Source organism: Aliinostoc maniaoense (genome assembly GCF_058172895.1).
On record NZ_CP187952.1, the window covers coordinates 5,188,406 to 5,303,748 of the forward strand.

Annotated in this window: 112 protein-coding genes, 3 pseudogenes and 1 CRISPR repeat array (2 of these 116 running past the window's edge); of the genes and pseudogenes, 63 read left to right on the forward strand and 52 right to left on the reverse strand. The window is 41.3% G+C overall.

The genetic code is table 11. The features are described 5' to 3' along the window. Together ACPZ3T_RS22535 and apcB are read right to left on the reverse strand one after the other, a co-directional pair. Positions 1-355: the 5' portion of a class I SAM-dependent methyltransferase gene (locus ACPZ3T_RS22535; RefSeq protein WP_490271685.1), read on the reverse strand. The gene continues 407 nt to the left of window position 1, outside the view; 355 of the gene's 762 nt are visible here — the first part of the coding sequence; the start codon lies at positions 353-355; its stop codon lies off the left edge, out of view. Between the two features lie 383 nt (positions 356-738). Next, the gene (apcB, locus tag ACPZ3T_RS22540) at positions 739-1,248 is read right to left on the reverse strand and encodes an allophycocyanin subunit beta (RefSeq protein ID WP_490271686.1); all 510 of its coding nucleotides are present in this window, start codon (positions 1,246-1,248) and stop codon (positions 739-741) included. A gap of 360 nt (positions 1,249-1,608) precedes the next feature. Between apcB and glnA the strand changes: the two genes are divergently transcribed. Continuing rightward, the gene (gene glnA / locus ACPZ3T_RS22545) at positions 1,609-3,024 is read left to right on the forward strand and encodes a type I glutamate--ammonia ligase (RefSeq protein ID WP_490271687.1); all 1,416 of its coding nucleotides are present in this window, start codon (positions 1,609-1,611) and stop codon (positions 3,022-3,024) included. A 105-nt stretch (positions 3,025-3,129) separates the two neighbouring features. On the opposite strand, the gene gifA is transcribed toward glnA, so the two are convergent. Next, positions 3,130-3,333, reverse strand: coding sequence for a glutamine synthetase inactivation factor IF7A (gene gifA / locus ACPZ3T_RS22550; RefSeq protein WP_490271688.1), 204 nt, complete (start codon positions 3,331-3,333; stop codon positions 3,130-3,132). A 514-nt stretch (positions 3,334-3,847) separates the two neighbouring features. On the opposite strand from gifA, the gene ACPZ3T_RS22555 reads away from it, so the two are divergent. Then, positions 3,848-4,747 carry a ferritin-like domain-containing protein gene (locus ACPZ3T_RS22555; RefSeq protein ID WP_490271689.1) on the forward strand — a complete coding sequence of 300 codons (900 nt, stop codon included), beginning with the start codon at positions 3,848-3,850 and terminating at the stop codon, positions 4,745-4,747. A 338-nt stretch (positions 4,748-5,085) separates the two neighbouring features. Here ACPZ3T_RS22555 and patX read toward each other — a convergent pair whose 3' ends face one another. Together patX and ACPZ3T_RS22565 are read right to left on the reverse strand one after the other, a co-directional pair. Continuing rightward, the gene (patX, locus tag ACPZ3T_RS22560; RefSeq protein WP_490271690.1) at positions 5,086-5,316 is read right to left on the reverse strand and encodes a heterocyst-inhibiting protein PatX; all 231 of its coding nucleotides are present in this window, start codon (positions 5,314-5,316) and stop codon (positions 5,086-5,088) included. A gap of 88 nt (positions 5,317-5,404) precedes the next feature. Further along, the gene (locus ACPZ3T_RS22565) at positions 5,405-7,192 is read right to left on the reverse strand and encodes an FAD-dependent oxidoreductase (protein ID WP_490271691.1); all 1,788 of its coding nucleotides are present in this window, start codon (positions 7,190-7,192) and stop codon (positions 5,405-5,407) included. Positions 7,193-7,260: 68 nt separating this feature from the next. On the opposite strand from ACPZ3T_RS22565, the gene ACPZ3T_RS22570 reads away from it, so the two are divergent. Both ACPZ3T_RS22570 and ACPZ3T_RS22575 read left to right on the forward strand, forming a co-directional pair. Further along, positions 7,261-7,770 (forward strand): DUF4365 domain-containing protein, encoded by a 510-nt coding sequence (locus tag ACPZ3T_RS22570; protein ID WP_490271692.1) that lies wholly within the window; start codon positions 7,261-7,263, stop codon positions 7,768-7,770. Then, on the forward strand, positions 7,763-8,014 hold the full coding sequence (locus ACPZ3T_RS22575) for a type II toxin-antitoxin system HicA family toxin (RefSeq protein WP_490271693.1): 252 nt from the start codon (positions 7,763-7,765) through the stop codon (positions 8,012-8,014). The genes ACPZ3T_RS22570 and ACPZ3T_RS22575 overlap by 8 nt, the downstream gene beginning before the upstream one ends. Positions 8,015-8,024: 10 nt before the next feature. Here the strand turns inward: ACPZ3T_RS22575 and ACPZ3T_RS22580 are convergent, their stop codons facing one another. Beyond that, positions 8,025-9,506: a protein kinase domain-containing protein gene (locus tag ACPZ3T_RS22580; protein ID WP_490271694.1), complete on the reverse strand. Its 1,482-nt coding sequence runs from the start codon at positions 9,504-9,506 to the stop codon at positions 8,025-8,027. Positions 9,507-9,779: 273 nt separating this feature from the next. Here ACPZ3T_RS22580 and ACPZ3T_RS22585 point away from each other — a divergent pair, with 273 nt between their 5' ends. The 6 genes from ACPZ3T_RS22585 (at position 9,780) to hetR (ending at position 18,855) form a co-directional block, all read left to right on the forward strand. Continuing rightward, on the forward strand, positions 9,780-10,244 hold the full coding sequence (locus tag ACPZ3T_RS22585) for a helix-turn-helix domain-containing protein (protein WP_490271695.1): 465 nt from the start codon (positions 9,780-9,782) through the stop codon (positions 10,242-10,244). A 450-nt stretch (positions 10,245-10,694) separates the two neighbouring features. Then, positions 10,695-11,252, forward strand: coding sequence for a VapC50 family PIN domain-containing toxin (locus ACPZ3T_RS22590; RefSeq protein ID WP_490271696.1), 558 nt, complete (start codon positions 10,695-10,697; stop codon positions 11,250-11,252). 65 nt (positions 11,253-11,317) lie between these two features. Continuing rightward, the gene (locus ACPZ3T_RS22595) at positions 11,318-12,364 is read left to right on the forward strand and encodes a zinc-dependent dehydrogenase (protein WP_490271697.1); all 1,047 of its coding nucleotides are present in this window, start codon (positions 11,318-11,320) and stop codon (positions 12,362-12,364) included. A gap of 133 nt (positions 12,365-12,497) precedes the next feature. Continuing rightward, positions 12,498-13,907 (forward strand): inorganic phosphate transporter, encoded by a 1,410-nt coding sequence (locus ACPZ3T_RS22600; RefSeq protein WP_490271698.1) that lies wholly within the window; start codon positions 12,498-12,500, stop codon positions 13,905-13,907. Positions 13,908-14,531: 624 nt separating this feature from the next. Further along, positions 14,532-16,793, forward strand: a complete 2,262-nt coding sequence (locus tag ACPZ3T_RS22605) for an EamA family transporter (RefSeq protein WP_490271699.1) — start codon at positions 14,532-14,534, stop codon at positions 16,791-16,793. Positions 16,794-17,955: 1,162 nt separating this feature from the next. Continuing rightward, positions 17,956-18,855, forward strand: a complete 900-nt coding sequence (hetR, locus tag ACPZ3T_RS22610) for a heterocyst differentiation master regulator HetR (RefSeq protein ID WP_490271700.1) — start codon at positions 17,956-17,958, stop codon at positions 18,853-18,855. Between the two features lie 453 nt (positions 18,856-19,308). Here the strand turns inward: hetR and ACPZ3T_RS22615 are convergent, their stop codons facing one another. Continuing rightward, the gene (locus ACPZ3T_RS22615; protein ID WP_490271701.1) at positions 19,309-19,803 is read right to left on the reverse strand and encodes a hypothetical protein; all 495 of its coding nucleotides are present in this window, start codon (positions 19,801-19,803) and stop codon (positions 19,309-19,311) included. A gap of 311 nt (positions 19,804-20,114) precedes the next feature. Here ACPZ3T_RS22615 and rpsD point away from each other — a divergent pair, with 311 nt between their 5' ends. Next, positions 20,115-20,723 carry a 30S ribosomal protein S4 gene (rpsD, locus tag ACPZ3T_RS22620; protein ID WP_490271702.1) on the forward strand — a complete coding sequence of 203 codons (609 nt, stop codon included), beginning with the start codon at positions 20,115-20,117 and terminating at the stop codon, positions 20,721-20,723. Positions 20,724-20,809: 86 nt separating this feature from the next. Here the strand turns inward: rpsD and moaA are convergent, their stop codons facing one another. Further along, entirely contained in the window at positions 20,810-21,796 is a 987-nt protein-coding gene (gene moaA / locus ACPZ3T_RS22625) for a GTP 3',8-cyclase MoaA (protein WP_490271703.1), read from the reverse strand. 155 nt (positions 21,797-21,951) lie between these two features. After that, positions 21,952-22,998 (reverse strand): aromatic ring-hydroxylating dioxygenase subunit alpha, encoded by a 1,047-nt coding sequence (locus tag ACPZ3T_RS22630; protein WP_490271704.1) that lies wholly within the window; start codon positions 22,996-22,998, stop codon positions 21,952-21,954. Between the two features lie 199 nt (positions 22,999-23,197). Between ACPZ3T_RS22630 and ACPZ3T_RS22635 the strand changes: the two genes are divergently transcribed. Together ACPZ3T_RS22635 and ACPZ3T_RS22640 are read left to right on the forward strand one after the other, a co-directional pair. Then, the gene (locus tag ACPZ3T_RS22635; protein ID WP_490271705.1) at positions 23,198-23,674 is read left to right on the forward strand and encodes a YbjN domain-containing protein; all 477 of its coding nucleotides are present in this window, start codon (positions 23,198-23,200) and stop codon (positions 23,672-23,674) included. 17 nt (positions 23,675-23,691) lie between these two features. Continuing rightward, the gene (locus tag ACPZ3T_RS22640) at positions 23,692-24,411 is read left to right on the forward strand and encodes a lipoate--protein ligase family protein (protein WP_490271706.1); all 720 of its coding nucleotides are present in this window, start codon (positions 23,692-23,694) and stop codon (positions 24,409-24,411) included. On the opposite strand, the gene ACPZ3T_RS22645 is transcribed toward ACPZ3T_RS22640, so the two are convergent. Beyond that, entirely contained in the window at positions 24,338-24,556 is a 219-nt protein-coding gene (locus tag ACPZ3T_RS22645) for a hypothetical protein (protein ID WP_490271707.1), read from the reverse strand. The genes ACPZ3T_RS22640 and ACPZ3T_RS22645 overlap by 74 nt on opposite strands. After that, positions 24,543-25,241: a YdcF family protein gene (locus ACPZ3T_RS22650; protein WP_490271708.1), complete on the reverse strand. Its 699-nt coding sequence runs from the start codon at positions 25,239-25,241 to the stop codon at positions 24,543-24,545. The genes ACPZ3T_RS22645 and ACPZ3T_RS22650 overlap by 14 nt, the downstream gene beginning before the upstream one ends. Before the next feature lie 323 nt (positions 25,242-25,564). Here ACPZ3T_RS22650 and ctpB point away from each other — a divergent pair, with 323 nt between their 5' ends. The 3 genes from ctpB (at position 25,565) to ACPZ3T_RS22665 (ending at position 29,075) form a co-directional block, all read left to right on the forward strand. Further along, positions 25,565-26,902: a carboxyl-terminal processing protease CtpB gene (gene ctpB, locus ACPZ3T_RS22655; RefSeq protein ID WP_490271709.1), complete on the forward strand. Its 1,338-nt coding sequence runs from the start codon at positions 25,565-25,567 to the stop codon at positions 26,900-26,902. A gap of 443 nt (positions 26,903-27,345) precedes the next feature. Continuing rightward, positions 27,346-28,323, forward strand: coding sequence for a glycosyltransferase family 2 protein (locus ACPZ3T_RS22660; protein ID WP_490271710.1), 978 nt, complete (start codon positions 27,346-27,348; stop codon positions 28,321-28,323). A gap of 56 nt (positions 28,324-28,379) precedes the next feature. Further along, entirely contained in the window at positions 28,380-29,075 is a 696-nt protein-coding gene (locus ACPZ3T_RS22665; RefSeq protein ID WP_490271711.1) for a response regulator transcription factor, read from the forward strand. A 569-nt stretch (positions 29,076-29,644) separates the two neighbouring features. Here ACPZ3T_RS22665 and ACPZ3T_RS22670 read toward each other — a convergent pair. Then, positions 29,645-29,926 carry an Npun_R1517 family heterocyst differentiation transcriptional regulator gene (locus ACPZ3T_RS22670; protein WP_490271712.1) on the reverse strand — a complete coding sequence of 94 codons (282 nt, stop codon included), beginning with the start codon at positions 29,924-29,926 and terminating at the stop codon, positions 29,645-29,647. Between the two features lie 773 nt (positions 29,927-30,699). Here ACPZ3T_RS22670 and ACPZ3T_RS22675 point away from each other — a divergent pair. Beyond that, positions 30,700-31,050: an NAD(P)H-quinone oxidoreductase subunit M gene (locus tag ACPZ3T_RS22675; RefSeq protein WP_490271713.1), complete on the forward strand. Its 351-nt coding sequence runs from the start codon at positions 30,700-30,702 to the stop codon at positions 31,048-31,050. A 991-nt stretch (positions 31,051-32,041) separates the two neighbouring features. Beyond that, positions 32,042-34,255, forward strand: a complete 2,214-nt coding sequence (locus ACPZ3T_RS22680) for a protein phosphatase 2C domain-containing protein (protein ID WP_490271714.1) — start codon at positions 32,042-32,044, stop codon at positions 34,253-34,255. Positions 34,256-34,515: 260 nt separating this feature from the next. Here the strand turns inward: ACPZ3T_RS22680 and ACPZ3T_RS22685 are convergent, their stop codons facing one another. After that, entirely contained in the window at positions 34,516-35,625 is a 1,110-nt protein-coding gene (locus ACPZ3T_RS22685) for an S-(hydroxymethyl)glutathione dehydrogenase/class III alcohol dehydrogenase (RefSeq protein WP_490271715.1), read from the reverse strand. Positions 35,626-35,737: 112 nt separating this feature from the next. Between ACPZ3T_RS22685 and ACPZ3T_RS22690 the strand changes: the two genes are divergently transcribed. The 4 genes from ACPZ3T_RS22690 (at position 35,738) to ACPZ3T_RS22705 (ending at position 38,537) form a co-directional block, all read left to right on the forward strand. Then, positions 35,738-35,869: a hypothetical protein gene (locus tag ACPZ3T_RS22690; protein ID WP_490271716.1), complete on the forward strand. Its 132-nt coding sequence runs from the start codon at positions 35,738-35,740 to the stop codon at positions 35,867-35,869. 186 nt (positions 35,870-36,055) lie between these two features. Beyond that, positions 36,056-37,339: a valine--pyruvate transaminase gene (locus tag ACPZ3T_RS22695; protein ID WP_490271717.1), complete on the forward strand. Its 1,284-nt coding sequence runs from the start codon at positions 36,056-36,058 to the stop codon at positions 37,337-37,339. A gap of 272 nt (positions 37,340-37,611) precedes the next feature. Beyond that, positions 37,612-38,271, forward strand: coding sequence for a ribosome maturation factor RimM (rimM, locus tag ACPZ3T_RS22700; protein ID WP_490271718.1), 660 nt, complete (start codon positions 37,612-37,614; stop codon positions 38,269-38,271). A 98-nt stretch (positions 38,272-38,369) separates the two neighbouring features. After that, positions 38,370-38,537 (forward strand): hypothetical protein, encoded by a 168-nt coding sequence (locus ACPZ3T_RS22705; protein WP_490271719.1) that lies wholly within the window; start codon positions 38,370-38,372, stop codon positions 38,535-38,537. Here ACPZ3T_RS22705 and ACPZ3T_RS22710 read toward each other — a convergent pair. Then, positions 38,505-39,506, reverse strand: coding sequence for a serine/threonine protein kinase (locus ACPZ3T_RS22710; protein ID WP_490271720.1), 1,002 nt, complete (start codon positions 39,504-39,506; stop codon positions 38,505-38,507). The genes ACPZ3T_RS22705 and ACPZ3T_RS22710 overlap by 33 nt on opposite strands. 158 nt (positions 39,507-39,664) lie before the next feature. Next, positions 39,665-40,498: direct repeats of the CRISPR family, unit length 37 nt; unit sequence GTTTCCGTCCCCTTGCGGGGAAGAGGTGGTGTTTAAC. 8 nt (positions 40,499-40,506) lie between these two features. Here ACPZ3T_RS22710 and ACPZ3T_RS22715 point away from each other — a divergent pair. Then, complete coding sequence (locus ACPZ3T_RS22715) at positions 40,507-40,803, forward strand: hypothetical protein (protein ID WP_490271721.1); 297 nt, start codon at positions 40,507-40,509, stop codon at positions 40,801-40,803. A 63-nt stretch (positions 40,804-40,866) separates the two neighbouring features. Here the strand turns inward: ACPZ3T_RS22715 and ACPZ3T_RS22720 are convergent, their stop codons facing one another. The 3 genes from ACPZ3T_RS22720 to ACPZ3T_RS22730 all read right to left on the reverse strand — a co-directional run bounded on the left by ACPZ3T_RS22720 (position 40,867) and on the right by ACPZ3T_RS22730 (position 43,427). After that, on the reverse strand, positions 40,867-42,348 hold the full coding sequence (locus tag ACPZ3T_RS22720) for an SAM-dependent methyltransferase (RefSeq protein WP_490271722.1): 1,482 nt from the start codon (positions 42,346-42,348) through the stop codon (positions 40,867-40,869). Continuing rightward, complete coding sequence (locus tag ACPZ3T_RS22725; protein ID WP_490271723.1) at positions 42,345-43,007, reverse strand: type II restriction-modification system restriction endonuclease; 663 nt, start codon at positions 43,005-43,007, stop codon at positions 42,345-42,347. The genes ACPZ3T_RS22720 and ACPZ3T_RS22725 overlap by 4 nt, the downstream gene beginning before the upstream one ends. A gap of 96 nt (positions 43,008-43,103) precedes the next feature. Continuing rightward, positions 43,104-43,427: a helix-turn-helix domain-containing protein gene (locus ACPZ3T_RS22730; protein ID WP_490271724.1), complete on the reverse strand. Its 324-nt coding sequence runs from the start codon at positions 43,425-43,427 to the stop codon at positions 43,104-43,106. A gap of 180 nt (positions 43,428-43,607) precedes the next feature. Between ACPZ3T_RS22730 and ACPZ3T_RS22735 the strand changes: the two genes are divergently transcribed. The 4 genes from ACPZ3T_RS22735 to ACPZ3T_RS22750 all read left to right on the forward strand — a co-directional run bounded on the left by ACPZ3T_RS22735 (position 43,608) and on the right by ACPZ3T_RS22750 (position 49,425). Next, entirely contained in the window at positions 43,608-44,996 is a 1,389-nt protein-coding gene (locus ACPZ3T_RS22735) for a 3' terminal RNA ribose 2'-O-methyltransferase Hen1 (protein WP_490271725.1), read from the forward strand. A 77-nt stretch (positions 44,997-45,073) separates the two neighbouring features. Continuing rightward, a complete protein-coding gene (locus ACPZ3T_RS22740; RefSeq protein WP_490271726.1) occupies positions 45,074-47,773 on the forward strand; it encodes a polynucleotide kinase-phosphatase in 2,700 nt (899 codons plus the stop codon). Between the two features lie 373 nt (positions 47,774-48,146). Continuing rightward, the gene (locus tag ACPZ3T_RS22745; protein ID WP_490271727.1) at positions 48,147-48,827 is read left to right on the forward strand and encodes a DUF305 domain-containing protein; all 681 of its coding nucleotides are present in this window, start codon (positions 48,147-48,149) and stop codon (positions 48,825-48,827) included. A 106-nt stretch (positions 48,828-48,933) separates the two neighbouring features. Then, positions 48,934-49,425 (forward strand): DUF1499 domain-containing protein, encoded by a 492-nt coding sequence (locus ACPZ3T_RS22750; RefSeq protein ID WP_490271728.1) that lies wholly within the window; start codon positions 48,934-48,936, stop codon positions 49,423-49,425. 154 nt (positions 49,426-49,579) lie between these two features. On the opposite strand, the gene ACPZ3T_RS22755 is transcribed toward ACPZ3T_RS22750, so the two are convergent. Next, entirely contained in the window at positions 49,580-50,062 is a 483-nt protein-coding gene (locus tag ACPZ3T_RS22755) for a hypothetical protein (protein WP_490271729.1), read from the reverse strand. A gap of 514 nt (positions 50,063-50,576) precedes the next feature. Here ACPZ3T_RS22755 and bchB point away from each other — a divergent pair. Further along, on the forward strand, positions 50,577-52,103 hold the full coding sequence (gene bchB, locus ACPZ3T_RS22760; protein WP_490271730.1) for a ferredoxin:protochlorophyllide reductase (ATP-dependent) subunit B: 1,527 nt from the start codon (positions 50,577-50,579) through the stop codon (positions 52,101-52,103). A 265-nt stretch (positions 52,104-52,368) separates the two neighbouring features. Next, complete coding sequence (locus tag ACPZ3T_RS22765) at positions 52,369-52,758, forward strand: hypothetical protein (protein ID WP_490271731.1); 390 nt, start codon at positions 52,369-52,371, stop codon at positions 52,756-52,758. On the opposite strand, the gene ACPZ3T_RS22770 is transcribed toward ACPZ3T_RS22765, so the two are convergent. Beyond that, complete coding sequence (locus tag ACPZ3T_RS22770) at positions 52,718-53,620, reverse strand: LysR family transcriptional regulator (protein WP_490271732.1); 903 nt, start codon at positions 53,618-53,620, stop codon at positions 52,718-52,720. The genes ACPZ3T_RS22765 and ACPZ3T_RS22770 overlap by 41 nt on opposite strands. Positions 53,621-53,736: 116 nt before the next feature. Between ACPZ3T_RS22770 and ACPZ3T_RS22775 the strand changes: the two genes are divergently transcribed. Beyond that, the gene (locus ACPZ3T_RS22775; protein WP_490271733.1) at positions 53,737-54,540 is read left to right on the forward strand and encodes a class I SAM-dependent methyltransferase; all 804 of its coding nucleotides are present in this window, start codon (positions 53,737-53,739) and stop codon (positions 54,538-54,540) included. 23 nt (positions 54,541-54,563) lie between these two features. Continuing rightward, positions 54,564-55,073, forward strand: a complete 510-nt coding sequence (locus ACPZ3T_RS22780; RefSeq protein WP_490271734.1) for a hypothetical protein — start codon at positions 54,564-54,566, stop codon at positions 55,071-55,073. A 48-nt stretch (positions 55,074-55,121) separates the two neighbouring features. Here the strand turns inward: ACPZ3T_RS22780 and ACPZ3T_RS22785 are convergent, their stop codons facing one another. Continuing rightward, positions 55,122-56,273: an extracellular solute-binding protein gene (locus ACPZ3T_RS22785; protein WP_490277336.1), complete on the reverse strand. Its 1,152-nt coding sequence runs from the start codon at positions 56,271-56,273 to the stop codon at positions 55,122-55,124. Positions 56,274-56,406: 133 nt separating this feature from the next. Further along, entirely contained in the window at positions 56,407-57,036 is a 630-nt protein-coding gene (locus tag ACPZ3T_RS22790; RefSeq protein ID WP_490271735.1) for a Uma2 family endonuclease, read from the reverse strand. A gap of 391 nt (positions 57,037-57,427) precedes the next feature. Here ACPZ3T_RS22790 and blaOXA point away from each other — a divergent pair, with 391 nt between their 5' ends. Further along, positions 57,428-58,276 (forward strand): class D beta-lactamase, encoded by an 849-nt coding sequence (gene blaOXA, locus ACPZ3T_RS22795; RefSeq protein ID WP_490271736.1) that lies wholly within the window; start codon positions 57,428-57,430, stop codon positions 58,274-58,276. Between the two features lie 371 nt (positions 58,277-58,647). On the opposite strand, the gene ACPZ3T_RS22800 is transcribed toward blaOXA, so the two are convergent. From ACPZ3T_RS22800 to ACPZ3T_RS22810, 3 genes are all read right to left on the reverse strand, one after another. Next, positions 58,648-59,979 (reverse strand): sensor histidine kinase, encoded by a 1,332-nt coding sequence (locus ACPZ3T_RS22800; protein ID WP_490271737.1) that lies wholly within the window; start codon positions 59,977-59,979, stop codon positions 58,648-58,650. 130 nt (positions 59,980-60,109) lie between these two features. Next, complete coding sequence (locus tag ACPZ3T_RS22805) at positions 60,110-60,649, reverse strand: methanogen output domain 1-containing protein (protein WP_490271738.1); 540 nt, start codon at positions 60,647-60,649, stop codon at positions 60,110-60,112. A gap of 180 nt (positions 60,650-60,829) precedes the next feature. Beyond that, positions 60,830-61,915: an aromatic ring-hydroxylating dioxygenase subunit alpha gene (locus ACPZ3T_RS22810; RefSeq protein ID WP_490271739.1), complete on the reverse strand. Its 1,086-nt coding sequence runs from the start codon at positions 61,913-61,915 to the stop codon at positions 60,830-60,832. Positions 61,916-62,249: 334 nt separating this feature from the next. Here ACPZ3T_RS22810 and ACPZ3T_RS22815 point away from each other — a divergent pair, with 334 nt between their 5' ends. Beyond that, the gene (locus tag ACPZ3T_RS22815; protein WP_490271740.1) at positions 62,250-63,977 is read left to right on the forward strand and encodes an ABC transporter ATP-binding protein; all 1,728 of its coding nucleotides are present in this window, start codon (positions 62,250-62,252) and stop codon (positions 63,975-63,977) included. 290 nt (positions 63,978-64,267) lie between these two features. On the opposite strand, the gene ACPZ3T_RS22820 is transcribed toward ACPZ3T_RS22815, so the two are convergent. Next, positions 64,268-64,993 carry a peptidylprolyl isomerase gene (locus ACPZ3T_RS22820; protein WP_490271741.1) on the reverse strand — a complete coding sequence of 242 codons (726 nt, stop codon included), beginning with the start codon at positions 64,991-64,993 and terminating at the stop codon, positions 64,268-64,270. Between the two features lie 441 nt (positions 64,994-65,434). Here ACPZ3T_RS22820 and ACPZ3T_RS22825 point away from each other — a divergent pair, with 441 nt between their 5' ends. Continuing rightward, the gene (locus ACPZ3T_RS22825; RefSeq protein WP_490271742.1) at positions 65,435-66,775 is read left to right on the forward strand and encodes a PrsW family glutamic-type intramembrane protease; all 1,341 of its coding nucleotides are present in this window, start codon (positions 65,435-65,437) and stop codon (positions 66,773-66,775) included. A gap of 461 nt (positions 66,776-67,236) precedes the next feature. On the opposite strand, the gene ACPZ3T_RS22830 is transcribed toward ACPZ3T_RS22825, so the two are convergent. Together ACPZ3T_RS22830 and ACPZ3T_RS22835 are read right to left on the reverse strand one after the other, a co-directional pair. After that, positions 67,237-67,875, reverse strand: a complete 639-nt coding sequence (locus ACPZ3T_RS22830) for a hypothetical protein (protein WP_490271743.1) — start codon at positions 67,873-67,875, stop codon at positions 67,237-67,239. Between the two features lie 109 nt (positions 67,876-67,984). Then, positions 67,985-69,574 carry a CHAT domain-containing protein gene (locus tag ACPZ3T_RS22835; RefSeq protein ID WP_490271744.1) on the reverse strand — a complete coding sequence of 530 codons (1,590 nt, stop codon included), beginning with the start codon at positions 69,572-69,574 and terminating at the stop codon, positions 67,985-67,987. A gap of 575 nt (positions 69,575-70,149) precedes the next feature. Between ACPZ3T_RS22835 and ACPZ3T_RS22840 the strand changes: the two genes are divergently transcribed. From ACPZ3T_RS22840 to ACPZ3T_RS22850, 3 genes are all read left to right on the forward strand, one after another. Further along, positions 70,150-70,308, forward strand: a complete 159-nt coding sequence (locus ACPZ3T_RS22840) for a DUF8639 family protein (RefSeq protein ID WP_490277337.1) — start codon at positions 70,150-70,152, stop codon at positions 70,306-70,308. Between the two features lie 274 nt (positions 70,309-70,582). Continuing rightward, positions 70,583-71,542, forward strand: coding sequence for an orange carotenoid protein N-terminal domain-containing protein (locus ACPZ3T_RS22845; protein WP_490271745.1), 960 nt, complete (start codon positions 70,583-70,585; stop codon positions 71,540-71,542). Between the two features lie 229 nt (positions 71,543-71,771). Then, on the forward strand, positions 71,772-72,098 hold the full coding sequence (locus ACPZ3T_RS22850) for a hypothetical protein (RefSeq protein WP_490271746.1): 327 nt from the start codon (positions 71,772-71,774) through the stop codon (positions 72,096-72,098). Here ACPZ3T_RS22850 and ACPZ3T_RS22855 read toward each other — a convergent pair whose 3' ends face one another. From ACPZ3T_RS22855 to ACPZ3T_RS22900, 10 genes are all read right to left on the reverse strand, one after another. Next, a complete protein-coding gene (locus tag ACPZ3T_RS22855) occupies positions 72,099-73,007 on the reverse strand; it encodes a HEAT repeat domain-containing protein (RefSeq protein WP_490271747.1) in 909 nt (302 codons plus the stop codon). Positions 73,008-73,041: 34 nt separating this feature from the next. Then, on the reverse strand, positions 73,042-73,281 hold the full coding sequence (locus ACPZ3T_RS22860) for a DUF8630 family protein (protein ID WP_490271748.1): 240 nt from the start codon (positions 73,279-73,281) through the stop codon (positions 73,042-73,044). Between the two features lie 406 nt (positions 73,282-73,687). Further along, the gene (cpcF, locus tag ACPZ3T_RS22865; protein WP_490271749.1) at positions 73,688-74,509 is read right to left on the reverse strand and encodes a C-phycocyanin alpha-cysteine-84 phycocyanobilin lyase subunit CpcF; all 822 of its coding nucleotides are present in this window, start codon (positions 74,507-74,509) and stop codon (positions 73,688-73,690) included. An 80-nt stretch (positions 74,510-74,589) separates the two neighbouring features. Beyond that, positions 74,590-75,420, reverse strand: a complete 831-nt coding sequence (gene cpcE / locus ACPZ3T_RS22870; RefSeq protein WP_490271750.1) for a C-phycocyanin alpha-cysteine-84 phycocyanobilin lyase subunit CpcE — start codon at positions 75,418-75,420, stop codon at positions 74,590-74,592. Positions 75,421-75,640: 220 nt separating this feature from the next. Continuing rightward, positions 75,641-76,129, reverse strand: coding sequence for a C-phycocyanin subunit alpha (gene cpcA, locus ACPZ3T_RS22875; protein WP_490271751.1), 489 nt, complete (start codon positions 76,127-76,129; stop codon positions 75,641-75,643). A 98-nt stretch (positions 76,130-76,227) separates the two neighbouring features. Next, positions 76,228-76,746: a C-phycocyanin subunit beta gene (gene cpcB / locus ACPZ3T_RS22880; RefSeq protein ID WP_490271752.1), complete on the reverse strand. Its 519-nt coding sequence runs from the start codon at positions 76,744-76,746 to the stop codon at positions 76,228-76,230. A gap of 591 nt (positions 76,747-77,337) precedes the next feature. Beyond that, positions 77,338-78,084, reverse strand: coding sequence for a phycoerythrobilin:ferredoxin oxidoreductase (locus ACPZ3T_RS22885; RefSeq protein ID WP_490277338.1), 747 nt, complete (start codon positions 78,082-78,084; stop codon positions 77,338-77,340). Between the two features lie 296 nt (positions 78,085-78,380). Further along, positions 78,381-79,115, reverse strand: a complete 735-nt coding sequence (locus ACPZ3T_RS22890) for a 15,16-dihydrobiliverdin:ferredoxin oxidoreductase (RefSeq protein WP_490271753.1) — start codon at positions 79,113-79,115, stop codon at positions 78,381-78,383. A gap of 499 nt (positions 79,116-79,614) precedes the next feature. Next, positions 79,615-80,184 carry a Uma2 family endonuclease gene (locus ACPZ3T_RS22895; protein ID WP_490271754.1) on the reverse strand — a complete coding sequence of 190 codons (570 nt, stop codon included), beginning with the start codon at positions 80,182-80,184 and terminating at the stop codon, positions 79,615-79,617. Positions 80,185-80,444: 260 nt separating this feature from the next. Further along, complete coding sequence (locus tag ACPZ3T_RS22900) at positions 80,445-81,032, reverse strand: phycobiliprotein lyase (protein ID WP_490271755.1); 588 nt, start codon at positions 81,030-81,032, stop codon at positions 80,445-80,447. A gap of 84 nt (positions 81,033-81,116) precedes the next feature. On the opposite strand from ACPZ3T_RS22900, the gene ACPZ3T_RS22905 reads away from it, so the two are divergent. After that, the gene (locus ACPZ3T_RS22905; protein WP_490271756.1) at positions 81,117-81,923 is read left to right on the forward strand and encodes a pentapeptide repeat-containing protein; all 807 of its coding nucleotides are present in this window, start codon (positions 81,117-81,119) and stop codon (positions 81,921-81,923) included. Positions 81,924-81,936: 13 nt separating this feature from the next. Here the strand turns inward: ACPZ3T_RS22905 and ACPZ3T_RS22910 are convergent, their stop codons facing one another. The 3 genes from ACPZ3T_RS22910 to ACPZ3T_RS22920 all read right to left on the reverse strand — a co-directional run bounded on the left by ACPZ3T_RS22910 (position 81,937) and on the right by ACPZ3T_RS22920 (position 83,342). Continuing rightward, positions 81,937-82,146, reverse strand: a complete 210-nt coding sequence (locus tag ACPZ3T_RS22910) for a hypothetical protein (protein ID WP_490271757.1) — start codon at positions 82,144-82,146, stop codon at positions 81,937-81,939. 219 nt (positions 82,147-82,365) lie between these two features. Beyond that, positions 82,366-83,025 (reverse strand): HEAT repeat domain-containing protein, encoded by a 660-nt coding sequence (locus ACPZ3T_RS22915; RefSeq protein WP_490271758.1) that lies wholly within the window; start codon positions 83,023-83,025, stop codon positions 82,366-82,368. Positions 83,026-83,108: 83 nt separating this feature from the next. Next, positions 83,109-83,342, reverse strand: coding sequence for a hypothetical protein (locus ACPZ3T_RS22920; protein WP_490271759.1), 234 nt, complete (start codon positions 83,340-83,342; stop codon positions 83,109-83,111). Positions 83,343-83,348: 6 nt separating this feature from the next. Here ACPZ3T_RS22920 and ACPZ3T_RS22925 point away from each other — a divergent pair, with 6 nt between their 5' ends. Further along, on the forward strand, positions 83,349-83,930 hold the full coding sequence (locus tag ACPZ3T_RS22925) for a phycobilisome protein (RefSeq protein ID WP_490271760.1): 582 nt from the start codon (positions 83,349-83,351) through the stop codon (positions 83,928-83,930). Between the two features lie 21 nt (positions 83,931-83,951). On the opposite strand, the gene ACPZ3T_RS22930 is transcribed toward ACPZ3T_RS22925, so the two are convergent. Beyond that, positions 83,952-84,449 carry a YcxB family protein gene (locus ACPZ3T_RS22930; RefSeq protein WP_490271761.1) on the reverse strand — a complete coding sequence of 166 codons (498 nt, stop codon included), beginning with the start codon at positions 84,447-84,449 and terminating at the stop codon, positions 83,952-83,954. Between the two features lie 350 nt (positions 84,450-84,799). Between ACPZ3T_RS22930 and ACPZ3T_RS22935 the strand changes: the two are divergent. Next, positions 84,800-85,348 (forward strand): annotated as a pseudogene (locus tag ACPZ3T_RS22935) (CHAT domain-containing protein); the annotation flags it as partial. A 63-nt stretch (positions 85,349-85,411) separates the two neighbouring features. Here ACPZ3T_RS22935 and ACPZ3T_RS22940 read toward each other — a convergent pair. Then, a pseudogene (locus ACPZ3T_RS22940) lies at positions 85,412-85,789 on the reverse strand (DUF2243 domain-containing protein); the annotation flags it as partial. Between the two features lie 137 nt (positions 85,790-85,926). Between ACPZ3T_RS22940 and ACPZ3T_RS22945 the strand changes: the two are divergent. Beyond that, positions 85,927-86,223, forward strand: a complete 297-nt coding sequence (locus tag ACPZ3T_RS22945) for a hypothetical protein (protein WP_490271762.1) — start codon at positions 85,927-85,929, stop codon at positions 86,221-86,223. 316 nt (positions 86,224-86,539) lie between these two features. Here ACPZ3T_RS22945 and ACPZ3T_RS22950 read toward each other — a convergent pair whose 3' ends face one another. Then, a complete protein-coding gene (locus ACPZ3T_RS22950) occupies positions 86,540-87,334 on the reverse strand; it encodes an IS5 family transposase (RefSeq protein ID WP_490271763.1) in 795 nt (264 codons plus the stop codon). A gap of 966 nt (positions 87,335-88,300) precedes the next feature. On the opposite strand from ACPZ3T_RS22950, the gene ACPZ3T_RS22955 reads away from it, so the two are divergent. The 12 genes and pseudogenes from ACPZ3T_RS22955 to ACPZ3T_RS23010 all read left to right on the forward strand — a co-directional run bounded on the left by ACPZ3T_RS22955 (position 88,301) and on the right by ACPZ3T_RS23010 (position 99,501). Further along, entirely contained in the window at positions 88,301-90,772 is a 2,472-nt protein-coding gene (locus tag ACPZ3T_RS22955) for an ATP-dependent Clp protease ATP-binding subunit (RefSeq protein ID WP_041555480.1), read from the forward strand. Between the two features lie 121 nt (positions 90,773-90,893). Further along, the gene (locus ACPZ3T_RS22960) at positions 90,894-91,298 is read left to right on the forward strand and encodes a DUF1308 domain-containing protein (protein WP_490271764.1); all 405 of its coding nucleotides are present in this window, start codon (positions 90,894-90,896) and stop codon (positions 91,296-91,298) included. Positions 91,299-91,300: 2 nt separating this feature from the next. Beyond that, positions 91,301-91,600: a DUF3349 domain-containing protein gene (locus tag ACPZ3T_RS22965; RefSeq protein WP_490271765.1), complete on the forward strand. Its 300-nt coding sequence runs from the start codon at positions 91,301-91,303 to the stop codon at positions 91,598-91,600. Positions 91,601-91,863: 263 nt separating this feature from the next. Next, entirely contained in the window at positions 91,864-94,812 is a 2,949-nt protein-coding gene (locus tag ACPZ3T_RS22970) for a UvrD-helicase domain-containing protein (protein WP_490271766.1), read from the forward strand. A 131-nt stretch (positions 94,813-94,943) separates the two neighbouring features. Beyond that, on the forward strand, positions 94,944-95,162 hold the full coding sequence (locus tag ACPZ3T_RS22975; RefSeq protein WP_490271767.1) for a hypothetical protein: 219 nt from the start codon (positions 94,944-94,946) through the stop codon (positions 95,160-95,162). A 102-nt stretch (positions 95,163-95,264) separates the two neighbouring features. Continuing rightward, positions 95,265-95,459 carry a DUF6888 family protein gene (locus ACPZ3T_RS22980; protein ID WP_015136493.1) on the forward strand — a complete coding sequence of 65 codons (195 nt, stop codon included), beginning with the start codon at positions 95,265-95,267 and terminating at the stop codon, positions 95,457-95,459. Then, on the forward strand, positions 95,456-96,010 hold the full coding sequence (locus ACPZ3T_RS22985; protein ID WP_490271768.1) for a DUF6887 family protein: 555 nt from the start codon (positions 95,456-95,458) through the stop codon (positions 96,008-96,010). The genes ACPZ3T_RS22980 and ACPZ3T_RS22985 overlap by 4 nt, the downstream gene beginning before the upstream one ends. A 348-nt stretch (positions 96,011-96,358) precedes the next feature. Further along, on the forward strand, positions 96,359-96,595 hold the full coding sequence (locus ACPZ3T_RS22990) for a hypothetical protein (RefSeq protein WP_490271769.1): 237 nt from the start codon (positions 96,359-96,361) through the stop codon (positions 96,593-96,595). Beyond that, the gene (locus tag ACPZ3T_RS22995) at positions 96,585-97,010 is read left to right on the forward strand and encodes a type II toxin-antitoxin system VapC family toxin (protein ID WP_490271770.1); all 426 of its coding nucleotides are present in this window, start codon (positions 96,585-96,587) and stop codon (positions 97,008-97,010) included. Before ACPZ3T_RS22990 ends, ACPZ3T_RS22995 begins: the two co-directional genes overlap by 11 nt. Before the next feature lie 53 nt (positions 97,011-97,063). Then, positions 97,064-97,159, forward strand: a pseudogene (locus ACPZ3T_RS23000) (IS982 family transposase); the annotation flags it as partial. Between the two features lie 311 nt (positions 97,160-97,470). Then, entirely contained in the window at positions 97,471-98,346 is an 876-nt protein-coding gene (locus ACPZ3T_RS23005; protein WP_490271771.1) for an RICIN domain-containing protein, read from the forward strand. Positions 98,347-98,541: 195 nt separating this feature from the next. Then, complete coding sequence (locus ACPZ3T_RS23010) at positions 98,542-99,501, forward strand: RICIN domain-containing protein (protein ID WP_490271772.1); 960 nt, start codon at positions 98,542-98,544, stop codon at positions 99,499-99,501. Between the two features lie 133 nt (positions 99,502-99,634). Here the strand turns inward: ACPZ3T_RS23010 and ACPZ3T_RS23015 are convergent, their stop codons facing one another. Further along, positions 99,635-99,922: a zinc ribbon domain-containing protein gene (locus tag ACPZ3T_RS23015; RefSeq protein ID WP_490277339.1), complete on the reverse strand. Its 288-nt coding sequence runs from the start codon at positions 99,920-99,922 to the stop codon at positions 99,635-99,637. 343 nt (positions 99,923-100,265) lie between these two features. On the opposite strand from ACPZ3T_RS23015, the gene ACPZ3T_RS23020 reads away from it, so the two are divergent. Next, positions 100,266-100,421, forward strand: coding sequence for a hypothetical protein (locus ACPZ3T_RS23020; protein ID WP_490271773.1), 156 nt, complete (start codon positions 100,266-100,268; stop codon positions 100,419-100,421). 67 nt (positions 100,422-100,488) lie between these two features. On the opposite strand, the gene ACPZ3T_RS23025 is transcribed toward ACPZ3T_RS23020, so the two are convergent. Next, on the reverse strand, positions 100,489-100,749 hold the full coding sequence (locus ACPZ3T_RS23025; RefSeq protein ID WP_490271774.1) for a DUF7219 family protein: 261 nt from the start codon (positions 100,747-100,749) through the stop codon (positions 100,489-100,491). 226 nt (positions 100,750-100,975) lie between these two features. Between ACPZ3T_RS23025 and ACPZ3T_RS23030 the strand changes: the two genes are divergently transcribed. From ACPZ3T_RS23030 to ACPZ3T_RS23055, 6 genes are all read left to right on the forward strand, one after another. Next, a complete protein-coding gene (locus ACPZ3T_RS23030; protein WP_490271775.1) occupies positions 100,976-101,956 on the forward strand; it encodes an aldo/keto reductase in 981 nt (326 codons plus the stop codon). Positions 101,957-102,052: 96 nt separating this feature from the next. Next, complete coding sequence (ilvA, locus tag ACPZ3T_RS23035) at positions 102,053-103,564, forward strand: threonine ammonia-lyase, biosynthetic (protein ID WP_490271776.1); 1,512 nt, start codon at positions 102,053-102,055, stop codon at positions 103,562-103,564. A gap of 324 nt (positions 103,565-103,888) precedes the next feature. Continuing rightward, positions 103,889-104,119, forward strand: coding sequence for an addiction module protein (locus ACPZ3T_RS23040; protein ID WP_490271777.1), 231 nt, complete (start codon positions 103,889-103,891; stop codon positions 104,117-104,119). Beyond that, positions 104,116-104,421, forward strand: coding sequence for a type II toxin-antitoxin system RelE/ParE family toxin (locus ACPZ3T_RS23045; protein WP_490271778.1), 306 nt, complete (start codon positions 104,116-104,118; stop codon positions 104,419-104,421). Before ACPZ3T_RS23040 ends, ACPZ3T_RS23045 begins: the two co-directional genes overlap by 4 nt. Positions 104,422-104,505: 84 nt before the next feature. Then, positions 104,506-104,724 (forward strand): hypothetical protein, encoded by a 219-nt coding sequence (locus tag ACPZ3T_RS23050; protein ID WP_490271779.1) that lies wholly within the window; start codon positions 104,506-104,508, stop codon positions 104,722-104,724. After that, positions 104,721-105,005 (forward strand): type II toxin-antitoxin system RelE/ParE family toxin, encoded by a 285-nt coding sequence (locus ACPZ3T_RS23055; protein WP_490271780.1) that lies wholly within the window; start codon positions 104,721-104,723, stop codon positions 105,003-105,005. Before ACPZ3T_RS23050 ends, ACPZ3T_RS23055 begins: the two co-directional genes overlap by 4 nt. Before the next feature lie 136 nt (positions 105,006-105,141). Here ACPZ3T_RS23055 and ACPZ3T_RS23060 read toward each other — a convergent pair whose 3' ends face one another. Both ACPZ3T_RS23060 and ACPZ3T_RS23065 read right to left on the reverse strand, forming a co-directional pair. Continuing rightward, entirely contained in the window at positions 105,142-105,780 is a 639-nt protein-coding gene (locus ACPZ3T_RS23060) for a histidine phosphatase family protein (RefSeq protein ID WP_490271781.1), read from the reverse strand. A gap of 351 nt (positions 105,781-106,131) precedes the next feature. Then, positions 106,132-107,574: an FAD-dependent oxidoreductase gene (locus tag ACPZ3T_RS23065; protein WP_490271782.1), complete on the reverse strand. Its 1,443-nt coding sequence runs from the start codon at positions 107,572-107,574 to the stop codon at positions 106,132-106,134. Between the two features lie 526 nt (positions 107,575-108,100). On the opposite strand from ACPZ3T_RS23065, the gene recJ reads away from it, so the two are divergent. Continuing rightward, entirely contained in the window at positions 108,101-110,413 is a 2,313-nt protein-coding gene (gene recJ / locus ACPZ3T_RS23070; RefSeq protein ID WP_490271783.1) for a single-stranded-DNA-specific exonuclease RecJ, read from the forward strand. 146 nt (positions 110,414-110,559) lie between these two features. Here recJ and ACPZ3T_RS23075 read toward each other — a convergent pair whose 3' ends face one another. Further along, the gene (locus tag ACPZ3T_RS23075; RefSeq protein ID WP_490271784.1) at positions 110,560-111,753 is read right to left on the reverse strand and encodes a site-2 protease family protein; all 1,194 of its coding nucleotides are present in this window, start codon (positions 111,751-111,753) and stop codon (positions 110,560-110,562) included. A gap of 70 nt (positions 111,754-111,823) precedes the next feature. Here ACPZ3T_RS23075 and ACPZ3T_RS23080 point away from each other — a divergent pair, with 70 nt between their 5' ends. Continuing rightward, a complete protein-coding gene (locus ACPZ3T_RS23080) occupies positions 111,824-111,997 on the forward strand; it encodes a hypothetical protein (RefSeq protein WP_490271785.1) in 174 nt (57 codons plus the stop codon). A gap of 10 nt (positions 111,998-112,007) precedes the next feature. On the opposite strand, the gene psaK (ACPZ3T_RS23085) is transcribed toward ACPZ3T_RS23080, so the two are convergent. Both psaK (ACPZ3T_RS23085) and psaK (ACPZ3T_RS23090) read right to left on the reverse strand, forming a co-directional pair. Beyond that, a complete protein-coding gene (gene psaK, locus ACPZ3T_RS23085) occupies positions 112,008-112,286 on the reverse strand; it encodes a photosystem I reaction center subunit PsaK (RefSeq protein ID WP_490271786.1) in 279 nt (92 codons plus the stop codon). A gap of 201 nt (positions 112,287-112,487) precedes the next feature. After that, positions 112,488-112,739: a photosystem I reaction center subunit PsaK gene (psaK, locus tag ACPZ3T_RS23090; protein ID WP_490271787.1), complete on the reverse strand. Its 252-nt coding sequence runs from the start codon at positions 112,737-112,739 to the stop codon at positions 112,488-112,490. Positions 112,740-112,904: 165 nt separating this feature from the next. Here psaK (ACPZ3T_RS23090) and ACPZ3T_RS23095 point away from each other — a divergent pair, with 165 nt between their 5' ends. Beyond that, positions 112,905-113,573: a phosphoribosylanthranilate isomerase gene (locus ACPZ3T_RS23095; RefSeq protein ID WP_490271788.1), complete on the forward strand. Its 669-nt coding sequence runs from the start codon at positions 112,905-112,907 to the stop codon at positions 113,571-113,573. 127 nt (positions 113,574-113,700) lie between these two features. Here the strand turns inward: ACPZ3T_RS23095 and folE are convergent, their stop codons facing one another. Together folE and ACPZ3T_RS23105 are read right to left on the reverse strand one after the other, a co-directional pair. Further along, positions 113,701-114,408, reverse strand: a complete 708-nt coding sequence (gene folE / locus ACPZ3T_RS23100) for a GTP cyclohydrolase I FolE (RefSeq protein ID WP_490277340.1) — start codon at positions 114,406-114,408, stop codon at positions 113,701-113,703. 248 nt (positions 114,409-114,656) lie between these two features. Continuing rightward, on the reverse strand, positions 114,657-115,343 hold the 3' portion of the coding sequence (locus ACPZ3T_RS23105) for an SDR family oxidoreductase (RefSeq protein WP_490277341.1). 39 nt of this gene lie beyond the right edge of the window; the window shows 687 of its 726 coding nt (coding positions 40-726); the start codon falls outside the window, past its right edge — the gene reads right to left on this strand; the stop codon is at positions 114,657-114,659.

The following is a 115,343-nucleotide window of genomic DNA, read 5'->3' on the forward strand; positions in this document are numbered from 1 at the left end:
GATTTATCCAGAATATTTCTTTTGTGTGTTCTAAAATTTGGTTAGCTATAATCAAGTCAATAGATTCATTTTCAAAAGGTAGATACTGATTTTCAATGTTAAGTGAAATAGGTTCTATACCTCTTTGTATTAATGTTTGTATATTCCAATTGCCATAATCAATACCAATACATTGAGCTTCTGGGTTATCCTGTTTGATGATTAGTAAATCTTCACCAGTCCCACATCCTAAATCTACACATTTTTTAATATTTAATCCTTGAATATTTTTTTGTAAAATGTGCCTTCCATAAGTTTCATTATGGTCAACAATTGTGAGTCTGCTTGTAGTACCAGGTGTCACTTTCTTAAACATTTAATTTTCCTTTTGATTTAGTTGAACAATAATGCTCACCAAGGTATCTGCTGTTTTTGTTACAAGATAATTGTTCAGTGTAGTAGTTATTGCTAGTAAATCATCATATTACGTGACTTGACCTACAGCATCTAAGCACAGCGATCGCACCATAGCCATCATTGTAAATTTATGTAAAAAAAGCGATCGCCTCTGAACATCTTTTGTCAGGCGATCGCTTCACAAAAATTTAGATGACAGACTCAGCAAGTGCTGAATCTAGAGCAGGTAGTAGTAAAGTCAAGGAAAAAATTATTTGTTATCTCCCCCCTGCCTCCTGCCCCTCCGCAATTGCTCCACTTGGGCAAAGCCCAAGACCGCATTGCTCTCTGCCCCCTGCCTTCTTACACATCCTGCTCGCTTAACTCACGAGTAATGTGGTCAAATGGCTCATCAACGAAAGCAGTGTCAGTTATACCCGCACCAGCTACTTGTTCTTTCACCAAATCCTTGAGAATTTGCACACCGCGAACTGTGGGAGCAATAGGCACACTCAAAGAATTGTAGGTTTCTCTAAGACCTTGCAGAACACGCTCATCTAAAACGTTGGTATTACCAGCAACCAGCGCATAAGTAGCGTAGCGCAGGTAGTAGTCCATATCTCGCAAACAAGCTGCGTAACGACGAGTTGTATAAGCGTTACCACCAGGACGAATCAATTCTGGCAGTTCGTCAAACAACTTCACACCAGCTTGCTTCACCAGGGCAGCCGCATTCGAGTTAATTGCAGCCGCAGCTTGCACGCGAGCTGTGCCACTCTCAAAATAGGATTTCAAGCTATCAATCGCATTCCGGTCAAAATAACGACCAGTTACGTCATAATTCTTAATTAAGGTTGTTACCGCGTCACGCATTCCTTCTTCTCCCAATCGTTGCTATCGTGGTTTGATATTTATTTGGTTGCACTTACGCACCAGTAAATTTTTGTGCTATTTAAATATAGATTTGGCACAAAAACCATTTATCCATTATTTAAGGATTCTATGTCAAAGTTGACCCCTCTGAGATTAACTTTCCCTCTTTTGTGCAGATGTCGAAAGAAAGGTTAATATTACCTGTAATCCAGATGATCTGTAACAACCACTACAAAACTCTCTAATGTTGAGAATCTACGATATTTCAGGTGTGTCACAACTTTGTTCCGCTCAGTAGGGTTAGGATGCTTTGGCAAGATTCTGGTTTGACGTTAAGAAATTGGCAGAGAAGGAGTAAAAATGACAACCCCACAAGAAGTCTTGAAAATGATTCAAGACCAAAACATCCAGATGATTGACCTAAAATTCGTCGATACCCTCGGCACTTGGCAGCACCTCACCGTGTTCCAAGACCAGATTGACGAAAGTTCATTCTCTGATGGTGTACCCTTCGACGGTTCCAGCATCCGGGGTTGGAAAGGCATCGAAGAATCAGACATGACAATGGTGCTAGATCCTAACACCGCTTGGATCGACCCATTCATGGAAGAGCCAACATTAAGTATTATTTGTAGCATCAAAGAACCCCGTACTGGCGAATGGTACAACCGTTGCCCACGGGTTATCGCCCAAAAAGCCATAGACTACTTAGTGTCTAGCGGTCTGGGTGACACTGCTTTCTTTGGCCCTGAAGCTGAATTCTTCATCTTTGATGATGTCCGCTATGACCAAACTGCCAACGAGGGATACTACCACGTAGATTCAATAGAAGGCCGTTGGAATTTCGGTAGAAAAGAAAGCCCCAACCTTGGTTACAAAACTCGCTTCAAAGAAGGTTACTTCCCCGTTTCGCCAACAGACACCTTCCAAGATATGCGGACAGAAATGCTGTTGACGATGGCAAAACTAGGTGTGCCTATTGAAAAGCATCACCACGAAGTAGCCACTGGCGGTCAGTGCGAATTGGGCTTCCGCTTTGGTAAGTTAATCCAAGCTGCTGACTGGTTGATGACCTATAAATACGTCATCAAAAACGTAGCTAAGAAATACGGCAGAACCGTTACCTTCATGCCCAAACCTGTGTTTGGTGATAACGGTTCTGGGATGCACACCCACCAGTCTATTTGGAAAGATGGTAAACCTCTGTTTGCCGGTGACAAATATGCTGGTTTAAGTGACATGGCACTGTACTACATTGGTGGTATCCTCAAACACGCACCAGCATTGTTGGCTATCACCAACCCCTCCACCAACTCCTACAAGCGTCTAGTACCTGGGTATGAAGCACCTGTAAACTTGGCTTACTCCCAAGGTAATCGTTCCGCTTCTGTCCGTATTCCTCTCTCTGGCACTAACCCCAAAGCCAAGCGTTTAGAGTTCCGTTGTCCAGACGCTACCTCTAACCCCTACTTGGCATTTGCAGCTATGCTGTGTGCCGGTATTGATGGCATCAAGAACAAAATCCATCCCGGTGAACCTTTAGATAAAAATATCTATGAACTCTCTCCAGAGGAACTGGCGAAAGTTCCTTCCACCCCCGGTTCTTTAGAATTGGCGTTGGAAGCACTGGAGAATGACCACGCTTTCTTGACAGAATCAGGCGTATTCACTGAAGATTTTATCCAAAACTGGATTGATTACAAGCTAGCTAACGAAGTTAAGCAGTTACAATTACGTCCTCATCCCTATGAGTTCTATCTCTATTACGACGTTTAATTAACATCTGTTGGCAATCTATAATTCCAGAGATAAAATTGGCCACCCTTGGGGGTGGCTTTTTTTTGGAGTGGTCACGATATCTGAGAACTTCGTTATTTTTTCCTAGCTCATGGCCGCATTGCTGCGACCGTAAATCATTCTTGTTGTAGGATCAATCTTCCCTTGAATGGGATTCCAATAGTGGGATACTTCTTCCGCAGGAAGACCCATCTCTTGTGCTGCACGCATCAGCATCGATTGTTGACGATTTTTGATTTGCTGATACTGGCGGATCATAATCGCACGAGATTTTTCTTGAATAGACATAACACTGCCTCCCTATGGATTTACAAATATTAGATTCATCTGTAGTTCTGTGTTAATCAATTTAGCAAAAATTCTGTAACATAAACTACTAAATTTGGTTTTTGTTATAAAACTTAATATTACTGTAATTTTAGTTACTCTATTTTTATGAATGGTTTGCGGACAAAATTCCTATTCTCTCTAGACTGTAAGAAATACTGATCTCCAGCCTGATGATCTAATCTTTACCGTTGTTTACATTTGTTGAGGCAAAAATATCAAGATTTCATCATTAAATTAAGATTTACTACCAATTTCAACAACGAGAACCGGAAAATGGCTGTTGCTACTGGTTAACGTGTGTAAATTTTGATGCTTTTTATCTCTGCCGCAAGGTACTTTCCAGATTTAATTGATTTAGAATCACTATTGTAAAGAAATGTTATGTTCTTGTGCCTAGTTTCTCACCAACACAGGTGAAGAAACCCCAGGCCAGGATCAAATCCGCCATAGTTAATAAATTTCCACTAAAACCATGACAGTTATTTATCCACGAAAATTCCAAAATAGTTTGAGTGCGCGAGATGTACTCAAACAGGTAGTGAGCGATCGCGAAATTCACTTGATCACTCTCAACCGCTATCGTTATAGTGAGCAGCGTAGCTGTAAAGATTTAACTGATTTAATAGAACGACTCAACGGTAAACCACCAGAACTGATTAGAGATTTATCACACCACATCGCTGATGAAGCGCGTCATGCTATGTGGTTAACTGATTTATTAGTGGAATTGGGGGCAAATGTTGGTACACCCCCAGGTTCGTCTTATATAGATGAATTTGAAAGATTGCTAGACAAAGACGCATACAATTCTCCAGAGCAATTAGAATCAGGCTTAATTGCTGGTTTAGCTGCCATCAACGTCACCGAAAAACGAGGTTGTGAGTATTTTTCTGCTCACATTTACGCCCTCAAACAAGCACCCCAAACCGCAGAAAATATTAAAATCCGCCAAACGATTGAAAAGATTCTCCCAGAAGAAGCCGGACACGTCCGTTGGGGTAATCGTTGGTTAGCACAGATAGCAGATAAAAGTCCTGAACATCGCCAAAAAGTTGAGCAAGCCAAGCGCAAATATGCGGCTATTGAACAAGCTGCTTTTGAGTCAGGAATGGATATTACCCTTGGTGCAGAATTGCGACGGGTAGCTAACCTTGTGGAAGTAGCAAATACAATGCCAGTCTGGGAACGTCCTCAATATCTAATGGAACGCTTACCCCAAACTTTGTTAGCACCAAATTTACAATTTACTAGACTTCAGGCCGCACAAAAAGCTTGGCAACGTGACCCAGAGGCATTTTTTGATAAATTTGTGCCAATGTTTTTAAATGGCCTGCAAAAACAAAAAAATCAGCCCAAGACAAGCAAGCCATAAGGGACTCGAATTAACAATTTTCAGGATTCAAACTCAATACATCATTTAGGGGTGTAAAAGTGTACACCCCTACTCAAGTCTGCAAAAGATTAGCTCAAAACCTGGTGAATACAAAATTTTTTGACCCTGTTGTCTGATTGTAAATTAACCTAACTGACCCCTGCTAATGAAATCATTATATTTGGTCTGAAGAGTGGTGATGCTGTCAATTAGGTAGTTAATTACTAGGTAGTTGTAATCCAAGATTTTAAAAACTTGTGTTCTTCCTAAAAAAGCTAGTTAAAAGAGTGGAATATTGTTGGATTTTATCGTCACAAAACAAATAAAATCTGTGATGACTAAACAGTAGGATAGGTAATTCTTTGTGATTCTATTAAACTCCTGCGTCCACTACCCCGAACTGGTTTAGCACCTTCTGGTTCATTACGTTGATTTTGAGGTTTTAATGACAGTAAATCTTGTGCAGTAGTTGAGGAAATGACCAAATTTTGATTGATCATTTTGGGGAAATTAACTGTTAGGGAAGCAAATACCAGACTGGAAATTAATAACGGAACAGTAGCACGCATTTTAGGAATCTCTTTGTGAACTTTCTTATTTACTGCTACTGGGATTTTTGATCTAAGTCCGGAAAAATCTAAAAAAAAGTAGTGCTTTTTACTGAAATTTTTTTTGCATAGGATATAATTCATGGCTCTCAACTAAGAGCCAGTTACCAGAATCATTTAGACGACCCCAAACAGTTAGGTGTTGTTGATGACTTAAGTTTTGCAGCTGCGCGTCTATGTGCGATCGCCAGGTCACAAGCTGCCAAGTTTGCCCTAGATTAGCAGCTGGAGCAGTGACAGTGAAACTGTAATCCTGCTGATTTAAAATCTCAAGAATGCCTGTAAAGCAGTTAGTTCCCCGTGTAAATACTTGATTGATATCTGAGTGGTAATACTGATCTACGGTAGGGGGACAATTACCACTAGTGGGATAGGCTTGAGGCTCATTGACATAATACGTTTGCCATTGCAGCCATTCTGGATGATCGGGTACAAGATTAAATAAAGGTATGATAGCGGCTGGGGCTTGCTGGTCTTGCAATAAAGCCTCCTGCAAAGCCTTGACAGGTAAATCTCGCGGTTGACAATTTAACTCTACACACATAGCAGCAGCCATTCCCGCCGCTTGACCGATACCCAAGACTACAGGCTGTAATCTCGTTGCACCATTGGCAATATGAGAAACAGAAATATTTTTTTCACAGACTAATAAACCGTCTGTAGTAGCTGGAACTAAACAACGGTAGGGAATAGTAAAAGGTGTTCCCGTCCAGCGTCCTCCCCAACGGATGGATTTTGGTTGTAGTGGCAAGTCAAAACCGGGATAATGATGATCATTAGCGTAATTACCAATTGCGATCGCGTCCTCAAATAAAGCAGCTACCCTACCCCCTGGCACTGGTAAAATATCTTGTTCCTTCACCGTCCTCAGTCCTACCAAGCGGCGACTTTCTCTGTAATAGGGATGCAGAGCAAACCCTGCATCAGTATGAGGAAAAACTTGCTCTGCTAAACCATAACGCCTACCTAGCTGATTTTGAATAAAATGGACAAAATTTTGACTATGCCAGCGAGATTCTTGTAAAAAATCACTCTTATTTGTGGCTGACTCTATCAGTCGTCCTACTCCTTCACCATAGTCATTACCACAGATAGGCCAGTTAATCATAAATAGATTACCTGGCAAGCGACCATAGTTCAAGAATTTCTCTGCACCGTAGTTTTCCCAAGCACCGATAAACAACGAAGCATCATAATTTGGTGCTGGGGGAATTTCTGGGGCGACATCTGCGCCAAAATCTTGCATTAAGACTACCCAAGTCGGTGACTGTACAGGATATTTAGCAGTAATGGCGTTAAATTCAATAGGTGCGCTGGGTTCTTGCCATTCTGACTGGAGTTCCCAACCCCAACGGTAAGGTATTTCTCCTAAAGCTAATAAATCTCCTAACTCTGTCCCATCGAGAATCACTTTGGCTTGCACAGTAAAATCTGCAAACCGGACACCAGTAATACAGTTATCTTGCTTGAATACTTCTAGGGGGACTTGTCCAGAAATCCAATGCAGATTTGCTAAATCTTTCACCCAATCAGCAAAAATTTCTGCTCCTACACGGGGATCATAACTAAAAAAGCTCACCCAACTGTTATTTAATCCCCCTGGTTGTCGTTGCTCTAATTCTCCCAAAAACGCGCCCCATATCCCTGTTTGAAATGCCATTAATTCATTCCCATCAGGTGCGGATACTCCAGCAGCAGTTAACATTCCCCCCAACCAAGGAAATTCACTCACCAGGATAGTGTTAGCACCCAGCCGCGCCGCTTGAATAGCCGCAGCCGTCCCGCCAGTACCACCACCGACAACTAAGACATCAGTTATATAAGTTTGATCAGTCATGCGTTAATCTCACTAGATTTTTGACAATTTTGATATGATTCAGAAATGTCAAATTTACAACTTCTGAAATGGTTAAAAAAAAGCGACCACGAGAGCATATTATTGCTGATTTAAGTATTAATTATGTTGAAAGATATATTTTTTTATGTGGTTACTCGGTAGAACGTATACAGCATGATTACGGCTACGATCTAGTGATGTTTACCTATGATATCAATGGTGAAATTGAAAATGGTCAAGTTTATATACAGCTAAAAGCTACTGATTACTTAAAGACACTCACAGATGAAAAAACCATTGCTTTTAAGCTAGCAAGAGCAGATTTAGAGTTGTGGTTATTCGAGCCGATGCCTTGTATTTTAGTAATATATGATTCCCAATCAAGTCAAGCTTATTGGTTGTATCTGCAAGCATATTTTGAAAATATAAAGCGATTTAATATAGCACAGCTTGGCGAAAGTGTAACTGTTTATTTGCCGAAGACTAATATAATAGATGTAGAAGCTATAAAACAATTTAAACAATATCGGGATGATGTTCTAAGCCAGTTAAAAGGAGTGATTCGCCATTATGACTAGGGAGATTAAGTTTACTGAGCTTGAACAGTTACTTTTAGATATAGGTTTTGTGAATATACCAACTACTGGCTACCACAAACTGTTTGAGTATCCCCAATTAAATGCTATGGTTGTTTTACCGAATTATGAAAAACAACAGTGTGTAAATCCCATACATTTACTTACTGTACGGCGAATCCTCTCAGAAAACGGTTTAATGGATGCCAGCGTATTTGACAATCTATTAGAAAAAGTAGCAAGTTAGTCATAATTTATTACAAGTTTTTGGGATTTTTTAACAACAATACTAAGACTGCGCCTGAAAGAATACCACCTATCCACCCAAATAAAGTATTAACTAAAATCCACCAGCCGGCTTGCTCAACAAATTGCCGCAGCAGCCACCATTGGATAATGCCGACGATGAAACCTACTAAAGCTACGGATACTCCCATTAAATCATTCAAATCCTCAGATATGGTATGGGCTAGGATGAGAGAAATACAAGCCCCTAAAGTAGTTCCTAATAGCCACCATTTTTGAGATATGGGAATGTGTTGTCGTAGCAGTAGTAATTGCATGAAGCTAATGGTTAAGGCCATGGTTGCAGCTACAGCTTGATAACTCAAGATTGTACCGAAGATAGGCTCTACTATGACAGAGGCGATCGCAGCAAAAATAAATCCGCCAATCAAACCCACAACATTAACTAATACCCATTGGAAATAAAAACCTAACCCTACCTTGGGGCGTTCCGCAGATACAGCAGGTGCAGCCGACTGAGACGGTTGTGGTATCTCTTGACGATACTGGGGTGGAACTGGAGGCGGAGGGGAATATAAAGGAGGCTGAGAATTAATTGGTGGCTGTGGTGCTGAATTAAAAGGTTGTGTTGGTGTATACCCTGGATTAGTCGGTGTTTGTGTCGGTGCGTAAGGATTCCCCAACTGCTGCAAGGCGGCTAAAGCTTCTACCGCCGATGGGTAGCGTTGCCGAAAATCGTAACGTACCATTGTGTCTATAACATCCGCCAAAGCTGGGCTGACTTGTACCAAGTGTCGCCACCGGATTTCTGCCGTTTGGATATCTTCTTCTAATTGATGGGGCAATAATCCCGTTAAAGCTTGAATACCAATCATTCCCACCGCATATACATCACTGCTTAACCTTGGGCTACCGCGACTCTGTTCACTGGGCATATAACCAGCCGTCCCAATACCCACAGTCATTTTAGTCACACCTTCGCCAGTCACGACCTGCGTACTAATTTGTTTCACCGCCCCAAAATCAATTAGCACAACTTTACCGTCACTCTTGCGGCGAATCAGGTTTGGTGGCTTGATATCCCGGTGAATGACTTGATTTTGATGGACAAAAGCTAATGGTTGCAGAATATTTTGTAACAGCGAAATGGTGTAAGCTTCACTCAACTTTTTGCCGGGTGTCAGTTCATCACTGATAGGATGACCATCAATAAATTGTTGTACAAGGAAAAATTCTTCGTTTTCTTCAAAGTGCGCCAATAGTTGGGGAATTTGGTCATGAGTCCCTAACTTGTGCAGTAATTGTGCTTCTGATTGAAATAATCGCCTAGCAACTTGTAATGTCATGGGATCAGTTGCCATTGGTTTGAGTAGCTTGACGACACAAAGACTGTCGTACAGTTTCGTGTCCTGAGAGATAAAAGTTTGACCAAAACCACCAGCACCCAAGACTTTGGTGATTTTATAGCGTCCATCTAGTAACTGACCCAACATATTAGGCGATTCGCACAGCAGAATGTTTGTATTTTAACCCTACTCTTGCATATGCCAATAGGGTGTAGGGGGAGTGAGAGAAAAAAGGTGTGGGGAGTGTGGGGAGTGTGGAGGGTAATTTTTTGGATACTTAGCTAGAAATCCCACACAAAATTTCGTGTACCCGTGTAGGGGAAGCACAACTAAATATCAACAATTAAAAAATGTCCTACGTTGTGGATATTGTGTTTATGTAGTATTAAAATTTAGGGACAGCATTAATAATAACTAAATATGACTGCCATTATTCCTGGAAAAACCTTATCTGTAGAGCCATTGATAGAAAAAGAATCAGAAGCCCCATCTATCAAAGAAATTGCTCGTATACTACAAAATGACGGTTCTCATCTCAAGTTAGTTAGTGCGAACGGGGAAGACATGATGATTCCCGATGCGGTTGCTCAGGTTTTGCATCAAGTTATTCAGGCGATCGCATCAGATGAAGCTATATCTATAGTTCCACAAAAGAAAGAACTCACAACCCAACAAGCTGCTGATTTACTCAATGTTTCCCGCCCTTATTTAATTAAATTATTAGAACAAGGTGATATTCCTTACATTAAGGTGGGAACACATAGGCGTGTGCGGTTTGATGATTTAATGAAGTACAAACAGGAGCGAGATACTAAGCGCAGACAACTATTACAAGAACTAATTGAAATGACAGAAGCAGCTGGTTTGTATGAGGATGATGATTAATTATTTGACACTCCCCCGACCGCTTAAACTTCGCTACGCTCGTTTAAGCAAAAAGTCGGGGGATTCTCCAAGAAGCACTTAGAAGGGACAGTCAAAAGTCCCACTACCTGCTCGACATCACTGAACATACGACACCCATGAGTCTTGCAGCTACGTTATTCAATTAATTAAATGCTTTCCGGGGTTCTCCACTAAGCCAATGTTGCGGTACACTCAGCTACTTGCCATTACTTACATTCTTGGGATATCGACTCAATGCGATTCCGAAGATGCCGGGAGTTCGCCGTACTAAGAAGCTTCAACGTGCAGGAGTATTACCTTACTCACTCTGTTATTTTACCATTTTTTTTGACTGCAACTAAAGTTGCACAAGTCACTTTTCCACCTCGATCTAAAGATGCGAGGCTACCAAGTTTCCCGCTAAAGTCGGGTGTATCTACTAAAATACGTATGTCCAGAGTTATCTTAGATGCCTGTGTTTTATTTCCCATGTATTTGCGAGATACATTATTATCTACTGCTGAAGCTGGATTGTATAACCCTTATTGGACACAAAAAATCTTAGATGAAGCAATGGGCAACCTAGTGAAAAGGGGAAAAATTTCTGCTGAAGGTGCTAAGAATTTAGAGCAGGTAATTAAAGTAGCTTTTCCTGAAGCCATGCTCCCTGAAGTAACTTGCGAAATAGAACAAGTTTTGACGAATAACCTCAAAGACCGTCATGTGCTGGCAGCAGCAATTATAGCTAAAGCTGATATTATTGTTACTAATAACCTCAAAGATTTTCAGCCTGAAGCTTTGATTCCCTTTAATATCGAAGCACAATCACCAGATGATTTTCTTTGTGATCTATTCGATAAATCCCCACCAGCAATGGCTCAGGTAGTGTGGGAACAATGCCAAAACTATAAAAGAAATCCTCAGACAGTCGTTCAACTACTCGAACGCTTAAAAAAACAGATACCTAACTTTTCTAGCAAAGTTTTATCTTTTGAATCAAAAATCTGAAACCTTGTAGCAGAACGTAGACAACTAATGTTAAATCTAGTAACGTTGAGCGGTGAAAAATCAACGTGAAAGCACAGGTATTTAGAGGTGTAAATCAACTCTCCTACGAAGAAATCCCCGTACCCAGTCTCAAACCGGATGAAGTTTTGGTACAGGTGCAAGTAGTTGGGTTATGTCAATCAGATATTAAAAAAATTCGTTATCCTCTCTATGAACCACCGCGCATCTTTGGCCATGAAACCGCCGGAACGATCGCGGCAGTAGGTTCAGAAGTGGTAGGCTGGCAGGTAGGACAACGGGTAGCAGTCATGCACCACATCCCCTGTATGCGTTGTGCCTACTGCATGAATGATAATTTCTCCATGTGCGATGTCTATAAAAACATCTCCACCACCGCAGGTTTTAACCCTAGTGGCGGCGGCTTTGCGGAGTATGTGAAAGTCCCTGGGCATATTGTGCAGAATGGTGGATTAATACCCATCCCCGAAAATATTAGTTTTGAAGAAGCCAGTTTTGTTGAACCTACCAACTGTTGTTTAAAAGCCGTCAAAAAAGCCCAAATTGCCCCAGGACAGACAGTTTTGGTAACTGGTGCAGGGCCAATTGGCTTAATGTTTATCATGTTGGTGAAATATTTCGGGGCAAAAGCGATCGCCACCGATTTATTACCCTCTAGAATCGAAAAAGCTCTAAAAGTCGGTGCAGAAGCCGCCTTTGATGCCCGTGATCCCGATTTAGCAGCGAAAATTCATGCCCTTACAGGCGGACTAGGTGTTGATGTCACATTACTAGCTGTCCCCAGTGACAAAGCCTTCTTTCAAGCCCTAGATTGCACAAGAAAAGGCGGTAAAATTCTATTTTTCGCCGAATTTCCCGATGAAGTAGAGATTCCCATTAATCCCAACATTCTCTACCGTCGAGAAATCGACTTAATGGGGAGTTATAGCTCATCCTATCGCCTACAAAATCTCTCGGCCGACATTGTATTTAATCGTCGCATCGATGTGCAAGCCTTAATCAGCGATCGCTACCCCCTAAAAGATTTATCAGCAGCCGTAGATCAAGCGATCGCACCTACACCAGACACTTATAAAATCCTCATTTATCCCTAAATTGGGCATAGGGAATGGGGCATAGGGCATCGGGCATAGGGCATCGGGCATCGTAAATTATCTTCCCTAATCTCCCTTGTCTCCCTTGTCTTCCCCTGCTCCCTGCCCCCTGCCCCCTACCTCCCTGCCCCCTATGGAAATACCGATTACATTACTTATAGTCATCATCATAGCCTTCTACGTAGCGTGGAATCTCGGAGCTAATGACGTTGCCAATGCAATGGGAACTTCTGTTGGTTCTAAAGCTATTACTCTGAAGCAGGCACTAATTATTGCTGGGATATTAGAGTTTACTGGTGCGGTTTTATTCGGTCATCAAGTGACAGCCACCCTAGCAACAAAAGTAGCTAACCCCAACTTATTTGCCGCTACACCCCAAGTTTTAGCGACTGGGATGATTACAGTGTTAATTTCTTCTGGTGTATGGTTGCAAATTGCTACAGCCAGGGGTTTACCTGTATCCTCATCTCATGCAGTAGTTGGTGCGATCGCAGGTTTTAGTTGGGTAGCTTTAGGCGTAGGGGCAATTGATTGGTCAACCATTGGTTCAATCACTATCGGTTGGATTTTAACACCAGTGATCAGTGGCGCGATCGCCGCTTTATTCTATAGTCAAATCAAACGTTGGATTTTGGATCAACCTGATCAAATCAAACAACTACAAGAGTGGATTCCTTGGTTGAGTGCAATTCTCATTGGGGCATTCGGCGTAATTGTCCTACCTTCTTTTACTCAACCCATCAACAATTTTTTAATTGCCCAATTCGATATTCACTTTCCCCCCCATGACATCCCCCTAGTCATAGGTGCAGTAGCCGCCGTTACACTGAGTTTTGTAAATTGGCGACAGTTACAGGAGGCAAGGGGGCAGGGGGCAGGGGAGCAGGGGGCAGGGGAGACAAGGGAGACAAGGGAGACAAGGGAGACAGGGGGGCAGGGGGCAGGGGAGCAGGGGGAAAAATCCCATGCCCAATGCCCAATGACGGCAGTTGCTACAACGGAGGAAACCTCCGCAACGCACTGCCTCCCCAATGCCCTAGAAAAATTATTTGCCCGTTTTCAAGTCTTAAGTGCCTGCTTTGTTGCCTTTGCTCATGGTTCTAATGATGTGGGAAATGCGATCGCACCTGTAGCGGCGATTATTTATATTCATCGTACCGGGCAAGTCCCAACAGACGGTATGAATATTCCTCTGTGGGTTTTAATCCTTGGTGGTTGTGGGATTGTGGCTGGACTAGCTGTTTGGGGTAAAAAAGTAATTGCCACTATTGGCGAAAATATTATTGCCTTACAACCAAGTAGCGGATTCTGTGCTGAACTCGCCACAGCCACCACTATTTTAATCGCCTCTCGCCTGGGCTTACCCGTCTCCACCTCTCACGCCCTTGTGGGTGGTGTAGTTGGTATTGGTTTAGTGCAAGATCCCAATTCAGTGAAATTTCACACCCTCAAGGATATAGCTACAGCTTGGCTAGTCACTGTTCCTATTAGTGCAGTTCTCAGTGCGGTGATCTTTAGTGTTGCTCGAATTGCTTTTTTTTAATGTCAATTTTTATCCAAAAACTACAATTGATTTTGGCAAAATGGCATTTAATTCATTAAAATACCTGTTAAGGGGTGATCCCAATTTGGGATTTTAGATTTTGTATTGCAAGCCGAGATTCATAGGTGATTACACAAGCTCACAACAACTCTACCTATGTCAATTTAGTGTGATTTCAATTTCTTTCTCAGTTACAGCTACAAATTGTTATCAAAGTTACATTCGGTCAAAATTACAAGTAAGTTTAAAAACCCTAGCAGGTGTTGAAAAATCAGCTACATACTTGTAAGGCACTATTAATTGCTATTGCTACAAAAATAACCAGTATTTATCTTAAGTCAGATAATCTTGCCTAAAAAAATCTTACTCAGGCAGAAAAAACTGAAAATCAAACGGATAGAGTCCCGATAGCTCTGTGATATGAAAACAAACACAGTATAGTCAACTGTGAGTCAAATAGTATGCTTTGCCAATACTGGGGTAAGCATGACACAATGGCGTTGATATCCATAAATCCTGTAAAGATTTCTTATTTTATTTGAGAAAATACCAGAAACTAATTATGAGTGCCACAAATTCTACAGGAAGTAGCTTTATCGTCAAGGTGTATAGAGGTTAGAAATAATGGGGCGATTTGAGAAGCGACCAGACAACCCACGAGTCCGAGGCGATATATCTAGAGCCGCAGAATCAGCTCTATGGGCTGTTGTTGAGGATTTAGAAAATCTCCAACAAAATCTACTTAAATCTTTACAAGAAGATGTTAAACGCCTACAAGGCGATAAAGAACGTTTAGCTGATGAAATTCAGCAATTAGTTGAAGAAAAAGAACATTTACAAGAAGTGAGGCGGATTACTGAACAACAAGTATTAATCCGTCAGTTATCAGAAGCTTTAGCCAAGCATATCTGTTCACAACTACAATCATCCTTGGCGAAAATAGCTAGCCAAACAGAAAATCAAATTGCTGCTCTCAAATCAGCCCAAACTAGCAATATGATTAGTGGCAATCCAGAGGCAGCCGAAAAAATGCTTGGTAATCTGGATGACAACCTCACCATCGCCTTTAATTCGCTACAACAAGAACTCAAGAACTATCAAAATAATCTCTCCCAACAGCTGTCTCGGATGTACACTCAACAGCAGCAAGGAGAAACAATTTTAGAGGATTTCATCAATCAACTACGCGGGGATCTCACCAAAACTATTCAAGAAACCTCACAACTAGTTGCTAAATCGTCTCTACCCACAGTATTACAGCCGAAGGAAACTCAACCTCCCTCTCCTGCCAAAGTGGTAAATTTATCACCACCGACAGTATTACAACCGCCAGAGGTAGAAACATCTCCATTCCCAGAGAATACTACTGCCAGTCAACCTCAATCATTTGCTACCAGTGCAGAAAAACCGCCTGTATCTCCATCCTCAACCCCAGTTATCGTGCCGCCAGCCACACCCAAAACGGCTGAATCAAACCCTTCACTAATTAGCGAAATCACCTCACCATCAGAACCAATTTCTGTTTTACAGCCAGAAATCCCTGAGACAAAAATCACCTCACCATCAGAACCAATTTCTGTTTTACAGCCAGAAATCCCTGAGACAAAAATCACCTCACCACCATCAGAACCAATTTCTGTTTTACAGCCGGAGATTCCTGAGACTAAAATCACCTCACCACCACCAGAAAAACTCACTGAGCCAATTTCTAGGGAAACACCATCTTCCTCAACCACAGGAAAAGTTAAAGAGCCAATCTCCGTACTCCAAAATGACAATCCTCAACCACCAGTCACCCCACTATCAAAACGGGGATCACCTTCTCCTACCAATAGATCCCGTACTTCCTCTAACTTATCACCAGTACAGATTGGTTTCTTGTTGATAGTTGCGTCTGCTGTCATGTCATCCCTCTACAATGTAGCCATCAAGGGGATGTTTTATAAAACTTCTCAAACCTCTGCTGTGTTAGAAATAGCAGGTTTAATTGCCCCGACTGTGGGCAACATTATGTTAATTCTCACATTGCGGTTAATGGTGGTAGTACCGCTCATGATGCTTTTAGCTCCCATGATGCACCCCGAAGTATGGCAAGACTTGCAAAGTCTCAAGGAGTCCCTAGGGAAAAAATCTGGTGCGGCTCGTGGTAAACGACAAACGGGTGTACAGTTAATTATTGCTAGCGGTTGCTTTTTGTTTTTATCGCAAGTTTTGATTTATTTTGCTATCGGCCAAGTTGCCACCGGCACAGCGATCGCTCTATTCTTTATCTACCCCGTTGTTGTCAGTATTTTATCTTGGTTTTTGTTGCGCGATCGCCCTAGTGGATTTCGTGCCACTGCCCTCGCTGCAATTTTCTGCGGCGAATTGCTAGTTTTTGGTGGTAATGCCATTACTAATGGTGTGTCGGGAAATAATTCCCTTGGCGGAATCACAGCTATTCTCGCCGGAGTCGCTTTTGCTTGTTACTTACTGTTAACGCGAGCCTCTGCCACTAAAATCCATCCAGTATCTTTGACCTTTGTTAACTTTGCCACTATGTTGGCTTTAAGTTTCATCTTTTTGATGTTACCTTTACCCAACTGGAATTTGACTGTTGACCCGTCTAAACTACTAGAAATTGTTTTAAGTGCCGCAATTTTAGGTGTCTTGACTCTTGTAGGGTATGTCTGTAATCATCTGGGCATTAATAAATTAGGTGCGCCTCGCTCCGCCATTATTGGCGCAGGTGTACCTATTTTAACGGTTATTTTTGCTGGCTTAGTTCTCCAAGAAACTTTGAACATTGTCCAGGTTTTTGGAGTGTTATTTGTTACCTTTGGAACAGCCGCTTTTAGTTTGGGGAAAATTAGAAATCCCCATCCATCATCCAGTAGTGAAAACTGACACTCTAGTATTTATTTGTCCCCAAAAATTAGCAAAAAATATCAACATAGCAAAAATCAGCTAATTTTATATTCCTCGTGTCTGAGATTAAACATTTTTGATGTATAACTTTAACCAAAGAATCTATACCAATTGGTGAAAAGCTTAAACAGCATAAACCAGGAGACACAAACCCTTGCTCCAGTGAATTGTGCAAATCTCAAATCACTGGAGCATCTGCAAAGTAACAAAAGCTTTTGACGTAATTTATTTTTCTTTACATAGTTTTTTTTTGCCATTTGTCTTACTTATTACGACTTGTAGCTTTTTGATTATCCATGTCTTTTTCTCGTAAATGTCATTAAAGTTTGACAATTTAGGCAAAAGAATTATCGGCTGTTGCTCAAATGTTTTAAAAATTAAAAACGAAAATATTAAAAATAAATTAATTCATCCAAATTTAATGTAACGGCTGCTAAATATATAATATTATGTTGTGAGTAAATAAAACTTATGGCAGAATTTTAACGATCTACCGGATCAACATCTGTGATTTTTCCTCCCACCAATTAGCTCTCTTGCAATAAACACAGAGCCAAATTGCCAGCAGTGTGGCACTTAAACCTGCGGTTTTTCGGGTGTTAAGCGAGTTGCAAAGTCACATTGGTAGAGAAAATTTACTGCGTTCTCTAAGAATATGCCTATGTGCAAATTTTCCTAGAGTACACAATTCGCAGATTCTACGGAAGTTCTGAATCAAAAACTCCAGTAACTATATAAAAGTGATGCTATCTCCCAAATTTGGTAGGTAGCCAAAATTCGTTGGGATTAGCATTACTAAGTGTTACTAGATAAAGGGTAGAGAAAATCCGGATACTGAAGAAAGTCTCTGTAGGTTACTTATTAGAGCCGTATATTTATAGTTCTTGAGTGGCTTACAAAGGTATCATGGGTAAAATCAGGCAGTTAATTGATGATTTTTCGGTAAGATACAGGAATAACTCAAGTAGCAATACTATTGCGACTTGTATCAAAGCTACAGTATGGAGGAATGGCTAATTTGAATACAAAATATTACTTACGAAACTCATAATATACATTCTGGCGTGGTGAGCAAACCTGCCCTGAGATGTATTTCAACTACTTTTTTAAACTAATACGTGCTATTCAACCTATTCGTAATATGAGTAACGACATCGATCTGATTAAACGTCTTGGCCCCAGTGCAATGGATCAGATCATGCTATATCTGGCATTCAGTGCCATGAGGACAAGTGGGCATAGACATGGAGCATTCTTAGATGCAGCAGCCACCGCCGCTAAGTGTGCGATTTATATGACTTATCTAGAGCAAGGTCAAAATCTGCGGATGACTGGCCATTTGCACCATCTAGAGCCAAAACGAGTCAAAATCATCGTTGAGGAAGTCAGACAAGCCTTAATGGAAGGCAAACTGTTAAAGATGTTAGGTTCTCAAGAACCTCGTTATCTGATTCAGTTTCCCTATGTGTGGATGGAAAAATTTCCTTGGCAACCTGGTAGATCCCGGATTCCTGGGACAAGTTTAACAAGCGAAGAAAAGAAACAAATTGAGCAGAAATTACCCAGCAACCTCCCTGATGCTCAGTTAGTGACATCATTTGAATTTGTCGAATTAATTGAATTTCTCCATAAGCGATCGCAAGAAGACTTACCACCAGAACATCAAATGCCCTTAAGTGAGGCCTTAGGAGAGCATATCAAGCGTCGTCTGCTCTACTCAGGCACGGTGACACGAATTGATTCACCTTGGGGAATGCCTTTTTACGCCTTGACTCGTCCCTTTTATGCTCCGGCAGATGACCAAGAGCGTACCTACATCATGGTAGAAGATACAGCTCGGTATTTCCGCATGATGAAAGATTGGGCTGAAAGAAGACCAAATGCCATGCGTGCTTTAGAAGAGCTAGACGTACCCCCAGAAAAATGGGATCAGGCAATGGAGGAATTAGACGAAATCATCAGAGCTTGGGCAGACAAATATCATCAAGCTGGTGGCATCCCGATGATTTTACAGATGGTATTTGGTAGAAAAGAAGACTAAATACAAATCCTAGCCCGTGATTTTTTCACCTCACCGAACAATCAGCAACTCAACAAACAACAGTCGCAAACATCACAAACGAGCATCTGCATAGCAGCTATAAGCAGATTGTGCTATGTAATACTCAAAAAGCAGCATCTGAATTAGATATATTTGCTGAACTAGCAGATGGCTATCGTCTGTGTTGCTGTTCGTTTGTCACTATGATTTGATTAAGCAAATCTATTTTTTACAGGCGCAACAAGAAGAGTTAGACAAAACATAAGCCCAACTCTACTATATCCTTTTTGAAGGAAGGGCTGCGATTCATCGCCTTTTTGAGACGAACACTTTGATAATTTCAATAAATAATCAATACGAGCTATTAGCGTAGCCAGAGCCTATTACGAATTACGTAAAGCCTGCGCCATAGTTACCTTAGAGCATAACAGGGCGCAGTCCATTACGAATTACTCAAGGCGATACGGGTGCATAAATACTAATGCGATCGCTACCATCAATACAAGTATTTAATGCTTGATTAGGCTGAATCTGAGTTTCACGACGTAAACCGATCACACACTCAGCAAAGCGTACTGGTAACAAACTACGCCCACAGTAATTTAACACGTCTGGATTAATTGATTCCTGAGTATTCTTACTAACTGAAACTACACAGGTGGCTAAATCTCTGGGTCGTCTGGCTTTGGTACAGACATTTAAGGCATCACTAGGACTAATTTCTGTGCGTTTGTCAATAAACACGACACACGCCGATAAGTCTCTTGGCCGCAAAGCCTGAGCGCAAGCTTGTGATACTGCTTGTTCAGTCAATCCCAACCTTAAAAGCCTACCTGCACAAGCCTGATAATCATTATTCGTAGCCAGACTAGGGACACTCATCCCCACACCGCTACTTACAGCCAAAACTGGTGCTATCAGCCGAATTAGACGATTTTTAAAGGTCATTTTTGATTTTCTCCCCACTAACCTTTGTGATGCAAATTACGGTGCTTCAAACGCCCAAAGTTATGCTACCTCAAATGTGCAACAAATCTTTGGCAAATCAGGCAAAACTAAACTACAGGAAGAAAAATATTTAATTTTAGGGGTTTAGGGGTGTAAGGGTTTAGGGGTGTAAGGGTGTAGGGAAGAACAACTATTAACTGATTATTGACTTTTTTGCTGAGTTGAGGAAATTATTTTTGCAATTCTCAATGGCAGTTACTTATAATAGTATGTCTGGGTAAAATTTAAACAGGATTAGATTAAGGAAACTCATGTCCCGATACAGAGGGCCACGGCTTAGAATTGTACGTCGCTTAGGCGAATTGCCAGGATTAACTCGTAAGAGCGCAAGACGCGCTTATCCACCAGGTCAGCATGGCCAGAACCGCAAAAAACGTTCTGAATATGCTGTCCGGTTAGAAGAAAAACAAAAGCTGCGTTGTAACTACGGTTTGACCGAAAAGCAGCTATTACGTTATGTGCGTAAAGCTAGACGGGTAACTGGTTCTACTGGACAAGTGCTATTGCAACTGCTAGAAATGCGCTTGGATAATACAGTTTTCCGCTTGGGTATGGCCCCTACCATCCCAGCCGCTCGTCAGTTAGTAAATCATGGTCACGTCACAGTTAATGGTCGTGTAGTGAATATCGCTAGCTACCAAACTCGTCCGGGAGAGGTGATTGCTGTCAGAGACAGAGCGCAATCCCGCAAATTGGTGGAAACAAACTTACAATATCCCGGTCTAGCAAACCTGCCTAACCACTTAGAGTTTGATAAAAACAAATTGGAAGGTAAGGTCAATAGTGTGATTGAACGGGAATGGGTGGCACTCCAAGTTAACGAACTGTTAGTTGTGGAATACTACTCACGTCAAGCGTAGTTGTTGGTCAATAGTCCACAGTCAATAGTCCGCAGTCAATAAGTTAATTGATTGTTGACCAATGACTATTGACTAATGACTAATGACTAACCACCAATTTGGGACATGGTGCGGCTGTAAGTACCTGTAGTCCCAGATTCACGCTCTTTAAAGTTAATTTCTGGCTTAATTGCCAATAAATTTCTTACCTGCTCCTGTAACTGGTAGATGCTCACACCAGAACGCAGAGCAGTTTTTAAGTCGATTTGACCGCTTTCATTTAATAAACATGGTCTGAGCCAACCATCGGCACTCAGACGCATCCGGTTACAACGATCGCAAAAACATTCTGACATTTGACTAATAAATCCTAGTGTCCCCTTCGCACCAGGAATTTGAAATACATCGGCTGGGCCTGCACCACAAACTTGAGATTCTGTCAAGCCCCAGCAATCGCGGATTTGTTGGCGTAACTCAGCCGAGGAAATCCAACCGCGATCGCTAAATAAATCACCGTTGCCAATGGGCATAAACTCAATAAATCGGACGTGCCACTGTTTATGAATGGTTAAAGCGGCTAAATCTAAAATTTCATGGTCATTAACCCCAGGAATCACCACTACATTTAACTTCAAAGGGTCAAAACCTACACGATAAGCGGCTTGAATCCCCTCCCAAACCTCTTGCCACCGAGAACGGCCGCGATTGCCAATAATTTGGTCAAAGATATCGGGATCAAGGGAATCTAAACTAATATTGATGCGTCGCAAACCAGCATCATAGAGATTTTGAGCTAGGGGAGCAAGTAAAAAGCCGTTGGTTGTGATCGCCAAGTCTTGAGTTTCAGGGAAAGAGGCGATCGCTCTCACCAAATCTACCACACGGGGACGCAGTAAAGGCTCACCCCCAGTCAACCGAAAACGAGTAAAACCAACGGGAATAAAAACTTCTGCAATTAAAGTCAGCAATTCCTGATCAGTAAGTAGCTGTTGCTGAAGGATATAGTCGAGTTCTGACCCCTCTGGCATACAGTACTGACAACGAAAATTGCAGCGATCTATTAAACTAATGCGGAGGTAGTCTACCTGGTTCATGTTGGGCTTTTATTTCTATTGTGCGCGATCGTTATAGTGATTTCGAGTTAAGTGAGGTACGGGTAATATTTTGAAACGCAGAGGGGCGCGGAGTAAAACGCAAAGGTACGCAGAGATTTGTACCTCAGCAGTCTAGAAAACGCTATAATTAGGAATTACGAATTAATTTGATTTTTCATCAACCTCTGCACACTCACTAACGCCCGATTCAACTCATAATTTCGTCTTTGGGGATTGTGTAAATATGCTTGTTGTTCTTCCTCAATCATTTGGACATCTTGCACAACCAAGCCATCGAGCAACTTTTGGGCTGCACCAAACAAGCTATCTTTGATAAATCGCCGAAACCATATTGGTAATTTGTGTAATCGCCAAAAAGCGTTTAATGAGGTGAAATGAATTAAATATGCTTTGGTTTGAGTTGCACTCACTGGACACAACAAACAATAAATTTTAAAATCCTTTCCTAGTGTAGACACCCAATGAGGATAAATGTAACTGACATCGAGGGGTTCAGGATGTAAACGTCGTAGTGCGGGAAAGAATAACTGGGAAATAGACCAAATTTTATCTATTTTGTAATAACTTTGGGCTTGATAATGAGCGTCTACACGGTGGTCATCTTCATCAATATCTTGGAGTGTAGCTTCTGCCCAAGCTTGTAAATCTTGATGCAAGTGTCCATGATACATATCCATCAGGTTTTCAATCAGATAAGAATAATGAGCCTGGCAATTAATCACTGAAACTGTAGCGATATAGTTTAAATGATCCCATTCTGGTAAACCTAGCGGCTCTACCTGTGGTGGTTGATCTCCGGGAAATAACCAAATAAAACCATCTTGTTCTTTGACTGGGTAACGCCGAATTTGGCAATTTGGCAGTTTTTGATTTGTAGCTAGATAAGGAACTGCGACACATTCACCTTGATCATTAAAACGCCAACCATGATAGGCGCATTCTAATTCATCATTGATTACCTCTCCGTGAGAGAGTTTAACTTGTCGATGGGGACAACGGTCTTCCAGTGCGTGAATTTGTCCTTGGCTGTCTCGATAAAGTGCGATCGCTTGATGCCAAATCATGATTCCCAATGCCTTATTTGTAACTTCATCACTACGTGCAACCACATACCAATGGTTAGGGTTAATTCCCAACTGACGGACATCAAAACTTTGCACAATTTCAGACAGAGAGGACATAGGTTTATACATCCTTTGTGGGGTTGATATAAAATTGCTACACCTTTTACTGATTTCAGGTCTAGTAAAAGACATATTACAAGTAATTTTTCCCAAGTAAACTTCCCCGCCCTAATCTTTGATTTATCAACCTAATTTGGCTCACAGGCTATAAAGTATGTGTAGATCAAACAATGAGTATATCGAGAGAAAAATCTGTATGACAGGCTACCAAGAAACCTTAACTAGTAAAGATGCTCTAGAGGAACTAGTGGAAACAACCAGCATTAACCATGTAGAAATCATTGAAAACGTCATTGACTCCTTAGACCAAGATGATAGCGCGATGGTGAGCCATTCACCAGAAGGAGGTTATTTGTGGAAGTTTAAATATGGTAGCGTGGAAGTCTTTGTGCAACTGACAGGCACAACGGATGAAGACACAATTACAGTTTGGTCGGCAGTACTCCAGTTACCTGCTAAAGACGAACCGAAATTGATGCGTCACCTATTAGAAATGAATTGCTCCAGTACCTTGGAGTCTCGCTTTGGGATTATTGACAACCGAGTTGTCGTCATCTCTACCCGCACCTTAGCAGAATTGTCCCCTGGGGAAGTTTCCCGACTGATTACTATTGTGGCAACGATCGCAGATGACAATGATGAAGTCTTACAATCTGAATTTGGTGCAGCTTAAGTAGTTAAAAATTGTTCATGGGTAAAAAGCAGGTTTGGCGACTGATTCCTTTTTTAGCAGCCTCTGGTAGTGTGCAGATGGCCATTGATAGATGGTTATTACAGCAACACCTATCAGGAAACTATCCTGCAACTCTGCGCTTTTATACATGGTCGCCACCCGCTATTTCCCTTGGGTATCATCAACGACAATATCCTGAACATTGGCAAAATCTGACTTGGAAGGGGCAGAAATTAGATTTAGTCCGCCGTCCTACCGGTGGCAGGGCAGTGTTACACCAAGGCGATTTAACTTATACTGTCATCACCTCTGGATTAGTGGGCAATCGTCTAGAGAACTATCAGCAGATTTGCAAATTTTTAATTCAAGGATGGAGCGCGATCGGCATACCACTACATTATGGTACAGCCGGACGCGGGTACATTCATAACCCTAACTGTTTTGGCACTGCCACAGGTGCAGATTTAGTCTTACCAGATGGCACAAAATTCATCGGCAGCGCGCAATTAAGACAAGGCGGAGCAATTTTGCAACATGGTTCTATGCGTTTACAACCAGATGCAGAATTATTTGCTCAAGTATTTGGCCAAGAATCTTTTGAGCCTGTGGAATTACCCCCAGGCTTGAGTATAGATACAATTACCACAGCTTTAACGAATGCGGCTAGGGATTGTTTTGATATAGACATACAAGTACAGTCCCTTTGTCTATCAGAGTGGGATGAGATTTTAAGTTAATTGGGGAATGGGGCATGGGGAATGGGGAATGGGGCATTGGGGTAAATATTTCTCCCTTGTCTCCCTTGTCTCCCCCTGCTCCCTGCTCCCTGCTCCCTGCTCCCTGCTCCCTGCTCCCTGCTCCCCTGCCCCTACACCCCCACACCCCCCTGCCGTTCACACTTAAAACCTTGACTTTCCCAAGCTTGCATATTTACATCACTGAGTTTAATTATATTTGAGCATTGGGGCTGGATAATTTGGCTGACAATTGCCCAAATTAGACTGCGTGTGACATCTAGTGTAGTTTTTAACCAAGATTCTTGATTGCCAGGAATACCTATTTCCTGAACGGCCTCAACCTCCACCCACATACCATGCGCCCCGAAAAGAATCTGTGACATCCATTGAGCGCGGGGTAAGTGGGTAGGGGAAGTAATTAGTTTGACCTTATGTACTCCCCATTGCTGGAAAATGGGTAGTCCGTAGTAGAAATTTTCAAAGGTAGATTTAGCACATTTTTCTAACCAAACGTTGTGTAAATCTGCTCCTTCTCTTTGAAAAATTAGGCGTATACAGGGGTCTTGAGAACCTTGAGAAATCAAAATGGGAATTTGTGGATTTTGTTTAGCTATTTGGGCAATATAAATTTCCCGGCGAATACTACCACCAAGGACGAAAAAGGCATCTACTGGCTGGGAAGAAGCTAGAATTAAGTTAATTATTACCAGAATTAGCCAACTTGCCAATAAGAAGCATAAACCCCAACCGAGCTTTTGTAACCAGCGCAACCATCTGCGAAATTTCTTTCTACCAGGAACTGATGAATTTTTGGTAAAGTTGTTGCTCATGACATAGGAGAAAAAAAGCTGATTAACTCACTTGCAAAAGACCAACATTTTTAGCAATGAAATGCTATCTTAGGAAATTAATATAGGGTGTATAGAAGACAGTTGCATAACTGTCACATCATTGCCATAGTGTTAGATTAGACTAATTAAGAAGGTGCAGAAATTAGGTAACAATTTTTCACAAATTAAGGCAAGATCCTAACATAATTGAGAGGGAAAATTATGAAGGAAGCATAGCTGAAAATTGAGTATAAAAACTTAAGAAATACCTAAAAGCCTGATTGCTAAACTGTCAACACCACCTTAGATTGCTGCTGATATACATGAACAAATCTGCGAAACGTCACTCGCCACTCCAAGTAGCCATGATTGGAGGAGCGATCGCCACAACTGCTACTATATCCGTATTTGGCCCCGCTTGGACTCGGAGTGTTCGCGCTGCCCTACAGGACAGTCCCAAAGCCTTAGTTGACCAGGCATGGCAAATAGTCAATAGTGAATATGTTGATGACAAGTTTAATCAAAAAAACTGGCTAGCAATAAGGCAAACTTTATTAAGTAAAGAGTATTCATCTAAAGAAGAAGCTTATGTAGCTATCCGCGAGGCGTTACAACAGCTCAACGATCCCTACACCAGATTCATGGATCCCAAACAGTTTGAAGCCTTAACCAGCCAAACCTCCGGGGAAGTCTCTGGGATTGGGATTCGCATGGAGATCAATGAAAAAACCAAGCGATTGACTATTGTAGAAGCCATAGAAAATTCCCCAGCCCTAAAAGCTGGAATTAAATCGGGCGACGAGATTTTGGCTATTGATGGCAAGCCTACTCAGTCGATGAAAATTGATGATGCCTCTAAATTAATTCGCGGCCAAGCAGGTAGTAATATTACACTGCGTTTAGGACGTAGTGGGCGGACTCCCTTTGATGTGAAGTTGACACGGGCAACTATCGAAGTCCCCACCGTCTACTCTAGCCTCAAGCAAGAAGGAAATCGCCGCATTGGTTACATTCGCTTAAGAGAGTTTAGTGGCCACGCTGCCGAACAAATGCAACGAGCAATTAGAGATTTAAACGGTAAAAAAGTCGATGCCTTTGTACTAGACTTGCGGGGGAATCCTGGGGGGTTATTGCAAGCCAGCATCGAAATTGCTCGGATGTGGTTAGATGAAGGGGGCATTGTCCGCACAGTTAACCGCAAAGGAGTCAATGAAGATACTAAAGCCAATCGTACTGCTTTAACAAAATTGCCTTTAGCCGTATTGGTAGACGGTAGTTCCGCTAGTGCTAGTGAAATTCTCACAGGCGCGCTCAAAGATAATAAACGGGCAGTAGTTGTTGGTAGTCAAACCTTTGGTAAAGCCTTAGTGCAGTCAGTCCATGAATTATCAGATGGTTCGGGGATGGCTGTCACCATCGCTCATTATTACACCCCCAATGGTACAGATATTAACCATAAAGGGATTACCCCAGATATCAAACTAGAATTGACAGAAGCCCAGGAACGTCAGCTAGCCTCTAATCCTAGCCTAATTGGTACACCCAACGACCCTCAATATAGCCGAGCGATCGCTATTTTATCGACTAATACCTTTGCCAAACCTCCCATTAATCAAACCTCCCAACCCTTGAGCATTCGCGCCAATGATCTGAAATTCTAAATACTCTATATCCAATTTCGTTATCAGGTGTTGATATATCAGCCTTGTTTGAGTCTGAACAACGTCATTCATAATGTGACTGGGGATTGGGGATTGGGGATTACTCTGAAAATGTCTCCTTTACCCCCTTCATCCCCAAATTAAGTAGAACGGTGTAAATAATTAAAGGTTTGTAGTGAGGACTTTAGTCCTCTATTAAGGACTAAAGTCCTTACTACGAACTAAATTCAATTTTTTTTACATTACTTTACATAGTTGGGTTTTTTCAAGTCGTTCTACTTACCTAGCTTGCTTCTCTGACGAGACGCTACCGCATTCGCCAAAAGCGTTCTCATAGAGTACAGTAACCCATAGCGGAATTACCTAGGCGCAAGTCTAGCCGCAGGCTATGACGAATTACGAATTACGAATTACGAATTACGAATTACGAATCACCCAGGCGCATGAATTACCAGGAAATTGATCCAACCACCGCCAACAGCTTCTTGCCAATGGTTTCGGTGGTTGTTCCTATTTATAACGGTGAGGCAGATTTACCAGATTTAATTAACTGTCTGGTGTCTCAAACCTACCCCAAAGACAGAGTAGAGTACCTGCTAGTAGATAATAATAGTAGCGATCGCACCCTCGACTATCTCAAAACAACGGCTGCTAATTCCCCCATTACCATTCACCCGTGGAGTGAAAATCAAATCCAAAGTTCTTATGCAGCTCGTAATACAGGTATTCGCGCCGCAGTCGGTGAAATTGTAGCCTTTACAGACGCAGATTGTCGTCCTCAACCCCAATGGCTAGAAGCATTAATTCAGCCTTTTGTCAACCAAGATGTTGTGATTGTTGCTGGAGAAATTACGGCACTCCCAGGTAAAACTTTTTTAGAACAACACGCAGACCGTCAAGAAACGCTCTCCCAAAAACATACCCTGGCTCATCCCTTTTGTCCCTACGGTCAAACCGCTAACCTTGCCATCCGGCGTAGTGTTTTCAGTAAATCAGGGTTATTTCGTCCTCATCTTACCACTGGCGGGGATGCAGATATTTGTTGGCGGATTTTACAACAAAACTTAGGGCGGTTAGAATTTGCCCCCACCGCCATTGTTCAACATCGTCACCGTAGCACATTTGAAGAATTAGCTAGTCAATGGCGGCGATACGGACGATCTAACCGTTATTTACATGAACTCCACGGCGTAGCCTTAATGCCAGATATCAAACCTCAAGATATGAGCTATCGTTTACTCCGTTGGTTACTGAAGGAATTACCACGGGACACAATTAAAGCGATCGCCGGTCAAGGTAAATTGATAGATTTATTCAATACTCCCATTGGTTTATTTACCGCCAAAGCCCGTGCTGCGGGGCAACGAGATGCCCAGCTACCAGAACAAGCTAAAAATATCGAGTGGCTAGAGAAAATTTGAATTTTAGCGCAAGGATTCGCTACATTGGAAACAGGTAGACCATAAGGAAACGTTCAATGTCAGCACAATTGTTACTGGTAGATGATGAACCCGGATTACGGGAAGCCGTGAAAGAATACTTGCAAGAAAGCGGTTTCGGCGTTCAAGTCGCCAGTAATGCCCGTGAAGGTTGGGAGTTGATGCAACAAAGTACACCCGATCTGGTGATTTCTGACATTATGATGCCCCAGGTAGATGGCTATCAATTTCTCAAGCAATTACGAGAAGACCCTCGTTTCCAATCGCTGCCTGTGGTATTTTTAACTGCAAAAGGTATGACTAGCGATCGCATCCAAGGTTATCAGGCTGGTGTTGATGCCTATTTACCTAAACCTTTCGATCCTGATGAACTAATTGCGATCGTAGAAAATCTACTAGCTCGGCGCACCGCCAAACCACAAGTTTCAGGACAAGACAGCGAAACACCAGATATTGCTGAACTCGCCCATCAAATTGCCCAAATCAAAGCTTTACTAACCCAAAAAAGCGCGATTTCTCAATCTCCAGCCCCCTTTAAAATTGACTTGACACCAAGAGAACAAAGTGTTTTAAACTTGGTGGCTGAAGGACTAATGAACAAGGAAATCGCCCGTCGCTTGGAAACTAGTGTACGTAATGTTGAAAAATATGTCAGTCGTTTATTTAGTAAAACTGGTACTAATAGTCGCACCGAATTAGTTCGTTTTGCTCTAGAACACGGATTAGCTCAGTAAGCAAATACACTATTATTGATTATAGTTTGTAGTCATACCAATTCTCTATAAAGTTGCGCCAAATAAATGGTGTAGAGACGTTGCATGCAACGTCTCTACAGTACTCCTGACAAACCTTTAATTTTCATTGATAAACTAAATGGGGCTGTGTAGATTTTAGACTATGCTTGCCCCATTACTGTATACAAAAATCACACATCTGCAAAATCTGAACGATTAATTTTCTAATATATTAGCTAACTCAATTATATAGTTAAAAAAATCAAGTAAAACCCTGGTTTGATAAATTAGCCTGAGATGCTGAAATTCTAGAACTATGTTACTTACTCACAGGTAAGTATATTTGCATTAGTAAGCACTCAATTATTTACTTAGTGCTAAAACTTAAAGCCACTTGTAGACACTCAATTCAGCTTTTCAAAGAGTAGAGTTAATTGCTCACATTCAGGAATAGGATTATACAATTACTAATCGAGTTACTGAGAGCAAATAGGCAAATCAGATAAGTTAAAAGTAAGTTAATTCTGATTTTAGGTTTAACACTACTCCCATCACAGCTTTATTTCTGACTACTGAGTATTATCGACAGCATTACGTAAACGCATTAATTGCCGACGCATTTGAGGGGAAGCCTTAAACTCAGAAACCTCCTGCGCTTTAACGGATGCTTGTAGCATCTCTAAAAAATCATCAGAACCTTCTGTTAACGCGTCTAGTAGCACTTGCAACAACTGTTCACGATCGCCTAATAAACTTTTTTCCTCAATCAGTCGGAATTTGAGATGTATTTCACAATCATAGACACCTACTTCGATATTATTTATCTGCCGTGGTAATGCTTTTGAGTTCATAGTGTTGGGGATTCCTGTACTTGGTGGTTACGAGATCAGGAGTGATATCTCCCGTCAAAATTTATATTTTTTTGTGTCCAGTCAGTTTTAATTAGAAATCTTTTTTCAAGTCATAGCATTTATATTCCATTGCACTCTCCTGTGTGTTTTTAGACGGGCTTGCTGCATTTATCTTGCCATCTACCTGTGTCCGATGCTGTTCAAGCAAGCCATAACTATTATTCAGTTTTTGAGGTTCTATACAATAAAGTTTCTGTAAGAAGTTGTTGTATGTTTTTAAAGCTTTTTACATCAACTTTATTTTTAAGTCAATAATAGTTTAACTTTTTACTAAAATTTTCGTGTTTACACGTAAGTAAATTCGCTAGTTTTTTAAGCTTTAATTAGAGCCAGAGGTATTTTGATCGTCACTACGTGAAATTACTTGATGTAAGTTTTTTTCATCATAAAATTCAGGAGAGTAAAATAAACAATTTTATCAACAGTAAAAAATTGGTTTTAAACAATAGCATAGACCAACAACCAAATTAACTGGAATTTCCTCACCTAAGTTTTTGAGTTAGAGAAAATTAAGACTGACGCAAATATAGACAATAGATGCTTGATGCGTGACGCGATAAGTCTTATGACTAGGTTCAAATACTTTCAGAGCGTCACACACCCCACTCCTTTGTCTCCCTTGTCTCCCCCCACTCCCCAAACTCCCCTTTATCACCCCCTCCTGTAGCGTCTACAATGATTTCAGTATCATCAACCTAAATCTGACCCTAGCTATGGACAACCCGACGTTGCTTAAGTCTACAACCCGTCATATACGCATTTTCGCAGCAGAAATTAACCGGGACGGTGAACTGATTCCCAGCAATCAGGTTTTGACATTGGATGTTGACCCAGACAATGAATTTAATTGGAATGAAGACGCTTTGCAAAAGATTTATCGCAAATTTGATGAACTAGTCGAAACATCCAGTGGTGTAGACCTCACAGACTACAACTTACGTCGGATTGGTTCTGATTTGGAGCATTATTTGCGATCGCTCCTCCAAAATGGTGAAATCAGCTACAATCTGTCTGCACGCGTCACTAACTATAGTATGGGACTTCCCCAAGTCGCAGTCGAATAAAAGCAGATTTTTTCTGGTAAGTGCTGAGTGTTAACAGTCAACACTCACCACTCAACAATAGCAATGGAATATTTTTTAAATTGTCAGTCCCCTATAGTAGATTGTGATACAAAAATTTCTTGAGAAAATAGCAATAATACTTTCACTATCCGCAAGAATTGATTTTGAAATGGAGAATACACTTTCAAATCCTCAGATTGTTTAGTTGAGATCACCATAGTACAAAAATACCTGGCGGGGAAATTTGTTTATCTTAACAAGTTAAAATTTGTAAATTTTTTTATCAATAGGTTGCAGTTGATACCTAACTAACTGTTGTGATCAGAGTAGACCATCAATCATGTCTCTCAACTTAGACTTTGAAACTTTGTGAAGCCTATAAGCCGATAAATTAGGCATTACAGTGATTTAGCTGAGGTTTACTGCATTATAGGCTAACAAAACTTGGCAAAAAATAGACGTATGGGTGTTCATCCCAGCAAAATTGGGTAATTCAAACCAAAGATCAAAAATGAATCGACTCTAATTGTATACAGGTTAGTTACTGGAGAATTTCATCTACCCTAAGAGTCGCGCCCCACAGCTTACTCTCTTTTTCAACATAGATAATAATGTTGACATCAGACAGCGAACTTAATTCTTAATTAAAGTTCATAGCTGTGCAGCAAATTATAAACTAGAAAAATGCCTGCTGACTCACAAAGTCATATACTACTAGGAAACGGGACAAATGTAGTTGTAGTTATGCTTAAGGAACAGGGTGAAAGTCAGTGGCACTAGTAAATAGGAAGTTGCACAGGAATAAAAGCTATGATAAGGCTGTATGGTTGACAGAATAGTCTGCTGTTTGCATAGATTGTAAATTAAGTATTAGTATTTTCTGGTATCTACCAGCTACAATCATCATCCCAAGTTGGATACGTCCAATTGAAGAGAAATGAGCGGTTTATATTGTTGAACAAATTGCCAATCGCTGATCGGTGCGAACACTATGACAAATGATGCGGCAACGCTCCTCCACTGTCCAAATTGTCGGGCTACAAACTCCCTGACTAACAAGTTTTGCCAGCAATGCTCCACACCCTTACCACAACGTTACTTATGGGTGGGAGGAAATGGTCTAGGAGTGAGTCCTGGTGAATTATTAGCCGATCGCTATTTAATCATTAACAAACACGTTGTTTTCGATACAAACCCTGGTTTACCTCCCCAAGCACCAGAGTTAGATAATTCCACACCCCTAAGACCGTATCTGAGGCTAATTCCCTACCGTTTAAACGTTCCCCAGGTCTATGGAGTCGTAGAATTATTTGAAGGCAACAATCGTAGTGAAATCCTGCTTTTAGAAAAACCGCCCATAGTCGTCATTGATAGTACAGGGCAACAAGTCGGCTTGTCCAGCGAGTTAATTAATGCTTGGCCTCATGCTACATCGATGCGCCAACTTAACTGGTTATGGCAAATTGCCCAACTGTGGCAACCTTTAAAAAGTGAAGGTGTAGTCTCTAGCTTACTTCACTCATACTTGCTGCGGGTAGAAGGAACATTAGTCAAGTTATTGGAATTAAGTTTTGACCAAGGTACACCACCAGAATTACCAGAACTAGGTAAATTTTGGCAGCAATTATCCAGCACGGCTAAACCAGCTATTAGTAAGTTCGTTGAGCAAGTTAGTCATTCATTGATTACAGGGGAAATTCATTCACCAGAATTACTCATTGCCATTTTAGACCAAGGGTTAAGAGATTTAGGCCAAAGCCAAACACCCACCATTGAAATTATCACCAAAACAGATACCGGTCTGCGACGGGAAAGAAATGAAGATGCTTGTTTTCCTCCCAGTGGCACACCCTTAAAGAAACCACCTCATCCTCATCCTTTAGCAATTGTTTGTGACGGTATCGGTGGGCATGAGGGAGGAAATGTAGCTTCTAATTTAGCGATAGAAACTATCCAGCAGCACTTACAGGAACTGACAAGAATACCTTCAGAGCATATAGATCCTGGCATTGTGCTGGCTGATTTAGAAAGATTCGTAGGCATTGCTAATGACAAAATTAGTCAGCGCAATGATAGCGAAAATCGCCAAGGCAGAAAACGCATGGGGACAACCTTGGTGATGGCTCTCCCGATTGGTCATGAAATGTACATTACTCATGTAGGTGATAGTCGAGCTTACTGGATTACCAGCAAAGGTTGTTATCAAATTACCCTAGATGATGATGTGGCTTCACGGGAAGTTAGATTAGGCTACGCTATTTATCGGGATGCTGTACAGCAAACTGGTGCAGGTTCTCTGGTACAGGCTTTAGGAATGAGTCCTAGCACTTCTTTACATCCCACAGCACAGAGATTTATTTGTGATGAAGACTCGGTATTTCTCCTGACATCCGATGGCTTGAGTGATTTTGATCGGGTGGAAGAATACTGGGAAAAAGAGATTTGGCCTATTCTCCAGGGAGGCAAGAATTTAGTAGATGTTGGCGATCGCCTCATAGAGATTGCCAACACCAAAAATGGACATGATAATGTCACTGTTGCCCTAGTACACTATCAAGTCAAATACACTGAACCACCCTCCCCTATTAATCTAGTCATGCCTGAGAGTGGGAGCATTCCACCAGTAAATGCGCCTGCACGACCAACATCATCAACATTACTAGAAGAAACCAACCCAGCACAACCGACAAAAGTCCTGCGTCAAAAAACTAACTTTAGAAATCTACCATTAAATTTAATCGCTCCCATAGTATTAGCGATCGCAGTTGGTGCATTAGGCTTCTGGGTGAAGTTCATCCTGGAAACCAGAAGTAACCCTGCTGGTGTAAACTCACCTCCGTTGATTACAAATTCACCAGAAACTCCGGCAATAGAGAATAGTCAATCAATTGCTAACCTCAACAGTGGATGGATAATTAAAATCAACAATCCAATTCCTGTGGCAAAGAACATAGATTTACCTCCAGGTGAGTCCTTAGATTTACCTAAAGGCGCATCTTTAAAAGTGTTGACACGAGAAAATAATAATGTGTCTTTCTCTGTGTGTCAGAATCCAAACCCATCCAAGCCATTACCCCCAAAACTCACATTTGAACTATCAGAACTAGAAAGCTGGAAAGCAAGCAGGAAACTAGAGGTATTGCCGCCCAATGATCAAATTGCGTGTACCCCACCTGCTACAGAAGCTAAACCCAACAACAATTAATTTTTACAATCAATCTTTTTTGTCTTAGCCATTCGCCGCCAGCTAGTAGGTTGGGTTGACGCAAGGAAACCCAACATCATTGATTTAACGCAAAGGAGCGCGTAGGTTTACGCAGAGAGAAGTCTGAGCGGAGGCTTCCTCCGATGGCTTCGCCAACGCCAAGGGCGAACAGAACTTCGGTAGGGGCGCGAAGGTTTCATGAAAGCTTTGCGTTTTCTAGGACAAAATTTCGGGAAAATCAAAACTTTTATTTCCTCGTTCTAAAATGTCACTACACTGCGAATTGATTCACCTTTGTGCATTAAATCAAACGCGTCATTAATCTGCTCAATGGGCATAACATGAGTAATTAAATCATCAATATTAATCTTGCCGTCCATATACCAATCAACAATTTTCGGCACATCTGTACGCCCTCTTGCACCACCAAAAGCCGAACCTTTCCAGACTCTTCCTGTTACTAATTGAAACGGACGGGTGCTAATTTCTTGCCCTGCGCCAGCTACACCAATAATTACACTTACACCCCAACCTTTATGACAGCATTCTAATGCTTGACGCATAACTTTGACGTTGCCGATACATTCAAAACTATAATCAGCACCACCTTTAGTTAAATCTACTAAGTAACTAACTAAATCACCCTCTACTTCCTTGGGGTTGACAAAATGTGTCATGCCAAATTTTTCTGCCAAGGCGCGTTTATTGGGATTAATATCTACCCCTACAATCATATTCGCTCCCACCATCCGCGCCCCTTGGATGACGTTTAAACCAATACCCCCTAAACCAAAAACTACTACATTCGCTCCTGGTTCTACTTTAGCTGTATAAATCACCGCACCTATACCAGTGGTTACACCGCAACCGATATAACAAACCTTATCAAAAGGCGCGTCTTCCCGAATCTTGGCCACGGCTATTTCTGGCAACACCGTATAGTTAGCAAAGGTAGAAGTCCCCATGTAGTGATGTATCATTTTTCCATCAATACTAAAGCGACTAGTACCATTAGGCATTACCCCGCGCCCTTGGGTAGCACGAATTGCTTGACAGAGATTAGTTTTAAAGCTGAGACAATATGCACATTGGCGACATTCGGGAGTGTACAGGGGTATGACATGATCTCCTGGCTTGACACTAGTTACACCTGCACCCACTTCTACAACTACACCAGCCCCTTCATGTCCCAAAATAGCGGGAAATAAACCTTCAGGATCATCACCAGACAGGGTAAACGCGTCAGTGTGACAGACACCACTAGCTTTAATTTCCACTAAAACTTCCCCAGTTTGTGGCCCTTCTAGTTGGACAGTTTCAATAGTTAACGGCTTACCCGCACCATAAGCTACTGCTGCTTTAACTTCCACTAGTTAGCCCTCCCATGAATTAATTCAAAATTCAAAATTCAAAATTCAAAAAGCTGATCCTAATGAGTATGCTAATGGGAAACACTGATAAATTAAAGTAATTGTTGGGAATATGAAAAACTCCACCCACAAGGGGATGGTGTTTTTGGGCATTGGGAATTGGGCATGGGAAAGAACATACCAATGCCCTATGCCCCATGCGGCGGGGCCACAAGGGGATGGAGTTTCCCGCCGCTTTCAATGAATATATATCTTAGGATGGTTACGAGTTTTTTGATAGTCTGTATGTCATTTAACTATAAAATTGCATTTTTGGGAGAGATTGGTACATTAGTTACAGGCGGTAAACTGGAAAAATGATATCTATCTGCCGCATTATTTAAGTTATATTGTCGTCAACCCTTCACTTACCTTTACTTTTGCACAGCTTATGAACCCTGCCCTAACTAAAATTGGCACTCAAATGTCTAACCTCACAGGTGTCCGAGCGATTATGAAGGACATTAACGAAACGCTAAGAGCTAATCGAGGGCAGGAGTTAATTAATTTGAGTGCGGGCAACCCGTTGATTTTACCAGAGGTAGAACAGTTGTGGCGGGATTGTACAGCAGAACTGTTGGCTAGTTCTGAATATGGAGAGGTGGTTTGCCGTTACGGTTCGAGTCAAGGCTATGCACCATTAATTGAAGCGATCGCTAATGACTTTAACAACCGCTACGGTTTAAACTTAACTGAGCGCAATATTTTGCTTACCCCCGGTAGTCAAAGTCTCTACTTCTACGCTGCTAATTCTTTCGGTGGCTACGCTAGCAATGGGGAACTCAAGCAAATAGTTTTACCCCTCAGTCCAGATTACACAGGTTATGGTGGTGTTTGTTTGTTCCCAGAAGCATTAGTGGCTTACAAACCCACTCTGGATATTGACACAGCTAACCACAAGTTTAAATATCGCCCTGATTTTAACCAGTTATCGGTGACAGACAACACCGGTTGTATTATCTTCTCTCGTCCCTGTAACCCTACAGGTAACGTCATGACAGAAGACGAGGTGAAGAAAATTGCGGCTTTAGCTGCTTCCTATGATGTGCCGGTGTTAATTGATTCTGCTTATGCGCCACCTTTCCCAGCATTAAACTTTACAGAGATGCAGCCAGTATTTGGCGACAATATTATTCACTGTATGAGTTTATCGAAAGCTGGATTACCAGGAGAACGCATCGGTGTTGCCATAGGTGACGAAAAATGGATACACGTTTTAGAGTGTTTCCAGACAAATTTGTGTATTCATCCGTCACGTTATGGACAAGCGATCGCAGCTCGTGCTATCAACTCCGGTAGTCTAGTGCAAATCTCTGAAACTGTAATTCGTCCCTTCTACCAACAAAAGTTTACAGTTTTGGAAGATACTTTAACTAGTTCCATGCCCAATGACTTACCTTGGTTCTTACATCGTGGCGAAGGAGCAATCTTTGCTTGGTTGTGGTTAAAAGATTTACCCATCACTGACTGGGAATTTTATCAAGAACTGAAAAAAGTCGGTGTAATTGTCGTTCCTGGTAGTACATTCTTCCCTGGCTTAAAAGAAGAATGGCAACACAAACACCAATGTTTACGTATTAGCCTCACCGGTAGCAATGACGAAATTGCTTTAGGAATGCAGCGTTTAGCTAAAGTCGCAGAGCAAGTTTATCAAAGTGCGGCGGTTAGTGCTTAGTAATTCGTAATTCGTAATTCGTAATTCGTAATTTCTTTTTAGAGACGGCGATTTATCGCCTCTCTATCTAAGATTTATCGGAAAAAGATAGGTTCAAAACCTCGCCCCTGGCGGGCGAAAAAATCCTTTTTTCCCGAGGTAGGTAAAAACCCCACCCCTTGTGGGTGGCTGAATTAATTGCGAATTGCGTTAGCGAAAGCGGGGCGTTTAGCCCATTGCGAATTGCGAATTGGTTTTATAATCCGTTTGACATAGTAGTTGAGTTAATGGTAGTGAACCGCGAACAAACACAAGAGAAGAATGGAAGACGGAAAGCAGGGAAGAAAGAAAAACCCAGTCGCCAGTCGCCAGTCGCCAGTCGCCAGTCCCCCAACCTTGATGATTGGATAGAAATTGGTAAAATCGTTGCACCGCAAGGTTTAGCTGGGGAATTGCGGGTGTATCCTGAAACTGATTTTCCAGAACGGTTTGAGGAGTCGGGGACACGTTGGTTATTACGCCCAGGGGAGAAAGAACCCCAACCTATTGAATTATTAGCGGGGCGTTATGTGGAAGGGAAAAACTTATATATCATTCAATTGGCTGGGGTAGAAAATCGCAACCAAGCCGAGGAATTACGTAATTGTAGATTATTTGTCCCCATTAGCGATCGCCCCCAATTAGGCGAAGATGAATATCATGTCCTCGATTTAATTGGCATAGAAGTTTTTCTCCAAGACTCCGGGGAACTGGTGGGTACAGTAGTTGACGTGATTCCGGCTGGTCATGATTTACTAGAAGTGCAGTTAATAACCTCACCTGATAGCGAGAAAAAACCCCAGAAAGTTTTAATTCCCTTTGTAACAGCGATCGCACCTATAGTAGATATACCATCACGTCGCATTGAAATCACTCCCCCGGCTGGTTTGTTGGAACTAGCGACTGGGGGTTAGGGAGTGGGGAGTGGGGGCAGGGGGCAGGGAGCAGGGAGCAGGGAGCAGGGGGAGACAAGGTAGACAAGGTAGAATTTTTATCTAATGCCCAATGCCCAATGCCCAATGCCCCATGCCCAATGCCCCATGCCCCATGCCCAATGCCCAATGCCCCATGCCCAATGCCCAATGCCCCATGCCCAATGCCCAATGCCCCATGCCCAATGCCCAATGCCCCATGCCCCATACCAATATCACTCATTTTGTTTCTGCACTGGGTGGGCTGAACTATCCTGTTGTGACATCACTAATGTAATTCCGGCTACTGCTAATAACCCAATAATTGCTAGTCCTAGGATGGTGGTGTGTCTTTTTAATCTTAGGGATGCCATCCGGGTTTGTAGGATATTAGTAGCACCTGTAACTTGGATGGGTTGTAATGCAGTCAATGCAGCATTAGCATTGGGGTAACGATATTGCCATTTGGGTTCTACCATTTTTTTTAACCAGCAAACAAATCTGGCATTGACTGCCGGAAATTGTTGTAAGTCGAAGCGGTAGTTACCTGCAAATAATTGACTAATATTGACAGCATGGGCTTTAGCTAGTAAGTAAATTAGGGTTGAACCTAAACTATACAAGTCTGAAGCTGGGGTAAGAGTTTGGCCTAAGTGTTCCTCTGGTGGCATAAAACCAGGAGTTCCGTTTGCCAAACTGCTCAGAGCCATTTTTTCACCCTGTATATGTGCCAAATCAAAATCTACTAGGTAAGCATTTAATTGTTCATCAACTAAAATATTTTCTGGTTTAATGTCTCGATGAATAATTGGCTCAACTTGCTGCTGTAAGTACACCAAAATTTCTAAAACTGACACCCCTATTTTCTTAATTGCTTCTGGATGCCATTTTTGTACTGAACCCAATGAAGGAGCGTTTTTGTACTCCTGCACTATGTAAAAACCTGTAGATGTAGTAAAAGAATCTATATAGCGGGGGATGCGGGGATGATTTAGTTTTTGCAATATTTGCATTTCCCGTTGATAAGGTGTTACACCCCACCAATCTGCACTTGTATGGGAAAGGCTAAACTTTTTAATAACTACCTGTTGTTGAGAGTGACGGATACAAGCAAGATAAGTGATGCGTCCTCCTTGTTCGTTGCGTCCTAATTCTTTAATAACTTGATATCCCAAAGCCGAAAAATCTGGATACTGAACTAAGGGGATTTTCCCTTGATGACGCACATCAAGCTCCATGAAACACCACCTGAGTTTGATTTTATCAAGGTGCAATCAACAGATTATAAATTCTTACCCAAATTATTTCCTGCCATTATGCCTTGTACCCTACTACTGTGTCTACCTTGTCTCCCTTTTCCCCCCTGCCTTTGATTCTTCTGTTGGAATTACTGATAGTTTTCGTCCCCTTGCGGGGAAGAGGTGGTGTTTAACAAGGGGGTTTTCTTTGGGTTTCTTCTCAGAAATCTAAAGTTTCCGTCCCCTTGCGGGGAAGAGGTGGTGTTTAACCTACTAATCCAGAATTTGCTATCTGAGTTCTACATATGTTTCCGTCCCCTTGCGGGGAAGAGGTGGTGTTTAACTCCAAGTCTCAAGAAGAAGTAGGAGGTGGACTAGCAGCTAAAGTTTCCGTCCCCTTGCGGGGAAGAGGTGGTGTTTAACAAACACAAATCTGTCTAAAAAGCAGCTAATTAACCTAGCCAGTTTCCGTCCCCTTGCGGGGAAGAGGTGGTGTTTAACCAGGATAGTAATCTAATTGAATTACCCCTTCTTGTAATTGGAGTTTCCGTCCCCTTGCGGGGAAGAGGTGGTGTTTAACTTTACTCAAGAAACTCTTTTGATTGACTCCGGGGGCATCCACGGTTTCCGTCCCCTTGCGGGGAAGAGGTGGTGTTTAACTAGAATCCCAAATGTGCAACAATGAATGGGAATCTATTAAGTTTCCGTCCCCTTGCGGGGAAGAGGTGGTGTTTAACTTGCAATCCCCAGATTTCTTTAGAGGAGATAGTAGTTGATGAATCTAAAGTTTCCGTCCCCTTGCGGGGAAGAGGTGGTGTTTAACGAAACTTCATTGATGTATTTATCCCACCACTGGGTATCACCAGTAAGTTTCCGTCCCCTTGCGGGGAAGAGGTGGTGTTTAACATATAAACAGCTTATCTAGTCGTTACCAAGAGCGCATTTTAGGTACAAGGTTTCCGTCCCCTTGCGGGGAAGAGGTGGTGTTTAACCCTACCCTTTGGAAACTATTGATATATTTGGTTTTCAAGGTTCAGTTGCGCCGAGGTACGGAGATAGAGATGTGACCTACAGCGTCAGTACAAAAATCCAAAAGCTTTTTTCGTTAAAAATCAGCTTTATAGATAATCTAAACGAAAAAGCTCGAGGAGTCAAGGCAAAAAAACAAACTTTTCTTTTATTAACACAACTTTACTCACCCTTACTTGCTATAAATCGACGCGACAAAGTTGCAGCTAACTTTACATTCCGTTACAAACCGCCAAATACTAGCAAAATCATCAACTCCAGCCTGTAAACCCCCGCCAAAAACCAGACGTTAAACTTTACAAAACTAAATAATCTAGTGGTTGATTACCTCTCAAACTATCTTCATTTGAGTGTAGCGATCTGCGATCGCACCATTATTCCATCTCTGTGCTAATGATGACAGATTGAGACTGTTCAATATACTAGATTTTATTGGTCGTTTTTCGTCCCAAAAAATCAGTGAAGAATAAAAGTCAGATGCTAAAGTAGAAGTTAAAAGCATAAAAGCTTGAGAAGCGGTTTGCTGATCTTCAAAGGCTAGGAAATAAACAGTATCATCAAAAACCGCAGGCTTACCGTTAATCATGCCAATCATTTGGAAGTTAAGTTTTTTATATAATCCACAAATCGCTATTTTCCAAGGTAAAAATGTATAGCTTCCGACTCCGAATATAGAAAATCTGGGATTATTGTGATATATTTTGCTTTTTCTGGCATCTAAATAATGGGCATGAGATTCTAGATAATTCCAAGTTTTAGGTGCGGAGTTTCTAATATATTCAGTTGACTCACCAATAAATTTCTGAGTCACCAAAACATATTTATGATTAAATTTAGTTCGACCTTGGGCAACATCAGAACCTTTAAGTAAAGGAAAAATATAGGTTTCTTCTATATCAACTATTTCCCCTAAGCCATTTATATAGGTATCATTAACTTTAACTAGCTCCATCACATCTGAGCAATCGTGTTTAATACCAGAACGCCACTTTTCTCCAGCTTTGGGATTATATAAATCTTTTAGTTTATCAAAAGTCAATATATCTTTAACCAGAATCTTGTCTTTATATCCTATGCGGTGATAAATTTTATCGTCAATATCATTAAATACATCACAAAAATAATTGTGTGCATTTAAATTAAATTTGCATAATAATAAACAAGCATCAACATTTGCACCGAAATATTTTTTTGCATCTATTTTGTATGTTGCACAGTATTCTAGAGAGATGTTTTGAGCATGAAGATAATTTAGCAATTTTCTGGCAACAGAAGTTTTACACAACATAGCAAGATAACCATGACGCTGGTGTAAATATTGAGCTATGCGGATGAGCATCCATTCAGAAATATCAAAATTACTCTTGCCTGTAATTGCATCTAAGCCATTGTGCTTTTGAAAATTACTTTTTAATGGTAAATTGCCGCCATGAATTACACCTTGCTGTGAGTTAGTTACCCAAGGTAAATTACCTATTAATAATATATTTTCATTATTTTCTTTGAATAATGATGACAAATCAAATTGAAAAAAGTCTCCTTGTTCAACTTGGATTCTCTTATCCTCTAAAAGCAACTTATCATTTTTAATTGCATTGATATAATCTTGATTAATTTCAATTCCAATAATTTCCTTTGCAGATTGAAAAACTTGTGCAGAGGCTTTAATGAAGTTACCCACTCCACAAGTTGGCTCAATAATTATGTCAGGTTTAATATCTAGTTCAACTAGTTTATAACAAATTGTTTTAGCTAAATCTATAGGTGTTTGAAAATCACCATATTCTATTTTTGACTTTAAACCTTGATTCATGAAATCAACCTATAAACAGCCACTACACCATCATCTTTTCCAGCACGCTCAATCACTCTGCTATATTGCAATCTCCATTGTAAAGCATTAGAAATAGTTAATAATCCCTGAAGTGGTGGATTAGTGAGTATTTCGTCTGCGATATTTCCGGCTTCAATTTCATCAACAGGCAGATTTCTATCTAGCATAAAAGCGATGAGATCATCTCTGTTACCTTCATTAGCTAAGATATTTTGAATACCACGGGTCATTTGAAAATCTGCTGTCCTTTCGGCACTAACATAAATAGTATGTAGAATACTCAAAGTTGCAGTGCGATTATCACTATTATCTGTTTTGTCATAAACAAAAATCATGAGTGAGTAACCAAGACCAAAAATCTTCTGTCGTGCTGATTTAAAAGGACAAGAAGATTGTGGTTGTTTAATACTAGTTACTTTCACATCAACTAATAACCCTGGAAAATCTATACCACTGGCGGAATTACCTTGCAGAAACTCATATTTCTCTTTTAGGTAAAGCTTAAACTTTTGCTCTAGGTATGTTCCAACTGCTTTACCATCTGTCACACCATAAAGCAGGGGTTCTGAGTGCTGAGACTCTGCGGCTGAAAATATTGCTGCTTCTAAGCATAGAGCTTCTACGGTCAGAGTGGGCATAGATATAAGTCAAAATTGCGTCAAGTATCATACCCCAATCTTTTATGCTATGTACAGCAATAGTAAGATAAAAGCGATCGCGCCTGTCAAATACTTTCAAATCGTAATTACCCGTGTTTGTGCTTGCGATTCAGACTTAGTTTTCACTACAATTTCTACATCCCGACCTAAAGCATTTAAGAAGCGGAATAGTCTTTCTGTAGAAAAGCCTGATAACTTGCCGTTGATGAGTGCAGATACTTTTGGCTGGTCGATTCCTAATAATTCTGCGGCTTCAATTTGCGTCATCTTTTGCTGTATGATGATGCTGCTAATCTTACGAGCAAGTTCTGCTTTCATCAGTAATTCGTCAGAATTTGCTAGACCTAAATCAGCAAAAACATTGCCACTACTTGCTTGCACTTGAATTTCCTGAGTCATTTTTTTCGTCCTTTTGCTGCTGTTTGTAGTTCACTGCGTAATGCTCTTTTGCTCGCTTCAGTCTTGTTTATATACGCATTTTAGTTATACTATCCAGTTAAATGATGAGTGACGAATTTTCCGTAATCGCTTACGCTAAAGCGGTATTTATTAACTATTCGCATATTTCCAGACTAGTGAATGCTGCTGACTATCACCACCACTTACTCCCCAGCGACGGAGTTAGGCTACTTACTCCATAAACACCCAGAGCGTTGTCAGTCCTTTGCGCTGAGTTTTGGACAGGCGCACGTATTTTACCCGGAAGCAAATAGCGATCGCTGTACGGCGGCGTTGTTATTAGATGTTGACCCGGTAAAATTGGTACGGGGGAGGAGTGCAAGTTTAGAACAGTATGTGAATGATCGCCCTTATGTGGCATCATCTTTTATGAGTGTAGCGATCGCACAAGTATTCAGCACGGCTTTGGGTGGACGCAGTAAAGATAGACCAGAATTAGCCCAAACTCCTATACCTTTGTTAGTCAAAATATCTGTATTACCCTGTCGTGGTGGTGAAGGTTTCTTAAGAGAATTGTTTGAGCCTTTGGGTTACACTGTCAAAGCTACAGGTCATCTTTTAGATGAAAAATTCCCAGAGTGGGGAGAGAGTAAATATTTCACTGTGGAATTACAAAATACTCTCACAGTCAGCGATTTATTAAGTCATCTCTATGTTTTAATTCCCGTACTGGATGATGATAAACATTATTGGGTGGGGGAAGAAGAAATTGAGAAATTATTACGTCACGGTGAGGGTTGGTTGTCACAACATCCAGCTAAGGAACAAATCACTAGACGTTATTTAAAACGTCAACATCGTTTGACGCGTCAAGCTTTAGCACAGTTAGTAGAAGAAGATAATCCTGATCCTGATAGTACAGAAGAAACTCACGCTGAGGAAGAGGCGGCGGTAGAAAAGCCAATTAGTTTAAATCAGCAGCGTATCAATGCGGTAGTTACTGCTTTGAAAGAACGTAATGCTAGGCGTATAATTGATTTAGGTTGTGGTCAAGGAAATTTATTAAAATTGCTCTTGAAAGATGGATTTTTTGAGCAAGTTACAGGTGTGGATGTTTCCTATAGGTCGTTAGAAATTGCTCAAGAAAGGTTAGATAGATTAAGACTTCCCCGCAATCAGTGGGAAAGATTACAATTAATTCAGAGCGCATTGACTTATCAAGATAAACGCTTTTCTGGTTACGATGCGGCGACTGTCATTGAGGTAATTGAGCATTTGGATTTACCGCGTTTGGGGTCATTTGAGCGAGTTTTGTTTGAGTTCGCTAAACCCAAGACGGTGATAGTAACAACGCCAAATATTGAATATAATGTGAAATTTGAAACTCTGCCTGCGGGGAAATTGCGACATAAAGACCATCGTTTTGAATGGACGCGATCGCAGTTTCAAAATTGGGCTAATAAGATAGTAGCAAAGTTTGGTTATGCGGTGCGGTTTGAAGCTATAGGAGAGGTGGATTCAATAGTTGGTTCACCTACTCAAATGGCTGTGTTTAGTGATAATTTTTAATGGCTCACGCAGAGGCGCAGAGGCGCAGAGAGAGATGAAGAGAGAAACTATTGACTATTGACTATTGACTATTGACTATGAAAATTACTATTCCTGAGTTATCTTTGGTGGTTTTGATTGGTGCTTCTGGTGCGGGGAAATCGACTTTTGCACGTCAGCATTTTCAGGGTTTTGAGGTGTTGTCTTCTGATTTTTGTCGGGGGTTGGTTTCTAATGATGAAAATAATCAGTCGGCTTCTGGGGATGCTTTTGATGTGCTGCATTATATTGCAGCTAAACGGTTAGCCGCAGGTAGGTTGACTGTGATTGATGCTACTAATGTGCAGGGGGAAGACCGTAAGGTTTTACTGCAAATGGCGAAACAATATCATTGTTTTGCTGTGGCGATAGTTTTTGATTTACCAGAAGCATTATGTCATGAAAGAAATCAAAAAAGAAGCGATCGCAATTTCGGTTCTCATGTTGTGCGTCGTCACACTCAAATGTTACGGCGTTCTCTGCACAGTTTAGAAAAGGAGGGTTTCCGCTACGTCTATACGCTGAAATCTGTTGAGGAAATCGCATCTGTCGAAATCGAAATTCAACCTTTATGGAATAACAAAAAACACGAACACGGCCCCTTTGATATCATCGGTGATATTCATGGTTGTTGTGATGAATTAGAAGCGTTACTACAACAGTTAGGCTACGTGAGGAGACAGGAGGGCAGGGAGCAGGGGGGCAGGGAGCAGGGGGGCAGGGAGCAAGGGAGACAAGGAAGCACAGGAGATTTAACCCCAATACCCAATCCCCAATACCCAATCCCCAATCCCCAATACCCAATCCCCAGTCCCCAGTCCTTCTGGAATTTCCCCACCTATTATCACCCAGAAGGACGTAAGGCTGTATTTCTCGGTGATTTGGTTGACCGTGGCCCCCGCATTTTGGATACAGTTAAGTTAGTGCGGAATATGGTTGCAGCCGGGACAGGTTTGTGTGTTTGTGGTAATCATGAACACAAGTTTTTGCGGAAATTACGAGGTAAAAATGTCAAGATAACTCATGGTTTACAGCAAAGCGTTGATGAAATTGAAGCCTTACCTGATGCGGTGCGTGAACCTTTTAGCCAAGAACTGGCGAAATTTTTAGATTCTCTCATCAGTCATTATGTCTTGGATGATGGACGCTTGGTGGTGGCTCACGCTGGGATGAAAGCGGAAATGCAAGGACGCGGTTCTGGTGCGGTGCGGGAATTTGCTATGTATGGGGAAACGACAGGTGAGATTGATGAGTTTGGTTTGCCTGTGCGTTACAATTGGGCGGGAGATTATCGGGGGGAGGCTATGGTAGTCTATGGACATACCCCTGTACCGGAAGCGGAATGGTTGAATAATACGATTGATATTGATACAGGTTGTGTTTATGGTGGGAAATTAACCGCTTTACGCTATCCTGAACAAGAATTGGTGAGTGTAGCGGCGGCGCGTGTTTACCGTGAATCAAAAAAACCTTTGGGATACAATAGCGTCACTCGGACAGCACAGCAAGAATTAGATGATGTGCTGAATATTGAGGATGTGTTGGGTAAGCGGATTATTAATACCCAACTACAGTCGAATATTACCATTCGGGCAGAAAATGCGATCGCAGCTTTAGAAATCATGAGTCGGTTTGCAGCTAACCCCAAATGGTTGATTTATCTACCGCCTACCATGTCCCCACCGGAGACATCTTCCATCCCTGGTTACTTGGAACACCCCACCCAAGCCTTCGCCTACTACCAAAACCAAGGAATTACAGAGGTTATCTGTGAAGAAAAACACATGGGTTCACGGGTAATTGTGGTGGTTTGTCGAGATATTGCCGCCGCCGAAAAAAGATTTGGGGTAGTAGATGAAGGCATGGGAATTTGCTACACCCGTACCGGAAGACGCTTTTTTGATGACTTAGAATTAGAAGCGCGAGTCTTAGCAAGGGTAAATCATGCTTTAACTGCAAGTAACTTTTGGGAACAGTTTAATACAGATTGGGTGTGTTTAGACTGTGAATTAATGCCCTGGTCAGCTAAAGCTCAAGGTTTACTACGGGGACAATACGCGCCTGTGGGAGTTGCATCACACCTCGCTTTAAATGATGCCGTAACTTTATTAAAACAGGCTAATACTCGCAATTTAGATGTCACTACCCTACTCACGCACTACCAAGAACGCGCAGAGATGGCGAGTCAGTATGTCACTGCTTACCGTCGCTATTGTTGGCAAGTTGACGATATTGCAGATTTAAAAGTTGCACCCTTCCATATTCTAGCCACTGAGGGACAAGTTCACACCGATAAAGACCATCGTTGGCACATGGAACAAGCCGCCAAAATCTCTGACTCAGACCCCGCTTTACTTCTAGCTACTAATTACAAAGTCATTGATTTAACAGACCCCAGTAGCCAAGCTGAGGGGGTGCATTGGTGGTCAGAAATGACACAAGCCGGGGGTGAGGGGATGGTAGTTAAACCTATGCAATTCATCGTTAAAGGTAGTCGGGGAATTATCCAGCCTGCGGTGAAATGTCGCGGACAGGAATATCTGCGAATTATCTACGGGGCTGAATATTCAGCCGTGGATAATTTGCAACGTCTGCGTCAACGGGGTTTATCTCTGAAACGTTCCCTAGCTATGCGCGAATTTGCTTTAGGTGTGGAAGCATTGGAGAGATTTGTGAGTCATGCGCCTTTACGCCGTGTCCATGAATGTGTGTTCGGGATTCTAGCATTGGAAAGCGAACCTGTAGATCCTAGGCTATAAATCAATACGGTTCAGTTAAGAAGAAATGTAGAAATGTAGGTTGGGTAGAGCGATAGCGAAACCCAACAAAAGCCTGTAGATGTTGGGTCTACTACTTCTCTCAATATACAAGGTTGGGTTAAGCGCAGCGCAACCCAACATTGATCTCGAAAACTCACTCAACATAGATGTTGTTGTTGGGTTTCCTTGCGTCAACCCAACCTACACTAGTAGCCCTAACTGAACGGTATTGGGCTATAAATGAGATGATTTGATCATTGACAAAATCCCATCAACTCAATTTCATTGTGATTTCATTTTTATTAGTCAAGCTGAATAGTTGAACTATCATAGCTGTTGGCTAACTTGCCTAACTATTTGGAAAATAATATTTATGAGATTCTTAACTTGGAAAACAGGTGTTTTGGCTTTTAGCTTGGTTGTGCTGACAGGTTGTACTACCGCTAATTCCCAAAACTCAAATCCAGAATCCAATGCTACCACTACAAATACCAGCAATAACCAACACACAAATCATGGTGGCATGAATCATAACATGGCAATGGATTTAGGCCCAGCCGATGCTGACTATGATTTACGATTCATTGACGCAATGATTCCCCATCATCAAGGGGCATTAGAGATGGCTGAGGAATTGCTACAAAAATCCACCCGCCCGGAACTCAAACAACTAGCAACTGCTATCATCAAAGCCCAGAAGCAAGAAATTAACGAGATGAAACAGTGGCGAATAAATTGGTATCCCAAAGCAAGTGATCAGCCAATGGCTTATGATGCCAAAATGGGTCACACAATGGCAATGTCGTCTGAGCAAATCAAAGCCATGATGATGAGTATAGATTTAGGCGCGGCTGATGCAGAATTTGACAGCCGCTTTATGAATGCGATGATTCCCCATCATGAAGCAGCAGTTGTTATGGCTGAAGATGCCTTGAAAAAGTCCCAGCGTCCTGAAATTAAAAATTTGGCGCAAGCAATTATCAAAAGTCAAAATACAGAGATTAATCAAATGAAACAGTGGCTGAAAACTTGGTATCAAAATTCTAAGTCTTAAATCCACTGGGTTGATAAAGTGTCTGGTGAAACCGAAACTGGCAAAAGCAACGGGAAATAACGGAAAATAATGGCATAGTATTCAAACTTTGAGGAGTAAACCGATCATGTTCCGTCTCTCACCGGCTTGGACAAAACAACTACTGTGCAATATTACTTGTGTAATCTTCCTGACTTTAACTAGTATTTTCCTACTTCCTGCCCCCACTTGGGCTAACCATTCTGACTTAGGAGTTCAGTTAGGCCATTTGAGTGGGTGTCCGGTGACAGATAACTGTGTCGTCAGTCAAGATGCTGATGCTAAACACGCTATTGATCCTATCCCCTATCATGTAGATCGTGACACAGCACGCAAAACCTTACTCCAAGTTCTACAAGTTGTTCCCCGTACCGAAGTTTTAGAAGAAAAAGAAAATTACATCTATGCCATTTCTAAAAGCCGCATCTTCAAATTTGTGGATGATGTAGAATTTTACTTTCCTCCTAATGAGTCAGTCATTCATATGCGTTCTGCCTCCCGTGTAGGGGAATCTGATCTTGGTGTCAACCGCAGACGTTTAGAACAAATTCGGTTAGCCTTACGGGATTTAAACATTTAATAACTAGGGTAAGTAGAACGACTTGAAAAAAAACAAACCATGTAAAGTAATGTAAAAAAAATTGCATTTAGTTCGTAGTAAGGACTTTAGTCCTCTCATAAGGACTAAAGTCCTTACTACAAACCTTTAATTATTTACACCGTTCTACTTATCTTCACATTCCGGTGTGTAGCCACAGTTGCACCAAGTTAATGAAAGATTCGCTGGTGGGGGAATTGGGATAGGGTTTGGCTGCAAACTGTATGACACCAATTGCAGCCACCATACGCTGATGATAACGCTCTGCCTCATCAGGCGATCGCAAAGACTGTTTATTCCACGATGGGAACACACTCACCAGCGTTCCGTCCTCAAGCTCAATCTGTGACTTAATATACACGCCTTGAAAATTATCAATCCCTGTAAATCTTGGGTCAGGTTTCCAAGTTTGTGCAGTGTAACGCCCAATCAGTTCGACTTTTTGACCATGAAGACGAATTAAATCAGCCCGATTTCTAACGATTTCCAATTGTTTGGTAGGAATTTGATTATGCAACTGAGGTGTTTGGCTTTGGCTAGGTTTAACCACCGCAAATACACTTAATAAAATAGAATTACTTAATACTATTAAAAAAATACCAAACCAACGCAATATCATCTCAATACTTTTTGCGAAAATCCTAACATAATCTCAACCTAAAGCGATCGCACTTTCCCTTCATACACCTTTTCCCCGCAAGGGGACTAATATCGTGTTCGGTTAAAGACTCATAATTAAGACTGCAAGGGGGCAGGGGGAAGAAAGAGTTTTTTGTTTCTGCACAGGTCAGAGAATTATAACTAATTATCCGAACTTGATATAAAACAATACTCAAAGCATCAAATTAAATCCAAGTAGAAAGCACAATCAAAATTGATAACAAAATTTGCTGAACTTTAAGATTCATGTAATTTAAAACCTATGAAGTCGTTTTAAGTGAAACCTGAATCATAATCAGGAAGTAGTTTTGAGCGATCGCCACATCAAAAACCCTCCAAACACCCCACTTCATCAAAGCTGACAGTTTTGGGACAATCCGAAAAAGGCAAAAGGCAAAAGGCAAAACTAAAAAATTTTGAATTTTGAATTTTGAATTGATTTGTCCCCAATCCCCATTTAGGAGAATATATTAATGAAATTGGCTTACTGGATGTATGCAGGCCCAGCACACATTGGTACTCTGCGAATTGCTAGCTCTTTTAAAAACGTCCACGCTATTATGCACGCGCCTTTAGGCGATGATTACTTTAACGTCATGCGCTCCATGCTCTCACGGGAAAGGGATTTTACCCCAGTTACAGCTAGTGTAGTTGACCGTAATGTATTGGCGCGTGGTTCTCAAGAAAAGGTGGTTGATAACATCACCCGCAAAGATGCAGAGGAACACCCAGATTTAATTGTCTTAACTCCTACCTGCACCTCTAGTATTTTACAAGAAGACCTCAGTAACTTTGTCGAACGGGCGCAGATAGAAGCTAAAGGCGACGTGATGCTAGCGGATGTAAATCACTACCGCGTCAACGAACTGCAAGCAGGCGATCGCACTCTCCACCAAATCGTACAATTCTACATTGAGAAAGCCCGTAAAAAAGGCGAACTCCCCACGAGTAAAACCGAAAAACCCTCCGTTAACATCATCGGGATTTCTACCCTCGGTTTCCACAATAACCACGACTGTACAGAACTCAAAAAGTTGATGGCTGATTTGGGAATCGAGGTAAACGCCGTCATTCCTGAAGGTGCGTCAGTTCATGAATTGAAGAACTTACCTAGAGCTTGGTTTAACCTTGTCCCTTATCGGGAACTAGGTTTAATGGCGGCTAATTATCTACAAGCAGAATTTGGTACACCTTACGTAGATATCACCCCGATGGGTGTTGTAGAAACTGCTAGATGTATCCGTAAAATTCAGCAGATAATTAACGAGCAAGGTGCAAACGTTGATTATGAAGAATACATCAACGAGCAAACCCTGTATGTATCTCAAGCCGCTTGGTTCTCCCGTTCCATCGACTGTCAAAACTTAACTGGTAAAAAAGCCGTTGTCTTTGGTGACAGCACCCACGCCGCCGCCATCACCAAGATTTTGTCACGGGAAATGGGGATTCATGTTGTGTGGGCGGGAACATACTGCAAATATGATGCCGATTGGTTTCGGGAGCAAGTCAGCGAATATTGTGATGAAGTGCTGATTACAGAAGATCATGGCGCAATTGGGGATGCGATCGCTCGTGTTGAACCCTCCGCCATCTTTGGCACACAAATGGAACGCCACGTTGGGAAACGGTTGGATATTCCCTGCGGCGTAATTGCTGCACCTATTCATGTACAAAATTTCCCCATAGGATATAAACCATTTTTAGGCTATGAAGGGACAAATCAAATTACAGATTTAATCTACAATTCCTTTACATTAGGAATGGAAGATCATCTATTAGAAATATTTGGTGGACACGATACCAAGGAAGTTATTACTAAAGGAATTTCTGCGGAATCTGATTTGAATTGGACAAAAGATGGTTTAGCAGAATTGAATAAAATTCCTGGTTTTGTGCGCGGTAAAGTGAAGCGAAATACCGAAAAATTCGCCCGCGATCGCGGTATTAAAGATATCTCTGCTGAGGTACTATACGCCGCCAAAGAAGCAGTCGGAGCTTAGTTTCTGATATTAATTGAGAAACTGATGGTGGTAAAGAATGTAAGTCATTATTTACCACTATTTTTATGTTTATAATCATGAAATATAGTGTTATTAATTTTTCCCCTTCTCTACGAGTTAAGTGAGGTACAGACAATATTTTGAAACGCAAAGGGGCGCAAAGTAAAGCGCAGAGGTACGCAAAGATTTGTACCTCACCAGAGTAGAAAATGCTATATTACTCACTACTTATTACTCACTACTTATTACTCATTACTTAATACTCATGACTATGGTAGAAAAAATCAAACTCATGGCTGATTATGGATGTTATCCATTATGGTGGGCTAGTTCTGATCAGGCTGGTGATATTGCCCCTGAAATCCTTCCACTCAGTCAACAAACTATAGACCGTTTAGAAAAATGGGCTAACGATTATAATGCAACATTAAATTGGGAAGATCCTGCTAACTCACCAGACTTGAGTGCGGAGGCTGAAGCAGCTTTTGAGGAAGAAGGAATTAAGTTGTGGAAGCAATTACAAAAAGAACTTGCACCCCATTACGAAATTATCTACTTTAGTGAGTTATTGGGTAAAGTTATCACTAATCCCGATGAATTAGAAGTTTTACGGACTAATGAACTTCCCGAACAATCTCCAAAAACTTATGTATAGTTTGGGATGTATCATTTTTACGCCAAATGATAGCGATCGCTGAAGCTGAGGGGCAACCCATCCCCACTGGTGGTATCGGCTGATGAATATTTTGATACACTACCCCAACCCGTTGCAAATTTTGTAAAGAAGCCGGTACAATTGCCACTCCCATTTCCGCAGCGACTAAACTCACAATAGTTTGCATCTGAATTGCTTCTTGGGCAACATGAGGACTAAAACCAGCTTGCTGACACAAACTAATAATTGCATCATAAAGTGCAGGTGCTAAACTTCTGGGGAATAAAATAAAATGTTCATGCGCCAGAGAAGTTAAATTAACATTAGATTGGTTTGCTAACGGATGATTTGCAGGCAATGCAACCATCAGGGACTCTTGAAAAATTGTCTCCCAGCTAAATGTCACTTCCTCCACTGGGGGACGTATAAATCCTACATCTAGCCGATGCGATCGCAACCATTCTAACTGCTGATCTGTAGTCAACTCATGCAAATCCAAGCTTACACCAGGCACTTGCTTACGAAAACACCGCAGAATATTAGGCAAAATATTATACGCTGCTGAACTGACAAAACCAACCACTAACTGTCCGAGTTCACCCCGATGGGTTTGTTTTCCTAATTGAATAGCTTGGTGCAACTGCTTCATAATTTGCTGCACTTCCGCTAAAAATATCTGCCCTGCTTCCGTTAACTGCACATTTCGTTTTGTACGGTGAAATAATTCAAAACCTAATTCTGTTTCGAGTTGGCGAATTTGTTGACTTAGGGGAGGTTGGGCAATGTGCAATTTTTCTGCTGCCCTGCCAAAGTGCAGTTCTTCCGCCACGGTGACAAAATACCGCAGGTGTCGCAATTCCATCTTTGACAGCAACTCATATATTTTAAGTCTTACTAATAGCATAAAAACATATTGGACATTATTAAAAATCTTTTTTAATCTGATGATTAAGCAGTCACCAAAAAATTAACAACATCATGAATAATTATGTGCATTTCCCAAACTCTTGGGATGCAGTATTGTATGAAAATCAGCACAACTTTGTTTGGAAATACGGGGAAGAATTACTACAATTACTCAATCCCCAGCCAAAAGAATTAATTTTAGATTTGGGTTGTGGAACTGGACAACTCACAGCCAAAATTGCCGAGTCGGGGGCGGAAGTGCAGGGAATTGATAGCGCAGTGACGATGATTGAAAAAGCTAGACAGAACTATCCCTATCTCAGTTTTGCTGTTGCTGATGCCCGGAATTTTGTAGTAGAACAGCCATTAGATGCTGTCTTTTCTAATGCTGCACTCCATTGGATTCAACCGCCAGCCGCCGCTATCAACTGCATATATCAAGCACTCAAACCAGGAGGACGATTTGTAGCTGAATTTGGCGGTAAAGGCAATATTCAAGCCATCATCACCGCTTTATATGCCGCTTTAGTTGACATTGGTATTTCTCAACCACAAACCCTTAACCCTTGGTACTTTCCAAGTATAGGGGAATACGTTAACATATTAGAAGCACAGGGATTTAATGTGATTTATGCCACCTTATTTCACCGTCCTACTCCCCTATCAGACACAGAAGCAGGTTTAGCAAACTGGATACAGATGTTTGCCGATAACTTCTTTGTTGGGCTATCTTCCCAACAGAAAACCCAAGTTATTCATCAAGTAAAAAACACTCTGCGATCGCCTAAGTTACAATGCAGCCCATCGCCAGTTGATCACGAAGGCACTTGGATAATAGACTACCACCGGATTCGGATCATAGCTATGAAAATTTAACTCAAATACTAGTGAGTTTATTTATGCTGAAATACAAATTACTATCATTACTAACCATAACTCTCAGCCCTGTTTTTCTGTTATCAAATGCACCCTCAATAGCTGAAACTGCAATAATTCCCAAATTTTCTGATGCACCTCTCAACCTAGAATTACTAAATAACCCCAAAGGCGATGTAGTGACAGCGAACACCATTAAATTAACAGGGTTAACGACTCCTAGCTTATGGTTAGCGCAAGAAATTTCCGAGAACAAATTATTAGATAATTGGATAGCATATCCAGCTACTACCACAGAACCCAGTAGAGTAGACCTAGTAGTTAATCAACAAATTTGGACTTTGTTAGATTATCTAGAACGTTATGAATTTGTGAATCGTTTAGGCAACACAGCCAGGAAGGACAATTATAATCTGCGGGTTTTTAATTATCAAGGTGATTTATTAGCAACCTATACCTGTAACTTTCAGACTAATCCTAATCCCTGTAACATCCAAATGAACGTTCAGTATAAATTAGGTGCAAACCCTTAAAGGTTTGTAGTAAGGACTTTAGTCCTTTTTGGAGAACTAAAGTTCTTACTACGAGCCTTTAATTTTAGCAAATAAAGTTTCATACTTTTTATGATTTTCTGGTGATAAAGGCAGCAGAAATTCACTTTTACTAAAAATTTCACTATTATTTAGTAACAAACTAGCAAATGCTCCCTCAATATCAGAAGCCGGAATATCTTTAACAATTGGAGAATTACTTTTAGTCTGTAAACTTATTTGTTTAGCAATATTTGGTTGCCAACAAAAATCAATCCATTGCGATGATAAATTCTCCTTCCCTGCACCCTTGGGACTCACCCACACATCAGCCCAAATAGCTGTTCCAGAACGGGGAATCACCATGCTCAATTGTGGATAACGACTTAAAATTGGTACTATATCACTTGACCAACCCACCGCTAACCAAGTGTCCCCAATAATTAAAGGTTCTAGGTAAGTATTAGAACTGTAGAATTTTACTTGTTGGTTTAAAGCTTGGAGTTCTGCTGCCAATTCTGGCACCGCATCGAGATTTTCAGTGTTGTAGGATTTACCTAGCTTCTTGAGAACTAAACCAATCACTTCTCTAGGTTGGTTGAGTAAAGAAAAATGCGATCGCATTTCTTCCCGCCACAAATCACTCCAATCCTCTGGTTGCCATCCTAATCCTTTAAACTTCTCCCGATTATAGACAATGACTGTACTACCCCAACGGTAAGGCGCAGCCCAAACTTTGCCTTGGGGATCTAAAAAACCTTGATCATTGCGTGTTACTAATTGTTGCCATCTAGCATCTAAACTCGACCAATTTTTTAACTGGGATAATTCTATTGGTTGAATTAATTGCTGTGCAATTGCCGTTTGTAGCCAATAATCCCCCAATGTCATCAAGTTAGCTAACTCAGCACTCTGGGATTGTCTAAATGGTATCAACCGACTCCACCAACTATCTTGTTTATTCTGGGGTTGCTGCTGCCAAGTTTGCAATTGCTTAAAAGCATCTGCAATTTGCGACACTGGCGAAAACTTCATTTCTACCTGTTGTTGCAAATTCTTGCGAAATTTATCAACTACTTGACCAGGAATAGAATCTTTCAATAGCTGCACATTCAGTTTTGCTTGCTTGTTGTTACTGCACCCAATTAACAACTGCGAAACTGCCAAGCCACCAATACTGACAAGAAAAGATCGTCGATTAATCAATTGATGATGATACATATCTGTAGTTGGACAAAATTAAATTCAGTCGTTGAGAGAGGGAACAGAGTTAGGGAAACAGGGAACAGAAAAATCAGTTAGCCATGCCCTTAAGAGCAATTATGTCCTTCTTGTACTAGGACTGTGGATTGGCCGATGCAAAAATTTGTTCAGCAGTCAGAGCTAAGTCTGGAAAAGTTAACGATTCGATGCGATCGCCATTTCGGTACTGCTTAACTTGGTATTCCCCTTCAAATAACGAGTAAATTGAGATAGTTGCTTGTTTAGGATTGCCAATAAATTTTCTACCACCCAAAGCCGCATAGTCTACAATCCAGTATTCGGGAATACCGATAGCCTCGTACTGACCAAGCTTGGTAAAGTAATCATCGCGCCAGTTTGTGCTGACAACCTCTATAACTAATGGAATTGATGACGGTTGACTAACTGTTGATTTACTTCTCCACAAAGGCTCATTGACTAAATTGAGGCTATTCAATAACAGTAAGTCCGGTAAGAAAGCAGATTCACCTTCAGATGATTGAACAAACCCCATTTTAGGAATATCATAGGGTTTTGAAAGACGGGCGCACTCCAGCAAAATTTGCTTGATCAAAAACGCGATCAGTAATTCATGATCTCCTGTTGGTGGCGGCATTTGCTTGATAAATCCATTATGCAGTTCGTAACGAAACTGCGTTGAATTAGCAGGATACCAGTCTAGAAACTGGTCAACGTTAATAGTAATTGGTAGCGATTGAATCATTTATCTACCTCCATTTTTCATTAAAACACCTATCGCTTGGATGGGTGGGTGACACAACTGGAACGAAATAATAGGAATTTCATGCAAAGATATACTTTTAAGTATGGGGTTGACTACACCCTACACCCTACACCCTGTTCACGGTGTTCCTTGTTTGATTTTCCAGTGTAATCAACAAAAGATATAGGAATGAGATTTGATTTCTGAAAAAATTTAAGTATATGTAGGGTGCGTTACGGCTTACGCCTAACACACCGATGGCCTTGGTGCTAGGTGTTGTAATCTCGCTGCTAACACAACGGCAATATTGCAGGAGGAAAATCCACACTGCAATTTGCCTCCCCTACGTATCTACGTATCTGTTCAAGAATCAAGTAGTAATCCTATAGTTATGCCTGAAAACCGACAAAAACGCCTAATGATCACTGCTATTGGTGCATTAGTAACATATTTAACAATCAGCATTTTACCAGATGTATCTGCACACTCTCAGACACCTCAGAAGCCTACAGTGACTATGAATGTTGACCTCGGACGTTCATTTAATCAACTGGGTGTTCAAGGTTCTATTCTAATTTACGATCGCAACAACAAAAACTTTTATCAACATAACCCCTGGCGCAACTCACAAGCCTTTCTTCCCGCTTCCACTTTTAAAATTTTCAACTCTCTTGTTGCCTTAGAAACTGGCGTAATTCCCAATGACGTAGCTATTTTGACTTGGGATGGTATTCAGCGCGACTTCCCAACCTGGAATCAAGACACCAATATCCGCCAAGCCTTCAAAAATTCTACAGTATGGTTTTATCAAGTGCTGGCTCGAAAAATTGGTTATCAACGGATGCAGCAATTCATCCAGCAAGCCAACTATGGCAACCGTAACATTGGCACACCTGAGCAAATTGACCGATTTTGGTTAGCAGGGCCGTTGCAAATTACACCCAGACAACAAATTGATTTTCTCCAACGTCTTCACCGCCAAGATTTGCCCTTCTCACAACGTACTTTAGATTTAGTGCAAGACATCATGATTTACGAACGCACCCCAAACTACATACTACGAGGCAAAACAGGTTGGGCAACCAGTCTCAGCCCTAATATTGGCTGGTTTGTCGGATATTTAGAACAAAACAATAATGTATATTTCTTTGCTACCAATATTGATATACGTAATAATGAGCAACTTCCGGCGCGTATTGAAGTGACTCGCCGCAGTCTCAAAGCTTTAGGATTGCTATGAGTTTGTCCACTCAGAGAACACCCCAAGGCGAACTGCATAACGTGGATACAATGCAACCTACACAGATAAACCTCAAGAACTAGACAAGCCAAAATCTCAAAATAATTGGTGTCAATTTATACGATTTTAATTTTCTTTAGTCGATATACTCATGATTAGGTTCTACCTGGGAAATGTGAAGTGGCTTTGCCACTTCTTTTTATTTGAGCCGCACCACCAACTAGAAGTGGATTCTAGCTTACCACGCTCCCGGTTTAGATAATTCTCGTTTGAGTGATCAAGGTCAACTGATACACGCACCAACCATCAAAGATTTAGAACCAAGAAATAATGCTATGTCTGCTACTAAAGAAGCAAATTGACTTTGACAGCTACCCAATCGGTAACTCAATGCTAAATTCAGTTCCCCAACCTGGATCAGATATCACGCTAATTTTACCATTATGGCTCTCAATGATTTGGTAACTAATTGATAATCCTAATCCTGTTCCTTTACCGATAGGCTTGGTGCTGAAGAAGGGATTAAATATTTGATGCTGAATCTGGCTAGGTATTCCGTTACCGTTATCCTTGATGTGAATAGCAATTTTGCGATCGCCTAATTTCTCTGTGCGAATCCAGATCCGACTAGAATGATTTTGATTTGCTGCTGGGGATGACTTGCTGTCGGTTAGAGAACATCGCAATTTTTCAGCTTCTTCTAAAGCATCAATCGCATTATTCAGGAGATTCATAAATACTTGATTAAGTTGCCCAGGAGAACAATCAACCAAAGGCAATTCGCCATATTCTTTAATTACTTCAATACCAGAATGCTGAGTGTTAAAGTTGAGGCGACTTTGTAAAATCATTAATGTTGCTTCTAAACCTTCATGAATATCAACTGGCTTGAATGTTGCTTCGTCTAATCGAGAGAAGTTTCGCAAAGATTTCACCATCTCAGCAATACGTTGGCAACCTGTTAACATTGACTGGAGCAATTTCTTAATATCTTGTTCGAGAAAATCAAGCTCTAGAGATTCAATTTCCTGCTGAATTAGTTGGCTAGGATGGGGATATTCTTGCTGGTAAAGATGAATTAGTTTGATTAAATGATCATAGTATTCACTAGCATGATTCAGATTCCCATGAATAAAGCTAATCGGATTATTAATTTCATGGGCAATTCCGGCAACTAACTGTCCTAACCCAAACATCTTTTCTGTTTGGACAACTTGCAACGCATTTTGAAGTTTCATCATAGTTTGTTTCAGGGTTTCATTCGATTGCGCTAGTTCTACCTGAATACGTTGGCGTTGTTGAATTTCTTGACTCAGTGCATGAATTTTTTGGTTAAGTACAACAAATTGATTATTCGTTCGCTTTTCTAAGCGAAGTAAATTAATAGCTGGACTTTCTGGCGAGCGCGGTTGGATGACAGCACCTTGAATACGACAAGCAATTCCTTCTCCCTCGGCTTGATGAATGGTGAAAGCTCCCAAAATCATTTGACGACTGCGGGAGCAAGCTTGAAGATAGTCACTCACTTTCTCTGGAAAATCAGTAACAAATTCCCTGAGATCCTGACCAATCATGGCTTTACTGGTTTTCTTAAAAAGTCTCGCAGCAGCATGATTAACTGCTAAAATTTCACCTGCGCTCGTGACTAGCAGTAGAGGGTCTGGTAAAACCTGGGTAAATATTAAAAATTGATCAGGTATCATGATTTTGAAATATTGAAATATTGAAGCAGGATATTTGCTAGAACACTAACGGTCATGTTTTCAGAATCAACTGCAACTGGGACAGATTCCAGGGAGAAAGTATGGTCAACAAATATCCCGCTTGTTACTGCTAGTCTAGTTTGAAGTATTCTTGTCCTGTAAACTCATGGAATGCTTCATTAGGTTTGAGATAAATCACGACTTTGCATTCCTGTGCGCCTCTGGCGATTGTGTCTTGTAACTCGACCCTAGCATAGCCGAGATTGTCAGCTGCGATCGCGCCAAAGATATTAGATGTCATCACACACATGGCTTCGCGCCCTTCTACCTCTTCTGCAAAGGGACATTTGCGATTCCCTAAAACGATTTTTTCATCGCTTTCTTCAATTACGTAAAAATCACCTTGAATCCGGCGTTTCCAATCTACCAGAACCGCAGTTACCTGCTCACGAGAAAGGTTTGATACTTGCAAAGCATTATGATACAGCTCATTGACGTGCTGACCTGTTCGATAGCCAACTACATTTAAAAAACCTGCTGCCTCTTCAATACCAACGACATCCTGTAAAGTTCCAGCCAATTCTCGAATGATAGAGCGCAAAAACTGATCACGCTCTATGGGTAATTCTAAGGATTCTATTTGATTATTGCTCGAAGATGTCTGAACCATGATGGAGTTATTTCCTGGATATTTTAACCTGAGTTCGGGATAAGCTAAGAATATTTTTCCCTAACTAGTTACAAAACTCACATCAAATTCAGCTAACTTACTGCTAAGTGGATGAGAACGCAAATTCAGCATTCTTTTTTAAACTGGTAGAAATCCACAAAAGCTACTCCATACTCCCGCTTAATCATTAGTCATAGCATCTCGCCATTTTTCTTGATTTTCCTTCATTTCAGCTTCAGGCGATCGCGCTAATAACCACGTCTTCCATCGCAAGGGTTTTTGTCGTTCTATGTGGCTTATTAACTGCATAATAGATACATCTGCTTTGATGGGAGTCTTTAAATCAAAGTTAATTCTCTGCAAAATTTCAGCATCATCCTCGATAAATTGCTGAATCAATATCTGAGTCAACCACAAAACAAAGCGATTGTATAACCAACCCCCAAATCCCTGCCGTTTCTTAGTTAAAAATATAGTCTGAATCTGAGATTTTCCATCATCAAGCATCCGTATCGTCAACATAATATATAAATGCAGAAAAGCTGGCCCTACAGTAATTGTGAAAGTGCTGCCATACCAATAGGAAATACTATAAAGACTATTTTCATGCAAAGGACGCAGTAATTTCAACAATCCCTCATTTTGAGGGTTGTGGTTATGCTTAGTAAAAATAATCGCATTTTGACTTAATTCCTGTCTTTCAAATTTAATATCTAACGGTAGTTTATGCACAGTAAGAAAGTGTTGCACGTCAATGGAATTAATCATGACTATGTGAGGGTGACAGTTCATTAATAACCGAGAACCAAGAACACTTTCACACTCATGAAACTCTAATTCTGGGACAAAAGGTATAGGTTGCCTAGGACTTTCACCAGTCCAAACCCAGATTAAGCCATATTTTTCTACCGTAGGCCAAGTTTTTAATTTTAAGGGGAGAGGTTCTTCTAAACAAGGAATTTCTACACATATTCCCTGATTATTAAACTGCCAGTGGTGAAAAGCACAACGGATATTATTACCTTCTACTTTACCTTGTGCCAAATCAGCACCCATATGTGGACAGTAGGCATCAACAATTACAGGTTGTCTATCTTCACCACGATAAATTACTATTTTTCTGCCTAAAATTGTCATAGGTTTTACATCACCTACAAGCAAATTTTTAGCAGGTATTACCCAATACCATCCTTCAATGAAACGCTCATGATTATTGAAAGTTTTAGGTTTACGAATTGGTTGAAGAGACTGATTATTATCATCCATTTTTCAGGTTTCACTGATAAGTGAAGCGGTTGCTCTACAAATAACATGAGCATTTCTGAAAAACAGTTATTTTAAGTACTTGATAATTTCCAAATACAGCAGCCAAGTCGCTTTGCTCTAATTCAAAATTCAAAATTCAAAATTCAAAATTAAATACCCCACGGATAAATCCGGGTGCTTGAACCAAGTGTTTAATATCTTCCCGTACACCCCTACACCCCTACACCCCTACACCCCAATACCCTACACCCTACCTTTGCTAAATTCAGTGTGAGAAACTACCCAAAAGCTGGTAGCGTCTAACAATGGAGAATATATTTGTGGATGTGACAGCTTGAAAACTCGCTCTAATTACTGGCAACTGCTGCCCTATATTAGACCCCAGTGGCAGAATATTATTAAGGGTTTAGTCGGCATTTTGGGATATGTGCTGGCGACTTTAACGTTAATTAATTTTGCGGGAAAGTTAGCTGATCCTTTTGGTCAAGGTAATGTCATAGCGATCGCACAATTAGCCGCAATTTTGGCTTTGGTGTTTCTGGTACGGGGTGTTTTTCAGTCTGTGCAAGACATTTATATGTCAAAAGCCGCTTTAAGAGTCGCTTTCTATCTCCGCAAGCAAATATACACCCATTTACAAAGGTTAGATTTAAGCTATTTTGCAACTGCTAAGGCTGGTGATTTATCTTACCGTCTCACCGAAGATATTGACCGCATCGGAGAAGTAATTAATAAACTGTTTCACGACTTTCTCCCCTGCGTTTTGCAGTTGATAGCTATCCCTATCTATATGATTTACCTCAATTGGCAACTCACCTTAGCGACGGTGATAGTTGCGCCATTGATGGGGGTGTTAATTGGTTGGTTTGGTGAGCGTTTACGTAAATATGCCCTTAAAAGCCAAAAGCGCGTATCAGATTTATCAGCAATTCTCACGGAAGTTTTTAGCGGTATTCGTCTAGTACGAGCTTTTGCCGCAGAAAAGTACGAAGTTGCCAGATTTAGCCAGGAAGCAGAACGCAGTTTTCAAGCCAAGTACTCAGCCGAACGTCTCAAAGCGGTGCAGATTCCGATTATCGGATTTTTGGAGGCCTTGAGTGCTTTATCTTTAATTTTGGTGGGAGCATGGCAAATTCAACAACGCAATTTAACAGTAGCGGAATTTTTTAGTTACTTAGCCGCAGCCGGGTTATTAATTGACCCCATTGGTCATGTCACCAACAATTACAACGAATTTAAGCAAGGGGAAGCCTCTGTAGACCGCATTTTTGAACTGATGGCGATGCAGCCAACGGTAATAGAAAAACCCAAGGCGATGAATTTACCACCAATTCAGGGCAAAGTCGAATACTCTCATATTAGTTTTGCTTATCAGCCAGGGGAAGCCATTTTAAAAGATATTAACTTATTAGTGATGCCAGGGGAAGCGATCGCTCTCGTCGGTGCGTCTGGTGCTGGTAAAACTACCTTTGTGAATCTTCTCCCCCGTTTCTATGACCCCACCAATGGTCAAATTTTAATTGATGGTGTAGATATTCGAGATGTGTCTTTAGAGAGTTTGCGGCGACAAATTGGCATAGTTCCCCAAGAAACCATCATGTTTTCTGGGACAGTAGCCCAAAATATTGCCTTTGGACAACAGTCTTATGATTTAGCAGCCGTTGCCGAAGCCGCAAAAATTGCCAACGCCCATCAATTTATTACCCAACTACCAGAAGGTTATCAAACTTGGGTAGGCGAGAGGGGCGTAAATTTATCTGGGGGACAAAGACAGAGAATAGCTATTGCCCGTGCTGTATTACTTAACCCAAAAATCTTGATTTTAGATGAAGCCACATCGGCCTTAGATTCTGAGTCAGAAGCCTTAGTACAACAAGCCTTAGAAAGACTCATGCAGCAACGCACAGTATTTATTATTGCCCACCGCTTGAGTACAGTCAGAAAATGCGATCGCATTTTAGTACTAGAACGGGGACAAATCGTAGAATCAGGCACTCATGAAGAATTATTAGCCCTTGAGCGTCGCTATGCCAAGTTTTATACTCAGCAATTTAGTCAATAGGAATGGGGCTAATCAATTCAAAATTCAAAATTCAAAATTCAAAAATTTTGGGTATAGGGCATTGGGCATGGGGAATGGTGTAAAATTTTTTCCTACACCCCACCTACGCTTTGATCTAAGTAGAACGGTGTAAATAATTAAAGGTTTGTAGTAAGGACTTTAGTCCTTAATTAAGAGAGGACTAAAGTCCTTACTACGAACTAAATTCATTTTTTTTACATTACTTTACATAGTTTGGTTTTTTCAAGTCGTTCTACTTAATTACGTTAGCGGAGCGGGACGTTAGTCCATTACGAATTAGGAATTACGAGTTGTTTTTGCTGTTCCTGCAACCAACTTTCAAACAATTCATTCAAAAGTCGTGCCTTCATGGGTTCATCTAATTGGGCTGGGATAAATTTCTCGACCCGGACAATGACTAACCACTCGGCAATGCGGGCTGGGGTTGAAATTTGACCTGGTTGACAATTAGTCAGTAATTGTACCATTGCGGGATGGAGTGTGTTTAGTTCTACCGGCCCCACCAGACCCCCAGTTTGAGCTTCTGGGCCTTTTGAGTATTTCTGTGCTACGTCTGCAAAGGATTGTTCCTTTGCTTGCAGACGGAAATAAAGTTCTTGGGCTAGTCCAGTATCTTGAGTCCGCAGTAGAGAATAAATTACTTTATCTAGTTTTCCCTTCAACTGAAAGAAATGCGATTCTAGTTTGTTACCCCAAGTAACTTGTTTAAATTTTTCTAGTTTTAATTTACGAGCAATAATATGATCTAATTGTTCGGTACTCAAACTTTGTTGCGCCATCCATGCTTGAATATCGGCTGGTTGTGTTAACTGTCTTTCAGCATAAAAACGCTGTTTAGCTTGGGTAATTTCTTCAGGATTGCAGTCTATAGGTGTTATTGCCTCGTCAATAATTAATTCCCGTAGTAGTTGCGGCAGCAGTTGGTAGTTAGCGAGTAAGGGAATAATTTCACTAGCCTGGATTTTCCTATTACCGATTTGAAGCACTTCAGTCATAGTCTATTGGCTTTGGCTGTTGATTGTACTAAGCTAATGGGCGGCTAAGTTGATAAATAATTTTTGTCGTCATTAACTGTTCATTGTTGAGAGTCAATGGTCAGCAAAGAATTACAGAGGATAAATATTACTATAAATTAGTTCATATCTGTACATATTTATGTATATCATGATTGTCAAAACTTATGAGGTATATAATCCCATTGAAATATCTTATCAACAAAGTACAAAGGATACTTTTTGCAGTGGAAATCCTTGGCACAATTAATAAAAATAATTGGGTGAAAGAATTTTAAATTTTGAGTGAGCTAATTTTGAATTTATTCCCATAGAGTAAAGCTATAGTGTACTTAGCAATGCTGCTGTTCGTGTGGCTGAGGTTAAGCCCTACTGCCAAGGTATTTATTTGTGGATTAGTTTGGAAAGACACTCTCTAACTCGATGACAGGCAAAAACGCAAGACATAGTGCTTTTCTGAGGCTAGTGTCTGGTAATGGAGAAGCATTTGGGTCAGAATCTCGCTACTCGCTTACCAGTAAAGAAGCAGTAATTGGACGTGACCCCAGCTGCCAAGTTGTCTTGGATGCGATGATGTACAGGATGGTTTCCCGTCGTCATGCTGTGGTTCGTCCCGTTGCTTCGTCCCCAGATAGCAAATTTAGCTGGGTACTTTGTGATTTGAATAGTGCTAATGGTACTTATTTAAATGGGCAAAGGTTGTATGGATGTCAGGAACTACACCCAGGCGATCGCATTGCCTTGGGTGCTGATGGGCCACAATTTCTATTTGAGTATGCAACTGCACCTCAACCGACGGTAATCACCAACCAAGTTGCACCGCTACCATCAGCGAAAAATCCCTCTCAATCAAAGCCTGATGCTGTCAGCTTTACCCAACTGTTTCCGATTATTTCCACTGGTAAGGATTTAACTCGTAAAGCTTACCTTGTACCCGGAATCCTCACAGTTATATTTGTGGTGCTGATGTTTGCTACGGTAGGCCAGCCACAAGCTAATCAGGTAATTGTCGCTACTTACATCGCACTGGCTGCTTACTATTTCATTTATCAACTGTGTGGTAAACCGAAGCCTTGGTGGATGCTCGTAGGTGCAGCTTTATCTACGATTATCATCTTGCTGAGTCCTATATTAAGTTTATTTATTTTCATTTTCCGTGATCTCCTCCCTGGTACTGTACCGCCAATAGATCAGCCTGTCACCAGTCTGACAGAATTATTTGTGCGCTACTTTTTTGGTGCAGGGTTGATGGAGGAATTACTCAAAGCTTTGCCAATACTCGGTGCATATCTGACAGGTTTATTACTCCCTTCGCCTTGGCGCGAACGTATAGGAGTCTGGGAACCGTTAGATGGCATTCTCTTAGGAACTGCTTCTGCTGTGGGTTTTACTTTGGTGGAAACTTTAGGTCAATATGTTCCAGCCGTATCTTTACAAGCTGGTTCAGAGGTAGGGTTACAGGTTTTGATTGCGAGGATTTTGGGTTTACCAGCCGGACACATGGCTTACAGTGGTTATCTGGGATATTTCATCGGCTTGGCTGCACTCAAACCCCGTCATGCTACACAAATTCTCGCGGTTGGTTATCTGAGCGCGTCCGCACTTCATGCTTTGTGGAATACCGCCGGACACAGTAATAATTTACTATTAGTTGTTGTTGGTGTGTTATCTTACGCTTTTTTGATGGCGGCGATTCTTAAGGCTAGGGCATTATCACCAACGCGATCGCAAAATTTCGCTACTCGGTTTCTTGGGCCAAAATAGCTTTAGCACTGCCAAAGGAAAGTCAAAAGTCAAAACATGATTGCTTTGCTTGTCTCCTGGGCTTTTTTCCTGTCTATATTTATGTCTTGGGATAGATACCAGAATGTATTAATTACTTTATAGTTAGCTTACTGTGGCATACGTTTGTTAAAAACAAATGATAGTTAATACCAAGAATGCCACGAAAGCTTTTTCTGTGAGCCAAATCATAATTCCTCTGCTAATTTACTATTAATCTGATAGCAGGTCACAGGGAACAGGAGACAGGTTATAGTCTTTTTCCTGTCTAATACCAATTTGAACAATGATGGCGACAAATGGATTTCTGAACAGCTTATCAGTAAAGCATTCCCAAATCCCAAATCTAAAATCCAAAATGGTATAAAATTGATCACCTGTTGATGTCTTCAACATTTTGGCTGTGGTTATAAAAATATAGAATCCAAAAATTGAGATATTAATTAAGCTTCTGACTCAACTTGATTGAGTTGTTGAAGAGCATAATAAGCGATCGCCATGCTCATTTTTGCTTGTTCTATTTCTGATAAAGCTGTCCAATCTTCGACATTTTCAACTACACAACCGATGTTTTGTGGTTCACTACGCATTGCATAGGCATAAGGACGGGCTAAAATTGACAGATCGTCTGCTTCCCAAGTAGGTAGTACAGCTTGCACACACTCTATCAATTGCTCACCTAAAGTTTGTTGAGATGCAACAATTGTTGTGGCTTTAGCTGCGATCGCATTTAGCCAATTTTGAGGGATTTTAGCCGCAAAAGCTTTTTGTAAATTTTCTTGAAGATTGCTCAGGGCAGACACAATTGTATTACACTTGTAATATGGTGATTGTTCCACCTGTAACCAGAGGTTATCTAATTGATGAAAAAAAGCGTGGGATCTGCTAGTGAGTTCTTCTTCTAGCACCTCTGCCAAAGGAAACTGTTGTTCTAATTCATCAAAATATGCGTCTGATTCATCATCTGCGGGATTCCAAGGATAGGTAGCATCTTCAGGTTCTAACAAAGCTGCTAGCAATTCTAATTCCACTTGAGATGTGAGAGCATGACTAGTATCTGAACCGTTAATTTGATGAGTCATTGATTGCTTCCTCATGAAGTAGTTTAGGGATATTGAGAGCTACACTTGTTAAATTCTATTTTCCGCAAAAAAGAATTTTATTCTCTCTTGTGGGGGAAAGCCTGATGCTTCAAGAAATTTCTGAATCTTGAATAATAAACTCCCAAATTTCTCCTCTAGAACTCCCAAACTTTAACTGCATTCCTGATTGTAATGGTACTTCCTCCCGGAGTATTTGTTGCCAACCATTAGTACCTAAATACCAGGTTGTACCGTAGGTAGAGAAATCTTGCAAGTAATAACTTCTCATGGGAGTTGTGCCGTTAAAATTATTGCGACAGAGAATTTCGGCGTGTCGTTTAGAAACGGAAGGTTCGGAGATCACGATATCATTATCTCTAGTGCGACCAATGCGGGTGACACCAATTCTTAAAACCCAAGAACGACCACCGGGAGAAAGCGATCGCAAACAAGCCACAGGTACAGAAACATCTATATTAGGAAGGATTGTATCTGGTAATTCTGTCACACCTTCATCAATACCTTTAATTAATTCCCCATCAAAATCTGGATGTAGGAAAAGAACAGGTAAAGTCCAAGCGGGTTGATTGTATTTATATACTGTTAAAAGTTCTTGCCTAGCTTCCGCTACCGCTTCATCAATTGGTTTACGTAACCGTAAAGCTTTAGCAAACACTTGGATAAAACTGTGACTTTCACGATCAGCAATTTCATCCCGCATTCCCAACACCGCCGGCACACCATGACGAATTAAAACTTCTGCCAAGCTACTGGCGGGAATAGCTTGATGATTAATCGCTGCTGGTTGCGCTCCCCAACAGGCATTAAAGACTGCCAATTTCACCGCACTCCGAGTTAATACTTGGGCTAATTCTATACCGTTGAGTGTCATGTTAGGGCGCAAAAATAACAGGCCGCCGTCGGGATTGGGTAAACCGTGACCAGCATAGAAAAACACATTATATGCTTTAGTTTCTAACTCTTGAATTAACTCTTGGGGACTTGGTTGCAGCAGTGTTTTTACTGTACAAGAGGCATACTTTTGACCATAGCCACCAGATTGACCACCACTTAAAAGAGTTTCTTCCAGGATGGCAGCTTCTTGTTGCAATTGTAGGTTTTGATCGTGACCGAGAACCAAGAGAATTTTTAGAACTTGATCAGTACGTAACTGTGGTAAGTGTTCAACTTCGCTGGTGGTGCGGCTAAACAGTAAATCTGGAGACAGAGACATAGCTGGTTTCCCAGGTTCTCGCTGCATGATTTCCCAAGGCAAGGCAATGAGATCCGGATCGCGGATTTCCAAGCGAAATCTCAGCCGTGTTTTTTGACCGATTGCTATGCCACGACTGCGTTCTAGACTACCGAGAATTGAGCCTTCAAACACCCAACGCCAAAGATTAATACCCAGGTATTGCATCAAACGACTGCCGTAACCGGTATTTTGTCCACTAGAGGGTGCAACTAAATTCATCGGCAGTTGATTGACTGAGCGATGAGTTGAGCTTGTAGAAATATTAATACCGCTATGACCAGCAAACATTTGTTGCCACTCTTGCCAAACTTGAGTGAGTTCAGCCGGCCATACACAGTCACGTAAAACGTAGCCACTGGGATAGGGAGCTTTAACCACCCAAATGGCGAAACTATCATTGCCGGTATTGATGAGACGGGCGATCGCCAGGTTCAGGGATGGCATGGATTCATGACACTAACAGGTAAACACAGTTGAATTGCACCAAGAATTTCTAAAAAAATCCTGATCTTAATAAATTATAAGTTTAGTTATTATCTGTATTATTTCAGCTTTTTACCAGTTTACCGATTATTTGTCTGTTCTGCACTACAACAACCAAGTATATTCATCACAAAACGCCAAGCTTTAATGAAAGCTTCGCGCCCCTACCGAAGTTCTGAGCGGAGGCTTCCTCCGCTCAGACTTCTCTGTGCGTTTTCCTGCGCGCTCCTTTGCGTTAAATCAATGATGTTAGGTTTCCTTGCGTCAACCCAACCTTGTATATTGAGGGAAGTAGTAGCGATAATCACATCAGCCGTTTTACGAATATTAATGCCACATTTTCCGAGACTTCTATAGTTATCAGTACTCTTGAAAGCAAGATTAATACCTGCGATCGCTCTTTAACTCATTATCAACCGAGAGCGATCGCTTATTTTTTTGAGTGTAAGTGCTTCTATTCCTTTCATGAGATGTTCACACCCCAGTTGTTATGAGATCATTGTAAAGATAAACTACAAAAAACTTTCTTGACTCTGATAATGGTGAACTTGCAAACCGACACAGACAAACCACAAGCAGACACTAGTACAAATACCACACCAGAAGCAGAAAAAATTCTCTGTCCTCATTGTCAGCGCACGGCTACAAACGGTATTAAATGCAAGGGTATTTGTGTAGCTGACAGTGACTATTAAGGACAATATCATCAAGGTTGCTGATCGAATCTACCGCCATTATGGGCTGATCTCAACACCAATAAATTTCCCATTTTCAAAAATGAGGGGATACTTTTTCATTTGCAAATCCTTGATTTGTAGGACTTTTATAGCTATTTCTGTCAGAACAGCTACAAAAATACATTAATTTTCTTTACTTTTTGTTACAAATGGTAAATAATATGAAGAAAGCTGTAAACGCTTGTTAAGCGTTGAGCTTGATGTGTGTTAAACCCATAGAGAAGGTACACCTATGCCATTTACCATCGATTCAGCTCGTGGCATCTTCCCCGAAACGCTTGCTGCCGACTTAGTTCCAGCTACCATTGCTCGCTTCGGTCAACTCAGTGCTGAAGATCAGCTAGCTCTGATCTGGTTTGCTTATCTAGAAATGGGTAAAACAATTACCATTGCTGCACCAGGCGCAGCAAACATGGTATTTGCGGAAGGAACATTGAATCAGTTCAAGCAAATGTCTTTCCGGGAACAAACTCAGGCAATGTGCGACTTAGCAAACCGTGCTGACACACCTATTTGTCGTGCCTATGGAACTTGGTCTGCTAATATCAAGCTTGGTTTTTGGTATCAGCTGGGACAGTGGATGGAACAAGGTATTGTAGCTCCAATTCCAGAAGGTTATCGCCTATCAGCAAATGCGGCAGCAGTTCTACAAACTATTCGAGGTTTAGAGTCTGGACAGCAAATTACCGTGCTGCGTAATTCTGTAGTGGATATGGGGTTTGATCCCAATAAGTTGGGTACCTACACCAAGGTAAGTGAACCTGTTGCGCCTCCCAAAGAAATGGCTGAACGGATTCCAGTTGCTATTGAAGGTGTGGATAATCCCACTATCCTCAGTTACATGAATAACTTAAATGCCAATGACTTTGATGCGTTGATAGAGTTATTCACTCCCGATGGTGCATTGCAACCTCCCTTTCAAAAACCCATTGCTGGTAAAGATGCCGTCTATCGCTTTCTCAGAGAAGATTGTCAAAACCTGAAGTTAATGCCAGAGCGGGGTGTTTCTGAACCCGCAGAAGATGGTTACACTCAAATTAAAGTCACAGGTAAAGTGCAAACTCCTTGGTTCGGTGCTGGTGTGGGCATGAACATGGCCTGGAGATTCTTGCTCACTCCTGATAATAAAATCTTTTTCGTAGCGATCGACTTACTCGCATCTCCAAAAGAATTGCTTAATCTGGTTCGTTAGTACGGGAGTAATTCTCCTTTGGTACTGACCTAGAAACCGGGGTGATAGGATGAGAATATTAATGGAAGGCATAGTCCTACACCCCTAATACTGTTTAATATGCGGTGTAAGGGAATACACTATATACAATCAGGGCATGGCGTTGCTTTACCCTGAATCTTCCATATCAAATTTGTAGTTAATATAAGTAAAAATACTCTTGTCAAAAAGAGTATTTTGAGATGGTAGCATGAAGGTAAACGAAGTTAGTTGGTCTGATTTAGAACAAGAAGTTGCTCAAACTGCTTTTCAGAAAGCATACGACCGAGAAATCAATGCTCTGATTGAGGAGGTTCGTAATAATGCGGATAAGGTTTGCAAGTTAGAAGATATCTGGAGTTTGCACAACTTTCTTAGTGCCAAAAGGCACGAGATTGATGGCAAGTATGACTACAACTATTCAGTTCTCGTATTTGTGTTTGCAACTCTGGTAAAACAGGGATGGTTACATTTGGATGAACTTAAGGGACTTGATAAGGAGAAGATTGCTAAGATTGGCTCTCTTTCCCGGATGTAGCTACCAGTCATCTTCTGATTGGCGTTCAATTTGGGCGATCGCTAGTTTAGCTAGAATTTTTACTACTTCTTGCGGATCATTCAGCAGAGTTTGTAAGGGTTCTAGGGCAGTGCGATCGCCAATTTTACCCAAAGAATTAATAGCAGCTTTTCTGACATCTAAATCGCTATCTTGCAGTGCCAAAATTAAATGGGGAACAGAGGCAGGATAATTAACTTGTCCCAATGCTGACGCTGCTTCTGTGCGGATCAATGCTTCTGGGTCAGTTAAAGATGAAATCAACAGGTTACAAGACTTTTCATCTGATTGTTCTTGGGCTACATGACCAATTGCCCCAATCACGGCACAGCGCACATCTAAGGAAGAGGCATTTAATGCTTTGTAAAGGTAGTCTGCTGCTTCTGAGCCGATAAATGCTAACGCCCAGGCTGCATGACCTTTAATATCTTCAGAGTGTTCGTTGGATGCCAGGATGTCTAACAATGCTGGTACTGCTGCTTCTCCTGTTCTAGCTAATGCTCCAGCAGATGAACTTCTAACAACTGTATCTTCATCATGGAGAAAAGCATGGAGTAAGTCTGGTACAGCTTTAGGATCAGAAATGATCGTGAGTGTTTTAGCAGCCGCCCGACGTACCACTACATTAGCATGATTACCTAAAGCTGCCACTAGAAACGGGGTTGCAGGTTCACCAATTTCTCCCAAGGTTTCAGCAAACCGCAATCTTACCAATCCCCTTGGATCTCCCAATCCCTCCACTAGTCTTTTGAGGGTGTTGTGATCTGTAGCATCAAAGGTTTCTAGGGTAATCTGTTCATTCACCCTCTGAACCAATTGATCATTTTCAGCTTGAATTTGCAGGATGGGATCATCCACGGCTGGAGTTTCAAAGTTGAGGGATTGACTCATGACAAATATTCTATCACCTGAATTTTTTAATGATCTATTTGCTACTTGTAAGGGTAGCCTGTTGCTGGCGGAGTGCTTCTAGTGTGCCGTCAATCTGCTCTAGTTGAGGTTGTAGACTGGCAAGTGCTTGTGCCTTCATGATTTTGGCTCGTTGTGCCATTGATAAGGTATCGTTCACCAGCCTTTCCCGATATTGTTCCAATTCAGCGATCGCTGCGGTAAGTTCTTCAAAGATGCTTTGATTGTTTGAGGTATTTTCTGGTGTATCAGTCATGTCGCTTCGCTCCAAATTCAAAATTCAAAATTTAAAATTTAAATCCCTATAAATAAATTTAGGTGCTTGTACCATCAAGAAGTAATTGGTCATATTAGTTGCTATCTGTTAATACTCATTACTTATAGTGATTCCCAGTTAAGTGAGGTACAGATAATATTTTGAAACGCAAAGGGGCGCAAAGTAAAGCGCAGAGGTACGCAAAGATTTGTAGGTCAGTAGACTAGGAAACGCTATATTACTTGTTACTCATTACTTATTACTTATTACTCATTACTCATTACTCATTACTCATTACTCATTACTCATTACTCATTACTTATTACTCATTACTCATTACTCATTACTCATTACTTATTACTCATTTATTAGTGATGTCCTCACTACCTCAGCAGAGTAAAGGAAATCACTCGTCGGTTTTTTGATCAATAGCTACTACTAATTCTCGATAGCGACGCGGATCGCCTTCTGGGAATACTAAACGCTCCTGCCCTTTGCGTCCATATAAGCCCTCCATAATTTTTTGCCAGTCCATAGAGGACAAGGGTGAGGGTTGTTCTTCTATGGTGGGAGTCTTGAGGGTAACAGTTTCGGCTTGGAGGTGCTGCTGTGCCATCCACACCCGCGCCCTTACTGCCCAACTTTGATCATTGAGAGCCATTTGCTCAAATTGCGCCTGAATTTGCGATCGCCAATCTGGATAAGTCACAGCCACTGCATTGGCGAGTGACTCTAACCCAACTACAGCAGAATAGCGTACTACCCATTCTTCATCTTCCTGAGCGACGAATAGCAGCGCGTCCATTGCTTCGGCTTGGGCTATTTCCAAAAGATCATCAGGAAACCAGTGCCACTTCATCATTCCTAGGCCTCTAGCGGCCGCCCGTCGAACGCTGAGGGCAAAGTCAGCTGTGGCTGCTCCCAATAAGGTTAATAATCCTCTAGGATCACCAATTCCGGCTAAGGCTCGGATTGTCCAGGCTCTGGCAGTGTAATTATGCTGATCCAGTAGCTCTAAAAGAGAGGGTACTGCTGGTTCTCCAAGTTGAATTAAACCATCTACAGCTGCTACTGCTGCGCCTGGGTTGTTATAGCTCAGAGCTGCTATTAAGGTGGGAATAGCTCCTTGGTGACAGGCCGCCGCTAAGTTCTGTACAGCTTCTAGTAACAGTGTAGAAGAATCTGCCTCTTCTACAGCCCGAATGAGGGAGGACAGGTTTTCAGACATGGGAGGGGAGGGAGTGGTGATTTCTTCCTTGTTTATTTTAAGCTTAAAACCCCAATTTATTGAGATGGGGAAGTGCAATGCTACAACAATTCATCCATCAATTTCATGACTTGGATTGCCCCTGGGGATAAGTTGGGGGGTGTAGTTTCTAGGATTTGTTTTTCGAGTAAACCCTTGAGTGCGATTAGCTTGAGACTGTTTTCGGCTAATGTCTCAGCGATCGCTTCGGCGGCTGGTAAATATCCAATTGCTCCCAAATCTGATAAAACTGTGCGACGTAGCTGCAAGTCTTCCTGAGCTAGTCCTTGTACGAGGCGATCGCCATACTCACTTGTGGTTTGATTTGGTTGAGAGGTGAGCTGATACATTGCCCTGGCTGCGGCGTACTGAATCCGAGGTACGAAGTGATCAAGAAATGGTTCAATCAGGGGAATGGCATCAATTGCCCCCAATGTTCCCAAGGCTTCTAAAATCGCATCGAAGGGTTGGGTAAGTTGGGGTGGTTCTGGTGCTGGTTGTGTGCCGACAATTTGATTATTCAGTAAGTCGATCAGCCTCGGAATACACGATGTGTCTCCTAACATTTCCAGGGATTGGGCTGCGGCTTCTCGAACATAGAAATCTGTGCATTCTAGTGAGCGAATCAATGCGGGAACTGCCCGTTTGTCTCCTAATTTCCCCAAGGCTCTGGCTGCATTCCGGCGTAGGGGATAGCCACCGGCATGGGTGCGATCGTCGTCGTCTTCTAGTGCAGCAATTAATACATCAATAGCTTCTGGGACATCCACTCGAAATCGCCCTAACCACCAAGCGGCATACACGCGCAATCCCAAATCTTCGCCTTGCAGATTGGCGATCGCCTGCTCTACAGTTAATTGGTTATCATCCCGGATACTAGATTCGTTTTCCATAGGGCATCTGAAAAATCCCAAATACTCTTGTGAAGCAGCAACCTACAAAATTCCAAATTTAATTGGTCAATCAATTTTAGATTTTGGATTTTGGATTTTAGATTTTAAATTCAAGGTTGAGCGAGGCCGAAACCTTGACCAGAAAAAACAATACCCGGAGTTGTAAACAATCACTAACTTCTGTCAGTCATTGCTTACCCCTCCGGGTCGAATCATCTGACTAGCTTAATGCGTTAATAGCGTAGTCGATGTAGGAGTTAGCTTCAACAGCAGGATCTCCGCTCAATCCGTGGTTAGCTTTGATGTACTTGAGAGCTTCAACGTACCAGCTAGGAGACAAATCAAAGGTGCGGTTGATTTCAGCAATACCACTGATCAAGTAATCATCCATTGGGCCTGTACCACCTACAACTAAGCAGTAAGTAACCATACGGAGGTAGTAGCCGATGTCACGAACGCACTTGTCTTTGCCTGTTTGAGTAGAAGCAAAGTTAGCTCCAGAGGTGCTGGTGGTGTAGGGGTATTTGCTGTATACAGCGTTAGCAGCACCAGAAGCTAGGCTAGAAGCTTTTTCGCTTAATGCTTTTGCAGCTTGTAAGCTTGCTTGAGCTTGGCGAAAACGACCAAAAGCGGTTTGAATTTCGGTGGAGCTGAGGAAGCGTCCTTGAGAATCAGCAGCAGCTACTGCTTCGGTTAAAGGGGTTTTCATGTCGGATTTTCTCCCAATAATTCTTGTTTGATGAAATGGCTTTTTAGCAATCGGTATCAGCTATCTCAGGCTGATTAAAAAAGTCGATGCAGGCTGTGTTATGAAACAGCAGCAGCAGCTTTATCAAAGTAGCTAGCTACTTCAGACATGAGGCTAGCACAGTCGCCTCTGGTGATGTTGTTGGTGTCACCAGCAATAGCTAGAGCAGCATCTTTCATCTTTTGAACGCCGACTGCTACAGAAGCACCGGGAGTTCCTAAAGCCAAGTATGTTTCTCTTAGACCGTTGAGGCAGCGATCATCTAAAACGCTTGCGTCGCCAGCAAAGATAGCATAGGTGATGTAGCGTAAGATGATTTCCATATCGCGCAGACAAGCAGCCATACGACGGCTAGTGTAAGCGTTGCCACCAGGAGCAATCAATTGGGGCTGTTCTGCAAACAGAGAACGAGCTGCATTAGCCACAATTGTGGAGGAATTGCCGGTAATGCGGTTTACAACGTCCATGCGTTTGTTGCCGTCAGCAACGATAGCACTCAGGGCATCCAGTTGAGAAGAAGTTAGGTATTCACCCCGTGCATCAGCCTGGGAAACAACCTTTGCAAATGCGTCGAACATAAACTCAATCTCCTAATGTGTTTAAGTTGCGTGCGGACAATGAGGTCAAAACAAAATTCGGTTAGTTTAGGCTAAACAATGCCTGCACGCCGAAAAATTATAGAACAGTGACCTGCGAGATGCGTTCCTTCCTTCCAACCAGGAAGCTGGGAAACTTTTACAGTTCTTAAACAATCCAAGAACCTGACTCATCAGGCAACCAAACAAGTTGCACCTGTTTTGTCTATATTTTTGTTTATACTATGTCGTTGGATCGTTATTTATTACAAATTATCAACAACTTTTTACAATCTCGCAAAAACTTCGCCTGTAGAGCATCGTCTTGAAGATGCAAAGGCAGATTTTGTATACTTCTCGCGCAACAGTCAGTTTTATCTTCAAGGGTTTACATTCCAGAAAAATATTAACAGGATTGTAAAGAAGTATTACAAATCATGATTTTTGCTCACATCTAGATGAGGGAATGGGGAATGGGGGGCAGGGGGCAGGGGGCAGGGAGTAGGGAGTAGGGAGACAAGGGAGACAAGGGAGAGTAAAACTATTCAATTTTGAATTTTGAATTTTGAATTTTGAATTTTGAATTTTGAATTTTTAACTGGTTGCAGCTAGTTTCCGTTCTAGGTCGAATAAGAAGCCGTGGATATATTCTTCTGTCCATTCAGTACCGTAAAAACGGGTGAACATTCCCCGTGCGGGGTCTTTTTCTGCTCGGTAGTGGAGATAGCGCAGTTGTGCCTGTTGAATTTCTGCCTGTTTTCGGGAGTCGGTTACGGGTTGTGCTTGGTCAACAAAATCTAGATACGCCTGAAGATAGTCTTTAAAGGCTGCAAACACATGGGTTTCTACTACCTGAGTTTCTTGAGGTCTTGTCCAGAGAAAGGCGGGGGAGAAAAAGGGTTGGGCTTCTTCAGGAAAGTCACCTCCCCAGGGTAAGTGTTGCTGATATGCCTGAAAAATTGGCAGGATGGGTTGAGTATATTTTTTCTGGTATTCTGGATCATCACGAAATAAAGGCTGCATATCCAGAGCGATTAAGTGTCCTCCTGGTAAGGTAACTAAATCTGCGCCAAAAAAGGGTAGATCGTAGTTAAGGTGAGGAAAAATTACAAAATTTAACACTTGTAAGGAGTTACCCCCCTGTACATGGGCGGCTCGGATTTGTCTGAGTTTAGGAGATTGATAGGCGTGGCTGGTGGTTAACACTTCTTCTTGATGTTTACCTTTGCCGATGATTGCTTGTTTAGATTCAAACCCGACGGGAATCGGGTAAGGTTGTAAGTCTAGGCGTTCGTGTAAAAGGGCGATCGCATAATCTAAAAAGGGCTGATAAAGAGTCACGTCGCTTTGCTCCAATTCAAAATTCAAAATTCAAAATTAAATACCCCACGGATAAATCAGGGGGCTTGAATTAATCATGTTGTTTTAGTAGGGTGCGTCAGTTGGAATAAATTTTGCTTAACATTAATTTTTCTCAAACTGACGCACCTTGCCAACCCGTCAAGTTGGAGTAATTTATTTTCTGGTGTTACCGGGTGAAAGAAATTTTGTGTGGGATTTCTAGCTAAGTATCCAAAAAATTACCCTCCACACTCCCCACACCTTTTTTCGCTCACCCGGTGTTACCTAAGTTGAAATTATTTTTTACTTACCTGAGTTGCTAATGGTAAAGCGTCTTCAAACAAAAATTCATGCAAAAACCGCTCTGACCATTCATGTCCAAAATAGCTACTAAATAGGCCGGAGGCTGGGTCACGTTCAGCACTATATTGGTCGTAATCTTTTTGAGCTTTGACGATTCGTTGAATGTCTGATTGATCAGTTAAGGGTTGAGCTTGTGCAAGCATCTGCCAGTACAAGTTCAAATAATCTTTGAAGGCTTCAAATACTCGTGTTTTCACTGTTTCAGCATCAGTTTTGGCGAATAGCAGGTATTTGGAGAAGTATTGGTTAGCGTCATAAAATTTCATTTCCAAGTCTTGCGCCAAGTCTGGATACTTCTGATGCAACTTCTGTAATGGGTGGATGTATTTTTTTAGGTAAGCTTCATCTTGAAATAGAGGCTGGAAATCCATCACAATCAGATGTTTGATCTGGCCGAAGGACAGAAAGTCGATACCGAGTAAGGGTAAATCGTAGTGATGACTGGGATAAATAACACTATTGAGAATCTGTGCGCTTGCCCCTGCATCAATGTAGGTGTAGCGAATTTTGCGATACTCAGGACATTGATAGCACCAGCTTTGAATTGTAGCGGGATTTCTACCGCGATCGCTTACTTGATACTCTAGTCCTGGGGGAATTGGGCGACTCTGCAATTGAAACCTTTCAAACAGGGATTGTTCGAGATGCTCAAGGAAGCACTTATACATATTCTATAAATATTTAGATAACGCCTGAAATCTCAGCTATGTGACTTATTAAACTAAGCGTCTCCGTAGCTTGTAGCCTGGAGAGTTTCAAAGTCTCATTTGCCTTAATCTCTGAGAATAGGGGATTTATCAACCAGCCGTCTCAAATAAGTTAAACAAAGTAAAGATCCTTAACGTAATTGCTAAATTTTAGTTGGCGATCGCCCTCTAGGCAATTACATCTCATGTAAATCAGATCCCTGGGAGCGGGTGTAGGGGAAGAATTGAGCAACCTTCAGATGAAGATAAGTATAACGGTGTAAATAATTCAAGGTTGGTAGTGTACCCCTGCGGGGAAGCAAGCTACGCGCAGCGTCTCGTTCGCTGTAAGCGTCTCGTAGAGAAGAGAGGACTTTAGTCCTCAACTAAGGACTGAAGTCCTTACTACAAAACGAATTTCCCAATTTTTACATTCCTTAATATAGTTTGGTTTTTTCGCACCGACTTACTTATAAGCTAGTTACAAAGTCACCTTTAACCAGCCAAAAATATCATTTAGTGTCAAATTTAACCCTTCACAAAAATCTGGCACTGGTAAAACAGTATCAATTTCTTCAAAAGCTAAAGGTTGTTTGCCCACAGGATAAGCAGCAATAAATCGCTCATCAGGATCAATTAACCAACCCATTTGAGTGCCGTGGTTGAGAGCGTGTAGAATTTTTTTGGTAATTTTTGTATGGCTTTGTTCTGGAGAAAGAATTTCGATTATCCAGTCTGGTGCTAGCGTAAACGTATTGGCAATATCACCATTTTCATCTACAGGAATCCTAGCCCAAGAGAAAACAGCCACATCAGGAACTATGGAACGTCCCCCAAAAGTACAACGTAATTCTGGAAAAGCCCAACCCATTTTTTTGACCTTGATCACAGAATTGATTGTGGGACAAAGTTCTCCTTGAATCGTGCTATGTTTTCCTTGAGGCATGGGCTTGGGAATAACTTGACCGTCGATATACTCTAAGCTTGGTTGAGTTTCTGGGAGTGAGAGAAACTCTTCTAGGGTCACTAGGTGATTTGGTGCTTGTACCATTGTTCTCCTATGTGCAACTGGTCGAAATTCGTTTCACATACATCTACGACCCTAACGTATTTTGGTCATTGCGTTCGTGTAGCATCTCAGAGATGATTTATAAAAATAAAGCTTAAATTGCAGGGGGCGTTAAAGCAACGCGTAACGCACCATAATACGGTGCGTTACGGCAATTTATACTGTCGCTCATACTCAAATCATCACACTGCCGTAACACACCCTACTTAACCCAAACTCAGGTTAAATTAAGTTGGCATCCGTCAAGACGATGCCCTTGATAAATTGTGTTGCACCATTGCGGCTAAACTCGCCTCTGTTAAACAACGTCGCTCGGAACAGTAAGTCATTAAATACACACCATTCATCATCCGCACTGTGCTAACGCGGACGCGGAAATCATCGGTCATAAACCAACAACGCTCCTGTCCTTGGTTGCTCTCATATTCGGTATCTATAGTTAAAATACCGTCTTTACCAAACCAGTAACGGCTAACAACAGGAATTTTTTCCACATATCCTTGGTTGCGTAGAAGTTTCCCGGATGTACCCGTTTCATCATCTGGGACATCAATTAACACAGCTGCCTGCTCAGGATTGGGTGCTTGATCATCGTCGTGTGCTTGCCACATAAAGCTAGCTCCACCCTTAGCCTTGAGAGGATCAATACCTTGCTGCTCACAAATTGATTTTACCCGTGGGTCATCCAATGTAATCACACCTACATAGAGTTTAGATTCTCCTGACTGATCAGCCACCGTATTAAAGTGATGTACCGTGCGCTGGGTAAACCAGACTCCTTCACTCTTACGAAAGAAGTCCATCATCGTTATCGGTGGTACAAACGCCATAGATGATCCTCAAACAAAAACGAATTACAAATTGATAAATTTGTCACGGTAGAATACCTCTAAATAATCTCACGATTTCAACCCATGATCAGCAAGGAGACTCTCAAGACATCCCAAGAGGTTTTGGCTGTCCTGAAGGCAGGATTGTCTCTATCTCAGCAAGATTTATACCAATTTAATTTCAGTGGTCTGGATCTACAAAAAGCCAATTTCAGCCAAGCCACTCTGATTCGAGCTAATCTCAGTCAAGCTAATCTGACTAAAGCGGATCTGAGTGCAGCTGATTTACGAGGTGCGGATCTGAGCCAAGCTATTTTGCAAAATGCGAATTTACAGACAGCGTGTTTGTATAGAGCGGATCTGAGTGGTGCAGATTTGCAGGGAGCTATATTAACGGACACTAAGCTGCTAGGAGCAAGATATGATAGCCAAACCCTGTTTCCAGAAGGCTTTGCTTATAAATCTTCTGGAGCAATTGGCCCAAATGCTAATTTGAACGGAGCGCAGCTGAATACGGCTAACTTGCGGAATGCAGATTTACAAGGTGCAAGTTTGTTGGGGGCATATTTAGGAGGTGCTGATCTGACTGGTGCGAATCTCCAGGGGGCGCGTTTAACTCAAGCAGATTTGCGGATGGCATGGTTAGCGGGGGCATATTTACGTAATACCCGGTTGAATGGTGCAAACTTGGCTGGTGCAGATTTGCGCGCAGCAGATATGACCGGCGTTGACTTCGAGCAGATGGAAAGCATTGCCGGAGCAGATTTTAGTTATGTACAGGGGCTGAGTGAGGAAATGCGATCGCGCCTGCTGAGTCATCCTGCACAACAGCTAGATACACCTCATGCTCTGACTCGTCGCACCACTCGCGCCAGCTTGGAAAGTATATAACTATATATCTATGCTATTCAGATTTAGTGGCTGTCCAATCTTTTTTGAGTAATGCTAGAAAGGTCGCAATCCCTTTAGAAAATCCTTGGGGATCTGGTAGAACATACTGCGGAAACTCTTCATACGGCCGCCACTGCTCCGATGAATTATGGCGTAGGTACAAGACGCGATCGTCCCCTTCCAGTTTCCAGAGCATTTGACCGCCGGTGGGAATTTCAGCCATGTTTTTCTCCTTTCGTAAAAACGAAAAATACTCAGTCAGCTTTGACGCTGGGGAATTACACTGCCGAGTTTTAGATTTTGGATTTTGGATTGAATCTAAAATCTAAAATCTAAAATAGTCTAGACATTTATGTCGAATTGCTGTAAAAGCAGATGGATAAATTATAATTGGTACTCACGGATTCCGGCATGGCTAGAAGGAGTATTTTTGCTACTAGACTTAAGGAATTAAATCTTCCATTGCTGCCCCGACTACACGGTAATCACTATCCTGTCTGAGTTGTGCTAGGGCTTCCTTTGCGGCGGGAACATCAAAATGTTTGAGGGCATAGGCAACCCGTACCCGGATATATTCCGAATGAGAATTTTTCAAAATCAGGAGTTGAGATAAAGCAGCAGCAGACTGACGAGAACTTGCTAACCAACCCAGCCCATCAACTGCTGCTTCCTGAACTGCGGCATCTTCCCCTTCTAGTCCCAAAATGCAAACTTCTAAGACTTCTTCAGGGCAGTCCATTTCTACTAAGGCTGGTAAAATGCTGCGACGTACCAGCCAATGATCATCTCGCAAAAATGTCTGCACTAAATGAGCAGCAGAAATCCTACCAAATAAGGATAGGGAGTTACACGCTTCTGCCCGGACATTGGGGGTGTTATCAAACTTGATGATTTGCAGTAAGGCGGCGAAGGATTCCGAGGTTTTTTGCTTCCCTAATTCCCTAGCGACAAATGTTCGCACCAGAAACTCTGGATCTTGGATATGACGGGTAAGTAAAGGAACAGCAACATCGGTAGGATAGTCTTGCAGAGCCGAAATGGCTTTGAGACGGTATTGAAAATCCGAGTTTTGGAGTTCGGTTTCGATTTCGTGGAGTTCCATAGTAGCGAACAGTAGAAGTTTTCTGATAGTTATTAAAAATATAGTCAAATATTCTGAGGTTAGTCAGGGTTACACTGTTGATTCTAAAAATTCAATATCTGCGATCGCTCCAAAACATGGGAAAATATTGTTTGTGTCAGTAAACCTTGCCCTAGTAGTTCACTAACCCAATATTGCCGTGTAGACCTAGCAGGGGTGCAGGGTGCAGGGGGCAGAGGCGAAAAATTTTCTCCCTTGCGCCCTGCTCCCTGCCCCCAAGCCTGCCACCACGCAAAGTTATCTTGGCAGACTACTAACCTATTTTGAATCGGGAGCAAAGCGACGTGACGAAGCCAACCCTCAGCGCAGCCGTTCGAGAATTGATCCAAAAAGCTCGGATTGTCAGTTTTACCTCTTGGCAAAGTACCCATCCACGAGAGGCAATTGAGCGATTCCAAACGGCAGATGATGAGGGACGCTACCTCACCGATGAAGACTTACAACAGATTGAAATGCTGATGCCTGCTAATAAAACATTTATAGCAGTAAGTCAGCAGTTGCGCGATCGCGTCCATGAAATTGTAGACGAAGCGAGAAACCAAGTATTAACTACTTTTCCCAATATTACTCAACCTGGTGGCGGACTCTATCCAGCAGCGAGAGCAGATGCCTGTTGGCGTGATTTCTGGCATTTCCTGCGCTGTATTACCTATGGCATAGCTGGAGAGCGTACAGACTACACCAGTAACGAAGGGTTGCATTATATGCAACTTTTGTATAAAGAATTACAAGTTCCTCTAGATGCAATGGTGGTTGGATTAGAGGGTATTAAAGTTGCTAGTTTAAAACGGGTGGAATCAGAACAGCAAAAAAATCTTGCTCCTTATTTCGATCATTTAATTGAGCACTTAAAACAGTTTCGCTAAAATTATCTAAATAAATTATACTTATTTGTTGGGTAATTTCTCTAGAACTAGTTGTCTGAACTGTTGCCAATCTTCTTCAGATTGAAAAAAATTACGTGGCAGTATAAGTACTTGATTGACGGCTATATATATCAAAATCATATCTAATGCTTCCCGATACTTTAATAGTAGTTCCCAAGGATATCTCGTCTCGCCGTAAGCATTACGCCAAACAACACCAGTTTGATCTACTAATCCAGATATTTCTCCTTTAATCATTTTGTTGCTTTCCCATGCTCGTTTGATTTGGCGTTTTCGCAACCAGGGAAGCAATACTAAGAAATACAACAACATCAATACATCAAAAACTATCCAACTACTGACTATATAACCAGGATAAAATAGCAATTTTACCAGCATAAAACCCAGCCAAAACCAGGGCAACCATTTGAATACCCATCTTGACCAAGCTGGCATACAAAGTTGCTGAAAGCGGTTATATTGCTGCTCAGTCCATGTACCACTAAATTGAATACTCATTACTTAATCGCCTTAATATAATGATTTAAGGACTTTTGTCTACGTATTTTCTCACGATTGGGGTAGGATTGCTATAGCTTCAGCTACTTATGAGAAAAAAGAAAAATTGCATCTTGCGAAATCCCATATGAAAATATTAGCCATATTGGGAGATATAGGAATCCGATTTGATTTCTGAAAAAATCTAAGTATATGTAGGGTGTGTTAGGCGTAAGCCGTAACGCACCAAAGGCCTTTGTGCTAGGTGTTGTACTCTCGCTGCTAACACAACGGCAATATTGCAGGAGGAAAATCCATACTGCAATTTGCCTCCCCTACGTATCTGTTCAAAATTCAAGTAGGAATCCTATAGTACAGGTATTAACATTGAAAAAGATAAAGTTTTACTAGAAAAATTACCTAATGTAGAACTAAAGCTTTTAGTAGAACCACAACGCTCAATACTCAACGACGAACTTTGGATACAACCTTGGGATATCTTATTTTTTGCAGGACACAGTGTGACTAAATCTGATCAGGGAGTTGGTCATTTTCACATCAACCAAACTGATAGTTTAACTATAGCTGATTTAAAAAATGCTTTGACGAAAGCCATTGAACAAGGTTTGCAGTTAGCAATTTTTAACTCCTGCGATGGTTTGGGACTAGCTGCCAATTTAGCAGATTTGCATATTCCTCAAATGATTGTGATGCGCGAACCAGTACCAGACAACGTAGCACAGGCATTTTTGAGAAACTTTCTTACAGAATTTTCTACTGGTAAATCTTTATATCAGTCAGTACGTGAAGCACGCTTGAAACTGCAAGGTTTAGAAAATGAGTATCCTTGTGCCAGTTGGCTACCAGTAATTTACCAAAACCCAGCAGAAATCCCCCTGACATGGCCAGAACTCAGATAAAAATACTCTTGTTAATAACGGTGTCAGGGTATAAAAGTTTTAAAGTAAAAAATCAGTATTTATTTAATTTTGTCTGATTGTTGCTGCGCTCTTTTGTAACATTATCCACCCAAGAACAACTAACAGCGCACCCAAGAGCAAAAACCCTAAATCCCAAGCTAATTGATGAGAACCTGGTTTGACATGATGGATACCCAAAATTTGATGGTCAATTAATCCTTCGACCAAATTAAATAACCCAACACCTATAAGTAAAGAACCACCGAACGTATTTGAAGACCAAGGAACATCCGCACGTCCTCCGGCACGCCACAACAATGCTACACCAACAACCGTCAGTACCCAATCCAAGGCGTGAAATAACCCATCCCAAACCATGTTTAAATCTATATTAGTGTAAGTCGTCAAGGGACGAACATTGCTTAACATATGATGCCACTTTGACTACTCCCCATGCTGAAGCACGGGGATTCTAAACTTTTACAAAAAGCGAGGTTAAAACCGTCGGTTTTTGCGTTTTACAGTTGTTTTCCCAAAGAAAGATCCTTGGCGGGACAGTCAAAAGCCCCCTAACAACCTTGGCTAAATCTAATTTTAGTTTTAGCTGTGTCGATGCTTTAATGAGCATATTCGCACTGGCATTAAGATCGGCTGATACTTTTTTACCAGTTGCAGTGACAAACAAACCACGTTTGACTCGTTTTCCTGAAGATACCCAACGCCAGTCGCTACAATGGGGGGAACCCCCACAACGCGCTGGCTCCCCTTCCGGTTTCTCACAGAATTTAGGTATTGTATCACCATCTAAAAACGAAGATTGGCTAGTAGAGCTTCAGCTCAACCTCATGAAATTTGATCCTGTACAGTTCATATAGTTGTTTAATCCTCTCTTTTAGTCTTGCAGTTGGTATCTGTACGATAGTTTGATTATTTCTTCTACCTAATTCAATACTGTCTTTATGGCGTTGATTCCAGCCAAAAACTACATTACCAATCTTGTTTTCTAAACAATGATTGATGACTATTCTGGCTGCTTTATTTACTGCATCTCGGATTTGACGGTTACGCTTTTCTGTGATGTGTGCAAGTTTTTTGCTCCAAAAACCTTGAGGTTGATTGGTTTTAAGTCTGGCTACTTCTTTGTTGTACCACTGGTTTAAGAGGATGTTTGGAAAGTATGAAACTAATCAATCAAGCAAGTCTTCTCAGCATTAACCGAATCATTGCGACTTGTACAAATGTTTCATGGGTCTGCGGTAAAATTTCGTAGTCTTTACTTAACCGGCGACACCAATTAAACCAACCAAAACTGCGCTCAACAACCCAACGTCTTGGCAGTAGAACAAAGCCTTTGGTATCAGTTGGACGACGTACAACCGCTAAAATCCAATGGTAAGTGTCCATCACCCATTTCATAAATCCCTCACCTTGGTATCCAGCATCAACCCAAATACAAACTAACCGTGTCAGGCGATCGCTGATCCTGTTGTAGGCTTGTGCAAATAATTTCTTTGCTCCAGCTTTATCAGATTCATATGCTGATGTCACTACAACCATTAAGACCAATCCCAGGGTGTCAACCAGCAAATGGCGTTTACGTCCTTTTACTAACTTACCTGAATCAAAACCAACATCCTTTGACACCATTGTTCCATTATCCACAGATTGGCAATCGACTATTGCCGCACTGGGATTAGCTTCTCGGTTTTCCACAACCCGCACCCATTGTTGTAGCTTATGATTCATACCTTCCCATGTACCATCCATTCGCCATTTGCGGAAATAGTAGTAGACCGTTTGCCACTTCGGAAAGTCATGCGGCAACATTCGCCATGCACAACCCGCACAAAGAATATAAAAGATAGCACTAACCACCCCACGTAGATCAACACAACGAGGACGACACCCTAGATTTTCAGGCGGTATCAGATTTGATAACAATTCCCATTGTTCATCTGTCAGGTCTGTTGGATATGATGTAGACATTGCTCTAGTAACCCTGTCGCTTTTTTATCTACTGACAGAATACAGTTACTGGAGTTTTTTTAGACTTTCCAAACATCCTCTAAGGGAACACCAAAAAATTAATTATCCCAAATAATATAGCTTAGTAGGGTGCGTCAGTATGAATAACCTCTTGGTATAGTTAGGTTTTATCGCACTGACGCACCCTACAGTTTGGATACTTTTTTATCTGGAAGTCCCTAATCTTAGAATAATTCAAAGAATGTCAACAATAAGGCTGTAGGTTGAGTTAAGCGCAGCACAACCCAATATTGACCTTGAAAACTCAACATATATATTGGTGTTGGGTTTCCTTACGCCTAGTCTAATTTGTTGGGATGATTGTAATTTTACGCGATTTTGTATCAAAATTATCTGTTATTGTGTAATTATTCTGCATTCTGTAGTAGCAGTGGTGAATGATAGCAATTTTGACCATCAACACCTCCATAGTGTGTGTTGTTGATTAATTTCAACTAATCCGCCCGATAATTAACAATCATTGTTATTGTTGGACGTTGGTAAACACTCAATGACTAATATTCTTGTCATTAATGCCATCTCAAAATTCATGACAAAAATTTAAATTTTGTCCAAATTTAATTATTAAAAATTTTAATCTTATTGCTAACTTTATTTTAAATAATATATAGATTTATCAAAAAAATTGACTAATACTAAAGATATATGCTAATAATAAATATTTGTGACTGCCTAATAAAATCTTTAAATCATGTAGCGTGCTGTAGATAGTCACAGCCTAGAAATGCTGATAAACTCCAACTCCTCAGTACAGCACCGAGATCAACATCAATAAAAAAATAAGATTTATCCCGTTGACTGTGGGTGATAGTTCCTGGATGATTATGATCTTTATACAGGCATCCAGCCGATTTGCCTGTGCTAAAATCAGCGTACCGGCACGACGCAGGTGATGGGAAAAATGCCATGTTTGAACGCTTCACAGAAAAAGCCATTAAGGTAATCATGCTGGCCCAAGAAGAGGCCCGCCGTTTAGGTCACAACTTCGTTGGAACTGAACAGATCCTCCTGGGTCTGATTGGGGAAGGCACGGGAGTTGCGGCCAAGGTGCTGAAATCGATGGGTGTCAATCTCAAAGATGCCCGTATTGAAGTAGAAAAAATCATAGGCCGGGGTTCGGGCTTTGTGGCCGTGGAAATTCCGTTTACGCCACGGGCAAAGCGGGTCTTAGAACTCTCCCTAGAGGAAGCGCGCCAATTAGGGCATAACTACATTGGCACCGAGCATCTGCTGTTGGGCCTGATCCGGGAAGGGGAAGGTGTGGCAGCCAGGGTGCTAGAAAACCTGGGGGTGGATCTATCTAAGGTCAGAACTCAAGTCATTCGGATGTTGGGAGAAACCGCCGAGGTTTCAGCGACCGGTTCATCTGGGCGCACTAAAACACCAACTTTGGATGAATTTGGCTCGAACCTGACCCAAATGGCCACGGATAACAAGCTTGATCCTGTGGTGGGACGCGCCAAGGAAATTGAGCGGGTAATCCAAATATTGGGTCGCCGGACAAAAAATAATCCAGTATTAATTGGTGAACCTGGGGTTGGTAAAACCGCGATCGCCGAAGGTCTAGCATCACGCATCGCTAATAAAGATGTCCCCGACATCCTAGAAGATAAGCGTGTTGTCACCTTAGATATCGGTTTGCTGGTTGCGGGTACGAAATACCGGGGTGAATTTGAAGAACGCTTGAAGAAAATCATGGATGAGATTCGTCAAGCGGGTAATGTAATTCTGGTAATAGACGAAGTACACACCCTCATTGGTGCTGGTGCAGCCGAAGGGGCGATTGATGCAGCAAATATCCTCAAGCCAGCTTTGGCGAGAGGTGAATTACAGTGCATCGGCGCGACAACCCTCGATGAGTACCGTAAGCACATTGAACGGGATGCTGCGTTAGAACGCCGCTTCCAACCAGTAATGGTAGGTGAGCCTTCCGTCGATGAAACAATAGAAATTTTATATGGTTTGCGCGATCGCTACGAGCAACACCACAAACTGAAAATCTCCGATGAAGCTTTAGTGGCGGCGGCGAAATTATCTGATCGTTATATTAGCGATCGCTATCTGCCAGACAAAGCCATCGACTTGATTGACGAAGCTGGTTCTCGTGTGCGGTTAATTAACTCTCAACTACCCCCCGCAGCCAAAGAGTTAGATAAAGAACTGCGCCAAATCTTAAAAGAAAAAGATGATGCTGTCCGTTCCCAAGACTTTGACAGAGCCGGGGAACTGCGCGATCGGGAAATGGAAATCAAAGCCGAAATCCGCGCGATCGCTCAAAGCAAAGCTAACGGTGCAAGCGGTGACGGTGTAGAACCTGTAGTTACAGAAGAAGACATCGCCCACATCGTTGCTTCCTGGACAGGCGTACCGGTGAACAAACTCACCGAATCCGAATCTGAGAAACTGCTGCACATGGAAGACACCTTGCATCAGCGACTCATTGGTCAAGAAGATGCAGTTAAAGCTGTTTCCCGCGCTATTCGCCGCGCGCGTGTCGGTTTGAAGAATCCTAATCGACCCATTGCTAGCTTTATCTTCTCCGGGCCGACTGGTGTAGGTAAAACCGAGTTGGCGAAATCCTTGGCTTCCTACTTCTTCGGTTCAGAAGAAGCAATGATCCGCTTGGATATGTCCGAGTACATGGAACGCCACACCGTCAGCAAATTGATCGGTTCACCTCCAGGTTACGTTGGTTATAACGAAGGTGGACAATTAACCGAAGCTGTACGCCGTCGTCCTTACACTGTGGTGCTGTTCGACGAAATCGAAAAAGCCCACCCCGATGTCTTCAATATGCTGCTGCAAATTTTAGAAGACGGTCGGTTAACAGATGCGAAAGGACGCACCGTTGACTTCAAGAACACCTTGCTGATTTTGACCTCCAACATCGGTTCTAAGGTAATTGAAAAAGGTGGTGGCGGTATCGGCTTCGAGTTTGGCGAAGATCAAAGCGAATCTCAATACAACCGGATTAAGAACTTGGTCAACGAAGAACTCAAACAATACTTCCGTCCTGAGTTCCTCAACCGTCTAGATGAGATTATCGTCTTCCGTCAGTTGAGCAAGCTTGAAGTTACCGAAATTGCGGACATCATGCTCAAGGAAGTATTTGGTCGCTTGACCGAAAAAGGTATAACCTTAGAAGTTAGCGATCGCTTCAAAGACCGCCTCATCCAAGAAGGTTACTCTCCCAGCTACGGTGCAAGACCATTACGCCGTGCAATTATGCGCTTGTTAGAAGATAGCTTGGCAGAAGAAATTCTCTCTGGTCGCATCAAAGATGGCGATGTCGCCTTAGTTGATGTCGATGAAAATGGGAATGTCCAAGTTAGTTCTCAACAGCGTCGGGAATTGTTACCCCAAGGCGTTGAGTCTTAGTTAAAGTTTGGGATTTGATTCTCAAATAAAATTAGAAAACGGTAGAGTGTTAATTGCTCTACCGTTTTTGTTTTGTTGTCGGTTATGGCTAGGCTGTTACTATGTTTATAGACAATTCATCATGATTAATCTAGATACTGGAACGGCTGTAGCTTTAATTGCTGAAGCTTCTTCTGTCCGTTATGATTTGCGACAATATATAAATGCTCAAGAAATGGTGATGACTCAAACTGCTTTTGATGAGTTAATTAATATAGTGAAAACTATTGGTGGACTATCAGAACAGACTAGAGCTAGGAGATTTTTACAAAGAGTAACTATTATTCCCGATAACCCATCACCTAGAGCGTTAAACTTACAACCAACAAGAAAGTTAGGAATCAGCGATATCATTATCTTAGGGACAGGTGATCAATTAGGTATTGTGACCACAACAGCAGATGCAAAAGCTGTGAGAGCCGCTTCTGCTCAAGGTGTAGATTTTCTCGTATACATTCATCCACCTTTTCCGTTAACTGGTAATTAATCATGCAAATAACTATTCCACCTCATCTACAAAGTACCTATAAATTAATCAAATGCGCGTTTCCTGATGGTATCGAAGCGGAAAATTATGAACCACTTTTAGCATTACTCAGTGAGGAGATGTCAGATAGAAACTTAGCGGAAGTAGTTGCTTACTACGTTGGTCAAGAATATGGCGTGGTACTCAACGATGTGTATCGAGTACAGTCAATTAATATTCCTAAAGCTGAAGCTATTGATAATTTAAAAAAAGTTTTACTTAATTGTGGTTATCAGGATTGGATAGACGAATTATCCTCATAAATTAATGTGGACTATTCCTGTTTTAGCTGAAGATGGAATTACTGAATCTCTTTTGGATTTACAGTGGTTGATAATTTTGCCTTTATCTGTGAAATTTCCAGCAGGACTCTTGACGTTAGGCTGAAGGTTTTTTAAACATCGCTTCACAAACTTTATCCTTGCATGAGATTGGCTTTGCTGTTAGATCATACTCGGTCTGCGGGAAAAATGATAATAGGCGATTAAGTCGCTGCCAAAAGCTGAGTAAGAGTCAGACACAAAATATGGATAGCTATTCACAAATTAACAATGTTCAAAAGTTTGTAGAGATAATTAGTGATAAAGCAAGCCTCTGGAATCTCTTAATTAAAAGAACAGTAAGCCGCATAGAAGAAGAAGTTAAATATACAGACCCAAAATACAATATATCAGGAGTCAAGTATTATACTCAAGGAAAAGTTATTAATGTGGATAATATACACACATCTGAAGTATTAGTTCTGATAAAATACAAAGATGGATTAACATTTAGATATAAAAAAGAGCAATTTCTGAGAAAATTTAATAAAATATTTCCATCTATTTCTCAGGAAGAAATTATTTTATTCTTAAAACAAGAGCAAGAATCAAACAGATTGGAAGCTGAGATACAGGAAGCTAAAAGGCGAAATGAAGAAAAACAAGCTTTACTGGAACAGTTAAAATACCAGTTTGAGAAAGATTTTCTCAATACTGATAATTTCTACCATAGTGAATGTACTAGATACATTTCTTTTAATCAATACCAAGTAGAAAAATCAAATTATGTGCAATCATGGGTCAGAACCACTTTCAATACCTCTAATTTGCCAGACCTTGAGCAAGCAGCCGCAATCGCTACAGTTGAAGGTCATGTGCAAGTAGTCGCGCGTGCTGGTAGTGGTAAAACATCCACATTAGTTAACAGAGCTTTATTTTTACAAAAACATTGCGGTGTTGCACCTCATGAGATGTTACTGCTAGCTTTCAACCGCAAAGCCGCAGAGGAAATAAAAGAACGCCTCACTTTAGAATTACAAGAATCTATCCCTCATGTAATGACTTTTCACGCACTAGCTTATGCTTTAGTTCATCCAGAAAACAGTATTCTATTTGATGAACCAGATGGTCAACAAACTAAAAGCCGCACTCTACAGAAAGTCATTGATATATATTTGAAAAACCCGGCATTTTATGAAAATATACGTGTTTTAATGCTGATGCAATTTCGTCAAGATTGGGAGCGTATAACTTCAGGTGGTTATGATAGAAATCCAGAAGAAATGTTGCATTACCGTCGCTCACTACCAAGAGAGGGAATTGACGGAACTTATGTAAAATCTTATGGTGAAAAAATTATTGCTGATTTTTTGTTTGAACATAACATCAGCTATAAATATGAGCGTAATTTTTGGTGGGGAGGCATAAATTATCGTCCTGATTTTACAATTGGAGATGATAAAGGAGTAGTAATAGAGTATTTTGGTCTTGAAGGCGACCCTGACTATGATGCCATGTCAGAGGAAAAGCGCAAGTATTGGCACACTAAAGCTAACTGGAATTTACTTGAATTAACACCAAAAATCATTAAAGATGAAGGTGTAGAATATTTTCTTGATGTACTCAAGAAAAAACTAGAAAGTTTTGGAATTAAGTGCGAGCGATTGAGCGAAGAAGAAATCTGGAAACGCATTAAAACCCGTGCAATAGATCGCTTCACTAAAGTAGTAGTAGGATTTACCCAACGCTGCCGAAAGCTGTCTCTGACTCCAGAAAAATTAGCTGAAATTATCAATAGCCATTACTGCACTAGTGAAGGTGAGGAGAGATTCTTAGAACTAGCATATAAGTTTTATCAGTCTTATCTAGAATATCTTGAATCAACAGGCGAAGATGATTTTGATGGGTTAATGCAAAAAGCTGCGGCAATTGTCAAATCAGGACAAACCATATTTTGCCGTAAATCTGGTTCGGGTGATTTGAAACATCTTCGATATGTATTTATTGATGAGTATCAAGATTTTTCAGAACTTTTCTACAATTTGATAGCAGCAGTTAGAGAACACAATCCTCAAGCTAGTTTTTTCTGTGTGGGTGATGACTGGCAAGCCATTAATGGATTTGCTGGTTCTGATCTTCACTTCTATCAAAACTTTGCTAATTTTTTCCAACCTTCGCAAAAACTCTATATATCAACTAACTACCGTTCAACAACCTCAATTGTCAATATAGGCAATAAGTTAATGCAGGGATTTGGTAATCCTGCTAGTGCTAACCAAAAACAATCAGGCAAGGTCGAAATTGTTGATTTAGAAAAATTTAAACCAACTCACAATGAACTGGAAGACCATCCAGGCGATAGCCTAACACCAGCCATATTACGTATAGTTGACAAAGTTATTAAGAATGGGCAAGAGGTCGTCTTAATCTGCCGTAAAAATAGTATACCGTGGGATATAAATTACAGAAACAAACGCAGAATCTCAAAAAATAGCACACTTAAACGTTTCTTAAAACTTGTGCATTCTTACCTTCCTGAAGACTCAAGAAACAAAGTAACTATTTCGACGGCTCACAAATATAAGGGACTGGAAAAAGATGTAGTTATAATTCTTGATGCTGTACCTCGTTGTTACCCGTTGATACATCCTGATTTGATGTTCACTCGTGTTTTTGGTGATAGTATCGAACGAGTAATTGATGAGGAACGCCGTCTTTTTTATGTAGCATTAACTCGTGCAGTGGATCATTTGTTTATTATTACTGAAACAAACAATTTTTCACCATTCATTGAGGAATTAACTATTAGAACAAAACTTTCTTTAGTAAATTGGTCAGAATATCCGCCACTTGTAGGAACAATCAAGCGTATTACTGTAAAAGTGGGTAATCAAGCTAAAAAAGGCGGAAATGGAACTTTCTCTATCAAACATTTGCTCTACCGTGAAGGCTATGGATGGAAACAAGAGGAAATGGTTTGGTGTCGTACTTATCCTATTGAGGAGTTTTCAGTACAGCACTATTTTGATAGTGCAAATTGGATTTCTCACGCCTCTGGAATTGAAGTTACGTTTTATGACGACTTAGAGAATAAGTTAGCGATTTATCATGCTGATAGGGGACTATGTAATCCTGTCTTTGATAATCTGCCTAAATTAGAAAATGCAGCGATAAATATCACTGATAATGCTAATAGTGATGATGTCAAATTTTAGTTTTATTACTTTTAGTGCAAGTTGTGCGTTAGCGTCGCTGACTGTAGGTATTGCTGTTAGTGGGGTAGTGCGATCACACGCAACATTTTGATAAGCTACGATCAACACAAGTCGGCAATTACTGTTAATTTATGGAAACATCAAAATTTACTACTCAGAGAGATAACACACAACTAGAAACAATAGACATCGCTGTAAAACCTCAAAGCATAAACCGACGCGAGTTTATGAAATTGTTATTAGAAGAAAGGCGGCGCATACTAGCAGAACAAGCCGAGCAAATGTTACTACATTACCAACAAGATAAAGAGTGGCAAGAATTAGAGACAGGAAACTTGCTTGACTACTAGCTCTCCTACTTTCTAGACGGCGCGATATTACGAAATAGGTAATTGACACTTAAAGTCACTCAAGTATTTTTATACTCAATAATAATATCCTGCCCAAAGGACATGAAGCCTACAAACGAACAAACCCAGGGACTCTACAGACTGTGTTATCGACTAACAAATGTCATTTATCCTGGATGGCAATGCAAAAGCATCGAACTTGTTAGAGTAGATGAACGTACTGGCAATTTATATGTACTTGCGGCTGGAGAAGATATGGACTTCGAGATTAAACCAACCGGAGGCTTTGAACCATGACAACAACTAAGTACCAAGCAATGAGCTTGAATGAATTACGCCGCTATGTTCTTACCCATCGAGAAGATATTACAGCTTTTCATGTGTATATTGATCGTTCAAAGTCTGAAGGAAGAATGATCAGTTTAGATATAAATGATGATAATTGGGAAGACAAAGTTAAAAAGGCAATCAAAGATAGTTCAACTGCTATTCGTTGGTACTGTGATAAAACAGTAGAAAATAGTGTTGAAGTTAAAACAATTAGTCAATGGTGGAGTCAGCTAAATAACAAAAGTGCTACACTCTATCACATTACGGGAATGGAAATTGATAAGGAAACTGGTATTTGGGAAGCAATTCAACTTACCCCACCAATGCAATTAAAAATTGTTGAACCACGTTTAGAAATTGGACAATTCACTACATTAGTTCAATATAAAGACCAAGATGGATTTCCCAATCAAATAGAGGCAGTTGCTATTGATTTAGATATTGAAAAGCAAAATTTATTTATTTGGCCGAATACATCAGCAGAAGTCTTTATTTTTTCTCAAGAGACAACCTTATGATATGACACAAAAAATTTATGAAGTAGGTAAATCAGTTTTGAGTAGATGATGTGTGTTAGTTAACTGTAGGTATCGCTGTTAGTCGAGTAGTGCGATCGCACAAAAAATTTTGATCAGCTACGATCAACACAAGCCAGCAATTACCATTAATTTAAAGACTTAAGTTTTTCTTTATATTTACACAAATACTTGATTTATCTTACCTATGAGTCACTGAATCTTCAGCGATCGCCCTTCAGCCTCCTCTATTTGCTCCCATTTGCCAAGATCAGCGCATAGTATATAGGTCATACCAATGGAAAATCAGCAAATCCAGGTAGAACCAGCTATACAAGAAAATGGCAGCATATGGGAGAAAAGTTTATTCCAGCCGTGTTTGATGGCCAAGCATTTTATCCTCAAGACACGATCGCTTTACCAGTTAATACCCGTGTTCGCCTCAGCATAGAAATATTACCATCTCATGGTGAAGGCAACGTCTCTTTTTTAGCCACAGCGCGATCGCTCCAACTCCATAGTCCACCAGATTTGTCTGCTAACATTGACAAGTATTTGTACGGTCGGGAAATTCTGCATGAAACCTGAAGTGTTTCTTGATACATCCTTCGCCATTGCCTTAGCCGCACCGCAGGATCATTTACATTCGCGCGCTGTACACTTAGCCAAATTGTTGGACGAGGCAGGTACACGTTTAATTACAACCCAAACAGTTATGCTAGAAATTGGCAATATTTTATGCCAAAAACCTTATCGTCACCAGGCGATCGTGCTGTTAAATGCTCTAGCATCTGATCCCAAAGTGGAAATTGTCCCTTTATCTCATGAATTATACGCAAGAGCTTTTGAATTATACTCAGAAAGCTCCGATCAAGAGTGGGGATTTATTGATTGCGTATCTTTTATTGTTATGCAATTCTGTGGTATTACTGAAGCCTTGACTGCCAATGAGCATTTTCAACAGGTAGGATTCCGTGCCTTACTCCGAGAAAGTCTCCCTTAACCACTATCGGGTAGGGTGTGGGGTGTAGGGGAAGGATTAGCCGCCCAACGCGAGCGCGTCTCAATCGCAAAATTTTAGCTCATAATGTCTGTTTTTGGCTTAATCGCCACAATTGTGACCCACTTCAGTTCGAGGATATTGTTACAGAAATTAAGTCGCACATGACGTTACTTAACTGTCTGAAATATTTTACTAACTGTCTTAACTGTCCTTGCATTCCCCTGAAAATTCTGAAATATTAAAACCATGAAGTCGCTTTTCGATAACCTTCAAGCGGCTTCCACTAAAGTATTTGTCACGTTGGACACTTTAAGCTAGCTGCTAGATGTGCTGCTGCAATAGTATCCAGCCCAAGTCTAATGTCTTGAGGCGATCGCTATTGTGCGCCCGTTGTCTTTTGCGTTGACAAAAACTCGCATTTATTTATTTTCAAAATCCACTAGTTTTAAGAGTTTCAATCATGGTAACTACACCCCTACCAACTCAGACCTCAACCAATGGCACACAATTAACATCTGTCTATACAGTTGCCAAGTTTGCATCGGGAAGAACCGAACCAGGTGCAACCAATTGGAAGAAAGATGGCAATGAAAGTATTGGTATATATATTGATACTAGTGCTGCTGGGTTCACTAAAACACCAGTATACGTTACTTCACTGGGTGGCTTTAATGGTGGTAAGCATTGGGCAACTACTGGAGGTACTTCCATATACAATGCTACAGAAAAAGGCTTCACTGTATATGTCAGGTTTGATAAAGACTACAGCACCACACCCATCACCCCAGAAGAAGCAAATCAAAGGAAATGGCATATCAATTGGTTTGGTATCGAACCTTTCTTAGAGCAAGGCTCAGGGAATGGTACTGAATCACCATCAACCACTACTGAGAAAACACCACTTCCTGCCACAGGAAAATACTACAAACTTGCTAACAAAAATAGCGGTAAATATTTAGATGTGACAGGTGATAGCACTGCTAATGGAGCTAACGTCCAACAGTGGACTAGCAATACAAGTGGAGCGCAACAATGGCTGTTAGAAGATGCTGGAAATGGCTCTTACTACCTTGTCAATAAAACTAGTAGCAAAGTTTTAAATGTATCAGGTGGTGGTAGTGCTGATGGAACCAATGTCATTCAGTGGTCAAAAGGAAATGATGATAACTCTAAATGGAAGTTGGAAGATGCGGGTGATGGCTATTTCTACCTCATTGGCAAACAAAGCGGTAAAGCTTTAGATGTAGCAAGTGCTGGCACTGCTGATGGAGCTAATGTCCAACAATACAGTAAAAATTTCACCAATGCTCAAAAATGGAAATTTGAGCCTGTATAATTCAGTCCTCAACAAAGGGTTACATCATAGTGGGATGATGCGGTGCAATGCTCGCAAAATGGTGAATCCTTCATTTTTGGAAACTCTAAAGATTTGCAACAGGCAAACTCATCCCACAAATAAGACTTTAAGTCTTTTCAAATAGGGTTTTATTTACTTCAGGCACAATAGTGCAGTTTCCTAGCATAACTTCGTATGCAACAGAAGTATGGAAATGTCTGCGCTTACAGAAAGCCTGAAAGCCACGCCCATGTTCAAAATTCAGTAACTTCAGGAATTAAAATCATGGTAACTACACCTCTACCAACTCAAACAACAACCAGCAGTAGCACACAAGTAAGAACTGTGTTGACAGTTGCCAAGTTTGCATCAGGAAAAACTCAACCAGGTGCAACAAATTGGCAAAAAGAAAACGATTATATTTTTGTGGATGTTGACACTAGTGCTGCTGGGTTTGCTCAGACACCGATATATGTAACATCAATTGCTGGCGATCGAGGCCATTACGCAACCACTGGAGCAAGCTCTGTCTATAAATCTACTGCCACAGGCTTTCGTGTTTATATCAGGTGGGAGAAAGACTACAAAACCGAAGCTCTGACACCAGAAGAAGCCAATAAAAATAAATGGCATATCAATTGGATTGGCTTTGAGCCTTTCTCCCAAGAAGGGCAAGAAACCAATGGTCAAACATCTCCTACAACTACTCAGCCCACACCACTTCCTGCGGCAGGAAAATACTACTACCTTGCTAACAAAAATAGCGGTAAATATTTAGATGTGGCAGGTAGTAGTACTGCTGATGCAGCTAACGTCCAACAGTACACTCTCAATAAATCTGGAGCGCAACAATGGCTGTTAGAAGATGCCGGAAATGGCTATTACTACCTTGTCAATAAAACGAGTAACAAAGTTTTAAATGTATCAGGTAGTAGTAGCACTGATGGAACCAATGTCATTCAGTATCAAAAAACAAATAGCGATAACTCTAAATGGAAGTTGGAAGATGCTGGAGATGGCTATTTCTACCTCATTGCCAAACATAGCAGTAAAGCTTTAGATGTAGCAAGTGCTGGCACTGCTGATGGAGCTAATGTCCAACAATACACTAAAAATTCCACCAATGCTCAAAAATGGAGATTTGAGCCTGTATAGTTAAGCCCTTCATCCTGCTTCTTGTACATAACAACTGACCTTCTCTTCGACCGACTCCTTTAAAATAAAATTGGGGGTCGGTTTTGCAATGATTGTTCAAATTGAATCTAAACCATTGACATTCTCCCCACAGCTAAAGCTGGGGGATTCTTTCACTGTGCATCGCTGTCGCTAGCACAGAGCTACACTTAGAATGAGGGCGGAATCTCAAACCAGTGGGGGATGCCATAACCCCGACTACTGGGACATCGAAGCATCCCAGATACTTTCTACGAATATTGATGGAACCAACGCCATCTCTATGAAATTCAAAACCGCATTTACACTTGTAGGTGCGGTTTTTGGGTTTGTGGCGTTGACCGCATGATGGGCAAGTTTGGCTGGTATATTTCTCGCATTGAATTTCAACTTTCATCCCCATTCTTTGAGCTTTGTAGGTCAAGCTTTTTCCTAAACCAACCAATTCCTTTATCCTGCTCCAAGAGACTTGTTGAGCCAATACCAACGTGATAATGCCCCCTGCTTAACCAGAGCGATTGATTATTTTTTTATTTAGAACTCCCTGACATCACCCCGTTTTCTCCAAGAAGGTGGGGTTATCCTAACTTGTATTAAACTATGAATATGTTAAATAACTACATTTTGGTTAAGACAAGATTAACAAAAATACTATTTTTGTTTAAATTAAGTCCACTGTTGCAGATTCATGATTTGTAGGAGTAGTGTTGCAAATTCCCAAAAGTATTCAAGTAGGAAACAAAGTTTTGATTCTACGCCCAGCTTACGTAGCCGGCAAAGTTGGGGTGGTTTATAGCCAGGAGTTACTTTTAGATGGCCAAACAAGCAACCGTTGGCTAGTCAAAGTAGATTCTGACAATATATTGGTGTCACTCAATCCTCAAGATTTTCAAGTTATCTAGCACTGCCAGGAGACTCCCGCCATAACTGACGTTTGGCGGTGAGACAAATGGGAGCAGAGGAGGAGTGTCACTGTGAAATTGGTGGTTCTTGACCAATGCCCAGTTCTTTTTTACTGTGTTTTAACTGTTTCCACAGTGTTTTAATCTGCTGATAAGCTTCCTGGGGGGAAATCTTGCCGGATGTTTCTAAACTGGTAATGTAGCCGACTTTTTGGGTAAATTCTTGCAGATTGGCATTAAATACCAGATTTTCTGGCTTTACTTGCCCGTAGTAGCGTGTATGAGGGTGAAGAAATTTGTTTTTATCTGATTGATTGGAATCTGTCATGGCTTCACCCCCTATGAATCACTATTGACTAAATGATAATCAACTAATTCCAAAACTGGGTGAATTTTTCAACAAGCGATAGGACTCATATTTACTAATGAATTATTTTAATTCTGAGTTTAAGGACTAAAGTCCTCACTACAAACTTATCCTAGTTTACGAATTACCAATTTTTATCACTAGTATTGTGGTTAAATAAACGATGAATTTTTAGGATACATTATATATGCAAGCTAGGCCAGAATTATCTTTACCGCAGATGGGTTGTGGTACTTGGGCATGGGGTAATCAGTTGCTTTGGGGATACCATGAGAGCATGGATGAGCAATTACAAGCCGTCTTTAACCTCTGTGTAAGTAATGGTGTCACTCTCTTTGATACTGGTGATTCCTATGGAACTGGACGCTTGCAGGGACGTAGTGAGTTACTTTTAGGGCAATTTTGTCGCTCTTATCAAGGTGTCAACCAAGATCATATCTGCATTGCTACTAAGTTAGCGGCATACCCTTGGCGATGGACACGCCAGTCGATGATTAAAGCTGGCAAAGCCTCGGCGCAACGCTTGGGTAGAAATGTAGATTTAGTACAGATGCACTGGTCAACAGCAAATTATGCTCCTTGGCAAGAGGAGGGACTTTTAGATGGTTTGGGTGATTTGTATGAACAAGGTTTAGTTAAGGGTGTAGGATTATCTAATTACGGTACTAAACGCCTGCAACGTGTACACAAAAAGTTTGCGGCGCGGGGAATACCGATTAAAACTCTGCAAGTCCAATATTCACTGTTATCTACATATCCTGTGACTGTATTGGGACTTAAAGAAGTATGTGATGAATTGGGTATACAACTAATAGCTTACAGTCCTTTGGCTTTGGGGATATTAACGGGGAAATATACAGAAAATAGTCCTTATCCCAAGGGTATCAGAGGTTTATTATTTAGACAATTATTACCCGGAGCGCGATCGCTGTTAGCCTGTTTACGAGCAGTAGCAGAATCTAGAAATAAAACTATGTCTCAAGTCGCCATTAACTGGTGCATTTGTAAGGGAACGATTCCTATCCCTGGAGCAAAATCAGTCACCCAAGCACAGAATAATATCGGTGCTTTGGGTTGGCAATTAGATGCGGGTGAAATTGCGGAGTTAGATCGAGCCGCCGCCAATACAGATAAAAAAATGGTGCAAAATATTTTTCAGACTAAATAATTGAATTAGTAGCGATCGCCAATAACTACCAAAGTATGGGGACAAACTTACCGTAAAATTAATCTTTATCTACCTCTTCCTCATTCCATCTACCCCATGCTTTGCGACTACCTAGTACAAATCCTGACTGCGCGTGTATACGATGTTGCCCAAGAGTCTCCTCTGGAGTCCGCCCCGAATCTTTCTGCCAGACTGAATAATCAACTCCTGTTGAAGCGGGAAGATATGCAGTCTGTATTTTCCTTTAAACTGCGCGGTGCTTACAACAAAATGGCCAACCTACCGCCAGATTTACTAGCACAGGGAGTAATTGCTGCCTCTGCGGGGAATCATGCCCAAGGTGTGGCGTTGGGTGCGCGACAGTTAGGTACAAGAGCTATTATCGTGATGCCGGTGACTACACCCCAAGTCAAGGTAGATGCAGTCAAAGCGCGCGGTGGTGAGGTGGTATTGCATGGAGACACCTATGATGATGCCTACGCCTTTGCTCGACAACTGGAGGCTGACAAGGGTTTAACCTTTATTCATCCCTTTGATGATCCTCATGTCATCGCAGGACAGGGAACTATTGGTATGGAAATTCTCCGGCAACACCAACAGCCCATTCATGCTATCTTTGTGGCCATTGGTGGTGGTGGCTTGATTGCGGGTATTGCAGCCTATGTAAAACGTCTCCGTCCTGAAATCAAAATTATTGGTGTCGAACCTGTAGACGCTGATGCTATGCACCAATCATTAAAAGCAGGTAAGCGGGTGCGGTTGTCCCAGGTGGGTTTATTTGCTGATGGGGTAGCAGTGCGGGAAGTCGGGGAAGAAACCTTCCGGTTATGTCAAGAATACGTAGACGACATTATCTTAGTAGATACTGATGATACCTGTGCCGCCATTAAAGATGTGTTTGAAGATACCCGCTCTATTTTAGAACCTGCCGGGGCATTAGCGATCGCTGGTGCAAAAGCCTATGTCGAACGGGAGCAAATTCAAGGACAAACCTTAATCGCTGTCGCCTGCGGTGCTAATATGAACTTTGATCGATTGCGGTTTGTCGCCGAGCGCGCCGAATTTGGCGAACGTCGGGAAGCCATCTTTGCAGTCACCATTCCTGAAACTCCAGGAAGTCTGCATAAGTTTTGTGAATGTATTGGCAGACGTAATTTAACTGAGTTTAACTATCGCATTGCCGACGAGAAAATTGCTCATATTTTCGTCGGGATGCAAATCCAAAACCGTGCCGATAGACTCAAGATGGTAGAAACCTTTGAAGCTTGCGGTTTCCCAACTCTCGATTTAACAGATGATGAACTAACAAAACTGCACTTAAGGCACATGGTTGGGGGACATTCTCCCCTAGCTGACAATGAATTACTCTATCGGTTTGAGTTTCCCGAACGTCCCGGCGCATTGATGAAGTTTGTTGCTTCCATGAGTCCTAACTGGAATATTAGTATGTTCCATTACCGCAACAACGGTGCAGATTACGGACGTATTGTCGTAGGAATGCAAGTACCACCCCAGGAGATGCAAGAATGGCAAGCATTTCTAGATACCCTCGGCTACCGTTATTGGGATGAAAGCCAAAATCCGGCGTATAAGTTGTTTTTGGGTTGAGGAAGTTGGTGGAACACTCTTACCATTCTTTACAGTTAACACTCAACGACTGGAAGCGGAATAAGAGCCTATTTATAAAGTAAATATTAACTAGTAAATATTAAGTAGGGTGTGTTACGGCAGTGTGAGGATTTGAGTATGAGCGAAAGTATAAATTGCCGTAACGCACCATAATCACACGGTGCGTTACGCGTTGCTTTAACGCACCCTACAATTTAAGCTTTACTTTATAAATCATCTCTAATTTATTTTTGAGAGTTTCCTAAATCAGTGATACTCGGATAGTTGAGCCTATAATTAGAATTGTTGGGAAGACTCCAAAGCATGAGTGAAACTGCCGAAAAACTTAAACTTGAACTTTCTCAGCTTTCTGCAAAAGAACGTGCTGAAATTGCCTACTTTTTAATTCATTCTCTAGATGATGATCTAGATGATGATCTAGAAACTGTTTGGGATACGGAATTAACCCAAAGGTTGGAAGATATTAATCGTAAGACATTTATTGGAGAGCCAATATATCAAGTTTTTGAAGAGTTACGAGAAAAGTATTCGTGAAGTTTATTGTTATCCATACCGAAGCTCGAAAAGAGCTTGATGCTGCAATAGCTTACTATGAAACGCAGAAAGTAGGCTTGGGACTAGATTTACTATCTCAAGTAGAAAAAGTTATTCTCAAAATTCAGCAAAACCCGAATTTAGGAACTCGATACAAAATTGAAGGAATACGCCGCTATGCTATTCAAAGTTTTCCCTACCTAATTTTTTATACGGAGCTTGAAGAAGTGATTTGGGTTATAGCGATCGCTCATTGTAAGCGCAAACCAAATTACTGGAAACAAAGAAATCTTGAAATATAAACTAATAACAATCAGCATTCGATAGATAACCTACTTTAATATTTGGGCTAGAATGGACTTAATATTAAACCTCAAATAAAACCCATGACACAACAAATATCAACGCTACAAACAGCAATTAATGTTGTAGAATCACTCGATCCAGAGGAACAAGCGATACTAGTGGATATTATAAGTAAACGGTTAAGCCAAAAACGTCGGAATCAGTTATTAAGAGAAGTTGCACAAGCTAGACAAGACTACCAACAGAGGAATATTCAACAAGGTTCTGTTTCTGATTTGATGGCGGAGTTAGATGAGTGAGAAATTTAGTTTGGAGTGCAGGTTTTGTACGTAAACTTAAGCGTCTCAGCAAGAAAAATCCACAGTTGCGATCGCAGATTGAAAAAGCCTTACAATTGTTAACTGAAGACCCTTTTGATTCCAGCTTACATACTCATAAATTAAAGGGTGATTTAGATGGAGTATGGTCTTGTTCAATAGATTATGATAATCGCATTTTATTTGAATTTGTTCCTAGCCCAGATTCAGGAGAGGAAGATATACTGTTACTGACTCTAGGCTCACATGATGATGTTTATTAGTTGCATCCATAATATCAAGAATTTTAGTGAAGAAATATCAGAGCGATCGCCTGATATTATGATCACGGATGTCAGAGGGAAATGCTACCCCATAACCTTCTTTGTTAGACAACAGTGTATGGTAACACTAGAAATTTTATGTTCCTGGACGAGAGCGAAGATGAATTGGTATATGATGGCGATCGCCTAATATTTCTAACAAAGGGCCATTAACATCAAACTTCACCATACTTACCGACGCAACCAAAATATTCACCCGATAGCGATAGCGTCCTAAATCAATTCCCAGTAAACTGCAAAGCAGAATCCGAATTGTGGCTTTATGGGAAACCACTAACACATTACCGTGGGGATGTTTTTCTTGAATTTCCGCAATTACAGGCATAGAACGGTTAGCAATATCTACCGCCGTTTCTCCACCTAGTGGTGCATTCCAAGCAGGTTCTGTCACCCATTTTATATAATTTTCCGCGTAATTCTCTTGGGCAAACGATTTACTCTTAGTTTCCCATTCGCCGTAACTACCTTCTCTAAGTCCATCACGCAATTGCATCTCCATACCAATAGCATCACAAAATGGCTTGGCAGTTGCAATTGTGCGCTTCATCGGACTAACATAAACCGCTTCCCACTTCAATTTTCGATAAACATCAGCAAAACTCTCTGCCATCTGTATCCCTTCCGAAGTCAACTCCGCATCTGTTGCACCGCAGAAATTACCACTTTGACTAAAAGTAGTTTCGCCATGTCGCAGTAAATATAAATTCAGTGTCATAATTTGTATTGGGATCAAAGAGTCTGTCCAGCAATAAACTACCATCAATCTTGCAATCAAGTATGTGATACCAGGACAAAGTAATCAACCAAAAAAGTCAATCAACCACAAACTTTTGAAAGCGTTACCATATAGCGTTTCCTAGTCTGCTGAGGTACAAATCTCTGCGTACCCACCGAAGTTATGATGCCTGCGGCAAGCCGCAAAGCGTCTACGGCGGAAGCCGCCGCTCATACTTCTCTCTCTCTCTGCGCTTTACTTTGCGTTCCTCTGCGTTTCAAAATATTATCTATACCTCACTTAACTAGAAATCGCTATAACGTACCCAACACTTTAAGTTTTACTTTATGATTACTTCGTAAAATGCGTAAGTCCTCTATCACTCTCAAAAAACCTATTTTGAGAGTTTTGTATATTTGTAAAATTCTCCTTGAGGATTCGTTGTAATACCTTAGTCAAGATGTTGATCTGAAAAAACACACTAGGTGGTTTAAGTAAGTGAACGACTTCTAAGAAAAGCTTGTGAATATCAGCACTTTCAGCAGCTAGCAGCAACACTTGATCAAAATACATCTGCATCAGATGTGTAATTAAATTCCGTTCTCCACCCACGGTAGTTTCCCAGCGCACATCTTCACCTGTCGCCATCAACCAAGGGACTGCAATAATTTTACTCAATTGCTTGTAAAAGCTTCGTTCTAACCCAACTAAATTGCCATGCTTACTTAAACATTCATCTAAAGTCAATGCACCTAAAGCCGCAGTAGTCATACCTTGTCCATAGACAGGATTAAAACAACAAACCGCATCACCTACTACCACTAACCCTGATGGTAATTTTGTTAGTTTTTCATAATAAAGCCGTCTATTTTCCGTGCGATGATAGGCATAAATGGGAGAAATAGCTTGAGCATCTTTAATTGTTTCGTAAATAATTGGATTCCGTAAACTACGAGCAAAGTCTAAAAACCCAGCCTCATCAGTAGGTGGATAGTCTCGACCAATTCCAGCCAGTGTAACTAACCAACGATTCCCTTCCACGGCAGTCATGACACCACTACGAGTCCCAGGTGCTTTTGGCACGACCAATGCACCCAACCAATCACCCTGAAATGTTTCTGGAAGTTGATATGAGCGGGTAGCATAGCCTAAAAAGGAATTAATGATAGTTTCCTGGGGTGGTGTATAACCCATTGCCTCTAACCACTCAGGAGTGCGAGAGTTTCTGCCACTAGCATCTACGACCAAATCAGCAGTAAAATTTGTGTGTATCGGGGAGTTATCCTGCTTATCATCTGATTTTTGCCGTACTTGTACACCTGTTACCTGAGTTTTGTTGGTGTTAGACAGCAATTTAGTCGCAATTGCCCCCTGTACAAATACAATCCGGTCATTAGTAACTAAACGACGACGGATCATTAATTCTAGTAAATTTCGAGTTAAACTGTAGATTTTCAAATCAGAAGGACAGCGAGGTGTCCATCCTCCTAAACCAAACCATAAGTAATCATAACTAGTATTAACTGTGACTGCCCCAGATGCAGCTAATTCACTTTGAATACCTGGAAATAGCTGTTCGAGAATATGTAAACCCCGTTTAAGTAAGACGTGGGCATGATGAGCTTGAGGCACACCACGCCGTGGTTCTGGTTGCTCACTCAAATGATCCCGTTCAATAATTGTTACCCGCTCAAAGTATTTAGTCAGCACCTGTGCTGCTAGCATTCCCGCAATACTTCCTCCAATCACAACAGCATGGCGTTGCTTGGGTTGGGCAATAGTTGATTCCAGCATCTGATATTTACCCCTTTATCAGAGATTGTCACAAAAAGTTAGAATAAAGCAATGGTTTTACTATGATTTAGGACTTACCCAGGTGTGACATTAAAATATGTCTTGTAGAGTGCGTCAGATATCAAAAATCTGTTTATTGAGATATTTAAGCAGTCTGACGCACCCTACTAGTATGCCAGTTGCGTAATTCCTGTAATTTTTTGTAAAACATTAACAGAATCGGCGTAAATCTCCACCTATACGAATGTTAGGTGGGGATATAAGTCGGGCTGCGACGATTGTATCTCCGACCAATGCCGTAAGGCAACAGAGGAGATATATGAGGAGTAGCCAAATATTTCTTTGAAAAGATTACTGCAATGTGTATATAATAGTTCAGAATGCTGTCCTCCTCTGGGACGGGGGAGGCTAACGCCAATGGAGAGGATGTCAGACCAATTCGCGGACGCAAATCTAAGATGAGGCAATCTTCTGTGAAGTTGGAAGCTCCCACTATAGCCTCAGCTTAGTTGGAGTAGCTCACTAAATGCAGTGGATTTTAACCGCCAATGAAGAACCACCAGCGTGGTTTGTTGAATTAGTAAAACAGTACATACCCACATCAAGGGGATTATTTGCAGCCGAATTATTATGGCAACGGGGTATTAAAGATAAATCACAATTAGCAGCCTTTATTGATTATAAATCATATCAACCAGCTAGCCCTTTTGAGTTTGGGCAAGAAATGCACTTAGCAATGACACGCTTGCTACAGGCGCGTAATGCAAGTGAAAAAGTGGCTATTTGGGGTGATTTTGATGCTGATGGGATTACTTCTACATCTGTACTTTGGGATGGGTTGGGACAATTTTTTATTCAACATCAACAGTTAACTTATTATATTCCCAATAGATTAAAAGAATCCCACGGTTTGAATGTATCAGGAATTGATAATTTAGCTAAACAAGGTTGTAAATTAATTGTTACCTGCGACACTGGCAGCACTAATATTGATGAAATTATCTATGCTCGAAACTTAGGAATAGATGTCATAGTTACAGACCATCATACTTTACCCGCAGAACGTCCACCAGTTACAGCCATTATTAATCCCCGTTATTTACCACAGGAACATCCACTGTTTAATTTATCTGGGGTGGCGGTGGCTTATAAGTTAGTTGAAGCCCTTTATCAAACTTTACCGGATATTCCCCAAGACCAATTAGAAAATTTATTAGATTTAGTTGCAGTTGGTTTAATTGCTGATTTAGTCAAATTAAGTGGTGATTGTCGATATTTAGCACAGTTGGGGATTCAAAAACTACAAGCGGATTTAAAAGAACCATCGGCTATGCGTCGTAGGCCAGGGGTAGGCAGATTATTAGAATTGTGCCAGAAAAATGGCGATCGCCCCACAGATATTTCCTTTGGTTTAGGGCCACGCATCAATGCTGTTAGTCGTATTCAAGGTGATGCAAGTTTCTGTGTGGAATTGCTCACAAGTCGGGATGTAAAACGCTGCCATGAATTAGCAGAAGTCACGGAATTAGCTAATACTAGGCGCAAGTCTTTACAGAAAGATGTCCAAGCACAGGTAGCTCAAAAACTCTCACATTTAGACCTATCAACTACTAGTGTAATTGTTCTAGAAGATTCTCAATGGCCTGCCGGTGTTTTGGGTTTAGTCGCTGGACAAGTCGCCCAGGAAACAGGCCGTCCGACAATTTTACTGAGTACAGAAGGGACTGGGGAAGATGTTTCCCCATCCCTAGCACGGGGTTCTGCTCGTTCGGTGAACTCTGTAGATTTATATCAGTTGGTGAAAGACCAAGCTTATTTATTACATCGGTTTGGTGGACATCCTTTTGCGGCTGGGTTGAGTTTACCTGTAGAAAATATTCCTTTATTTCGGGATGCAATTAATCAGCAATTACGGCAATCTTTAGGTAGTATTAATCTCTCGCCGACGGTACAAGCAGATATAGTAGTGACGGTAGCAGATTTAGGTAAAGAACTGTTTTTAGAACTGAAACTATTAGAACCTTGTGGAATGGGCAATCCTGTTCCTAAATTATTTATTAAAAACTGCTGGTTTGATAATGCTTGGCATCGTAATCAGCAAGATTTTCAAGGGAAAAAAGTACAGTACATTAAAACTGATTTTGATCTCCGTGATGATTCTACTAAAAACCCATTTCCGGGGATTTGGTGGGGACATTATAAAGATGAATTGCCTGTGGGTAGATGTGATTGTATTGCGGAGTTAGATTACAACACTTATAAAAAACGCTATGAAATTCGATTAATTGCTGTTCGTCCCAGTGAAGATGCAGTACCTAGCACTTATCAATCAGCACGGATTCTCGATTGGCGAAACTTACCTCAAGACACGATAAATTCTCCCTCTACAAAGGTTTTGAGCATCGATAATTGTCCTACTAATTGGCATGATTTGCGTAATTGGTGGCGGCGTTCTTTATACAATAATCAACAATTAGCCTTAGCTTGGTCTAAACCCAATCATCAATCACCGCAGGAAATTTGGCTAACTTTGGTTGGTGTTGCTAAATATCTAAGTCGGACAAATCAATTAGTAACTCGTGTAAAACTTTTGGAGAAATTGGGAGTTAGCGATCGCGCTTTATTTTTAGGGATTCAGGCTTTAAAATATTGGGGGTTCACTGTCACACGGCAAGACCGTGATTTACACTTCAGTTGGGATGCTACTAGAGTCTTAGAAGCAAAGGGTGATGTTGCCTTAGCAGAGTTTTTGGCTGCTGTCAGTGAAGAACAATTTCAACAGCAGTATTTTGCAGAAGTTCCTTTGTCTACTATTTTGGTAATGGTTAATCAAATTTGATCATGTAGTGGCGTGGCAAGACTAAACTCACACCTTGTACCTGGGTTAAAAACCGGATTTCTTGCAAATTCCTCAGCTTAGAAACCTTAATTTTTCGTTCAGAAACCCGGTTTTTTAGGGCTTGTTGAGTAATTACGAATTACGAATTAATTGATGGATTTAGCAATTATCCCCAACTGCAACCCAGGGGGATAACTACCTTCTTGCTTAATGCGCTTAATTTCTGCATCACTAATTCGTAAGCCTAATTTGTCTACCAAAGTCTTTATAATATCTCCTCGGTCAATAACTCCCCCCACTGCACCGGCAGGTGTCAGGACAGTCACCCGCAGTAAGTTATCATTTTCTAGCTTGTTGATGACCTCAGCCATAGAAGTTGACTCAGCAACCGTGGGTATTTCCGTCAACGGATGAACAATACTATGCAGAGTTTGGGTTTCCCATTCACTGCGTTCTACTAAGCGCAAATCCTCAATAGCTACCATCCCCCGGTAACGTCCATCGGAGGCAGCAAAATAAACCTCTGGTGCAGTAGTTGCTAATAAATATGCGTCAGCAAAGGAACGTAAATTCTGGTCAGCATCAATAACTCGAAAATCACGAGTCATCACATCGGCGGCTGTTACCTTGAGCAAGGTTTCTTGTAATGTGGTCATGCGGTCGTAGGTGTTGGCATTACGCACAGCAAACCAACCTAACAACGCAATCCATAAACCAGTGATTAACTCTCTAGTGAAGAAATCTACCACAAAACCCAAGGCGATCGCAGCATAACCTAAAATTTGTCCGGCTCTGGCGGCTAAATGTACAGCTTGAAAGCGATTACCAGTAATTTTCCATAGTGCAGCTTTTAATACTTGACCACCATCTAAAGGTAGTCCCGGAATTAAGTTAAATAAGGCAACAACCAAGTTAATTCTCGCCAAATCACCCACCATCATACTGATTGGGTTAGTATCAGGTACAACATTACCCCCTAATTTCAGAAGCAAAAACAGTCCCATACTCACCAATGGCCCAGCAATAGCCACCTGAAAAGCTTTACCTGGGGTTTTTGATTCTTCCTCAATTGCGGCAATCCCACCAAACATAAATAAGGTAATAGAATTAACTTTAATCCCTTGCGATCGCGCTGCTAAACTATGTCCCAATTCGTGCATTAACACCGAAGCAAACAGCAGCAACGCCATAATTATTCCCACACTCCAAGCTGTTACAGTTCCCAGTTCTTGGTAAGCTACACCAAAATTTAGAGTTGCTAAACCTAAAATGACAAACCACAGAGGGTCTAAATATAGGGGAATACCAAATAAAGACCCGATTTTCCAATTTGTTTGCATGAAATTATCCTGAAACTCAATATTTTCAGCAGACGTAGTTACTAAAAATATAATAAAAAAATAATCCGCTTTGGTTAGCTGGGGACTGGGGACTGGGGACTGGGGACAAGGGACTGGACTGGGGACTGGGGACTGGGGACAAGGGAGACAAGGGAGACAAGGGAGACAAGGGAGGAATATTTACGCCAATGCCCAATGCCCAATGCCCAATGCCCAATGCCCAATGCCCAATGCCCCTAACTAAATCAAAAACGCTAAATTATACCCAAATTTGTCAATCCCAAAACGGCAGCCACGCCAATGATATGACCAAAACTCATAGCTGCTAAGAATGTCGCCACACTAGGATTATTAAATAACGAAGCGAAAGGTAAAGGCATTCTCGGGCCAACATGGGGATACCAAACTGACCAACCAGAAATTAACAGTACTAACAAACAACTGCCAATAATAATCGGTGTTCCGGCCCAATTCCAACTTGTACCAGTGTTAGGAACAGTCACTTGCACTACTAACAGTGTTAATGGAAACATAGTTCTTTCTCCAGCATGAGTAAAATTTCTTGAGCTATGAGTTAATAGCCCAGTTAATACTCCACTAACAGAAGTTGTCTAATCCTCTCTCAAGAGAAAGGTTCAACAATCACTCTTGAGTCGAGTTGGTAACTGAAAAATCAGTAGCACTCATTTCTCAAGTCTCATAGCTGGAGAAAGAACAGAAATTACTCTAGATACTTACAGACGACCAATATTAGTCAATCCTAAGACGATACCAATACCAATCACATGGCCAAAAGCCATTGCACCAAAAAATGCGGGAAAACTCAAGGGTAGTCCGGGAAATTTGGGGCCGACTTGCGGTTTCTCAATTCTCAGAGTTAGCAAAACAGCTATTGCACTACTAACACTGATAATAATAGCTACAGTTGGACTCCATTCAGGTGTGACTGGTACAGATGCAGCCGCAGCCAATAAATTTGGTGTCATCAAGCTCTTGTCTCCTAATAAATGTTTTCAGTACTGAGTGCTGTGTTAAAAAACTCAGCACTAGGCACTAAGTTTGGTCAAATTTAATGTAGACCTAGAAAATTATAGAGTTAGTTAGGACATCACCGAAATTCAGTTTTTCAGTTTGGTGTATTGAAAATTCCTATGCGTGTAAAAATTTGCGGTATCACCCAACCACAACAGTCACTAGCGATCGCTTCTTTAGGCGCAACTGCCCTAGGATTTATATGTGTACCTACCTCGCCCCGCTATGTTACCATCCCTCAAATCCAGGCGGCGGTGACAGACTTACCCCAAACCATTGACAAAATCGGTGTTTTCGCCAACGCCAGTTTGACCGAAATTATTCAAGTTGTTTCTAGTGCTGGTTTAACTGGTGTCCAGTTACACGCCGACGAATCCCCAGAATTTTGCGCTCAGTTGCAACAAGCTTTACCGCAAGTAGAAATTATTAAAGCCCTGAGAATCCGCAATGTTGAGCATTTAGAACAAGCTATGACTTACACTCAACACATAGACACTTTATTACTAGATGCCTATCACCCCCAACAATTAGGCGGTACAGGGCAAACTTTAGATTGGCAGATGTTACAACAATTTCGCCCGAGTTGTCCTTGGTTATTAGCAGGGGGACTGACACCAGACAATATTCTACAAGCCTTAAGTTTAGTCAATCCCGATGGCATTGATTTATCAAGTGGTGTAGAAATTAAACCCGGAAATAAAGATTTAGAGAAAGTTGCCTTACTGTTTCAGAGGTTAGGGCAGGGGGGCAGGGGGGCAGGGGGCAGGGGGCAGGGGGAGACAAGGTAGACAAGGTAGACAAGGGAAAGAATTTTAGATTTTAGATTTCGGATTTTAGATTGAAATCCAATCCAAAATTGAAAATCCAAAATCCAAAATTGAATTGCCCCATGCCCCATGCCCCATTCCCCATTCCCTAAAAGAATGCAGCTTGATGACGAATCAAGTTAAAAAATTCTTCACGGGTTTTTTGTTCTTCTTGGAATACGCCCACCATTGCGCTAGTCACAGTCCAAGAGCCGGGTTTTTGTACACCCCGCATCACCATGCACATATGGGTGGCTTCCATGACTACTGCTACTCCCTGGGGTTCTAAGATGGTTTGAATCGCTTCGGCAATTTGGCGAGTCAGTCTTTCTTGCACTTGTAAGCGACGGGAATACATCTCGACAATTCGGGCTAGTTTACTCAATCCCACTACTTTTTGGTTAGGGATGTAAGCAACGTGCGCTCTACCCATAAAGGGCAACATATGATGTTCACAAAGGCTAAAGAAGTTAATATCCCGGACTAATACCATCTCGTTATGTCCTTCATCAAAAACAGCACCATTGATGAGTTCTTCTAAAGATTGGTTATAGCCACTAGTTAAAAACTGCATGGCTTCTGCAACGCGCTTGGGTGTCTTTAATAAGCCTTCCCGTTCTGGATCTTCTCCAACGCCTACTAATATCGCTCTGACAGCATCCATCATTTGTTCCATGTTTTCTGGTGATGGTGGATGCAATTCTGGCTTTTGTCCGTTGTGGGTGTTGCGGTCTGGTCTGGTGTTGATGGCTTCTGCTAAGTCGGGAATTAGAGGCGATTGAGAACGATTAGAACCGTTGGAACTAGCAATAGTCATGATGTAATACTTGGTTATGGTGTTATGGTCGTTGATGAGACTGCTTGCATCAATACTTTGGTGTGGCTGACAAAATATATTTTCTAGGCTCATGCAAAGGCGCAGAGGCGCAAAGCAAGAACGCAGGAAGATACGTTTGAAAGTTATGTATTCAGATATTTGTGCAAGAGTTCTATTGATGATTAGTCATTAGTTATTGGTCATTTGCTATGGGTGCATAACAAATGAGCAGTAACACGCAACTAAATTTAGAGTGCGCCAGCACTGGGCATGAGAATTAATTCGTCTATGACTGCTTGTGGTGGTAATAAAGCGGTATGGACAATTGATTCAGCTACAATTTCTGGGGTCAGCATTTGGGAACGGTCAAAGTCAGCATGAACGGTTGGTGTATCCCATATTTCGGTGTTCACAGAACCAGGGCAAATTGTTGTGACGCGAATCCCGTGGGCGCGTTCTTCCTGTGCCAGTGTTTGAGATAGAGCCAGTAACCCAAATTTACTTACACAATAAGCACCCCAGTTAGGAAAGGTTTGTTTGGCGGCTATGGAGGCAACATTAATGATTGTGCCTTTCCCTCTCACCCGCATTCCAGGTAGGATTGCTTGAATACACTGCAATACGCTAGTCAGGTTCAAGTCAATTACTTGTTGCCAGTCTGCAAGAGGAGTGTCGCTTAAGGTGGCTGTGTACCCCATTCCTGCATTATTGACCAAAATATCTATATCTCCGAAATCAAGGGCGATCGCGGTCATTTTTTCTTTGACTTGCGATACTTCTGCCAGGTCTAAGGCGTAAGCTTTGGCTGTCACTCCATTGTGTCTTGTGGCTGCGGCTACAGCCTCCAACTTATCTAGAGAACGGCTCACTAAAGCCACGTCTATGCCTGCTTGTGTGAAAGCAAATGCCGTTGCTTTACCAATTCCACTACTTGC

What these genes read in the sequence shown, in the direction of transcription:
- ACPZ3T_RS22695 (WP_490271717.1), top strand. Translation starts at nt 36,056, where the DNA reads ATGAACCCTGCCCTAACTAAAATTGGCACTCAAATGTCTAACCTCACA.
- ACPZ3T_RS22675 (WP_490271713.1), top strand. Translation starts at nt 30,700, where the DNA reads ATGGACAACCCGACGTTGCTTAAGTCTACAACCCGTCATATACGCATT.
- ACPZ3T_RS22755 (WP_490271729.1), bottom strand. Translation starts at nt 50,062, where the DNA reads ATGATATTGCGTTGGTTTGGTATTTTTTTAATAGTATTAAGTAATTCT.
- ACPZ3T_RS22665 (WP_490271711.1), top strand. Translation starts at nt 28,380, where the DNA reads ATGTCAGCACAATTGTTACTGGTAGATGATGAACCCGGATTACGGGAA.
- ACPZ3T_RS22590 (WP_490271696.1), top strand. Translation starts at nt 10,695, where the DNA reads ATGTCCAGAGTTATCTTAGATGCCTGTGTTTTATTTCCCATGTATTTG.
- ACPZ3T_RS22680 (WP_490271714.1), top strand. Translation starts at nt 32,042, where the DNA reads ATGACAAATGATGCGGCAACGCTCCTCCACTGTCCAAATTGTCGGGCT.
- moaA (WP_490271703.1), bottom strand. Translation starts at nt 21,796, where the DNA reads ATGAACCAGGTAGACTACCTCCGCATTAGTTTAATAGATCGCTGCAAT.
- ACPZ3T_RS23075 (WP_490271784.1), bottom strand. Translation starts at nt 111,753, where the DNA reads ATGCAAACAAATTGGAAAATCGGGTCTTTATTTGGTATTCCCCTATAT.
- ACPZ3T_RS22970 (WP_490271766.1), top strand. Translation starts at nt 91,864, where the DNA reads ATGGATAGCTATTCACAAATTAACAATGTTCAAAAGTTTGTAGAGATA.
- ACPZ3T_RS22640 (WP_490271706.1), top strand. Translation starts at nt 23,692, where the DNA reads ATGGGTAAAAAGCAGGTTTGGCGACTGATTCCTTTTTTAGCAGCCTCT.
- ACPZ3T_RS23010 (WP_490271772.1), top strand. Translation starts at nt 98,542, where the DNA reads ATGCAACAGAAGTATGGAAATGTCTGCGCTTACAGAAAGCCTGAAAGC.
- ACPZ3T_RS23065 (WP_490271782.1), bottom strand. Translation starts at nt 107,574, where the DNA reads ATGCTGGAATCAACTATTGCCCAACCCAAGCAACGCCATGCTGTTGTG.
- folE (WP_490277340.1), bottom strand. Translation starts at nt 114,408, where the DNA reads ATGACTATTGCTAGTTCCAACGGTTCTAATCGTTCTCAATCGCCTCTA.
- ACPZ3T_RS22770 (WP_490271732.1), bottom strand. Translation starts at nt 53,620, where the DNA reads ATGGAATTGCGACACCTGCGGTATTTTGTCACCGTGGCGGAAGAACTG.
- ACPZ3T_RS22835 (WP_490271744.1), bottom strand. Translation starts at nt 69,574, where the DNA reads ATGCCATCCCTGAACCTGGCGATCGCCCGTCTCATCAATACCGGCAAT.
- ACPZ3T_RS22965 (WP_490271765.1), top strand. Translation starts at nt 91,301, where the DNA reads ATGCAAATAACTATTCCACCTCATCTACAAAGTACCTATAAATTAATC.
- patX (WP_490271690.1), bottom strand. Translation starts at nt 5,316, where the DNA reads ATGCGTGCTACTGTTCCGTTATTAATTTCCAGTCTGGTATTTGCTTCC.
- ACPZ3T_RS22705 (WP_490271719.1), top strand. Translation starts at nt 38,370, where the DNA reads ATGCCCAATGCCCCATGCCCAATGCCCCATGCCCCATGCCCAATGCCC.
- ACPZ3T_RS22825 (WP_490271742.1), top strand. Translation starts at nt 65,435, where the DNA reads ATGACAGGCAAAAACGCAAGACATAGTGCTTTTCTGAGGCTAGTGTCT.
- ACPZ3T_RS22910 (WP_490271757.1), bottom strand. Translation starts at nt 82,146, where the DNA reads ATGGCTGAAATTCCCACCGGCGGTCAAATGCTCTGGAAACTGGAAGGG.
- ACPZ3T_RS22980 (WP_015136493.1), top strand. Translation starts at nt 95,265, where the DNA reads ATGAAGCCTACAAACGAACAAACCCAGGGACTCTACAGACTGTGTTAT.
- ACPZ3T_RS22585 (WP_490271695.1), top strand. Translation starts at nt 9,780, where the DNA reads ATGACTGCCATTATTCCTGGAAAAACCTTATCTGTAGAGCCATTGATA.
- ACPZ3T_RS22775 (WP_490271733.1), top strand. Translation starts at nt 53,737, where the DNA reads ATGAATAATTATGTGCATTTCCCAAACTCTTGGGATGCAGTATTGTAT.
- ACPZ3T_RS22975 (WP_490271767.1), top strand. Translation starts at nt 94,944, where the DNA reads ATGGAAACATCAAAATTTACTACTCAGAGAGATAACACACAACTAGAA.
- ACPZ3T_RS22895 (WP_490271754.1), bottom strand. Translation starts at nt 80,184, where the DNA reads ATGGTACAAGCACCAAATCACCTAGTGACCCTAGAAGAGTTTCTCTCA.
- ACPZ3T_RS22900 (WP_490271755.1), bottom strand. Translation starts at nt 81,032, where the DNA reads ATGGCGTTTGTACCACCGATAACGATGATGGACTTCTTTCGTAAGAGT.
- ACPZ3T_RS22800 (WP_490271737.1), bottom strand. Translation starts at nt 59,979, where the DNA reads ATGATACCTGATCAATTTTTAATATTTACCCAGGTTTTACCAGACCCT.
- ACPZ3T_RS23030 (WP_490271775.1), top strand. Translation starts at nt 100,976, where the DNA reads ATGCAAGCTAGGCCAGAATTATCTTTACCGCAGATGGGTTGTGGTACT.
- ACPZ3T_RS22790 (WP_490271735.1), bottom strand. Translation starts at nt 57,036, where the DNA reads ATGATTCAATCGCTACCAATTACTATTAACGTTGACCAGTTTCTAGAC.
- ACPZ3T_RS22845 (WP_490271745.1), top strand. Translation starts at nt 70,583, where the DNA reads ATGCCATTTACCATCGATTCAGCTCGTGGCATCTTCCCCGAAACGCTT.
- ACPZ3T_RS22615 (WP_490271701.1), bottom strand. Translation starts at nt 19,803, where the DNA reads ATGACCTTTAAAAATCGTCTAATTCGGCTGATAGCACCAGTTTTGGCT.
- ACPZ3T_RS22780 (WP_490271734.1), top strand. Translation starts at nt 54,564, where the DNA reads ATGCTGAAATACAAATTACTATCATTACTAACCATAACTCTCAGCCCT.
- psaK (WP_490271786.1), bottom strand. Translation starts at nt 112,286, where the DNA reads ATGTTTCCATTAACACTGTTAGTAGTGCAAGTGACTGTTCCTAACACT.
- ACPZ3T_RS23050 (WP_490271779.1), top strand. Translation starts at nt 104,506, where the DNA reads ATGACACAACAAATATCAACGCTACAAACAGCAATTAATGTTGTAGAA.
- cpcF (WP_490271749.1), bottom strand. Translation starts at nt 74,509, where the DNA reads ATGTCTGAAAACCTGTCCTCCCTCATTCGGGCTGTAGAAGAGGCAGAT.
- ACPZ3T_RS22605 (WP_490271699.1), top strand. Translation starts at nt 14,532, where the DNA reads ATGGGGCGATTTGAGAAGCGACCAGACAACCCACGAGTCCGAGGCGAT.
- ACPZ3T_RS23025 (WP_490271774.1), bottom strand. Translation starts at nt 100,749, where the DNA reads ATGACAGATTCCAATCAATCAGATAAAAACAAATTTCTTCACCCTCAT.
- ACPZ3T_RS22750 (WP_490271728.1), top strand. Translation starts at nt 48,934, where the DNA reads ATGTTCCGTCTCTCACCGGCTTGGACAAAACAACTACTGTGCAATATT.
- ACPZ3T_RS22820 (WP_490271741.1), bottom strand. Translation starts at nt 64,993, where the DNA reads ATGACTGAAGTGCTTCAAATCGGTAATAGGAAAATCCAGGCTAGTGAA.
- ACPZ3T_RS22805 (WP_490271738.1), bottom strand. Translation starts at nt 60,649, where the DNA reads ATGGTTCAGACATCTTCGAGCAATAATCAAATAGAATCCTTAGAATTA.
- gifA (WP_490271688.1), bottom strand. Translation starts at nt 3,333, where the DNA reads ATGTCTATTCAAGAAAAATCTCGTGCGATTATGATCCGCCAGTATCAG.
- ACPZ3T_RS22850 (WP_490271746.1), top strand. Translation starts at nt 71,772, where the DNA reads ATGAAGGTAAACGAAGTTAGTTGGTCTGATTTAGAACAAGAAGTTGCT.
- ACPZ3T_RS22710 (WP_490271720.1), bottom strand. Translation starts at nt 39,506, where the DNA reads ATGGAGCTTGATGTGCGTCATCAAGGGAAAATCCCCTTAGTTCAGTAT.
- ACPZ3T_RS22930 (WP_490271761.1), bottom strand. Translation starts at nt 84,449, where the DNA reads ATGAGTATTCAATTTAGTGGTACATGGACTGAGCAGCAATATAACCGC.
- ACPZ3T_RS22915 (WP_490271758.1), bottom strand. Translation starts at nt 83,025, where the DNA reads ATGGAACTCCACGAAATCGAAACCGAACTCCAAAACTCGGATTTTCAA.
- ACPZ3T_RS22730 (WP_490271724.1), bottom strand. Translation starts at nt 43,427, where the DNA reads ATGACTCAGGAAATTCAAGTGCAAGCAAGTAGTGGCAATGTTTTTGCT.
- ACPZ3T_RS22670 (WP_490271712.1), bottom strand. Translation starts at nt 29,926, where the DNA reads ATGAACTCAAAAGCATTACCACGGCAGATAAATAATATCGAAGTAGGT.
- rpsD (WP_490271702.1), top strand. Translation starts at nt 20,115, where the DNA reads ATGTCCCGATACAGAGGGCCACGGCTTAGAATTGTACGTCGCTTAGGC.
- ACPZ3T_RS22630 (WP_490271704.1), bottom strand. Translation starts at nt 22,998, where the DNA reads ATGTCCTCTCTGTCTGAAATTGTGCAAAGTTTTGATGTCCGTCAGTTG.
- ACPZ3T_RS23040 (WP_490271777.1), top strand. Translation starts at nt 103,889, where the DNA reads ATGAGTGAAACTGCCGAAAAACTTAAACTTGAACTTTCTCAGCTTTCT.
- ACPZ3T_RS22740 (WP_490271726.1), top strand. Translation starts at nt 45,074, where the DNA reads ATGAAAATTACTATTCCTGAGTTATCTTTGGTGGTTTTGATTGGTGCT.
- ACPZ3T_RS22575 (WP_490271693.1), top strand. Translation starts at nt 7,763, where the DNA reads ATGACTAGGGAGATTAAGTTTACTGAGCTTGAACAGTTACTTTTAGAT.
- ACPZ3T_RS22570 (WP_490271692.1), top strand. Translation starts at nt 7,261, where the DNA reads ATGGTTAAAAAAAAGCGACCACGAGAGCATATTATTGCTGATTTAAGT.
- cpcA (WP_490271751.1), bottom strand. Translation starts at nt 76,129, where the DNA reads ATGAAAACCCCTTTAACCGAAGCAGTAGCTGCTGCTGATTCTCAAGGA.
- ACPZ3T_RS22995 (WP_490271770.1), top strand. Translation starts at nt 96,585, where the DNA reads ATGAAACCTGAAGTGTTTCTTGATACATCCTTCGCCATTGCCTTAGCC.
- ACPZ3T_RS22720 (WP_490271722.1), bottom strand. Translation starts at nt 42,348, where the DNA reads ATGAATCAAGGTTTAAAGTCAAAAATAGAATATGGTGATTTTCAAACA.
- blaOXA (WP_490271736.1), top strand. Translation starts at nt 57,428, where the DNA reads ATGCCTGAAAACCGACAAAAACGCCTAATGATCACTGCTATTGGTGCA.
- ACPZ3T_RS22890 (WP_490271753.1), bottom strand. Translation starts at nt 79,115, where the DNA reads ATGTATAAGTGCTTCCTTGAGCATCTCGAACAATCCCTGTTTGAAAGG.
- cpcE (WP_490271750.1), bottom strand. Translation starts at nt 75,420, where the DNA reads ATGGAAAACGAATCTAGTATCCGGGATGATAACCAATTAACTGTAGAG.
- bchB (WP_490271730.1), top strand. Translation starts at nt 50,577, where the DNA reads ATGAAATTGGCTTACTGGATGTATGCAGGCCCAGCACACATTGGTACT.
- ilvA (WP_490271776.1), top strand. Translation starts at nt 102,053, where the DNA reads ATGCTTTGCGACTACCTAGTACAAATCCTGACTGCGCGTGTATACGAT.
- ACPZ3T_RS22565 (WP_490271691.1), bottom strand. Translation starts at nt 7,192, where the DNA reads ATGACTGATCAAACTTATATAACTGATGTCTTAGTTGTCGGTGGTGGT.
- recJ (WP_490271783.1), top strand. Translation starts at nt 108,101, where the DNA reads ATGCAGTGGATTTTAACCGCCAATGAAGAACCACCAGCGTGGTTTGTT.
- ACPZ3T_RS22725 (WP_490271723.1), bottom strand. Translation starts at nt 43,007, where the DNA reads ATGCCCACTCTGACCGTAGAAGCTCTATGCTTAGAAGCAGCAATATTT.
- ACPZ3T_RS22955 (WP_041555480.1), top strand. Translation starts at nt 88,301, where the DNA reads ATGTTTGAACGCTTCACAGAAAAAGCCATTAAGGTAATCATGCTGGCC.
- cpcB (WP_490271752.1), bottom strand. Translation starts at nt 76,746, where the DNA reads ATGTTCGACGCATTTGCAAAGGTTGTTTCCCAGGCTGATGCACGGGGT.
- ACPZ3T_RS22950 (WP_490271763.1), bottom strand. Translation starts at nt 87,334, where the DNA reads ATGTCTACATCATATCCAACAGACCTGACAGATGAACAATGGGAATTG.
- ACPZ3T_RS23015 (WP_490277339.1), bottom strand. Translation starts at nt 99,922, where the DNA reads ATGGGGATGAAAGTTGAAATTCAATGCGAGAAATATACCAGCCAAACT.
- ACPZ3T_RS22635 (WP_490271705.1), top strand. Translation starts at nt 23,198, where the DNA reads ATGACAGGCTACCAAGAAACCTTAACTAGTAAAGATGCTCTAGAGGAA.
- ACPZ3T_RS22580 (WP_490271694.1), bottom strand. Translation starts at nt 9,506, where the DNA reads ATGTTGGGTCAGTTACTAGATGGACGCTATAAAATCACCAAAGTCTTG.
- ACPZ3T_RS22960 (WP_490271764.1), top strand. Translation starts at nt 90,894, where the DNA reads ATGATTAATCTAGATACTGGAACGGCTGTAGCTTTAATTGCTGAAGCT.
- hetR (WP_490271700.1), top strand. Translation starts at nt 17,956, where the DNA reads ATGAGTAACGACATCGATCTGATTAAACGTCTTGGCCCCAGTGCAATG.
- ACPZ3T_RS23060 (WP_490271781.1), bottom strand. Translation starts at nt 105,780, where the DNA reads ATGACACTGAATTTATATTTACTGCGACATGGCGAAACTACTTTTAGT.
- ACPZ3T_RS22555 (WP_490271689.1), top strand. Translation starts at nt 3,848, where the DNA reads ATGACAGTTATTTATCCACGAAAATTCCAAAATAGTTTGAGTGCGCGA.
- ACPZ3T_RS23095 (WP_490271788.1), top strand. Translation starts at nt 112,905, where the DNA reads ATGCGTGTAAAAATTTGCGGTATCACCCAACCACAACAGTCACTAGCG.
- ACPZ3T_RS22830 (WP_490271743.1), bottom strand. Translation starts at nt 67,875, where the DNA reads ATGACTCATCAAATTAACGGTTCAGATACTAGTCATGCTCTCACATCT.
- ACPZ3T_RS22735 (WP_490271725.1), top strand. Translation starts at nt 43,608, where the DNA reads ATGCTGCTGACTATCACCACCACTTACTCCCCAGCGACGGAGTTAGGC.
- ACPZ3T_RS23005 (WP_490271771.1), top strand. Translation starts at nt 97,471, where the DNA reads ATGGTAACTACACCCCTACCAACTCAGACCTCAACCAATGGCACACAA.
- ACPZ3T_RS22600 (WP_490271698.1), top strand. Translation starts at nt 12,498, where the DNA reads ATGGAAATACCGATTACATTACTTATAGTCATCATCATAGCCTTCTAC.
- ACPZ3T_RS22810 (WP_490271739.1), bottom strand. Translation starts at nt 61,915, where the DNA reads ATGGATGATAATAATCAGTCTCTTCAACCAATTCGTAAACCTAAAACT.
- glnA (WP_490271687.1), top strand. Translation starts at nt 1,609, where the DNA reads ATGACAACCCCACAAGAAGTCTTGAAAATGATTCAAGACCAAAACATC.
- apcB (WP_490271686.1), bottom strand. Translation starts at nt 1,248, where the DNA reads ATGCGTGACGCGGTAACAACCTTAATTAAGAATTATGACGTAACTGGT.
- ACPZ3T_RS22660 (WP_490271710.1), top strand. Translation starts at nt 27,346, where the DNA reads ATGAATTACCAGGAAATTGATCCAACCACCGCCAACAGCTTCTTGCCA.
- ACPZ3T_RS22650 (WP_490271708.1), bottom strand. Translation starts at nt 25,241, where the DNA reads ATGAGCAACAACTTTACCAAAAATTCATCAGTTCCTGGTAGAAAGAAA.
- ACPZ3T_RS22690 (WP_490271716.1), top strand. Translation starts at nt 35,738, where the DNA reads ATGAAAAACTCCACCCACAAGGGGATGGTGTTTTTGGGCATTGGGAAT.
- ACPZ3T_RS22860 (WP_490271748.1), bottom strand. Translation starts at nt 73,281, where the DNA reads ATGACTGATACACCAGAAAATACCTCAAACAATCAAAGCATCTTTGAA.
- ctpB (WP_490271709.1), top strand. Translation starts at nt 25,565, where the DNA reads ATGAACAAATCTGCGAAACGTCACTCGCCACTCCAAGTAGCCATGATT.
- ACPZ3T_RS22990 (WP_490271769.1), top strand. Translation starts at nt 96,359, where the DNA reads ATGGGAGAAAAGTTTATTCCAGCCGTGTTTGATGGCCAAGCATTTTAT.
- ACPZ3T_RS22765 (WP_490271731.1), top strand. Translation starts at nt 52,369, where the DNA reads ATGACTATGGTAGAAAAAATCAAACTCATGGCTGATTATGGATGTTAT.
- ACPZ3T_RS22985 (WP_490271768.1), top strand. Translation starts at nt 95,456, where the DNA reads ATGACAACAACTAAGTACCAAGCAATGAGCTTGAATGAATTACGCCGC.
- ACPZ3T_RS22855 (WP_490271747.1), bottom strand. Translation starts at nt 73,007, where the DNA reads ATGAGTCAATCCCTCAACTTTGAAACTCCAGCCGTGGATGATCCCATC.
- ACPZ3T_RS22745 (WP_490271727.1), top strand. Translation starts at nt 48,147, where the DNA reads ATGAGATTCTTAACTTGGAAAACAGGTGTTTTGGCTTTTAGCTTGGTT.
- ACPZ3T_RS22905 (WP_490271756.1), top strand. Translation starts at nt 81,117, where the DNA reads ATGATCAGCAAGGAGACTCTCAAGACATCCCAAGAGGTTTTGGCTGTC.
- psaK (WP_490271787.1), bottom strand. Translation starts at nt 112,739, where the DNA reads ATGACACCAAATTTATTGGCTGCGGCTGCATCTGTACCAGTCACACCT.